This window comes from Enterococcus sp. 6D12_DIV0197 (genome assembly GCF_002174385.1).
Taxonomy (GTDB): Bacteria; Bacillota; Bacilli; order Lactobacillales; family Enterococcaceae; genus Enterococcus_D; species Enterococcus_D casseliflavus.
Genome location: NZ_NIBN01000001.1, coordinates 1,780,332 through 1,895,674 on the forward strand (window position 1 = coordinate 1,780,332; position 115,343 = coordinate 1,895,674).

Annotated in this window: 108 protein-coding genes and 1 pseudogene (1 of these 109 only partly in view); 91 read left to right on the plus strand and 18 right to left on the minus strand. The window is 41.7% G+C overall.

The genetic code is table 11. The features are described from left to right. The 7 genes and pseudogenes from A5867_RS17805 to garR form a co-directional block, all read left to right on the plus strand. Positions 1-342 (plus strand): annotated as a pseudogene (locus tag A5867_RS17805) (hypothetical protein); the annotation flags it as partial. A gap of 685 nt (positions 343-1,027) precedes the next feature. Beyond that, positions 1,028-2,380, plus strand: coding sequence for an enolase C-terminal domain-like protein (locus tag A5867_RS08155; RefSeq protein ID WP_087627337.1), 1,353 nt, complete (start codon positions 1,028-1,030; stop codon positions 2,378-2,380). A gap of 109 nt (positions 2,381-2,489) precedes the next feature. Then, positions 2,490-3,800 (plus strand): SLC13 family permease, encoded by a 1,311-nt coding sequence (locus A5867_RS08160; RefSeq protein WP_087627338.1) that lies wholly within the window; start codon positions 2,490-2,492, stop codon positions 3,798-3,800. A gap of 120 nt (positions 3,801-3,920) precedes the next feature. Then, on the plus strand, positions 3,921-5,249 hold the full coding sequence (locus A5867_RS08165; protein WP_212648494.1) for an enolase C-terminal domain-like protein: 1,329 nt from the start codon (positions 3,921-3,923) through the stop codon (positions 5,247-5,249). Positions 5,250-5,298: 49 nt separating this feature from the next. Beyond that, positions 5,299-6,195 (plus strand): dihydrodipicolinate synthase family protein, encoded by an 897-nt coding sequence (locus A5867_RS08170; protein ID WP_087627340.1) that lies wholly within the window; start codon positions 5,299-5,301, stop codon positions 6,193-6,195. 32 nt (positions 6,196-6,227) lie between these two features. Beyond that, entirely contained in the window at positions 6,228-7,373 is a 1,146-nt protein-coding gene (locus A5867_RS08175) for a glycerate kinase (protein ID WP_087627341.1), read from the plus strand. A gap of 12 nt (positions 7,374-7,385) precedes the next feature. Beyond that, positions 7,386-8,270: a 2-hydroxy-3-oxopropionate reductase gene (gene garR, locus A5867_RS08180; protein WP_087627342.1), complete on the plus strand. Its 885-nt coding sequence runs from the start codon at positions 7,386-7,388 to the stop codon at positions 8,268-8,270. A 319-nt stretch (positions 8,271-8,589) separates the two neighbouring features. Here the strand turns inward: garR and A5867_RS08185 are convergent, their stop codons facing one another. Both A5867_RS08185 and A5867_RS08190 read right to left on the minus strand, forming a co-directional pair. Then, the gene (locus A5867_RS08185) at positions 8,590-9,717 is read right to left on the minus strand and encodes a sugar diacid recognition domain-containing protein (protein WP_087627343.1); all 1,128 of its coding nucleotides are present in this window, start codon (positions 9,715-9,717) and stop codon (positions 8,590-8,592) included. A gap of 447 nt (positions 9,718-10,164) precedes the next feature. Continuing rightward, entirely contained in the window at positions 10,165-11,067 is a 903-nt protein-coding gene (locus A5867_RS08190) for an AraC family transcriptional regulator (protein ID WP_087627344.1), read from the minus strand. A gap of 119 nt (positions 11,068-11,186) precedes the next feature. Here A5867_RS08190 and A5867_RS08195 point away from each other — a divergent pair, with 119 nt between their 5' ends. From A5867_RS08195 to A5867_RS08250, 12 genes are all read left to right on the plus strand, one after another. Further along, positions 11,187-13,199, plus strand: coding sequence for a beta-galactosidase (locus tag A5867_RS08195; RefSeq protein WP_087627345.1), 2,013 nt, complete (start codon positions 11,187-11,189; stop codon positions 13,197-13,199). A gap of 29 nt (positions 13,200-13,228) precedes the next feature. Next, a complete protein-coding gene (locus A5867_RS08200; protein WP_249270030.1) occupies positions 13,229-14,401 on the plus strand; it encodes an MFS transporter in 1,173 nt (390 codons plus the stop codon). Between the two features lie 62 nt (positions 14,402-14,463). Then, positions 14,464-15,372 (plus strand): ROK family protein, encoded by a 909-nt coding sequence (locus A5867_RS08205; protein ID WP_087627347.1) that lies wholly within the window; start codon positions 14,464-14,466, stop codon positions 15,370-15,372. 225 nt (positions 15,373-15,597) lie between these two features. Then, positions 15,598-16,650, plus strand: a complete 1,053-nt coding sequence (locus tag A5867_RS08210) for an LPXTG cell wall anchor domain-containing protein (RefSeq protein ID WP_087627348.1) — start codon at positions 15,598-15,600, stop codon at positions 16,648-16,650. 297 nt (positions 16,651-16,947) lie between these two features. Then, a complete protein-coding gene (locus A5867_RS08215) occupies positions 16,948-18,471 on the plus strand; it encodes a helix-turn-helix domain-containing protein (protein WP_087627349.1) in 1,524 nt (507 codons plus the stop codon). A gap of 240 nt (positions 18,472-18,711) precedes the next feature. Then, complete coding sequence (locus A5867_RS08220) at positions 18,712-19,620, plus strand: ABC transporter ATP-binding protein (protein ID WP_087627350.1); 909 nt, start codon at positions 18,712-18,714, stop codon at positions 19,618-19,620. A gap of 2 nt (positions 19,621-19,622) precedes the next feature. Then, positions 19,623-20,426: an ABC transporter permease subunit gene (locus A5867_RS08225; RefSeq protein WP_010748033.1), complete on the plus strand. Its 804-nt coding sequence runs from the start codon at positions 19,623-19,625 to the stop codon at positions 20,424-20,426. Positions 20,427-20,533: 107 nt separating this feature from the next. Then, positions 20,534-20,752, plus strand: a complete 219-nt coding sequence (locus tag A5867_RS08230; RefSeq protein WP_005235432.1) for a YneF family protein — start codon at positions 20,534-20,536, stop codon at positions 20,750-20,752. Positions 20,753-20,953: 201 nt separating this feature from the next. Beyond that, positions 20,954-22,702 carry an ABC transporter transmembrane domain-containing protein gene (locus A5867_RS08235; RefSeq protein ID WP_060792801.1) on the plus strand — a complete coding sequence of 583 codons (1,749 nt, stop codon included), beginning with the start codon at positions 20,954-20,956 and terminating at the stop codon, positions 22,700-22,702. Next, positions 22,702-24,477 (plus strand): ABC transporter ATP-binding protein, encoded by a 1,776-nt coding sequence (locus A5867_RS08240; RefSeq protein ID WP_087627351.1) that lies wholly within the window; start codon positions 22,702-22,704, stop codon positions 24,475-24,477. Before A5867_RS08235 ends, A5867_RS08240 begins: the two co-directional genes overlap by 1 nt. A gap of 305 nt (positions 24,478-24,782) precedes the next feature. Next, positions 24,783-25,625 carry a BglG family transcription antiterminator LicT gene (locus A5867_RS08245; RefSeq protein WP_015509532.1) on the plus strand — a complete coding sequence of 281 codons (843 nt, stop codon included), beginning with the start codon at positions 24,783-24,785 and terminating at the stop codon, positions 25,623-25,625. 201 nt (positions 25,626-25,826) lie between these two features. Further along, positions 25,827-27,746 carry a beta-glucoside-specific PTS transporter subunit IIABC gene (locus A5867_RS08250; RefSeq protein WP_087627352.1) on the plus strand — a complete coding sequence of 640 codons (1,920 nt, stop codon included), beginning with the start codon at positions 25,827-25,829 and terminating at the stop codon, positions 27,744-27,746. 78 nt (positions 27,747-27,824) lie between these two features. On the opposite strand, the gene A5867_RS08255 is transcribed toward A5867_RS08250, so the two are convergent. Next, a complete protein-coding gene (locus A5867_RS08255) occupies positions 27,825-28,745 on the minus strand; it encodes a MurR/RpiR family transcriptional regulator (RefSeq protein WP_010748037.1) in 921 nt (306 codons plus the stop codon). Positions 28,746-29,005: 260 nt separating this feature from the next. Between A5867_RS08255 and A5867_RS08265 the strand changes: the two genes are divergently transcribed. Both A5867_RS08265 and A5867_RS08270 read left to right on the plus strand, forming a co-directional pair. Beyond that, positions 29,006-30,397, plus strand: coding sequence for a 6-phospho-beta-glucosidase (locus A5867_RS08265; protein WP_005225822.1), 1,392 nt, complete (start codon positions 29,006-29,008; stop codon positions 30,395-30,397). A 20-nt stretch (positions 30,398-30,417) separates the two neighbouring features. Next, on the plus strand, positions 30,418-31,851 hold the full coding sequence (locus tag A5867_RS08270) for a 6-phospho-beta-glucosidase (protein WP_008378424.1): 1,434 nt from the start codon (positions 30,418-30,420) through the stop codon (positions 31,849-31,851). A 235-nt stretch (positions 31,852-32,086) separates the two neighbouring features. Here A5867_RS08270 and A5867_RS08275 read toward each other — a convergent pair whose 3' ends face one another. Further along, positions 32,087-32,557, minus strand: a complete 471-nt coding sequence (locus A5867_RS08275) for a glutathione peroxidase (protein WP_005225824.1) — start codon at positions 32,555-32,557, stop codon at positions 32,087-32,089. Between the two features lie 152 nt (positions 32,558-32,709). Beyond that, positions 32,710-34,095 (minus strand): MATE family efflux transporter, encoded by a 1,386-nt coding sequence (locus A5867_RS08280; RefSeq protein ID WP_010748039.1) that lies wholly within the window; start codon positions 34,093-34,095, stop codon positions 32,710-32,712. A gap of 185 nt (positions 34,096-34,280) precedes the next feature. On the opposite strand from A5867_RS08280, the gene trxB reads away from it, so the two are divergent. The 6 genes from trxB (at position 34,281) to thrB (ending at position 40,923) form a co-directional block, all read left to right on the plus strand. Beyond that, the gene (gene trxB, locus A5867_RS08285) at positions 34,281-35,213 is read left to right on the plus strand and encodes a thioredoxin-disulfide reductase (protein ID WP_087627354.1); all 933 of its coding nucleotides are present in this window, start codon (positions 34,281-34,283) and stop codon (positions 35,211-35,213) included. 147 nt (positions 35,214-35,360) lie between these two features. Beyond that, complete coding sequence (locus A5867_RS08290) at positions 35,361-37,088, plus strand: phospho-sugar mutase (protein WP_087627355.1); 1,728 nt, start codon at positions 35,361-35,363, stop codon at positions 37,086-37,088. 247 nt (positions 37,089-37,335) lie between these two features. Next, positions 37,336-37,629 carry a metalloregulator ArsR/SmtB family transcription factor gene (locus tag A5867_RS08295; RefSeq protein ID WP_005225828.1) on the plus strand — a complete coding sequence of 98 codons (294 nt, stop codon included), beginning with the start codon at positions 37,336-37,338 and terminating at the stop codon, positions 37,627-37,629. A gap of 116 nt (positions 37,630-37,745) precedes the next feature. After that, positions 37,746-38,996, plus strand: coding sequence for a homoserine dehydrogenase (locus A5867_RS08300; protein ID WP_081116560.1), 1,251 nt, complete (start codon positions 37,746-37,748; stop codon positions 38,994-38,996). 2 nt (positions 38,997-38,998) lie between these two features. After that, a complete protein-coding gene (gene thrC, locus A5867_RS08305) occupies positions 38,999-40,057 on the plus strand; it encodes a threonine synthase (RefSeq protein ID WP_087627356.1) in 1,059 nt (352 codons plus the stop codon). Then, positions 40,054-40,923, plus strand: a complete 870-nt coding sequence (gene thrB / locus A5867_RS08310) for a homoserine kinase (protein ID WP_005225831.1) — start codon at positions 40,054-40,056, stop codon at positions 40,921-40,923. The genes thrC and thrB overlap by 4 nt, the downstream gene beginning before the upstream one ends. 84 nt (positions 40,924-41,007) lie before the next feature. On the opposite strand, the gene A5867_RS08315 is transcribed toward thrB, so the two are convergent. After that, on the minus strand, positions 41,008-41,895 hold the full coding sequence (locus A5867_RS08315) for a pyruvate, water dikinase regulatory protein (RefSeq protein WP_010748043.1): 888 nt from the start codon (positions 41,893-41,895) through the stop codon (positions 41,008-41,010). Between the two features lie 95 nt (positions 41,896-41,990). Between A5867_RS08315 and A5867_RS08320 the strand changes: the two genes are divergently transcribed. The 9 genes from A5867_RS08320 (at position 41,991) to recO (ending at position 49,261) form a co-directional block, all read left to right on the plus strand. Then, on the plus strand, positions 41,991-42,422 hold the full coding sequence (locus A5867_RS08320) for a Fur family transcriptional regulator (RefSeq protein WP_005225833.1): 432 nt from the start codon (positions 41,991-41,993) through the stop codon (positions 42,420-42,422). A gap of 160 nt (positions 42,423-42,582) precedes the next feature. Continuing rightward, positions 42,583-42,759 carry a 30S ribosomal protein S21 gene (gene rpsU, locus A5867_RS08325; RefSeq protein WP_002356740.1) on the plus strand — a complete coding sequence of 59 codons (177 nt, stop codon included), beginning with the start codon at positions 42,583-42,585 and terminating at the stop codon, positions 42,757-42,759. Positions 42,760-42,792: 33 nt separating this feature from the next. Then, a complete protein-coding gene (locus A5867_RS08330; RefSeq protein WP_005225841.1) occupies positions 42,793-43,242 on the plus strand; it encodes a GatB/YqeY domain-containing protein in 450 nt (149 codons plus the stop codon). Positions 43,243-43,413: 171 nt separating this feature from the next. Further along, on the plus strand, positions 43,414-44,388 hold the full coding sequence (locus A5867_RS08335; protein WP_005225842.1) for a PhoH family protein: 975 nt from the start codon (positions 43,414-43,416) through the stop codon (positions 44,386-44,388). Between the two features lie 21 nt (positions 44,389-44,409). Next, complete coding sequence (locus tag A5867_RS08340; protein ID WP_087627357.1) at positions 44,410-46,611, plus strand: HDIG domain-containing metalloprotein; 2,202 nt, start codon at positions 44,410-44,412, stop codon at positions 46,609-46,611. Continuing rightward, positions 46,611-47,087, plus strand: coding sequence for an rRNA maturation RNase YbeY (ybeY, locus tag A5867_RS08345; protein ID WP_087627358.1), 477 nt, complete (start codon positions 46,611-46,613; stop codon positions 47,085-47,087). The genes A5867_RS08340 and ybeY overlap by 1 nt, the downstream gene beginning before the upstream one ends. After that, positions 47,071-47,460, plus strand: a complete 390-nt coding sequence (locus A5867_RS08350) for a diacylglycerol kinase family protein (protein WP_170927563.1) — start codon at positions 47,071-47,073, stop codon at positions 47,458-47,460. The genes ybeY and A5867_RS08350 overlap by 17 nt, the downstream gene beginning before the upstream one ends. Before the next feature lie 34 nt (positions 47,461-47,494). After that, positions 47,495-48,394, plus strand: a complete 900-nt coding sequence (era, locus tag A5867_RS08355; protein ID WP_005225846.1) for a GTPase Era — start codon at positions 47,495-47,497, stop codon at positions 48,392-48,394. 93 nt (positions 48,395-48,487) lie between these two features. Next, positions 48,488-49,261, plus strand: coding sequence for a DNA repair protein RecO (recO, locus tag A5867_RS08360; RefSeq protein ID WP_005225847.1), 774 nt, complete (start codon positions 48,488-48,490; stop codon positions 49,259-49,261). Here the strand turns inward: recO and A5867_RS08365 are convergent. Next, positions 49,255-50,061 carry an AraC family transcriptional regulator gene (locus tag A5867_RS08365; protein WP_087627360.1) on the minus strand — a complete coding sequence of 269 codons (807 nt, stop codon included), beginning with the start codon at positions 50,059-50,061 and terminating at the stop codon, positions 49,255-49,257. The two genes, recO and A5867_RS08365, sit on opposite strands and share 7 nt — an antisense overlap. Positions 50,062-50,182: 121 nt before the next feature. Between A5867_RS08365 and A5867_RS08370 the strand changes: the two genes are divergently transcribed. The 7 genes from A5867_RS08370 to A5867_RS18090 all read left to right on the plus strand — a co-directional run bounded on the left by A5867_RS08370 (position 50,183) and on the right by A5867_RS18090 (position 59,188). Beyond that, positions 50,183-52,195: a beta-galactosidase gene (locus tag A5867_RS08370; protein WP_087627361.1), complete on the plus strand. Its 2,013-nt coding sequence runs from the start codon at positions 50,183-50,185 to the stop codon at positions 52,193-52,195. After that, positions 52,195-53,952 (plus strand): beta-galactosidase family protein, encoded by a 1,758-nt coding sequence (locus A5867_RS08375; RefSeq protein WP_087627362.1) that lies wholly within the window; start codon positions 52,195-52,197, stop codon positions 53,950-53,952. Before A5867_RS08370 ends, A5867_RS08375 begins: the two co-directional genes overlap by 1 nt. Positions 53,953-54,250: 298 nt before the next feature. Continuing rightward, the gene (locus A5867_RS08380) at positions 54,251-54,490 is read left to right on the plus strand and encodes a hypothetical protein (protein WP_087627363.1); all 240 of its coding nucleotides are present in this window, start codon (positions 54,251-54,253) and stop codon (positions 54,488-54,490) included. 15 nt (positions 54,491-54,505) lie between these two features. Continuing rightward, positions 54,506-55,417: a glycine--tRNA ligase subunit alpha gene (glyQ, locus tag A5867_RS08385; protein ID WP_005225852.1), complete on the plus strand. Its 912-nt coding sequence runs from the start codon at positions 54,506-54,508 to the stop codon at positions 55,415-55,417. 1 nt (position 55,418) lies between these two features. Then, a complete protein-coding gene (gene glyS / locus A5867_RS08390; protein WP_087627364.1) occupies positions 55,419-57,491 on the plus strand; it encodes a glycine--tRNA ligase subunit beta in 2,073 nt (690 codons plus the stop codon). Positions 57,492-57,602: 111 nt separating this feature from the next. After that, on the plus strand, positions 57,603-58,295 hold the full coding sequence (locus A5867_RS18085; protein WP_087627365.1) for a helix-turn-helix domain-containing protein: 693 nt from the start codon (positions 57,603-57,605) through the stop codon (positions 58,293-58,295). A 35-nt stretch (positions 58,296-58,330) separates the two neighbouring features. Further along, positions 58,331-59,188: an IS3 family transposase gene (locus A5867_RS18090; RefSeq protein WP_249270079.1), complete on the plus strand. Its 858-nt coding sequence runs from the start codon at positions 58,331-58,333 to the stop codon at positions 59,186-59,188. Between the two features lie 276 nt (positions 59,189-59,464). On the opposite strand, the gene A5867_RS08405 is transcribed toward A5867_RS18090, so the two are convergent. Continuing rightward, positions 59,465-60,142 (minus strand): response regulator transcription factor, encoded by a 678-nt coding sequence (locus tag A5867_RS08405; RefSeq protein WP_016610236.1) that lies wholly within the window; start codon positions 60,140-60,142, stop codon positions 59,465-59,467. 18 nt (positions 60,143-60,160) lie between these two features. Then, a complete protein-coding gene (locus tag A5867_RS08410; RefSeq protein WP_087627367.1) occupies positions 60,161-61,306 on the minus strand; it encodes a HAMP domain-containing sensor histidine kinase in 1,146 nt (381 codons plus the stop codon). 244 nt (positions 61,307-61,550) lie between these two features. Between A5867_RS08410 and A5867_RS08415 the strand changes: the two genes are divergently transcribed. Genes A5867_RS08415 through A5867_RS08430 form a run of 4 tightly spaced genes read left to right on the plus strand, consistent with a single transcriptional unit; the run spans position 61,551 to position 65,226 of the window. Continuing rightward, positions 61,551-62,780: an HlyD family efflux transporter periplasmic adaptor subunit gene (locus A5867_RS08415; RefSeq protein WP_087627368.1), complete on the plus strand. Its 1,230-nt coding sequence runs from the start codon at positions 61,551-61,553 to the stop codon at positions 62,778-62,780. Next, positions 62,764-63,438 (plus strand): ABC transporter ATP-binding protein, encoded by a 675-nt coding sequence (locus A5867_RS08420; protein ID WP_087627369.1) that lies wholly within the window; start codon positions 62,764-62,766, stop codon positions 63,436-63,438. Before A5867_RS08415 ends, A5867_RS08420 begins: the two co-directional genes overlap by 17 nt. Beyond that, the gene (locus tag A5867_RS08425; RefSeq protein WP_087627370.1) at positions 63,435-64,640 is read left to right on the plus strand and encodes an ABC transporter permease; all 1,206 of its coding nucleotides are present in this window, start codon (positions 63,435-63,437) and stop codon (positions 64,638-64,640) included. Before A5867_RS08420 ends, A5867_RS08425 begins: the two co-directional genes overlap by 4 nt. A 16-nt stretch (positions 64,641-64,656) precedes the next feature. Continuing rightward, positions 64,657-65,226, plus strand: coding sequence for a hypothetical protein (locus A5867_RS08430; RefSeq protein ID WP_249270031.1), 570 nt, complete (start codon positions 64,657-64,659; stop codon positions 65,224-65,226). A gap of 71 nt (positions 65,227-65,297) precedes the next feature. Here the strand turns inward: A5867_RS08430 and rlmD are convergent, their stop codons facing one another. Beyond that, a complete protein-coding gene (gene rlmD, locus A5867_RS08435; protein WP_081117300.1) occupies positions 65,298-66,674 on the minus strand; it encodes a 23S rRNA (uracil(1939)-C(5))-methyltransferase RlmD in 1,377 nt (458 codons plus the stop codon). Positions 66,675-66,788: 114 nt separating this feature from the next. Between rlmD and recX the strand changes: the two genes are divergently transcribed. The 4 genes from recX (at position 66,789) to A5867_RS08455 (ending at position 70,477) form a co-directional block, all read left to right on the plus strand. Further along, complete coding sequence (recX, locus tag A5867_RS08440) at positions 66,789-67,583, plus strand: recombination regulator RecX (protein WP_170927521.1); 795 nt, start codon at positions 66,789-66,791, stop codon at positions 67,581-67,583. Then, a complete protein-coding gene (gene mutY / locus A5867_RS08445; RefSeq protein WP_087627373.1) occupies positions 67,576-68,727 on the plus strand; it encodes an A/G-specific adenine glycosylase in 1,152 nt (383 codons plus the stop codon). Before recX ends, mutY begins: the two co-directional genes overlap by 8 nt. 93 nt (positions 68,728-68,820) lie before the next feature. Then, positions 68,821-69,354, plus strand: a complete 534-nt coding sequence (locus A5867_RS08450; RefSeq protein WP_087627374.1) for a DUF402 domain-containing protein — start codon at positions 68,821-68,823, stop codon at positions 69,352-69,354. Positions 69,355-69,514: 160 nt separating this feature from the next. Next, a complete protein-coding gene (locus A5867_RS08455) occupies positions 69,515-70,477 on the plus strand; it encodes an N-acetylmuramoyl-L-alanine amidase (protein ID WP_034858007.1) in 963 nt (320 codons plus the stop codon). A gap of 67 nt (positions 70,478-70,544) precedes the next feature. On the opposite strand, the gene A5867_RS08460 is transcribed toward A5867_RS08455, so the two are convergent. Beyond that, positions 70,545-70,979: a GNAT family N-acetyltransferase gene (locus A5867_RS08460; protein ID WP_016610225.1), complete on the minus strand. Its 435-nt coding sequence runs from the start codon at positions 70,977-70,979 to the stop codon at positions 70,545-70,547. Between the two features lie 143 nt (positions 70,980-71,122). On the opposite strand from A5867_RS08460, the gene A5867_RS08465 reads away from it, so the two are divergent. The 6 genes from A5867_RS08465 to A5867_RS08490 all read left to right on the plus strand — a co-directional run bounded on the left by A5867_RS08465 (position 71,123) and on the right by A5867_RS08490 (position 77,196). Then, positions 71,123-72,238 carry an AI-2E family transporter gene (locus tag A5867_RS08465; protein WP_010748066.1) on the plus strand — a complete coding sequence of 372 codons (1,116 nt, stop codon included), beginning with the start codon at positions 71,123-71,125 and terminating at the stop codon, positions 72,236-72,238. Positions 72,239-72,350: 112 nt separating this feature from the next. Continuing rightward, positions 72,351-73,727 (plus strand): hemolysin family protein, encoded by a 1,377-nt coding sequence (locus A5867_RS08470; RefSeq protein ID WP_005225867.1) that lies wholly within the window; start codon positions 72,351-72,353, stop codon positions 73,725-73,727. Positions 73,728-73,966: 239 nt separating this feature from the next. Continuing rightward, on the plus strand, positions 73,967-74,983 hold the full coding sequence (locus tag A5867_RS08475) for a lipoate--protein ligase (protein WP_087627375.1): 1,017 nt from the start codon (positions 73,967-73,969) through the stop codon (positions 74,981-74,983). 11 nt (positions 74,984-74,994) lie between these two features. Further along, positions 74,995-75,720 carry an ATP-binding cassette domain-containing protein gene (locus A5867_RS08480; RefSeq protein WP_087627376.1) on the plus strand — a complete coding sequence of 242 codons (726 nt, stop codon included), beginning with the start codon at positions 74,995-74,997 and terminating at the stop codon, positions 75,718-75,720. Next, positions 75,707-76,375, plus strand: a complete 669-nt coding sequence (locus A5867_RS08485) for a methionine ABC transporter permease (protein WP_010748069.1) — start codon at positions 75,707-75,709, stop codon at positions 76,373-76,375. Before A5867_RS08480 ends, A5867_RS08485 begins: the two co-directional genes overlap by 14 nt. A 5-nt stretch (positions 76,376-76,380) precedes the next feature. Further along, on the plus strand, positions 76,381-77,196 hold the full coding sequence (locus A5867_RS08490; protein ID WP_016610206.1) for a MetQ/NlpA family ABC transporter substrate-binding protein: 816 nt from the start codon (positions 76,381-76,383) through the stop codon (positions 77,194-77,196). A 239-nt stretch (positions 77,197-77,435) separates the two neighbouring features. Here the strand turns inward: A5867_RS08490 and A5867_RS18095 are convergent, their stop codons facing one another. Continuing rightward, positions 77,436-78,302, minus strand: coding sequence for an IS3 family transposase (locus A5867_RS18095; protein ID WP_309543749.1), 867 nt, complete (start codon positions 78,300-78,302; stop codon positions 77,436-77,438). Positions 78,303-78,328: 26 nt separating this feature from the next. Next, complete coding sequence (locus A5867_RS18100) at positions 78,329-79,021, minus strand: helix-turn-helix domain-containing protein (protein ID WP_087627365.1); 693 nt, start codon at positions 79,019-79,021, stop codon at positions 78,329-78,331. Between the two features lie 194 nt (positions 79,022-79,215). Here A5867_RS18100 and A5867_RS08505 point away from each other — a divergent pair, with 194 nt between their 5' ends. Both A5867_RS08505 and A5867_RS08510 read left to right on the plus strand, forming a co-directional pair. Continuing rightward, complete coding sequence (locus A5867_RS08505; RefSeq protein ID WP_005225872.1) at positions 79,216-80,796, plus strand: peptide chain release factor 3; 1,581 nt, start codon at positions 79,216-79,218, stop codon at positions 80,794-80,796. Between the two features lie 665 nt (positions 80,797-81,461). Continuing rightward, the gene (locus A5867_RS08510; RefSeq protein ID WP_087627377.1) at positions 81,462-82,160 is read left to right on the plus strand and encodes a hypothetical protein; all 699 of its coding nucleotides are present in this window, start codon (positions 81,462-81,464) and stop codon (positions 82,158-82,160) included. 183 nt (positions 82,161-82,343) lie between these two features. Here the strand turns inward: A5867_RS08510 and A5867_RS08515 are convergent, their stop codons facing one another. Further along, positions 82,344-83,402, minus strand: a complete 1,059-nt coding sequence (locus A5867_RS08515) for a hypothetical protein (protein ID WP_087627378.1) — start codon at positions 83,400-83,402, stop codon at positions 82,344-82,346. A gap of 20 nt (positions 83,403-83,422) precedes the next feature. Continuing rightward, a complete protein-coding gene (locus A5867_RS08520; RefSeq protein WP_087627379.1) occupies positions 83,423-83,917 on the minus strand; it encodes a hypothetical protein in 495 nt (164 codons plus the stop codon). A gap of 1,028 nt (positions 83,918-84,945) precedes the next feature. Between A5867_RS08520 and A5867_RS08525 the strand changes: the two genes are divergently transcribed. After that, entirely contained in the window at positions 84,946-85,413 is a 468-nt protein-coding gene (locus A5867_RS08525; RefSeq protein ID WP_087627380.1) for a hypothetical protein, read from the plus strand. A 472-nt stretch (positions 85,414-85,885) separates the two neighbouring features. Further along, on the plus strand, positions 85,886-87,205 hold the full coding sequence (locus A5867_RS08530; RefSeq protein ID WP_225582179.1) for a helix-turn-helix domain-containing protein: 1,320 nt from the start codon (positions 85,886-85,888) through the stop codon (positions 87,203-87,205). A 162-nt stretch (positions 87,206-87,367) separates the two neighbouring features. Here the strand turns inward: A5867_RS08530 and A5867_RS08535 are convergent, their stop codons facing one another. Together A5867_RS08535 and A5867_RS08540 are read right to left on the minus strand one after the other, a co-directional pair. Next, a complete protein-coding gene (locus A5867_RS08535; protein ID WP_005225878.1) occupies positions 87,368-87,679 on the minus strand; it encodes a DUF1827 family protein in 312 nt (103 codons plus the stop codon). Between the two features lie 148 nt (positions 87,680-87,827). After that, positions 87,828-90,092, minus strand: a complete 2,265-nt coding sequence (locus A5867_RS08540; protein WP_170927564.1) for an ATP-dependent Clp protease ATP-binding subunit — start codon at positions 90,090-90,092, stop codon at positions 87,828-87,830. A 270-nt stretch (positions 90,093-90,362) separates the two neighbouring features. Between A5867_RS08540 and A5867_RS08545 the strand changes: the two genes are divergently transcribed. From A5867_RS08545 to A5867_RS08580, 7 genes are all read left to right on the plus strand, one after another. Next, complete coding sequence (locus A5867_RS08545; protein ID WP_005225880.1) at positions 90,363-90,554, plus strand: hypothetical protein; 192 nt, start codon at positions 90,363-90,365, stop codon at positions 90,552-90,554. A gap of 160 nt (positions 90,555-90,714) precedes the next feature. Continuing rightward, positions 90,715-90,981: a phosphocarrier protein HPr gene (locus A5867_RS08555; RefSeq protein ID WP_003126335.1), complete on the plus strand. Its 267-nt coding sequence runs from the start codon at positions 90,715-90,717 to the stop codon at positions 90,979-90,981. Then, positions 90,981-92,708, plus strand: a complete 1,728-nt coding sequence (gene ptsP / locus A5867_RS08560; RefSeq protein ID WP_005225882.1) for a phosphoenolpyruvate--protein phosphotransferase — start codon at positions 90,981-90,983, stop codon at positions 92,706-92,708. The genes A5867_RS08555 and ptsP overlap by 1 nt, the downstream gene beginning before the upstream one ends. A 266-nt stretch (positions 92,709-92,974) precedes the next feature. Continuing rightward, positions 92,975-93,985 (plus strand): glycosyltransferase, encoded by a 1,011-nt coding sequence (locus tag A5867_RS08565; RefSeq protein ID WP_087627382.1) that lies wholly within the window; start codon positions 92,975-92,977, stop codon positions 93,983-93,985. Positions 93,986-94,016: 31 nt separating this feature from the next. Then, positions 94,017-95,249, plus strand: a complete 1,233-nt coding sequence (locus A5867_RS08570) for a glycosyltransferase family 4 protein (RefSeq protein ID WP_005225884.1) — start codon at positions 94,017-94,019, stop codon at positions 95,247-95,249. Positions 95,250-95,323: 74 nt separating this feature from the next. Continuing rightward, positions 95,324-96,199, plus strand: coding sequence for an NAD(P)-dependent oxidoreductase (locus tag A5867_RS08575; RefSeq protein WP_016610191.1), 876 nt, complete (start codon positions 95,324-95,326; stop codon positions 96,197-96,199). A gap of 83 nt (positions 96,200-96,282) precedes the next feature. After that, the gene (locus tag A5867_RS08580) at positions 96,283-96,513 is read left to right on the plus strand and encodes a YkuJ family protein (RefSeq protein ID WP_005225886.1); all 231 of its coding nucleotides are present in this window, start codon (positions 96,283-96,285) and stop codon (positions 96,511-96,513) included. Between the two features lie 68 nt (positions 96,514-96,581). Here the strand turns inward: A5867_RS08580 and A5867_RS08585 are convergent, their stop codons facing one another. Next, on the minus strand, positions 96,582-97,523 hold the full coding sequence (locus A5867_RS08585; RefSeq protein WP_087627383.1) for a GIY-YIG nuclease family protein: 942 nt from the start codon (positions 97,521-97,523) through the stop codon (positions 96,582-96,584). A 319-nt stretch (positions 97,524-97,842) separates the two neighbouring features. On the opposite strand from A5867_RS08585, the gene A5867_RS08590 reads away from it, so the two are divergent. From A5867_RS08590 to A5867_RS08705, 23 genes are all read left to right on the plus strand, one after another. Further along, complete coding sequence (locus tag A5867_RS08590) at positions 97,843-98,283, plus strand: MarR family transcriptional regulator (protein ID WP_008378199.1); 441 nt, start codon at positions 97,843-97,845, stop codon at positions 98,281-98,283. A 9-nt stretch (positions 98,284-98,292) separates the two neighbouring features. Beyond that, the gene (locus A5867_RS08595; RefSeq protein WP_005225889.1) at positions 98,293-99,255 is read left to right on the plus strand and encodes a beta-ketoacyl-ACP synthase III; all 963 of its coding nucleotides are present in this window, start codon (positions 98,293-98,295) and stop codon (positions 99,253-99,255) included. Positions 99,256-99,307: 52 nt separating this feature from the next. Beyond that, positions 99,308-99,532 (plus strand): acyl carrier protein, encoded by a 225-nt coding sequence (locus A5867_RS08600; RefSeq protein WP_005225890.1) that lies wholly within the window; start codon positions 99,308-99,310, stop codon positions 99,530-99,532. Between the two features lie 123 nt (positions 99,533-99,655). Then, positions 99,656-100,579 (plus strand): ACP S-malonyltransferase, encoded by a 924-nt coding sequence (gene fabD / locus A5867_RS08605; RefSeq protein WP_087627384.1) that lies wholly within the window; start codon positions 99,656-99,658, stop codon positions 100,577-100,579. Between the two features lie 9 nt (positions 100,580-100,588). Then, the gene (gene fabG, locus A5867_RS08610; protein WP_008378189.1) at positions 100,589-101,326 is read left to right on the plus strand and encodes a 3-oxoacyl-[acyl-carrier-protein] reductase; all 738 of its coding nucleotides are present in this window, start codon (positions 100,589-100,591) and stop codon (positions 101,324-101,326) included. Positions 101,327-101,338: 12 nt separating this feature from the next. Then, entirely contained in the window at positions 101,339-102,577 is a 1,239-nt protein-coding gene (gene fabF / locus A5867_RS08615; protein ID WP_005235583.1) for a beta-ketoacyl-ACP synthase II, read from the plus strand. Further along, positions 102,578-103,060 carry an acetyl-CoA carboxylase biotin carboxyl carrier protein gene (gene accB, locus A5867_RS08620; RefSeq protein WP_005235584.1) on the plus strand — a complete coding sequence of 161 codons (483 nt, stop codon included), beginning with the start codon at positions 102,578-102,580 and terminating at the stop codon, positions 103,058-103,060. 4 nt (positions 103,061-103,064) lie between these two features. Further along, on the plus strand, positions 103,065-103,493 hold the full coding sequence (fabZ, locus tag A5867_RS08625; RefSeq protein ID WP_005225895.1) for a 3-hydroxyacyl-ACP dehydratase FabZ: 429 nt from the start codon (positions 103,065-103,067) through the stop codon (positions 103,491-103,493). Between the two features lie 7 nt (positions 103,494-103,500). Further along, positions 103,501-104,865 (plus strand): acetyl-CoA carboxylase biotin carboxylase subunit, encoded by a 1,365-nt coding sequence (locus A5867_RS08630; protein ID WP_005225896.1) that lies wholly within the window; start codon positions 103,501-103,503, stop codon positions 104,863-104,865. 12 nt (positions 104,866-104,877) lie between these two features. After that, positions 104,878-105,747 (plus strand): acetyl-CoA carboxylase, carboxyltransferase subunit beta, encoded by an 870-nt coding sequence (gene accD / locus A5867_RS08635; RefSeq protein ID WP_087627385.1) that lies wholly within the window; start codon positions 104,878-104,880, stop codon positions 105,745-105,747. Continuing rightward, positions 105,740-106,525, plus strand: coding sequence for an acetyl-CoA carboxylase carboxyl transferase subunit alpha (locus A5867_RS08640; RefSeq protein WP_015509573.1), 786 nt, complete (start codon positions 105,740-105,742; stop codon positions 106,523-106,525). The genes accD and A5867_RS08640 overlap by 8 nt, the downstream gene beginning before the upstream one ends. A gap of 190 nt (positions 106,526-106,715) precedes the next feature. Then, complete coding sequence (locus tag A5867_RS08645) at positions 106,716-107,561, plus strand: transporter substrate-binding domain-containing protein (protein WP_015509574.1); 846 nt, start codon at positions 106,716-106,718, stop codon at positions 107,559-107,561. A gap of 22 nt (positions 107,562-107,583) precedes the next feature. Next, positions 107,584-108,273: an amino acid ABC transporter permease gene (locus A5867_RS08650; protein WP_087627386.1), complete on the plus strand. Its 690-nt coding sequence runs from the start codon at positions 107,584-107,586 to the stop codon at positions 108,271-108,273. 16 nt (positions 108,274-108,289) lie between these two features. Next, complete coding sequence (locus A5867_RS08655; RefSeq protein WP_005225901.1) at positions 108,290-109,015, plus strand: amino acid ABC transporter ATP-binding protein; 726 nt, start codon at positions 108,290-108,292, stop codon at positions 109,013-109,015. 359 nt (positions 109,016-109,374) lie between these two features. Further along, positions 109,375-109,899: a YqeG family HAD IIIA-type phosphatase gene (locus A5867_RS08665; RefSeq protein ID WP_005225903.1), complete on the plus strand. Its 525-nt coding sequence runs from the start codon at positions 109,375-109,377 to the stop codon at positions 109,897-109,899. A gap of 1 nt (position 109,900) precedes the next feature. Continuing rightward, complete coding sequence (gene yqeH / locus A5867_RS08670; RefSeq protein ID WP_010748089.1) at positions 109,901-111,019, plus strand: ribosome biogenesis GTPase YqeH; 1,119 nt, start codon at positions 109,901-109,903, stop codon at positions 111,017-111,019. Between the two features lie 15 nt (positions 111,020-111,034). Continuing rightward, entirely contained in the window at positions 111,035-111,346 is a 312-nt protein-coding gene (yhbY, locus tag A5867_RS08675; RefSeq protein WP_005225905.1) for a ribosome assembly RNA-binding protein YhbY, read from the plus strand. Between the two features lie 12 nt (positions 111,347-111,358). Further along, positions 111,359-112,000 carry a nicotinate-nucleotide adenylyltransferase gene (locus A5867_RS08680; RefSeq protein WP_005225906.1) on the plus strand — a complete coding sequence of 214 codons (642 nt, stop codon included), beginning with the start codon at positions 111,359-111,361 and terminating at the stop codon, positions 111,998-112,000. After that, positions 111,990-112,589, plus strand: a complete 600-nt coding sequence (gene yqeK / locus A5867_RS08685; protein WP_005225907.1) for a bis(5'-nucleosyl)-tetraphosphatase (symmetrical) YqeK — start codon at positions 111,990-111,992, stop codon at positions 112,587-112,589. The genes A5867_RS08680 and yqeK overlap by 11 nt, the downstream gene beginning before the upstream one ends. 11 nt (positions 112,590-112,600) lie before the next feature. Continuing rightward, positions 112,601-112,942 carry a ribosome silencing factor gene (rsfS, locus tag A5867_RS08690; protein WP_034695537.1) on the plus strand — a complete coding sequence of 114 codons (342 nt, stop codon included), beginning with the start codon at positions 112,601-112,603 and terminating at the stop codon, positions 112,940-112,942. After that, a complete protein-coding gene (locus A5867_RS08695; RefSeq protein WP_087627387.1) occupies positions 112,942-113,670 on the plus strand; it encodes a class I SAM-dependent methyltransferase in 729 nt (242 codons plus the stop codon). The genes rsfS and A5867_RS08695 overlap by 1 nt, the downstream gene beginning before the upstream one ends. A gap of 27 nt (positions 113,671-113,697) precedes the next feature. Beyond that, a complete protein-coding gene (locus A5867_RS08700; RefSeq protein WP_087627388.1) occupies positions 113,698-114,864 on the plus strand; it encodes a nucleotidyltransferase in 1,167 nt (388 codons plus the stop codon). 79 nt (positions 114,865-114,943) lie between these two features. Then, positions 114,944-115,343, plus strand: partial view of a YebC/PmpR family DNA-binding transcriptional regulator gene (locus A5867_RS08705; RefSeq protein WP_005225911.1) — the 5' portion only. The gene runs 323 nt beyond the window's last position; only the first 400 of its 723 coding nucleotides appear in the window; the start codon lies at positions 114,944-114,946; its stop codon lies off the right edge, out of view.

The following is a 115,343-nucleotide window of genomic DNA, read 5'->3' on the forward strand; positions in this document are numbered from 1 at the left end:
ACGGAACCAAGTAGTGAAAGCAGCACAAGTAGCAGCACGGAACCAAGTACTGAAAGTAGCACCAGCAGTAGTACGGAACCAAGTAGTGAAAGTAGCACCAGCAGTAGCACAGAACCAAGTAGTACAAGCAATACACTGGAAGGTTTGCTAAATAATAGTGGGTCAAGTCACTCTTCCAGCTCGGCAAGAAGTGATGATGCCAACCATAATAAGCAGAAACTTCTCCCGCAGACGGATGAAGTCTTGAATGATCGGTTGATTTTCTTAGGAATAGTCATACTGTCTATCGTTAACTATGTGACGCTAAAAAAATCAATGGGGAAAAGTCCCTTCAACAGATAACAAAAGTCTATAACGGGCAAAACCAAACATAATTATCCAATGGGGACTTGGATTAGCAGAAAACAGAATAAAAAGTAGCGACAAAACCGTTCATGTGTTTTGATCGACTGATTCAGTAAAATTTAGTTCTTTATACTGAAAGAGGTCATCAAGGGCATTATCGGTTTTTTTGCTATTTTCTCGATGGCTTGACCTACAGTTTTTTCGCTTGTAGCCCGTCGATTATAGAAAAAATTTGGCTGTTTTGGAATTCTTAAAATGGTTTCTGTAACATTTATCAAGCAAAAACGATGCGGATAACTATCTCACATACCCTTTTTATTCGCGAAGAATATTTGTATTCTTAGAGCAAGTTAATGATCATAAACCGCTTCCATACGCTGACGCTTTTTCGACATATGACTGGAAATGTGCGAGAACTATCAGAAGTTCCCTTAGTCTAGTTAGTGTTTCGGACCCTTCTTTCTAGAAACTGATTTTTGTTTCGATTGCTCGAAAAATGAGCAGAATTCTTCAAAAACATTTACTGACCAAAGTATTGTGATTTTGTTAACAAGAATGAGCGAAGAAGGGTTTAGTGGTATGCACAGGAAGCAATTTATAAAAACCTAAAGCGTTTGGATTACGAATCATGTTTTTTCTTCAAACTGAACAAACCAAAAATAATAGAGAAGGTGGAATGAATATGAGTAAAAATGGTTCTCCAAAAGTGACAAAGATGCAGGTGTTTCCGATTGCTGGGTATGACAGTCCGACCCTTACCTTAAGCGGGTGTCATGCACCTTATTTTACGAGGAATATTGTTGTATTAGAAGACGAAACTGGGAATAGAGGCATTGGTGAGATCCATGGCGGTGAAGACATCACCAAAATGCTGGAGAGTTACATTCCTTTTGTCGTGGGTCAAGAAATTGCCAATTATCGTAATGTGATTACAACGATTCGCAAAAATGCAGCGGCGATGAAAGGAAACGATGGGGAAGGACTTCAAGGGTTGGATTTAAAAAATCTGAAATTTGTCGTCCAAGCGGAGGCAGCGGTTGAATGTGCGATGCTGGATCTGCTTGGCAAGTTTCTAAATAAACCGATGTGTGCGTTATTAGGTGATGGTCAGCAGCGTAATGAAGTTGAAGTGTTGGGGTATTTGTTTTATATCGCCGATGCAGGGAAAACCGATCTACCTTATCGCATAGAGGAAGAGCCAAAAGATGAGTGGGAGCGCATTAGAAGACAGGAAACATTAACACCAGAGGGAATGGTGCAGCAAGCAAAAGCACTTGAGGCACGCTATGGGTTCAAAAATTTCAAAGTCAAAGGTGGCGTGCTGAAGGGAACAGAGGAAATGGAAGCAGTAGTTGCTTTACATGAGGCGTTTCCAGAAGCGCGGATCAATATTGATCCTAATGGTGCTTGGTCGTTAGCAGAGGCAATCGAGCTTTGCAAAGACAAACTAGACACGATTTCTTATGTGGAGGATCCATGTGGTCCTGAAGCAGGTTTTTCAAGTCGTGAGATCATGAATGAATTCAAAACAGCCACGAGACATCAAGTGGCAACAAATATGATTGCGACCAACTGGCGACAATTTTATCATGCATTAAATTCAAAAGCAGTAGATATCGTTTTGGCTGATCCGCATTTCTGGACATTAAACGGAAGTGTTCGCATGGCCCAAATTTTGAATGACTGGGGATTGACTTGGGGTTCTCACTCCAATAATCATTTTGATATTACGTTGGCAACGTTCGCACAGTGTGCCGCAGCTGCACCAGGAAATATTACACCAATCGATACACACTGGATTTGGCAGGATGGACAAGAACTTTGCGATGACACTGTCTTGATTCAAGATGGCGTGATCAAAATCACCGATAAACCTGGCCTAGGTATTGAAATCAATATGGAGAAATTGCTGGAAGCACATCAATTGTACCAGTCAATGGACCCAAAATACCGTGACCGTGATGATTCAATTGCGATGCAATACTTTATTGAAGATTGGCAGTTTGACTCAAAAAAACCTTGCTTTGTGCGCTAAAGGTATTTATTGAAGGACTACTTGATGTCAGAGATATAGCTGAAATTTTTGATTGAAGTTTCGGCTATATTCCTCTTTGACTGATCTATTATTCGGAGGGATATAAAAAATGAGCTATTTAGCTATTCTTGGCTTTGTCATGATGACATTGATCACGGGTTTATTACTAAGAAATAAAATAAATATACTTGTCTGTTTTGCATTGATACCTGTCGCATTTTCTTTCTTAAGCGGGGCAAGCTGGACAGCGACGGAAGGATATATCGCTGACGGTCTTGATATGACACGAGACATCTTTTTGATGATCATGTTTTCATTACCTTATTTTTCTCTGATATCTGATGCAGCAGTCTTCGATATTATGGTATTCAAGTTTTTGAAAAAAGTAAAAATCAAAGCGCCGATTCTCTGTAGCTTGACTGTGTTTATTTCTGTGATCACCACATTAGATGGAAGTGTCATGTCGACCTATCTAATTGCGATCCCGTTGTTTTTGCCGCTATTTAAGAAGTTGAAAATCGATCCGGTGATACTCGTCTTTCTTTGCTCAGTCGGTATCATGTTAGGATCGATCACACCATGGAACGCACGGATCTTACGGGCTGCAAGTCTGCTTCCGGATGTACCCAATGCACCGATGACCTTATTTACCACCTTGCTACCTGTTTGGATCACTGTCTTTATCGGAACGATGATCCTTGGTTATTTCTTAGGTTTAGGTGTCCATAAAAAGCATCTGGCAAATGGAGAAAAGTTTGATGGGATCGCTGATTCATTAGCGAAAGAGCAAAACTATGGACCGCTTGCTCGTCCCAAGCTATTTTGGTTCAATCTGATCTTGACCATCCTCTTAGTGATCGCTTTGTCGTTTTCAAACCTGCCTTCTTACTATATTTTCGCAGCTGGTTTGATCATCGCTTTGTGCGTGAACTATCCGGACTTCAAAGATCAAAATCAATTGATCAGTAAATATGCTTCAAAAACATATCCGATTGCGCCCATCGTTTTGCTTTCTGGGGTTGTCGTGGGGATCTTGCAAGGAACGGGCATGATGGATGCGATGGTTCAAGTTCTCGTGAATATTATTCCCGCAGCTGTTGGTCCCTATGTTCATATTGCGATCGCTATCTTTAGCACGCCATTGATGCTGTTGTTTACCAACGATACTTGGTTTTTTGCGCTCATTCCGATCATTGCAGCTTTAGCAGGTGAATATGGCGTTGCTCCAGATATTGTTGCCTTGACATTATTCTTTAATATTGGTGCGTTTGCTTCACTGATTGCCCAACCACAAATCATTATGGCTTGTGATTTAGGGGAAACCAATGTACGAAAATTCTTGCGTTATTCCTTCTTTAAATTCTGGGGAATCAGCTTGGCATGGACGCTAGTAGGGATCTTATTGGGGATCTTTATTTAAAAATGTTCTTTAGCACAGAAATTCACTGTTTTTCGACGAAAAGTCTGCACTCGATACTATGTATTCTTTTTTGGGGAAACAGTATATTAAAAACTATCAATTTGACTAGGAGAGATTTTGATGATTCCAAAAATCGTAAAAATGGAAGTTGTCCCTGTAGCAGGACATGACAGTATGCTATTAAATCTAAGTGGAGCCCATGGCCCTTTCTTTACTAGAAATATCGTTATTTTAACTGATGACACGGGTAATACAGGTTTAGGAGAAGTGCCAGGTGGTGAGAAAATTCGTCAGACATTGGAAGACTGTCGTGAATTAGTTGTGGGTCGGACTTTGGGCGAATACAAAAACATCGTGAAAGAGATTCACGAACGTTATGCGCAGTTGGATGCTGGTGGGCGCGGGAACCAAACATTTGATTTGCGAACGACGGTTCATGTTATGACTGCTGTTGAAGCGCCATTGTTGGATTTACTAGGACAGCACATGCAGGTGCCCGTTGCCGCTTTGTTAGGTGAAGGACAAGTGCGCGAATCAGTGAAGTTTTTAGGTTATCTGTTTTATGTAGCAGATCGCGACAAAACAGACTTGCCTTATGCTTCTGACAATACGCTCGATGATTCATGGGGAGCCCTACGTCGTGAAGAAGCGATGACCCCAGAAGCAATCGTCAAGTTAGCGAAAGCTGCCTATGAGCGCTATGGTTTTGAGGACTTTAAATTAAAAGGCGGCGTGTTATCAGGGCAAGAAGAAGTACAAACCGTCAAAGCGTTGAAAAAAGAATTTCCCAATGCTCGGATTACCCTTGATCCGAATGGCGGATGGTTACTAGATGATGCAATTGCGCTTTGCAAAGACCTTCATGGCGTATTAGCGTATGTAGAAGATCCTTGTGGTGCAGAAGGTCGCTTCTCTGGTAGAGAAACGATGGCAGAATTCCGCCGAAAAACAGGATTGCCGACGGCGACGAATATGGTAGCAACGGATTGGCGAGAAATGAAAGCAGCGATTCGCTTAGATAGTGTGACGATTCCGCTGGCAGATCCGCATTTTTGGACGATGCAAGGCAGTGTGCGTGTGGCACAGTTATGTCATGACCTAGATTTGACTTGGGGTGTGCATTCCAATAATCATTTTGATATTTCTTTGGCGATGGTCGCTCATACTGCAGCGGCAGCACCTGGGGAAGTAAATGCCGCAGATACCCACTGGATTTGGCAAGATGGCGAAGGCTTGACCAAAAATCCGCATCAAATCAAAAACGGTGAAATTACCATTCCAAGAAATTCCCATGGCCTTGGGCTGGAACTTGACCGAGAAAAGCTAGATGCAGCGCATCAACTGTATTTAAAAGAAGGCTTAGGGGCGCGCAATGATGCGATTGCCATGCAGTATTTGATTCCTGGCTGGACATTTGACAATAAAAAACCAGCTTTAGTCAGAGAGTAATCGAGCGAATACAAATTAATCGAAGCTTTGAGTGAGAGGATTGACCATAATGGAAAAAGAAAAGATTAAAGGGATCATTGTTCCTTTACTCACGCCAGTGAATGAAGAAGAAATGATTTGCGAAACTAAGTTGCGAAAGATCGTACGGCATGTGATCGATCATGGTGTTCATGGCATTTTGGCTTTTGGCAGTAATAGTGAGTTTTATATGTTCGAACATGATGAAATGCTTGCAGCAACAGAAATCATTTTAGATGAAGCCGCTGGAAAAGTACCTGTTTTCTTTGGGATGGGCCCAATACGTACGAAACATGCGGTGGCACTTGCCAAACGGGCAGCAAAATTGCCGATCGCTGGTATTTCCGTTTTACACCCAATGTTCATCAAACCCACAGAAGAAGCACTGTACAATCATTTTAAAGCAATCGCAGACGCGGTTTCCGATACGATGGTGCTTTTGTATAACAATCCAGCAAGAGCTGGGTATTCGTTGAGTCAACCATTGATCGAAAAGCTGGCGCATACCGTTGAGAATATCGTAGGGATCAAAGATTCGAGCGGAGATTTGACCTTCCTAAGCGAATTGGTTCGACGGAATGCTGATGTTGGCTTTCGAGTGATTGCAGGAAAAGATAGCATTGTTTATCCTTCACTCTGTGTGGGAGCAGTCGGCGGTGTGTGTTCAACGGCAAATATTTATCCTGAATTGGTTTGCGGTATTTATGACCAGTACGTATCTGGTGATTTCCAAGGCGCGCTAAAGAACCAATTTACCCTGAACCCGATCCGTTTATCGCAAGATGCAGCAAGTTTCCCTTCAGCTACCAAAGATATGGCAAACTTGATGGGCTTGAATGTGGGACCTTCGATCTTGCCGACGGAAGCAAGTAAGGGCGTTGTGTTAGACAAGATGATTGATGAAATGAAGAAGGCGGGTTTCTTATAATCAAGCCTAACTATAGAAAAGGGGGTGGATTCATGGAAGAACAGCGAATTGTGATTGCAGCAGATTCTTTCAAAGGAAGTGCCTCCAGTAAAGATATCTCAATGTGGTTAGAAAAAGGGATTCGTCGGGTTTTGCCTCATAGTCCTATCGATAAATTTTCAGTCGCCGATGGTGGAGAAGGCACAGTCGAAGCTTTAGTTGATGCCTTGGCAGGAAAACGAAAAAGGATAACTGTTCAAAATCCATTGGGAAATCCTGTGAAGGCGCAATATGGTGTTTTACCTAATCAAATCGTCGTATTAGAAATGGCAGAAGCAAGTGGGATTACTTTGATCGAGCAAAATGCTGAGAATGCCTTAAATGCTTCGACTTACGGGGTAGGGGAGTTGCTTTTGGCTGCCCTCGATGAAGGCGCAAAAGAGATCTACCTTGGCATAGGCGGCAGTGCAACAAGTGATGGCGGGACTGGAATGGCAAAAGCATTAGGGGTCTCCTTTTACGACGATCAAGGAAAGGACATCCCGAGAGGATTAGCTGGATTAGCAAAGCTTGCTTCGATAGATATTTCTAAGATCGATCCACGATTAAAAGATGTAAAAATCAATATTTTATCGGATGTAACGAATCCGTTAGTCGGTGAAAAAGGTGCCATTGCTATCTATGGTCCTCAAAAAGGCATTCCGATTGACCAAACGAAAACCTATGATCAGTGGATGAAACATTATGCCTCTGTGATCAAAAAAGAGATGCAGATTGATATTGCTGACGCACCAGGTGCAGGCGCAGCAGGCGGTCTAGGGGCTGCATTGCAAGTGTTTTGCCAAGCCAAAACGTGCAACGGTATTGAAACGATCTTAGATTTAGTAGAAATTGAAAAGAAAATTGCCCAAGCTGCTCTCGTCATAACTGGCGAAGGCAAGCTTGACCAGCAATCGCTGAACGGCAAAGTTCCTGTGGGAATTGCCGAGCTAGCCAAAAAGCACGATAAACCGGTGATTGCTGTGGTCGGTAGTCGGGAGAAAGAGGTTTCGGCAGCTTATGCCGCTGGAATTGACCTTATTTTGCCAATTATCCATCGACCAATGAGTTTGCAAGAAGCAATGACACAAGTAGAGGAAAATGTGGTGATCGCTGGAGAAACCGCGATCCGAGCATATTTATTAAATCAACGAAAGTAGGAGAGGGTATTGATGAAAGTAGGATTTGTCGGTTTAGGAATCATGGGAAAACCAATGGTGAAAAATATAGTAAAGAATGGCTATGAGGTTATTGTGTATGATTTTAACCAATCCGCAATCGATGAAGTTGTTTCAGCTGGTGCACATGCAGCAGAGTCAGGCGCCAAGGTGGCAGAAGCAGCAGAAGTGATCATTACGATGCTGCCGAATTCTCCAAACGTAGAAGCGGCGCTATTCAATCCTGGAGGGATCGCTGAAGGCTTGTCAGCTGGTAAAACAGTCATTGATATGAGTTCAATCGCACCAAAAGCCAGCCAAGACTTTGCGGCTCGTTTGAAAGAACAAGGAGTCCATTTTATTGATGCGCCTGTCTCTGGTGGAGAACCAAAAGCCATTGATGGAACGATCGCGGTAATGGTTGGCGGAGAAAAAGCAGTTTTTGAGAAATATGAAGCTTTATTGAAGACGATGGCTTCTTCTGTGACACGAGTCGGTGAAGTAGGGGCTGGAAATATTACGAAACTAGCCAATCAAATGATTGTAGCGATCAACATCGCAGCTATTTCTGAAGCTTATTGTCTAGCTAAAAAAGCAGGTGTTTCTCCTGAAGCAGTTTATCAAGCCATTCGCACAGGTTTGGCAGGAAGCACAGTCATGGATCAAAAATCAGAAAAGATTTTTTCTGGCAACTTCGATCCTGGTTTCCGTATCGAATTGCATATCAAGGACTTGCAAAATGCATTAGACACCTCACATGATAGTAATGTTTCTACACCATTTACAGCATCTGCAATGGAGATTATGCAATCACTGAAAGCCTACGGATTAGAAAAAAGGGATCATTCTGCAATCGCAAACTATTATGAAACGATCAATGATTTAAAACTGCAAGGTTAACAGTAACGAATCGAGGTCATTTGTTTTCCTTTTCATTGAAAAGAGAGCACGAGCTGTTCACAACTAAAGGACATAATAAAAGAGCGTTTCTTCTCACAGGAACGCTCTTTTTGTTGCGTGTATTGAAACTCAAAAATACAGTGTAAAAACAATTTTTCGTCCACTGGAAGAAAGAAAACAGGGAAACGTTGCTGGTGCTATGAGTTAGGCTGTTGATGGATAATCAGGCTGATTGGAAACAGATGACTTGAACAACAAATGATACCATCAATTTTAAATGCGAAGTTTGTTACGCTGAAGCATTTGCTTGTTCAACAAATCATCTCTCTAGATTAGACAAGCGATAACTCATAAAAGCAGCCGACAACACAGTAAAATCACTCAAATTACGTGGATTGTAGCCCGTCTTTTCCGTGATGCGATTCAGTTTGTTTTGAAAAGTATTCTTGTGTAAAAAAAGTGCCTCGGCACACTTCATAATACTACCATTGTAGCGTTTATACGTTTCAAAGATCAATTGGAACTGCTCAATCTCCTCAACAGTCAGACTGCCAAGCACTTTCTTTTGCAATTGTTTATTATCTTCTGCAGAAATCCCGACAAAGAGCAACCCATAATCCATTTCTTGATAAGAAGAGATGGTCGCACTTTTTTGATTGATCAACCAATTGACGGTTTTTTGCGCCTTTTCATAACTAGACCAATACTCATCGATGGTTTCTGCTAAACCGCCGATCCCAAAGGACATTTGACGATCAAAACGCTTAGAAATATCCTTTTGCATTTGCATCAGTAGGGGGATCAGCGAAGCTTCTTCCTGCTTTTCGAAAAACAGGCAAATTTCTTGATTGATCAGCGAGAAGAAACTACCTGGAAAAATGTGCAAATGCGATTGGATGGTATGGAGCAGTTTTTCATAATTCAGATTATTTTTTTCTCTAGTAAAAAGGAATTTCCCTATCACGAGGATGCGAGGTCGTTCCAAATCAATGTCCAAGAGCGAGGCTAAATAAGCCGCCAAGCTATCATCTCTTTGAGGAGCGATCAGCATCGTAGCTAGACTGTGGTAGTTTTGCCGTTGATGGAAATTTGTCAATTGAATCCAGTTTTCTCGGATCAAAATCTCCGTCATTTTTTTGATAATATTCCCCAAAGGCTCTACCTTTGTACGCTCGCCAGTAATTCCAATAATTGCTACAACGGATTGATTAAAAAGGACCGGGATATTGATTCCTTTTTTTGCTCCTTTAAACTGATTGTCATGTTCAATCGTTAATGTCTGTTGATTTTTGGCTGCTAAACGGGCGCCTTCATGACTGGTACCAATCCGCACGGTATCTGTACTAGCTATGATCGTACCCGAGGTATCAAAAAGATTGATTTCATGGTTGATGATATCTTTTAAGCTTTTAACAATCAATTTTGCTACTTTTGGCTCTAATTCCATCGATCACGTACTCCTAAAAGTTGATTTGCTTATACTTGAATTTTATCACAAAAATGGTCATATATTATATATAATATATATTTAAATGATAAATATTAAACTGTTTTATTGGCGGTTTATTTTGCTTAGGGTTCATTTTATTCACAATTTCTATCGTGTTTTTATGTATGGAAACATTTCCTGATGTTTGCTGAATCGCTGAATCCCAATTAGCAAAACTACCGTTGTATTTTCTCTATCGTGCATAAAGAGATTATTCATTGGCACGTGTATACTAACGTTTTATTCACAAAGGAGCGAGAACTTTTCAAATACCTTTTTGGGAACTGGATACACAAAGCTAACTTTATATATAAATGGTTCGTTTTTATTTGTTATCGTTAGATGCAATGAAAATTGAACAATCAAAAAGTCGCTGAAAACAATATAGTTTCAACGACTTTTTGATTATTCGTTTTCTTTCAGCGATTTGTAGTATTTGTTTCGGTATTGTTGCGGAGACATGTTGACCCACCGCTTAAATTGTTTGCTGAAACTTGCTAGGGAGTTAAAACGCAGTTGTTCACTGATTTCCTCAATCGAAAGGGAGTGGATCTTAAGCAAATTTTTTGCTTCTTTTAAAATCAAGGATGATTCATATTTTTTTGGAGAAAGACCATACACTCTTTTAAAGAGAGTACTGCCATAAGATGCTTGGATACCAATCTCTTCAATCAGCTCCTTGATTGATATATCAGACAAACAGCGCTGCTTTTGAGGATCTTTCCAAATTTTCTGTAATTCCAACTGAATTTTTTTTGAAATAGTTTTTGCATAGTGAATCGTTAAGTTGCTGTTTTCTTGGAAGAGCTGCTGTTGCTTTTTTTTCTCAATCTCATGATTCAATATAAGCAGAAATTGGGATAATAAAATTTGAATGTGCATTTTCTTTTCGAATTCTTTGATAGCGGGGTTATTGATCAATTGAATCCAACGTTGGATCACTTCTTTGATTGCTATAAAAAAACTACTTTGTGGTGTAATCTTAATGTCGCTGTAATTGATCATGTCAGAGACGAAATCTGGGTCGTCAATATCAAAATGCGTGCAAAAATAATGAAGCCTAGGACCGGCCTGGATTTTGTGAAGGCTGTTTGGGGGAATAATGACCATGTCACTTGCTTCTAAGTGGTAACAAGTCTTATCTATAATAACATCTTCACTTCCTTGAATGACATAGATCAATTCAAAAGCCAAGTGCTTGTCCTCAGCTACAGACCATCCCTCATCGACTTCTTGTGTATGCCCCCCGAAGAACGATAATTTCCAATCAATTGCTGGTAATCGCTTAGCATCTTTTAATATACTCATAGATCCACCACCTGAAAAATGTACAAATTCTCTAAATATTTGTCCATATACAGATTAGCAAATGTTTTATAGAATGTAAACACAAATATAAAAGCGGTTTCAAAGAGAGGGGAAGTTTTATGAGTAAGATTCACTACGGCGTTGCTTATTATGATGAGTATATGCCCTACGATCGGTTGCAAAAAGATATTGAAATGATGAAAGACGCGAATATCAATGTTGTGCGCATCGCGGAAAGTACTTGGAGTACCCATGAACCACAAGAAGGAGTTTTCGATTTTCAGTCGGTCCATCGTGTTTTAGATGCAATGCATGCAGCCGGAATTGATGTAATCGTAGGAACACCGACGTATGCTGTACCGACTTGGCTAGTAAAAAAATATCCGGAGGTATTGGTTACTACGAAAGAAGGAAAGAAAACGTACGGCGCGCGACAAATTATGGATATAACAAATCCTCAATACCTTTATTACAGTGAACGAATTATACGAAAGCTGATTGAGGAAGTCATTGATCATCCAGCGGTGATTGGTTTTCAGGTAGATAATGAAACGAAACATTATGGAACTGCAGGAGAAAATGTCCAGATTCAATTTCAAAAATATGTAAAAGAAATGTTCAGTCATGATTTGGAGGCAATGAATCAAGCCTTTGGTTTGTCTTATTGGAGCAATCGCATCAATGCTTGGGAAGATTTTCCATCTGTTAATGGTACGATCAATGGGAGCTTAGGCAGTGAGTTTTCAAAATTCCAAAGAAAACTTGTCACTGATTTTTTAGCATGGCAAGTTTCGATCGTCAATGAATATAAGAAAGATCATCAGTTTGTCATGCACAACTTTGATTTTGAATGGCGTGGCTATTCTTTCGGCATTCAACCAGACGTCAATCATTTTGAAGCTGCAAAACCTCTCGATATTACTGGAATTGATGTTTACCATCCTTCACAGGATGAACTCACGGGAAGAGAGATTTCATTTGCGGGAGATGTTGCTAGGACAACAAAAGATCAAAATTATTTTGTTGTTGAAACAGAAGCACAGGCCTTTAAGGAATGGGTTCCTTATGAAAATCAATTGCGATTGCAAGCGTTCAGCCATATTGCTTCAGGTGCATCAATGATCTGTTATTGGCACTGGCATTCGATTCATAATTCTGCTGAAACCTATTGGAAAGGTTTGTTAAGCCATGATCTGCAACCAAATCCAGTTTATAACGAAGCGAAAATTATTGGCTCAGAGTTGAAAAAATACCAAAAAGAACTTTCTGGGTTACAACAGAAAAATCAAGTTGCCTTTGTTGTCAGTAATGAAAGCTTGACAGCCATAAATGACTGGTTCCCGTTTTCTGGTCATGAATTATATAATAACGGTGCGCATGGCTACAATGATATTTTTCGTCAACTATATGACGAACTTTATAATTTGAATGTTGGCGCTGATGTAATAAGTGTTGGTGATGAACGAATCAACCGTTACAAGTTGCTGATCGTTCCAGCTTTATACACTGCTTCTGACACAGAACTGGCACAGCTAAATCAATTTGTGGAAAATGGAGGACATATTCTTTACACCTTTAAGTCTGGCTTTACGGATGAGCATGTGAAAGTTCGGACCACCGCTCAGCCAGGTTATATCTCGGAAGTTTGTGGGGTCCACTATCAGCAATTTGTTAAGCCAAAGAATGTGACTCTGTCATTCGCGGATGACGAAGCAACAACGTATGATATTTCTGAATGGATGGAACTGCTGGTCCCAACTACTGCAGAGACGATCGCTTCATACAATCATCAGCACTGGGGAAAATATGCAGCCATCACAAAAAATCATTATGGAAAAGGCACAGCAACATATATCGGGTGCTTTGCTTCAAATGAAGTAATCCGTAAATTATTCATTGAAACGTTGACCCATGCTCAAATTGAAAGACCCTCAGAAGCTTTCCCTGTAATTATCAAAAATTGTTTAAATGAACAAGGACAAAAAGTATCTTTCTACTTTAATTATTGTAATGATCCTCAAAAAATTTGTCTCACCAAAGAATATTTTGACCTTTTTGAAAATAAGACAACGATTGCCGGAACGAGTGTTGAGCTAAAACCTTGGGACGTCAAAATATTCATTCAAAAGTAATGAAAGCAATCAAAAAAAGGAGTGTTTTTATGGAGAAAACAAGACCGAGAAGTGCCAGCTTTAAGCTAGCACTTCTCTCAATTTCATTGATGCTGCAATCGGGCGGAACAATTGCCATAGCCGTCTCTAAAATGAAAGAAACCTTTGTTGATCATTCGGCGACTGCCGTTGAATCCTTAGTAACTGCACCAAATATTACCATCATGATCTTTGTTTTACTAAGCACATTTCTAGTTAGAAGTTTAGGGACAAAGACGGTTGTATTATTAGGATTGACGATTGCTGGGATCAGTGGAATGGTTCCCATGATTACAGAAAATTATACAATTGTTTATCTGTCGCGTTTAGCGCTTGGTGCGGGGTTAGGAATGTATAATTCATTGGCTGTGAGTCTGATTGATTATTTTTATGAAGGGGAGCTTCGTAATAAAATGCTAGGCTACCAAACTGCTTTTCAGAGTTTAGGTCAGATGATTATGACCTTTTTAGCAAGTCAGTTGGCTGTGATTAGTTGGCAGTATGCATACATCGTTTATGGTTTAGCCTTGGTACCAGTTGTTTTGTTTCTTTTCTTTATTCCAACAATTCACACGAAGACTGAAGGCGATGAGAAAGATAAGGGAACGATCAGAATAAATTCTTTTACCATTCTATCGGCGCTAGGCTTCTTTTTCACCTTTGCATTTATTATGAATTTATACACGAAAGCAACAACGTTTGTTTTAGAAGCGAATTTTTCGAATGCCGAGTTTTTAGGCACTGCTCTATCATTGGCGACGATCGTCGCATTTATTTGTAATTTTTTGTATGGAAACATTGTAAAGTACACGAAACATTACACAATGCCTATTAGTTATCTTATTTTGGGGATCTCATTCTTTTTAATCTCGAACAGTTCGAGCATGTTCTCATTGACCGTAGCAATCTTTTTAGCCAGTGCGGGAGCAGCATTATATACACCCTATTCTTTTGGGATACTAATGCAAAAAGCACCGAGAAATGCGGCAAATTTAGCAGTATCAATTGGCATGGTAGGCGTTAATTTGGGTGTTTTCTTTTCCCCGTATATTATGTCTGCTATCAGCAACTTTTTTACTAACCAGTCAGCAGCATTCAGTATGCTTTCGTCAGGCTATGTCTTTACGGGCTTTGCTTTGATCACATTCTTCTTTAGTAAACAATTGAGAGTGTCAGAAAACTAACAAACTGAACGATTAGTTATGAAATTTAAAAACCAGTTCGATTAAAGAGCAGGAGTGGATAGATGAATTATTTAGGAATTGATGTTGGTGGTTCAGCAATCAAATATGCATTGATCGACTACACAGGAAGCATCGTGGAGAAAAAACAACGTGTAACCCCGAATGATCTGACCGATTTCCTCGAAACGATTTCTTCTATTATTCAAAGCTATCATGACCAAATCAAGGGGGTAGGCATAAGTCTACCAGGTAAAATTGATACCAAAAAAGGAGTTGTGTATTTCGGGGGAGCACTAACGTATCTTCATGAATACCCACTAAAAAAATATATCGAAGAAACACACGGACTTCCTTGTGCATTGTCAAATGATGGAAAAGCCGCCGCGTTAGCAGAATGGTGGATTGGAAATCTAAAAGACTGTTCACACGGGGCAGCGATTGTCTTGGGTACAGGCATTGGTTGTGGTTTGATTCTCGACAACAAGCTTTATCAAGGAAGCAACTTTCAGGCTGGTGAGATAAGCTTTTTAGCAAATATGACTGGAGAACTATCTTTGGAACAACTAATTGGGTTGAAAGGTTCCGCTGTAGGCTTCGTGCAAAGTGGGGCAGCACTTTTAAATATGGACGATCAGTATGACGGGAAAACTGTTTTTGATGAACTAGTCAAAGGTGAGAATGTGGCGTTAAAGAAATTGTTTGTGGACTATTGTCAGCTGATTGCACGGATGATTATTAATTTGCAGGTGACACTTGATCTTGACAAACTAGTGATTGGTGGTGGCATTAGTGCCCAACCGATTTTAATACAAGAAATAAAACACCAGTACCGTTCAGTTCGAAAACAGTTACCACTTTTGGAAATGAATTTTAAAGAAATTAGCATCGAAGCTTGTCTTTACGGGAACGAAGCGAACCTTCTTGGTGCGGTTTATAATTTATTACTATCTATCGAACAAAGGTTTTCTTGAATAGTGGTTTCGATTAAATGGAAGTAGAACAATCGTAAAATGTGTGAATAAGCACGCCCAATTTGATTCCGTGGAAGATTATAAACAAATTCAGATGCTTTATAGCAAAGGGAAGATGCCATTTTATTGGGTCTTTCCTTTTTTTTTCGGCGCATGTTTTCTCTGAGAATTTATTATAATTTCCTTATCAAGTTATCTTGAAATATTCATTTAGGAAGTGAGGAAATGAGAAAACTGGTTGGAATTGTGTTGATTTTGCTGTTAGCGGGATTATTGCTGCTGGTGTTTGGTTTCGATCATACTTCAGCAAAAGAACGAGCCGGAGGGAATTTATCGTTTTCTGTTCAAACGAATCGAGTGATCTATGATGAAGCCTTGAAAGTCATTACGATCCCGGTACGGCCGAACAAAACGCTGACTTCACAAAACGTTTGTATCCGATTAACTTATGGTTGGGATGGCAATGGACACAGTGAAAAGGTGATTGGTGAAACGTATCTAACAAATGTCGATTGGTTTTCAGGTGTTGAAAACTACTTAAGGATCTATGCTGAGATGGCCATCGATGAGATCAAAAGTGTGGATAAAGTAGATTTAGTTGTGATTTATGACGGTGAAACAACGATTACTGAAAACTTGAAGCCTAGTCAATGGCAGGTAATAACACCCCCGAGCTCTAGTGAGCGCACGAACTCTGAGATAAGCGCAAGCTCTAAAGTGTCTGAAGAAACAGGCTCTTCCTTTAGTAGTATCGAACCGAAATTTAGCGACTCTCAATCGACGGATCCAAGGACTTCTACTACGGAAAACACAAGTCAGGATTCTCAAAGTATCGAAAGTAGTCACAATGCAAGTGAGTCAGAAAACTTCAACACCCAACCAGTTAGTGAGAGTGAATCGAGTCAGACAATTAGGAGTCAAGAAACCACCGCAACAACAGGAACAATGACCGTTAGTGAAGCGGCATCTGAGAATCTTTCAGATTCAGAAACGAAACCAAACAAATTAGCGCCGAACCAAAGTCAGTCAAGCAAGCGAAGTGTTTCCTCCAATGATCCCGCAGGCAAACAACTCGCTAAAGCATCGTCTTCAGTGAAAATGGAACAGGAACAACCTACGGAGACAAGCAGTGCTAAGGAGGTCAATGGAGCCGTACTACCGAAAACCGGCAGCAAAAATACGAGTATTCGCTATTTACTCTTTGGTCTAGGCGTGGTTATCCTTACTGTCTTCCTTTACTGGCTGAATCGAAAGTTATTTTCTGATGAGAGACAGTAAAGAAAAAAGCCGAGGATAATGAGAGAATTGATAACCCACGATTGGAATTTTCTTCCCCAGAAAGCACAATCACGTTTTGTTTTACCGTTTTTAACAAAAAGTCTGACGATCGTTTTGAGACGTCAGACTTTTTTTATGAAAATATACAGATAACGAAAGGAAAATTTGTTAAAAGTGATTTGACAGAAAAGAGCGCACGGTGGTACGATCACCAAACACTGCCAGCTTACAATTTTGTAAGATGACAAATTTAGGACAAAAACAGCGTTTGCTGATTATACAAGCGAGGGAAATTTCATGTTACAGGCACTTTTGGATACGACAGAAAAACAAATTTATGCGTTTCTAAGTTATTGTTACGAAACGAACAAGAAAGACTATACAATTAAAGAGCTCTCAGGTGTTTTCGATAGGAAAACCAACAAAATGCAGTCGATCGTTCAGCAAGTAGAGGTGTTTCGTGCACGCTATCCTCAGTTTACTTTGACCTATGATCGGCTGGAAAAAGAAGTGTCGATTGCTTTTTCTCCACGATTTCTATTGAGCCAAGCCTATAGTGTATTGTTGCAGGGAACCGTTGGGTTTATCTTGCTGGATGCACTCTTTCAGGGGGATTATCATTCCCTTGAACAACTCAGCCACAAAACCTTTAGCAGTCCCCGCACGATTCAACGAAAATTGCAGGAGTTAAATCATGTTTTGGCGAACTATCATTTGTCCTATAGTTTAAAAAAAGGTGATCCTTTAGCAGGTGCTGAATATGCGATCCGCTATTTTTATCATCTTACCTATTGGCAAATTTTTGATGAGAAGGACTCACAAGTCTTGGCATCGATCAAGGAGAAAGCGCAGGCTGAAGCGTTGCTTGAAACCCATGCTTCTTATATGAGAAAAATCGATATCGATAAATTTCTTCATCTATTCGCTATCTCCGTGCAAAGAATCCATCAAAAGCATCCGCTTTCGTTTTTACCCAACGAAGTACTAACCTTTGAGCACCCATTAATTGAAAAAAATCAGTTTGATCAGGTCTTTTTGAACCCACTGTTTAACAGGAATCATCTGCCGTTTTCTGAAATTTCGGAGGTTGAACGCAGCTTCTTGTATTATATGTTTGGGGTAATGAACACCTATCTTGAGGAGGATCTCGATGCTGCTAACATCTCGTGGCTGACTCAGCCAAGGTACCAGCAAGAAGCGCAGCTCGTTGAAAAACTAGCCGTGTATTTTCGGTTGACGTTTACAGAAGCCGAAAAAAACTATTTACTGGTTAATCTGGTCATGATCCATTCCGCCTCTGGCTGTTTTGGTACGCGACAAAAAAGCGATAGTTTTGGCAAAACAACCGACGAGCAAGAGCTGCAAGCCGCTTTTCCAGTGCTTTATCCAACCATGAAACGGTTTTTTTTGGAAGCGACTGTTTCTTTACCAGCGTTGCGTAGATTACTGCAAATGAATGATCGTTTGATTTTCCAATACTGTATGTTACTGAGAGTTATTTTTATCAAATATGAACAGCCGGTCACGTTCTCGATCCATTCGAAATACGGAAAAACGCAAGAGCTTTGGATCAAGAACCGCTTGATGAATGCCACGCATCGAGCGATGGCCCATTATTCGCTGTCTCAAAAACCAGGTTTGGTGATCAGCGATTATCCGATCCATCAGGAATTTTCCGAGGAAGAACAGCCTTACCTCTTTTATTGGAATGGTCACCCAAGCGCAAAGGAGTGGAAACAGCTCAAGCAAGTGATCAAACAGATCAGAAGTGCCAAGAACAAGGCAGCGTTCGCCCAACTGGCGTTCACCCAAACGGAGTGACCCCGCTATAAGATCGAGCAAATAGAACTTATAATTTTGCCAAGCTTTTGACCAGCAGCAATAGGGCAAACGTGAAAAGCATCAGTGATAAACGAAGTTGTCAAGAAGCAAAAACAGGAGCATCGATGTTCCTTTTTCGCTTCTTGACTTTTTTTTACAGAGATGGCATGGTATACATATTATCATAACGTTTTTTATTTAAAATCGTTGCAGAAATGGTGTTAGGAAGAAGGGGTAACTTTGACAGAAGTATTAGCACTGCAAAATGTTTCCAAATTGATTGGGACCAAACGAATCATTGATGATGTTTCCTTTGTGGTGGACCAAGGACAAGTCGTTGGTTTATTAGGGCCCAATGGGGCTGGGAAGACGACGATCATCCGAATGATCGTTGGCTTGATGAAGCACAACACAGGATCGATTGCCATTATGGGAAATTTATTGGATTCTTCTTTTAAAACAGCGATTGCCTCAGTCGGAGCGATCGTTGAGAATCCTGAGTTTTATAATTATATGACCGGTTATGAGAATTTGATGCAGTATCAGCGTATGGCGAAGAAAAAAGGCACAGCCTCTGAGCTAGAAGCCCTGATCCGTCAGGTGCATTTAGAAGGACATATCCATCAAAAAGTCAAAACCTATTCATTAGGGATGCGTCAGCGTTTAGGTGTTGCCCAGGCATTGGTCCATCAACCAGATCTATTAGTTTTAGATGAGCCGATGAATGGTCTGGATCCTAAAGGCATGCGGGAGTTTCGGGAAATGATTCTTTCTTTGCGAGCAAAAGGGGTCTCTGTTTTAGTTTCCAGTCATCAGTTAAGCGACATCGAGCAAATTGCGGATCATTTGATCGTGGTGCAAAAAGGAAAAGTCACCCATCAAGTAGCAATGGCAGAGTTGAAAGCAGAGAAAAATGTGTTGATCATCAAAACCGATGATAACTTGCAAACAGAAGCACTGTTAAAAGCTTCCTTTGAGGTCGAGGTCTTGCATGTAGAAGACGAATTGCAAGTCACGTTGCAAACAGATCAGCGTTCAGAAATCGCTGCAGCGATCGTGACGGCGGGTATCGGCTTAAAAGAACTACGGACAAAGCAATCTTCTTTAGAAGATACATTCTTGGCTTGGACCGAAGAAGGAGGTTTGTAAGCATGCTGACATTGATTAAAAATGAATGGATCAAATTAACCAAAAAGCGTTCTACTTGGATCATGCTGCTTTTATTGGTTTTAATGACGTTTGGCTTGACCTATGTTGTACGCTTAGGTAGTCCAGAAATTGGGGCCAATGATTTATTCGCTTCTTTAAGCGATATGACGTCGTTCTTAAACTTATTTGTAGTGATTGTGGCGGCTTCTTCAGTGGCGGAAGAGTTCAGTCGTGGAACGATCAAGTTCTTATTGATTCGGCCTTTTTCCAGAAGCCAAATCTTAGCAGCAAAAGCGATCAACACGTTTTTATTTGCGCTGTTAGGGACCGCTGTTTTACTGATCAGTAGTTTAGCAGCTGCCAATTTATTTTTAGCAGCTGAATCACCTTTTGCTGCTACTGGCTACAACGGGCTAGCGGCGATTCTCGTTGCCCTTGTTTTTGCGGGAACCAACTTGCTATTGATTGTCTTTTATATTGCACTGACCATCTTTATCTCCGCCGTCATTCGCTCTCAAAGCCTGGCGGTAGGATTAGGCTTGGGTATGTTGTTTGGAAGCAGCATCATCAACTCGATCATGCTTTTTGCGCAAGAAAAATACCCATGGCTGAAGTGGAATCCATTTAATTTTATGAATATCAAAGAGCAAATACCGAGTTTATTAAATAGTCCTGACATGCAGATGACTGCCTTTGATCCAGGATTGGGCTATTGGGAAATGGCGATCGGGATCCTTGTTTACAGTGTTTTAATCTACCTTTTAACAAATTGGTTATTCAACAAAAGAGATGTCGCATTAAGTTGAGGAAACGAGTGAAAGTTTTTGGATAAATCCAGCTTTCACTCTTTCTTTTTGTGTTTTTTTCTAGTAAAATGATTCATTGAGAGTACAAGAGAAAGGAGAGTTTTCGAATGGTTAGTGTAGGAATCGTAATCGTGATCGCTGTTGTTGCAGCATTACTAGGCGCTGTCGGCGGCTTCTTTTTGGCGCGTAAATATATGCAAGATTATCTAAAGAAAAATCCTCCCGTTAATGAGGATATGCTTCGCTCGATGATGATGTCAATGGGTCAAAAACCTTCTGAGAAAAAAATTCGTCAGATGATGCAGCAAATGAAAAACCAAAAGTAGGTTTTTTTCTAAAAAGCGGGCTGATTTTATCAGCTCGCTTTTTATTGCGGCAAAACGCAGCAACGAATAAAAAATGTCCTCCAGGCTACTTTTTCTATTTATGTTCTGTGAATAGCGGGGTAGCAATTGTAACTGAATCTAATGAATATTCGGAAAAATCGCAAAATTTAAGCAACAGGTCATAAAGAAATGGAGAGTGTTATGTCAATATTTAGGAAGTTAGGTTGGTTTTTTAAACAAGAAAAGAAACATTATTTGTTAGGCGTAGGCTCTTTAGTCTTGGTCGCCTTGGTACAGTTGGCCCCTCCCAAAGTTATCGGGATCATCATCGATGAGATTGCGGAAAAAGAGATCTCGATGCAGACGATCTTTTTTTGGGTCATGATCTTGATTGCTTCAGCCATCGCTCAATACGTGTTTCGTTTTGTCTGGCGAACGCATATCTGGGGCAGTGCCGCTCGGCTAGAAAAAACGTTACGCAGACAGCTATTTGCACATTTTACAAGGATGGATCAGTTGTTTTATCAAAAGCATCGGACAGGTGATTTGATGGCCCATGCCACCAATGACTTGAATGCCATCCAAAATGTGGCAGGGGCGGGGATCTTGACCTTTGCCGATTCTTTCATCTCGGGAGGGGCAACCATCATTGCGATGGTTCTCTTTATCGACTGGCGGTTAACGATCATTGCTCTATTGCCGCTGCCTTTTTTAGCAGTCATGGCAAGGGTTCTTGGCAGCAAATTGCATGATGCGTTTCGTGACTCGCAAGAAGCATTTTCTTCCATCAACGACAAAGCCCAAGAAAGTATTACTGGGATGAAAGTCATCAAAACCTTTGGACAGGAAAAAGAGGACATCGCTGATTTTCAAACCAAAATCGACCATGCCATCATCAAAAACCGCAAAGTCAATTTTCTGGATGCCTTGTTTGATCCGTTTATTACGATCATCATCGGAATCTCCTATGTGCTGACGATCATCGTCGGTGGCAATTATGTCATGGACGGTACCATCTCGATCGGTCAATTGGTATCTTTTATTAGTTATATCGGCATGTTAGTTTGGCCGATGTTTGCCATCGGACGTCTGTTTAATGTGCTGGAACGAGGCAATGCTAGTTATGATCGGGTTGCCGAATTGTTGGCGGCCAAGACCCATATCATTGAAGCCAAAGATGCGGTCGATGCCCCAGCCCAAGGAACGGTTGACGTTCAAATCAATGATTTTCACTATCAAGGAGATGATTTTGCTCTGCAAGACATCCACTTTACTTTACCAGCAGGTCAGACACTAGGTGTCGTCGGGAAAACCGGTGCTGGAAAAACCTCTTTGATGAAGCTCTTGTTGCGAGAGTATGATTCATTTGACGGGGCGATCACCTTCGGGGGCATCGACAGCAAGCAATACTCCTTGAATGCTCTTTTGGGGTCGATCGGTTATGTTCCGCAAGATCATTTCTTATTTTCCATGACGATTCGAGACAATATCCGCTTTGCGCAACCACGGGCTTCTCAAGCAGAAGTGGAAGCAGCTGCTGGATTGGCAGTGATCCACGAGGATATCAGTCAGTTTCCTGAAGGGTACGAAACGATGGTGGGGGAACGTGGTGTTTCTCTTTCTGGTGGACAAAAACAGCGTTTATCCATTGCCCGTGCTTTGATCACTGATCCAGAATTATTGATTTTAGATGACGCCCTTTCAGCAGTAGATGCCAAAACAGAAGAAGCTATTTTACAACAGTTGCGGACGTTCCGTCAGAATAAAACAACGATCATTGCTGCCCACCGCCTAAGCAGTGTCAAGCACGCAGAAGAAATTCTCGTGATCGACAATGGGAAAATCAGTGAACGTGGGACCCATGAACAATTATTGGCTGCAAATGGCTGGTATAAAAAAATGTGGGACAAACAGCAACTAGAAGCCAAAATCGAAGGGAGTGAAGCCTAATGCAAGAATCAGAATGGAGTAAATCGATTCCCTTTAAAGAACAAAAAAACATCATCAAGCGAATGTTTCTTTTTGCCAAGCCATTTCGAAAAACCTTCTATGCAGCGATCTTTTTTGCTTTTGTGCTATCGATCGTCAATATCCTGTTGCCTTTGATCATTCAAACCTTTATAGATAATTATTTGACCAATCAAACGGCGACCCAGCAAGTCATTTATTTCTTTGCTGCATTGTATTTCTTTGGGGTGTTGGTAAAAGCTGTGATTTGGTTTTTCCAATGGTTCCTTTATTCGATGGGTTCTTTAAAAACCTATCAATATATTCGAGCAAAATTATTTGAAAAATTGCATAGTCTTGGGATGCGCTATTTCGATCAGACGCCAGCGGGTTCAATCGTTTCACGGGTCAGCAACGACACAGAAACGTTGTATGAATTTTGGTATGTCTTCTTGATGGTATTGACAGGGATTTTTGCGGTGGTTTCTTCTTTTGCCGCCATGTTTCGCATCAACGTCAAAATTGCTTTACTGAACTTGATTTTTCTGCCAATCCTAATGGTAGTCATCTGGTATTATCAAAAATTCAGCTCTCGTATCTATCGTCAAATGCGGGAAAAACTGAGTCAGCTGAATACGAAATTGAATGAATCGATTTCTGGCATGCAGATCATTCAGCAATTCCGCCAAGAGGCGCGGCTGAATGAAGAATTCGAAGCGACCAACGATGATTATTTGAAAACTAGATACGCCATGATCCGCACGAATGCGCTGCTACTATCACCAATCATTAGTTTGTTGTATGCCTTAGCGATCGCCTTGTCATTGACGCTCTTTGGGTTTGATGCTTTAGAATCGCCGATTGAAGTTGGGTTAATTTTCGCCTTTACGACCTATATTCAAGGATTCTTTAATCCAATGACACAGATGATGGATTTTCTCAGCGTCTTTACTGATGGGATGGTAGCCGGCAGCCGGATTTTGAAGATTATGGATAACGAAGAATATACGCCGCAGCAAAACTCCGATGCCAGTCAAACCATCACCAAAGGAAAAATTGAATTTCGCGATGTCAGTTTTTCCTATGATGGAAAAAACAACGTATTGAATCATATTTCTTTCATCGCCTATCCAGGTGAGACCGTGGCTCTAGTCGGTCACACAGGAAGTGGCAAGAGCTCGATCATCAATGTGTTGATGCGTTTTTACGAATTTGGGGAAGGGCAAATTTTGATCGATGATCAAGATATCCGCGACTTCACGATGGAAGAGCTTCGGAAAAAAGTCGGACTCGTATTGCAAGACGCCTTCATGTTTTATGGGGACATCGCTGACAATATCCGCTTATTGAATCAGGACATTCGTGAGGAACAGATCGAAGCAGCAGCAAAATTTGTTCAAGCAGATGCCTTTATTCAAAAACTACCTGGTAAATACCATGCCAAAGTGATTGAACGGGGCGCCAGCTATTCAAGTGGGCAGCGACAATTGATTTCCTTTGCCCGCACCATGGTGACCGATCCGAAAGTGCTGGTCTTGGATGAGGCGACTGCCAATATCGATACTGAAACAGAAGGACTGATCCAAGAAGGGTTGTCAAATATGCGTCAAGGGCGAACCACGATCGCGATCGCCCATCGCTTGTCTACCATCCGCGATGCCGAGTTGATTTTGGTGCTTGATAAAGGCTCGATCGTCGAACGAGGCACCCATGATGAACTTTTGGCTCAAAAAGGGTTGTATGCCGATATGTACCGTTTGCAGGCAAGTGAAGTTTAATAGTTTTGATAGTAACGCTAACCTTAAAGACTTTCGTTTTTAAGGTTTTTTTGTACGAAAAAAGAAAGAAGGGATGAATATAAAAATAACGAACAACGATTGACAGCGCTTTCTACCTTTGCTATGATAAAGATAATAGAACTGGTTCTAATGGATAGTGATTGTTGATTTTTAACAAGCTAAACCTGATGAAGCTGCGGTATTTGCGCTGCTTTCATGAGGTTTTTTCTGTGTTGACTGTTGGCTCAGCAATAAAGACAAGCAATGAACCATATCCGCAATGATAAAGTAAGTGGGGTTAGGACATGAAAATCAGTAAAGTGTTAAACAATAATGTTGTGATCACTACCGATCAAAGTCAAAACGAGATTATTGTTATGGGGCGGGGGATTGCATTTAAGAAAAAAGTGGGAGATGAAATTTCTTCAGAAACGGTCGATAAAGTATATCGCTTAGAAAATCAGACGATCTTATCTCAATTTCAAGAGCTGCTTGCTGACTTACCACTGGAATATCTTGAATTATCCAATGAGATCATTGAGTATGCTCGGCGAGAATTGTCATCCCCCATCAATGATTCCATCTACATCTCGCTGACAGATCATATGCACTGTGCCATTGAACGATCAAAAAAAGGAATGACGGTCAAAAATGTCTTATTGTGGGATATCAAGCGTTTTTTCCCCGATGAGTACCAAATAGGCTGCAAAACAGTAGAAAAAATCAAAGAACATTACGGGATTCAGCTGCCAGATGATGAAGCTGGCTTTATTGCTCTGCATCTGGTCAATGCGCAAACCGAAAATGGTGACCAAGGCAATATTGCTGAGCTAACCCAAACGATGCAAGACATCATTAACATTGTTAAATATTTTTTCAAAACCACCTTTGATGAAGAGTCCGTTTATTTTTATCGCTTCACTACGCATTTGAAATTTTTTGTCTCAAGAATGCAAAACCATACCCCTCATGCGGATGAAACTGATGAAGATCTTTTGGCTATGGTCAAAGTGAAATACCGAAATGCGTATCAATGCGTACAAAAAATCGCTGAACTATTAGAAAATCAGTATCAGTATCAAATGTCCAGTGACGAAAGTTTGTATTTAACGATTCATATTGCCAGACTTGTGCAAAAAAATCGTTGATTGAAAAAAAACAAGAAAGGAGAAGGATTTCTTGATTCATGAGAAGATGTCGAAAAAGAAGAATTTCTTCGCAATGTTTCTTACTAAACGTCAGCTTCAAGACATCTGACCATGCAGCAAGAAATCAAAAAAAGAAAACATTTTGGATAGTGACATTCAGTTGGCTAAACCTTCAATACAAAAAAATTGGAGGAATCAAAAATGGGAAAATATCGTGAATTAGCAGAAAAAATCGTAGCAAATGTTGGTGGGAAAGAGAACATCAATAGCTTGACGCATTGTATCACACGCCTGCGTTTTAAATTAAAGGATGAAGGTGTCGCAAATGATGAAGTCTTAAAGAACATGGATGGGGTCGTGACGGTCATGAAGAGTGGCGGTCAATACCAGGTGGTTATCGGAAACCATGTACCTGATGTCTATGCAGAAGTGATCGATGTAGCAGGAATCAGTGGTGATGCTGAAGAAACAGCTTCAGGTGGCAACTTGTTTGATCGTTTGATCGATATTTTGAGCGGCTGCTTCCAACCCTTCTTAGGGGCTTTGTGTGCGGCGGGGATGATCAAAGGACTAAACGCACTGTTGCTTTTTATTGGTACAACAGGCTTGATCGATTATACAACGACGACTGGTACCTATGTGATGTTCAATGCGATCGGCGATTCGATCTTCATGTTTATGCCAGTGATTTTAGGGTATACGTCAGCGAAAAAGTTTCGCTTAAATCCAATGGTGGGAATCGTGATCGGGTCAGCGCTTTGTTACCCAACGATTCAAGGATCTGCTTTGCAAGCCGCATTTCTTGCAGGCGCTGGCGAGGGAGCTGCTGCACCGTATAGCTTGTTAGGCTTGCCTGCGTACGAAACGTTTTTAGGAATTCCGTGGGTTGGCGCAACGTATACTAGCAGTGTGGTGCCGGTCATCTTTATCATTGCCTTTGCTGCGCAAGTTCAAAAATTTGCGAAAAAAATTATTCCTTCTGTTGTCCAAACGTTCTTAGTGCCGTTCTTGGTTCTCTTGATTGCATTGCCAATTGGGTTTTTGGTGATTGGACCTGTAATCAGTATGTTGACGGACCTTTTGAGCTCAGGATTTGAAGCGTTGATGGACTTCTCACCAGTTGCCTATGGCTTGTTGCTAGGTTTCTTCTGGCAAGTATTGGTTATTTTCGGTCTTCACTGGTCAGTTGTTCCGCTACACATTATGCAAGTGACACAACTAGGCTACAGTCAGATTTTGGTAGCTACGTTTGGTGCCAGCTTTGCTCAAACAGCCGTAGTGATGGCGATGTACTTTAAACTGAAAGATAAAAAACTGAAAGCACTATGTCCACCAGCTATTATCTCAGGGCTTTTCGGTGTAACGGAGCCAGCGATTTATGGAATCACGTTACCGAAAAAAATGCCGTTCTTCTACTCAATGATTGGTGGTGCGGTCGCAGGTGCCTTCTTGATGATCAATGGAACAACGAGCTACACCTCTGGTGGGTTAGGGGTCTTTGGCATTTTCAACTACATCACTCCAGAAGGCGACGCTAGTGGCATGTGGTTCTCTGTCTTCGGAATCTTGATCGCTGCAGCGATTGGCTTTGGTTTGACCATGGCTTTCTGGAAAGATGATGCAGTGGAAGAAGAAATCGCAGAAGGACAACCAGCGATGACTGTTCGAAAAGAAGTGATCACTTCTCCTGTGGAAGGAACGATCGCGCCACTAAGCAGTGCCAAAGATGAAGCCTTTGCTCAAGGAGTGCTAGGAAAAGGTATCCTGATCCATCCTTCAAAAGGCGAAGTCGTGGCTCCTTTTGATGGTACTGTGATGACATTGTTCCCAACCAAACATGCCATTGGGTTGATTTCTGAGAATGGTTTAGAACTTTTGATCCATATTGGTTTGGATACTGTTCAATTGAATGGTGAGTTCTTTGAAGCGCATGTGAAGCAAGGCGATAAAGTCACTCGTGGACAAAAATTGATCAGCTTTGATAAAGATGCATTGATCAAAGCAGGATTCAATATTGAGACCCCAGTGTTAGTGACCAACTCAGCGGATTATTTGGATATCATCGAGTCTGACAAACGAGAAGTTGGTTGTTCCGATGACTTGATCACGGCTTTAGTTTAGGAAATGTTTACTTGCAAAACAGCTATATAAGGATAAAAGCGATCGGTCGTGAAGGCTCGATCGCTTTTTGACAGTCATTTAATTGGGAAATAGTGAGTCTTTATAATGAAGGTTTTTATCATAGGTTGGTTCAGCGATTATCGTTGATGAAGTGGGGCGCTTATCATACGCCATCCCGATATCGATCAAATGCTGCAGATTTTTCTCATAATGTTCCGAAAAGACGACTGCATACAACAAATCTAGCAAGTAGCAAACCGAGGTATTGATCGTAAAATTCGCAATCTTTGAATAAAGCCTTTCTCTTGTTGTGATATTTAAGACACAATCGCTTAATTTCGCTAACGCATTCTCGCCAATACTAGTCATCCCAATGATGGAGACTTGCCGTTCGGCAAGGATCTTACCGATTTCTTTAACCATTTTGTTTTCACCTGTGTAAGAAATCAAGATTGCGGTCGTATCGGAGGTACAGTTGGATGCCTCATAGGCACTTTCGCCGAAGGTATCGCAGACGTGGATACTTTTTCCTAAACGCCGCATCTTCAAAACAAAGTCTTGAGAAATCAAGGTGTTGGCATTGCTGGCGAAAATCCTGATATGGTTGGCATTGAGCAACGATTGTTTCGCTTTTTGTAATTCATCATGATGGATCAAGGAAAGCGTATCTTCGATCGTTGTTTGTTCAAGCTTTGCCAACTTTTTGGCGATGGTCATAATACCGTCATGGGAAGAGAAGGGAAAGTTCGCATCCACATCGGTAAAATGGCTGCTCATATATGTTTGCTCTTCCACAAAGGCCGTTTTTAAGTCGAGCCAACCATTGAAGCCTAATTTTTTTGCGATCCGAATAAAAGTAGAAGGATGAACATAGGTTTTTTCAGATAATTCCTTGATGGTTTGATCCGCCATCGCGGTCGGATTGGCTAATAAATAATCAATCAACGATCGTTCGGCGGGTGCTAGTTTGATTTGGCGCATTTTTTCTTGTAACAACATGGTATATATTCTCCTTTTTACATTTTTTTATGATTATTTGTAAATGGTTTTTACAGAAGTTCGTTTTTATTCAGTACCTAGCGAATCGTTTACATCCTAATTATTCCTTATTTGATGCTCTTTGTAAATCTTTTTTACAAAACACCTGCAAGAAGAAGCGAGATTTGCAAACGCTTTTTCTAAATATGCTATTTACATTGAATCAAATGTTTTTATGAATGATAATAAGAATGTAAATAAAATAGCAAAGGAGCAATACAATGACAAAAGGAATTAAAATTGCAACCATTGGTGGCGGCAGCAGCTATACCCCGGAGTTAATGGAAGGCTTTATCAAACGCTATGAAGAATTGCCGATTCGTGAGATTTGGCTAGTAGATATCGAAGCAGGAAAAGAAAAATTAGCAATCGTTGGTGCGATGGCACAACGGATGTGGGATGCGTCACCCTACGATGTAAAAATCCACATGACATTGGATCGAGAAGAAGCGTTAAAAGATGCTGATTTCGTTACGACTCAATTCCGAGTAGGATTGCTGAATGCCCGTATCAAAGATGAACGAATTCCTGCCTATTACGGCATGATTGGTCAAGAAACCAACGGCCCTGGTGGTATGTTCAAAGCGTTTCGTACGGTTCCAATCATTCTTGAAATCGTTGAAGACATGAAACGCTTGTGTCCCGATGCCTGGTTGATCAACTTTGCGAATCCAAGCGGTATGGTGACTGAAGCAATCGTGCGTTACGGAAAATGGGACAAAGTCATCGGGTTGTGTAACGTGCCTGTCATGGCAACGATGGTTGAACCTGCGTTGCTTGGCAAAGAACCTGACGAATTGATTTACAAATTTGCAGGATTGAACCACTTTCACTGGCACAAAGTTACCGACTCACACGGCAATGACGTTACGATGGACATTATTGATAAAATGTATGAAGAAGACAATGGCTTACCGAAGAATATCTTTGATGTACCATTTTACAAAGAACAGCTGGAACAAATGAAGATGATTCCTTGCGGGTATCACCGTTATTACTATCGTCAAGAAGAAATGTTGAATCATGCGATCGAAGAGTACAAGACTGTCGGTACACGCGCACAGCAAGTGAAACAAACCGAAGCCGAATTGTTTGAGTTGTACAAAGATCCTGAATTAGATCATAAACCAGAACAGCTGCAAAAACGTGGTGGTGCTTACTACTCAGATGCAGCGTGTGAAACGATTGCTTCCATTTATGCTAATAAAAATACCCAAATCGTCGTTTCAACCAAAAATGAAGGCGCCGTTCCAGATCTTCCTGCCGATTGCGTAGTCGAAGTAACAGCTTACGTTGGCGGACAAGGGGCTAGAAATGTTGCCTTTGGTGAGTTACCGACAGCTGAAAAAGGTTGGTTACAGGTAATGAAAGCAATGGAATTATTAACGATCGAAGCAGCTGTGACGGGGGATTACAATATCGCATTACAAGCCTTCACCATCAACCCATTGGTTCCATCAGGTGATACGGCAAAACGTGTCATGGACGAACTGTTTATTGCCCACAAAGATCACTTGCCTAAATTTAAGGAAACGATCGCACGTCTTGAAAAAGAAGGCGTAGAAGTACAAGATGAAGTAGCCCGCGAACTTGATCGCGAACTAGTTAAATAAAGAGAAAGTAGGAAAGAAACATGGCATTTAGAAAAGACTTTTTATGGGGCGGCGCAACAGCTGCCAATCAATGTGAAGGAGGCTACCAAGAAGGCGGACGCGGCTTGGCAAACGTTGACGTGGTACCGATCGGCAAAGATCGTTTTCCAGTCATTACTGGTCAAATGAAAATGTTCGATTTTGATGACGAACATTTCTACCCAGCAAAAGAAGCGATCGATATGTATCATCGCTACAAAGAAGACATCGCGCTATTTGGCGAAATGGGCTTTAAAACCTACCGTTTGTCGATCGCTTGGAGTCGGATTTTCCCTAAAGGGGATGAAACAGAACCAAATGAAGACGGCTTGAAGTTCTATGAAGATCTTTTCAAAGAATGCCACAAATATGGGATCGAACCATTAGTAACGATCACTCACTTTGATTGCCCAATGCATTTAGTTGAAAAATACGGGGCATGGCGTTCTCGTGAATTAGTCGGATTCTATGAAAACTTGTGTAACGTGATTTTCAACCGTTACAAAGGATTAGTAAAATACTGGTTGACCTTCAACGAAATCAACATGATTCTCCATGCGCCATTTATGGGAGCAGGTCTTTACTTTGAAGAAGGCGATAACGTTGAGCAAGTGAAATACCAAGCGGCTCACCATGAGCTATTGGCCTCTGCGATCGCAACGAAAATCGCTCATGAAGTCGATCCTGAGAACAAAGTAGGCTGTATGTTAGCTGCTGGCGCATACTATCCATATACAAGCAAACCAGAAGATGTCTGGGAATCACGCAAAGCAGATCGCGAAAACTATTTCTTTATTGATGTTCAATCACGTGGGGAATATCCACAATATGCGCTGAAAGAAATGGAACGTAATGGGATCGAAATCAAAATGGAAGAAGGCGACCTTGAGCTGTTGAAAGCTCACACCGTAGACTTTATTTCCTTCTCTTACTATTCTTCCCGCGTATCAACCACGGACGCTGAATTATTAGAACAAACGGCTGGCAATATTTTTGCCTCTGTGAAAAACCCATACTTGGAAGCAAGTGAGTGGGGGTGGCAGATTGATCCACTTGGTTTGCGCATCACAATGAATGACATTTATGATCGCTACCAAAAACCATTGTTTATCGTTGAAAACGGCTTAGGAGCTGTGGATACACCAGATGCAGATGGCTATGTGGAAGATGACTACCGGATCCAATACTTGGCAGAGCATATTCAAGCAATGAAAGATGCGGTTGAACAAGATGGTGTCGACTTATTGGGCTACACCACATGGGGTTGTATCGATTTAGTTTCAGCTGGAACAGGTGAAATGAAAAAACGCTATGGTTTCATTTATGTGGACCGTGACAATGAAGGAAACGGCACCTTGAAACGAACAAAGAAAAAATCATTTGATTGGTACAAACAAGTGATTGCTTCAAACGGTGAAGATTTATCGAATAACTAATTATAAGAAGCTGCAGTTGATCCCTTAGAGAAATCTAAGTAGATCGACTGCAGTTTTTTTAAAGTCTTTTTAAAAACTATTGAAACGAATGATTTGTATAAGTAGAAATGGCTGTTCAGAGATTATTGATAACCGACAATGAGAGTGCTGTAAAAGGCTTGCGTTGCAGCAATTACAAAAAAAGGCGACCTTAAGCATGACATGTTTTGTCCTTAAGGTCGCCTTTATTCATTTTTTAAAGAACTTTTTCAATCTCTGGAATCATTTTTTGAGGATTGGTTTGTGGAGCAAAACGCTCCACGACTTTACCTTGGCGGTCCACCAAGAATTTCGTGAAATTCCATTTAATGGCTTTGCCTAATGTACCCGGTGCTTCTGCTTCCAAATAGCGAAACAAGGGATCTGCGTCTTTGCCATTGATCACCGTTAACTTGTGCATCGGAAAATCAACACCATAGGTGGTTCGGCAAGCGGCTGCGGCTTCTTCGGCTGAGCCGACTTCTTGTTTGAACTGGTCAGAAGGAAACCCTAGAACGACCAACCCTTGGTCTTTATAGGTTTCATAAAGACTTTGTAATTCTTTGAACTGCGGGCTCAACCCGCACTTTGTAGCTGTATTGACGATCACCAGCGGTTGACCTTCGTAGTTTGCTAGCGAATAAGTTTCGCCGTTTTCTAATGTTGCTTGGTAGTCATAGATTGACATAGCAAACGCTCCTTTTAATGTAAATCATAGTCGATAGTTTCTGAGATAAGTATAGAGCAAAGTCTTCAAAAAAACCAAGCAAACTTCTTGGCGCATTTTATTTCTTATAAAAAACAAAAAATCCAGCGGCCGTTGGGACCACTGGACTCTTATTATGCTTCTGGTAAGACTTCTGGTTCTGCTTCTTGTGGATGAACGACAGATTTAGTTTTCCATACCCCAGAATGCCAGCGATAGATCATTAAGACGCTGCGCAATGCTTCGTCAATGGCATAAGCGATCCAAACGCCGATCAAGCCAAACTTAAAGACGATGGCCAGTGAGTAGGAAAACGGTAAGCTGATGACCCATAGAACAATTAGGCTGCAGATCAATGGGAACTTCACGTCACCACTTGCATTTAATGAACCAACTAGGATCATATTGACTGCACGCGCTGTTTCTAAGACGATCTCTACTAAAAAGACACCTTTAGCAATCTCGATTACTTCGGTATTGGAAGTAAAGATCCCCATGATCGGTTCAATAAATAGATAGGTCAATAAGCAGATCGTTACCGAGGCGATGATCCCGATCACCATCGTGCGCATGCCTCGCTGATGCGCACGATCGAATTCACCCGCACCGACATTGCGGCCAATCATGATTTGGTTTCCTTGACTTAATGCGGAGGCGATCAAATAAACAAATTGGGTGATAGCTGTTACGTAAGATTTTGCAATCAAGACACTTGCGCCAAGTTGAGCCACGATCATCGTCACCACGACTTGCGCTCCTTGATAGGAAAGAGACTCGCCAGAAGAAGGCAATCCGTAAGTCAAAATGTTTTTCATCACGCCCCAAGAGACATTCGAGAAACGGGCAGATAAAACAGAAAAATTCACATGTTTCTTCAGCAACATGGCGGCAATTAGTAAACCGATCGAATTACCAAAGACGCTAGAAAATGCCAATCCAGTCACACCGAAATTCGGTAAACCAAAGGGGCTGTATAAGACAAAGTAATTGCCAATGACGGCTAGGATGCTAGCAAACATCGGTACCAATAACGCTGGTTTTGTGAAACTGTGGCTACGCATGACAGCAATTATGACCGCCGTGATCGATGAAAGGAACAGACTTCCGCCATACACTTGTAAGTATCCATGACCTAAAGCAACTAATTCAGCATCTAAGCCCATGAATCGCAAAAGGTAGGTTGAGCCGAAAAGAAACATCAAGCTGATCAAAATCCCGATGAACAATGACCCAAAAAGAGCGGTATTGATGACTTTCGGTATCTGGTCGCGTTTTTTCGCACCAATCAATTGTGCGATAATGATCTGAGTACCCACGGTGATGAAACCGTAAATAAAGACCGTTAAATTCAATAGTTGATTGGCAGCACTGACGGCCGCTACTGCTGGCTCGGAATAATGAGAAATCATCCAAACGTTGACATTCCCAATAACGACCCGCAAAAATAGCTCAACAAAAATCGGCCAGCTGAGAAAAATCAGTTCACGGTCTGATTTTCCTAAAAGTTTTTTCTTATTCAATTGTAAGGACTCCTTATTTTCTATATAATAGACGTATCGTGAAAATTTTACAAAAATTGAAAAGAAAGTCAATGTAATTTTCAAAAGTAAAAGCAGGAATATCTTATTATTTTTTGTAAGCAGATGAGTTGAAAGAATTTGCTTTTGAAAGTAAAGTATGGGTAGTCCAAATTGGAGGGAAATATATGTATGATGTAATTATCATCGGCGCAGGCCCTGCGGGGATGACAGCAGCGCTTTATGCGTCAAGATCGAATTTATCAGTACTAATGATTGAACGAGGAGCACCTGGCGGACAAATGAACAATACGGCTGAGGTTGAAAACTATCCTGGCTTCGAATCAATCTTAGGCCCTGAATTAGCATTTAAAATGTATGAAGGTGCCATTAAATTTGGTGTTGAAAATGCCTATGGGATCGTTCAAAGCATCACGGATCAAGGTGAGTTCAAAGAAGTTGCCACCGAAGACAAAACCTATCAAGGGAAAACAGTCATCATTGCCACAGGATGTGTACATAGAAAGTTAGGCGTCAAAGGCGAAGAAGAATTCGCAGGACGCGGAGTTTCATACTGTGCGGTTTGTGACGGTGCCTTTTTCCGTAACAAACGCTTGATCGTTGTTGGTGGAGGCGACTCAGCAGTCGAAGAAGCGATCTACTTAACGCAATTTGCTTCTGAAGTAACGATCGTTCACCGTCGTGATGAATTACGAGCACAAAAAATCATCCAAGACCGCGCATTTGCCAACGAGAAAATCTCTTTTATTTGGGATTCTGTTGTGGAAGAAATCAAAGGCAATGAGATGGTCGTAACTAGCGTGCAAGTCAGAAACGTAAAAACGGATGAAGTGACAGAAGAAGCTGCTGGCGGTGTCTTTATCTATGTTGGTTTAGATCCGTTGACAGAACCATTCAAAGCTAGCGGTATCACGAATGATGCTGGCTGGATCTTAACAAATGATCAGATGGAAACTTCAATTCCTGGTGTTTACGCGATTGGCGATGTTCGTGAAAAAGGCTTGCGTCAAATCACAACGGCAGTCGGCGATGGCAGTATTGCTGGTCAACAAGTGTTTGATTTTATTGAAACACAAAAGGATGCGCAATTAACAAAATAATCTAATGGAATTAGCTGTTATTTTTAAAGTGTCAATCACTTTCGATAGCAGCTTTTTTTATTTTTCGTTTGGTTATTCTTTGAGAAATCTGTAAGTAGTGTTATACTAATTTTAGAGCATTTTAACGGAAAAAGGAGAGGTTATTTTATGGCATGGGAACAAACATTTAATCAATGGAAAAACAGTGAACACTTAGATCCACAATTAAAAGAACAATTGACCGCATTAGAAGCAGATCCTGCGATGTTAGAAGACGCTTTTTATATGCCTTTGGAATTTGGGACTGCTGGCATGCGAGGGATTTTAGGACCTGGTATCAATCGGATGAACATTTATACGATTCGTCAAGCAACGGAAGGCTTGGCTCGCTTTATGGATACACAAGATCCCGAAACAAGACGTCGTGGCGTAGCGATTGCCTATGATTCCCGTCATTTTTCACCTGAGTTCGCGATGGAAGCAGCAAAAACATTGGCAAAACATGATATTCCAGCCTTTGTCTTTGAAAGCTTACGTCCGACGCCAGAATTATCTTTTGCTGTGCGTTACTTAAAAACCTTTACTGGAATCATGATCACTGCTTCTCACAATCCAGCCGAATACAATGGCTACAAAGTATATGGGGAAGATGGTGGGCAAATGCCACCAGCAGATGCGGATGCATTGACAAAATTTGTTCGGGAAATTGAAAATCCGTTGGAGATCCCTGTATTAAGTGAAGAAGAAGCCAAAAACAGCGGCTTGATCTCTATTATTGGCGAAGAAATCGATACTGCTTATCTGAAAGAAATCAAAGAAGTCACGATCGATCAAGAATTGATCGATACGGTGGGCAAAGATTTGAAACTTGTCTATACACCACTTCACGGAACAGGGCGGATGCTTGGCGAGAAAGCGTTGAAACAAGCTGGTTTCCAACAATTCATTATTGAACCCTCACAAGCGGTTGCTGATCCAAACTTCAGTACAGTAAAATCACCGAATCCAGAAGAGCACTCTGCCTTTGAATATGCGATTGCTTTAGGAGAAAAAGAAGGTGCTGATCTATTGATCGCAACAGATCCAGATGCCGATCGCTTAGGGGCTGCAGTAAGAATGCCAGATGGCAACTACCAAGTCTTGACAGGTAACCAGTTAGGTGCATTGATGATCCGTTACATTCTAGAAGCCCATAAAACAGCTGGAACATTGCCAGAAAATGCAGCAGTCTTAAAATCGATCGTTTCTAGTGAATTGCCAACAGCGATCGCTAAATCCTACGATGTTGATATGATCAATGTTTTAACTGGCTTTAAATTTATTGCCGAAAAAATCCAACAATTTGAAACAGACCATTCTCAAACTTTCATGTTTGGCTTTGAAGAAAGCTATGGCTACTTAGTTAAACCATTCGTACGGGATAAGGACGCGATCCAAGCGCTCGTTTTATTAGCAGAAGTGGCTGCTTTTTACAAACAATCAGACAAAACATTGTATGATGGTCTGCAAGATATTTTTGAAGAGTACGGCTACTATGCAGAAAAAACGATTTCTGTAACGATGAGCGGCATGGAAGGGGCAACTAAGATTGCTGCCTTGATGAAGACTTTCCGTGAAAAAGCACCTTCCGTCTTCGCAGGAACCCCTGTCGTGCAAACAGAAGACTTTAAATTGTTGACTCGTGTGGGCTTAGATGGTCACCAACAAAAAATGACCACACCGCCTTCTGATGTTTTGAAATACACCTTGGAAGATGAAAGCTGGATTGCTGTTCGTCCTTCTGGGACCGAACCTAAAATCAAGTTTTATATTGGTGTAAAAGGCGATACGGCAGAAGCAGCAGAACAAAAAATTGCTGATCTGCAAGCAGCGATCGAAGAAATCACAGGTGAATAAAGTCATCTGATGTCTTCATAATCAAAAAAATTGCAATTGACTGAATGATCCGAGTGGTAGAAAAAGAAGCGTTCGCTTCCCCCAGTAAACAGGTGTTGAGGGACCGAAGCTTCTAAAGGGAATTTTCTGACGCTTGGATCTATTCTTGTCTTTTAGCTCGTTTCTTCTCCTTGATCGTCGAGCATTGATTGACAAGCTGTCTATCAAGGGCTAAAATGCAAAAGGAAATAAGAGAGGATGTGGCGCGATGACTACGCCGAAACTAGAAGAAATTCAGCAAGTAACACAGATTTTTAAAATGCTTAGTGATCCCACTAGACTAAAAATTTTGTTGTCTCTTCAAGAAGGAGAGCGCAATGTCACTTCGATTGCAGAACAAGTACATATGGAACAATCAGCAGTTTCTCATCAGCTGAAACTTTTGAAAGATAATCGGATCGTAAAGTCGGAAAGACAAGGAAAAACCATCCTTTATAGTCTTGATGACAAACATGTTGTGGATATTTTGCAAAAAACATTCGAACATATCCATCACCGTTAAAACTAGGGCGAGAATTTCTCAAAAGTCCTAGTTTTTTCTTATTGTTTTTGGTATGCTAGTGGAAATATTAAAATTAGATGAACGGTTTTTAATAACGTTTTCAGTTAGGGGGCATTATGGGTAAGCAATTGAACATTGGATTATTAGGAATGGGTGTTGTCGGCAGCGGGGTATGCCAAGTGTTGGCAGAGCAAAAAGAAGCCATTCTGGCACGCACAGGAGTCAGTGTGCAAATCACGAAAGCATTAGCTTCGCCTTACGAGGATAAGTCTGCGTTAGCGGCTAAGTACGGGTTTGCGTTGACGAATGAGGCAAATGAGTTGTTTGAAGATGAGACCATCGACGTAATTGTGGAATTGATCGGGAAGATCGATCCGGCAAAAGCGTTTATTTCAGCTGCTTTAGAAAATAAGAAGCACGTTGTGACGGCAAATAAAGACTTGATTGCCACCCATGGACCTGAACTGCTGGCAATCGCTGAAAAAGCCGGGGTGTCTCTTTATTATGAAGCCAGCGTGGGTGGTGGCATTCCGATCTTGCGTACATTGAGCACCCACTATCTGCCTGATACCATCACAGGGATTTTTGGTATCGTCAATGGGACGACCAATTATATGCTGACAAAAATGACGGAAGATGGCATGACCTATGAAGATGCTTTGTCACAAGCCCAAGCAAAAGGTTTTGCCGAATCAGATCCTACTAATGATGTTGACGGTATCGATGCGGCCTATAAAATGGTGATCCTGACCAAATTTGCTTTTGGGAAAACGATCCATGTTGCTGATGTGGCAACAAAAGGCATCCGCGGCTTAGCTGTGGCAGATATTAAGCAGGCACAAGCCTTTGGTTATGAAGTGAAGTTGATCGGTGCAGCACAAAAGACAGTTGACGGTTCCCTTACTGTGTCAGTTGGACCTGTATTAGTGCCGAAAAACCATGCGTTAGCGACGATCCAAAACGAGTTTAATGGCATTTTTATCGAGAGTGAAGGCATCGATCAATCAATGGTTTATGGACCAGGAGCAGGATCGCGACCGACGGCCACCAGCGTGGTAGCGGATTTGACCGTTTTAGCAAAAAATAAAAGCTTTGGGATCGTTGAACCTTTTCTAACTTTTGAAAAAGAAACAGCATTAGCATCTGTAGAAGAAGTCCCTAGCCAGCATTATGTGTCTTTTTCAAGTCAAGAGATCAAAGGGAACGCTCTTCCAGAATGGTTTGCGTTTGAGCAAACGGTGTTCAACGAAGCAGACCAACGAATAGCTGGAATCACCAATCCAATGAGCGAAAAAGAGTTAACAGAAAAACTCGCAACTTATACCGATGCACAAGACATACAAATAATGAAAGTGATGGAGGAATAAACATGTATCAAGGATTATTGCATCAATACAAGGAATATCTGCCAGTCAACGAAAATACACCAGCATTGTCGCTGGCTGAAGGCAACACGCCGTTGATTCCCTTACCAAGCCTTTCCAAGGAATTAGGGATTCAATTGTATGGAAAATACGAAGGGCTGAATCCGACAGGCTCTTTTAAAGACCGAGGGATGGTCATGGCGGTGGCAAAAGCGGTGGAAGAAGGTGCCAAAGCAATCGTCTGTGCATCGACAGGAAATACCAGTGCGGCAGCAGCAGCTTATGCGACCAGAGCGGGGATCAAAGCCTATGTTGTTATTCCAGATGGCAAGATCGCTATGGGAAAATTGGCGCAAGCAATCGTTTATGGAGCCGACATCATTTCGATCCCAGGAAACTTTGATGAAGCGTTAAAAGCAGTACGAGATATTGCAGAAACCGAAGCCGTGGCGCTAGTAAACTCAGTCAATCCTTATCGTTTAGAAGGACAAAAAACAGCGGCCTTTGAAGTATGCGAACAATTAGGACAAGCACCGGATGTTCTTGCGATTCCTGTCGGTAATGCAGGGAATATCTCGGCATATTGGAAAGGGTTCAAAGAATGGCATGAGAAAAAAGGCACCGCGTTGCCAAGAATGCATGGGTTTGAAGCTGAAGGTGCTGCTGCGATCGTCCGTGGTGAAGTCATCGAACAACCAGAAACGATTGCTACAGCGATTCGGATCGGCAATCCAGCCAGCTGGCAGTTGGCAGAAGCCGCTCGTGATGAATCAAATGGACACATCGATGCAGTAACCGATGAGGAAATTTTGAATGCTTACCGTAAAATTGCTGCGCAAGATGGTGTGTTTATTGAACCAGGCTCAGCTGCCTCGCTGGCTGGTGTCATCCAGCACGTGAAAGCAGGTAAAATCAAACCAGGTGAGACTGTCGTTTCCGTCTTTACTGGAAATGGTCTGAAGGATCCTGATACAGCTATCAAAGCGACAGAAGTAACCATCAATAAGATGAGTGATTTAGAAGAAATGCGTCAGCATCTTCGTGAAGGAGTTGCCAATCTATGAAGATCCGCGTTCCTGCAACCAGTGCGAACTTAGGGCCTGGTTTTGATTCCTGCGGGATTGCCCTGTCAAAGTATTTGTTCATTGAAGTTTTAAAAGAAAACGATACGTGGGAAATCATCCATGAGCTAGGTTCAGAGATCCCAACGGATGAAACCAACTTGCTTTTGCGTGTGGCATTGAAATTAGCACCAAACATGAAGCCTTTGAAAATCCGAATGAGTTCGGACATTCCTTTGGCAAGAGGCTTAGGCAGCAGTTCCTCGGTGATCGTCGCCGGGATTGAACTAGCCAACCGCATGGCCCACATGAATCTGAGTGCAGCACAAAAGCTTGAGATCGCAACTGCCATCGAAGGGCATCCTGACAACGTTGGACCAGCGATTTATGGAGATTTTGCGGTTGCTGCTTACGACCATCAGCACAAGCATACGTATTTAGTCAAGCATCATTTTCCAGAGTGCGAGATCATTGCCTATATTCCTCATGAAGAACTGTTGACTGAAGCAAGTCGTCAAGTCTTGCCGCAGACCCTTTCGCACGAGCAAGCTGTCGAAGCCAGTGCGATCGCCAACGTGATGATCGCAGCGGTCATCAATGGCAATCTGCCTCTTGCAGGAAAATTGATGCAGCAGGATCGTTTTCATGAAGCCTATAGGGAAAAGCTTGTGCCGCACTTGTCGACCATTCGCCAAATCTGCGAAGAAGAAGGCGGCTATGGCTGTTTCTTAAGCGGCGCAGGTCCTACGGTCTTAGCGATCGTCCCAGAGGAACGGGCAGAACGAATCTCAAAACTTTTGCATGCCTTGGAGAGCAATGCGTATATCGAACAATTACAAATCGATCGTGAAGGGCTGCAAGTGTTCTAAAAGAGAATAATAATAAATGAGCCACAGACCAAAAACGGTGAGCAGAAGATTTTCTGCTCACCATTTTTCATTGCTTCATCGATGTTAGTCTTTCGTTTCTGACGTGTAATAACTATGATCTTCTAAGTTTAATGCATTTAAAATCATAGAGGCGGTTTCTTCGATGGAAAGAGAAGCGACATTGATCACGACACAGCCTAGTTTCTCGTAAAGATCATTGGCAAACGTCAGCTCCGCTTTGATTTTTTCTATATCGGAATACGCAGAATCTGGGTTCAATCCGTAGGAGCGCATCCGTTCTTTGCGAATACTGTTTAACACATTCGGATCGTTTGTTAGCCCGACGATTTTTTTCGGATCGATTTCCCAGAGCTGTTTTGGGATGTGGGCTTGCGGGACTAAAGGCAGGTTAGCAACTTTTAAATTTTTGTTTGCTAGAAATAGACTCAAAGGCGTTTTTGACGTCCGAGAAACCCCTAGTAACACGACATCTGCTTCCAAGAAGCCACGAGGGTCTTTCCCATCATCGTACATAACCGCAAATTCCATGGCTTTGATGCGTTTGAAATAATTTTCGTTTAAGTGGTGCAAAGCCCCTGGCTCTCGTGAAGGTGCTACGCCAGTTCGTCGTTCTACTTCACTTACTGGAGGGGTCAATACGTCGAAATGGTAAAGGTCAGCTTCTTCACAAAAATGATTCGTCAAATCCACAAGTTCTTCTTTGATCAAGGTATGAAGAATAATGGCGTTGTGTTTTTTTGCATCAGACAAAGCTTTGATCAAATGCTCTTTTGTGTGGATAAACGTGCGTCTAAAAAGGTTAAATTCGACGCTGGGGTATTGGGCCATTGTCGCTTGTGCAAGCTTCGATGCCGTTTCGCCGGCAGAGTCCGACAACACGAACATCGTCACTGCGGCACTGGTTTGCAATTTTTCTTGCAAGTCTGGTTGTTCAGGTTCAGTTGGCTTCATAAGAAAAATCCTCTCTTGCTTTTTTATTGATTTCATTATACCATACTTAAGATCGATAGAATCGGAATGATTTTGATTTATCAGGAGGGCCTACGATGAAAAATCAAACACTTATTGAGCATGCCATGACTACATTGAAAGAAAATGGCTTTAAATACACCAAAAAAAGAGAAGCGATCATTACTTATTTAGTGAAACGCAATCGCTATTTGCCAGCCAAGGAAATTCATGAATACATGTCAGAAAAGTATCCGGGCTTGAGCTATGATACGATCTACCGTAATCTGCATGATTTTTCTGAGATCGGTATTTTAGAAGAAACAGAGCTGAACGGGGAGATGAAGTTTCGCTATAACTGCTGTGCAGAATTAGAGGACCATCATCACCATCACTTTATTTGCACGGTTTGTGGCAAAACAAAAGAACTGCATATTTGCCCGATGGACTTCTTCCAAGAACAGCTTCCTGGCTGCTTGATCGAGGGACATCGCTTCGAGATTTTGGGCCGTTGTGAAGAATGTCAATGAAAACCCAAACAAACTTGATGGGATCGAAGACTTTTTTAACAGAATGCCTTGACACTTTTTCAGGGGTTAGCTATAATTTTTAAAGGACAGTCGTGTTTTTTGGGATTTTATTTCAATAACAACTACGGTTACTTTTTAAGCTCGGAGGGAGGGAATTTACATGTCAAAAACAGTCGTTCGCAAAAACGAATCACTTGACGATGCTCTTCGTCGCTTCAAACGTTCCGTGTCAAAAGCGGGTACTTTACAGGAATCTCGTAAACGTGAATTTTACGAAAAACCTAGCGTAAAGCGTAAGAAAAAATCTGAAGCAGCTAGAAAACGCAAAAAATTCTAATTTTCTACTGTTTTGAGAATTGGAGCTGGTAGTGTGACACTACTAAGTACACTGAATGATGACATGAAGACAGCGATGAAAGCCAAAGACAAGGAAACCTTGCAGGTGATCCGCATGTTGAAAGCATCAATTCAAAATGAGCAGATCAAAAAAGGTTCTGACTTGAATGAAGAAGAAGAGTTGACCGTTTTGTCTCGTGAGATGAAACAGCGTCGTGATTCTTTAAATGAGTTTGAGAAAGCTGACCGAAATGATCTAGCAGAGAAAGTCAAAGTTGAAATTGCAGTTGTTGAAAAATATTTGCCAGCACAACTCGATGAAGCGGAAATCCGCCAAATCGTCGCTGGAGCGATTGAAAAGACTGGTGCTTCTTCTTCCAAAGAATTTGGAAAAGTGATGGGTGCTGTAATGCCACAAGTTAAAGGCAAAGCAGACGGTAATCAAGTCAATGCGATCGTTAAAGAATTATTGGATCAAATGTAAGCTCACGCCGCAAGTATGGATGACATGCTTGCGGCTTTTTTTTCTGATTTCGAAAACTTAAAAAAAGCATAAGGACAAGGGGAAACGACTGTTGTGCTTGATAAGTAATTTTTCTTTTTTCCATCTTATGTTATTATTAATAAGAACGCCAAAAAAGGAGCTGTAACATATTTGACAGACAAAACAATAACGATCGAGATAACACTTAGTGAAAACGATGACGTTCGTTTATTATTAGGTGCCCACGATAAGAACATCAAAATTATTGAAGACTCCACAGGAACGGTCATTCACACTCGTGGTGAGCTGATCCAAATCGTAGGAGAAACTGAAGCCGCTGAAAAGGCACAATCCGTGATTCGGGCTTTGCAAGAGTTGATCAAACGAGGCATCAATATCAGTACCCCTGATGTGATCACTGCGTTGAATATGGTGAATAAGGGCAGTCTTGATTATTTCAAAGATATGTATGAAGAAGAGATCATCAAAGACCGTAACGGCAAACCGATCCGAGCGAAAAATGCTGGGCAAAAAAAATATATCGAAGCCGTCCGTAAACATGATGTAGTGTTTGGTGTCGGCCCCGCTGGAACCGGAAAGACCTTCTTAGCAGTCGTAATGGCAATTGCAGCTCTAAAGAAAGGCCAAGTGCAAAAAATCATTTTGACACGTCCCGCCGTTGAAGCAGGAGAAAATCTTGGTTTCCTACCAGGAGACTTGAAAGAAAAAGTTGATCCTTACTTACGCCCCGTTTATGATGCGTTGTATCAAATTTTTGGGATGGATCATACGAACCGTCTCATGGAACGAGGCGTCATTGAGATCGCACCCTTGGCATATATGCGTGGACGTACGCTAGAAGATGCCTTTGTCATTTTAGATGAAGCGCAAAATACGACGATCGCTCAAATGAAAATGTTTTTGACCCGTTTAGGATTCAACTCTAAAATGATCGTCAATGGCGATACCAGCCAGATCGATTTGCCAAAAGGGACTTTAAGCGGCCTGATCCACGCCGAACGAACGTTACAAGAGATCCCTAAAATTGCTTTTGCTAATTTTGAAGCAGGAGATGTCGTGCGGCATCCAGTTGTTGCCGAGATCATTCGCGCATATGAAGAAGCAGATCTTAAAGACAAGCGCTGATCGTCTTTTAGGAGGAGAACTATGATCATTCAACCACTACGGAAATTTAGAGAAAGACTTGGGAAATTCTATCTACCAGTTTTGATGTTCCTTTTCTTTCTTTTTTCGATTGGTATCATGTACACCAGCGTCAAACAAAACAATGTCGATTATAGCGAAGGTCAAGTGGCGGAAGAAAATATCCGTGCCAATAAAACGATCGAAAATACCGCTGCGACGGAACAAAAACGTAAACTGGCTGCCGAAGCTGTACCACCAGAGTACACGTATCAGGATACACTGGCGCAAACGCAGCATGATCGTATCGATCATTTATTTGACTTAGTTGCTTCAGTCAAAAAATCAGTGGATGAAGCTCATGAAAAAAAAGTGGCTGAAGCCGATGAGGATGAAAATATCCCTAAACCTAGTACAGATGAATATATCGCAGCCTTAAAACAAGAATTTGAAAAAATGAGTGATGATGAACTAGATTTTTATCAGTCATTTACCAATAATTTTTTGACGACGATGTTCTCATTAAGTGATGATGAATTAAATACAGTGCGTACCTATGCGCTACAATTAATAGATGAACAAATGGCGAAACAGATCCGCCAAACGGAATTAAGTACGTTCCGTTCTGAGGCGGAAGATAAGATCCAGTTCTTAGATGTTAGCTCAGATATGGCTTCTGTCTTACGTTTCTTAGTCAATCAAGGAATCGTCGTGAACGATATCCCAAATGAAAAACGGACAGAAGAAGCACGGCAAACCGCCATGGATGCTGTTCCTCCAGTGATGATTTATCAAGGAGAGATCATTGTCCGTGAGGGCTCGCAGATCGATGCCAATGCCCTAGAGAAGCTGCAGCTTTTAGGAATGACTAATCAGACCTTTTCTGTTTTTCCATTGATCGCTTTAGTGTTAGCAACAGTCTTACAGATGCTGATGGTGTTTTATTACACGAAACAGACGAAAGACGTGGAAAAACGGATGAATGCAGTCACGTTTTATATTTTGGCAATGGCATTCAGTATTTTGATCATGAAGTTTTTCCAACTTTTCCAATCTGAATTAGTGACCTTTATCCCGCTGTTTTTCCCAGCTGCGTTTACACCGTTGATCCTGAGTATTTTCTCCAGCCGTCGTTTGGGGATTTTGTCTGCGATTTTCCAAGTAATCAGTGCACTCTTTATTTACTTTGATTCTAGCGGAACCAACTTGTTGACGACCGTCTTAGTCACCTATTTGTTCTCTGGCTTGATGGGAACGATGATCAAGCGCGCCCGCATCGCTAGTCAAGGGAAAACGGCAGTAGCGTGGGTGATCGTCTTTCCGCTCTTACTGAGTTTTGTGCTGGTGATTTTCCAAGGAATGGATTTTGCTCGCGGGAACACTTGGACCACGATCATTTGTGGTTTAGCAGGCTCTCTCTTAAGCTATTTGCTAACGATGGGACTACATCCTTACATCGAATTGTTGGTGACGGATGAGAGTATGATCGTGTTAAATGAATTGAGTAACCCGAATCATCCATTGTTAAAACAGTTGCTGGAAGAAGCGCCAGGAACGTATCATCACAGTATGATGGTTGCCAATCTTAGTGCCAATGCCGTTGCCGAAATCGGCGGGCAAAGCTTACTGACTCGTGTGGCTTGTTATTACCATGATATCGGCAAGGTCAAACATGCCAATTTCTTCGTAGAAAATTTACCTGCTGGTGCCGAAAACCCGCATAATTTCTTGTTGCCTGAAGACAGCAAACAAATTATCTTCGGTCACGTGATCGATGGGGCGGAAATTCTCGAAGAAGCCAAAATGCCCCGCATGGTGATCGACATTTGTCGTCAACACCATGGCACGACCTTGATGCGTTATTTCTATGTGAAAGCCAAAGAGCGTAATCCCGAGGTGACGGAAGAAGGTTTCCGTTATCCTGGTCCAAAACCGCAAACACGAGAAGCTGGCGTTGTGAGTATCGCGGATAGTTGTGAAGCAGCTGTTCGAGCGATGGAAAATCCAACAAATCAAAAGATTCAAGAATTTGTTGCAAATCTTATCAATGATCGGATCTTAGACGGTCAACTGGATGAAACAGGCCTGACTTTGAAAGAAATCCGAATGATTGAAAAATCACTGGTCAACGGACTTTGCAGTACCTTCCATTCACGGATCAAATATCCAAAAATGAAGTCGGAAGCAGAGAAAATGAAAGAAGAACAAGAAAGAAGAGAGCGCTAATGGAGATTACCATTTTAGATGAGACAAATTCAGTGGGGGAAACCAAGATCAAAGAGATCGAAGGACTGTTGCAATTTGCTGCAGGACATTTAGAACTTCCAGAGGATACAGAAATGTCCGTCACATTTATGGACAATGCGGCGATCCAAGAAATCAATCGGGAGTACCGCGGCAAAGATATGCCAACAGATGTCATTAGTTTTGCCTTTGAAGAAGAAACAGATGAAGAGCTGTCGATCATTTTTGACGAAGCCCTTGAAGAGCTGCCGCGTGATCTTGGAGATATTATGATCTCCATTGAACGAGCGAAAGAACAAGCTGCTGAATACGGGCACACCTATGATCGGGAGCTGGGTTTCTTGGCGTTACATGGTTTCTTGCATATCAATGGCTATGATCATATGACACCTGAAGATGAAAAGGAAATGTTTGGATTGCAAAAGGAAATACTGGATGCCTATGGACTCAAAAGATAAGAATATTGGGAAAAACAAACAATTTATTTCGTCGATCGAATTTGCTTTCACTGGTATAAAAACCGTCTTTAAAGAGGAACGCAATATGCGTAAACATGTTGCACTAGGAATCGTTGCGATCATTGTAGGCTTTATTTTCCGTTTGAGTCAAATGGAATGGCTCTGGTTGCTGCTAGCTGTTTTCTTAGTCTGGATCGTTGAGATCATCAACACCGTCTTTGAAAACGTCGTAGATATGTTTACAGATTTCCATTTCCATCCTATCGGAAAAAAAATCAAAGATATGGCAGCTGGTGCCGTGCTGATGACCGCATTTTTTGCGTTAGTCGTCGCAGCGATCATCTTCTTGCCAAAATTGCTGCAGCTCTTCTGATGCGCACCAAAACACAAGATAAAGGGGAACAACAATGACAACACACAAATCAGGCTTCGTTGCGATCGTCGGGCGGCCAAATGTTGGGAAATCAACACTACTAAATCGAGTCGTAGGACAAAAAATCGCGATCATGAGTGACAAAGCGCAAACGACCCGTAACAAAATCCAAGGGGTCTACACGACGGATGACGCACAGCTGATCTTTATCGATACACCAGGGATCCATAAACCCAAACACCGTTTAGGCGATTTTATGGTTGAAACCGCCTATAGTGCACTGCGAGAAGTTGACGTGACGCTATTTATGATCAGTGCGGACCAAAAGCGTGGCAAGGGCGATGATTTTATTATCGAACGATTGCGCCAAAGTCAGACACCGGTTTTCCTCGTGATCAATAAAATTGATAAAGTCCATCCAGATGCCTTATTGGCAATTATTGAAGACTACTCCTCACAAATGGACTTTGCTGAGATCGTACCGATTTCCGCAACAGAAGGCAATAATTTCGAAACGTTAATGAAGCTACTGATCGATGAAATGCCAGAAGGGCCTCAGTACTTCCCAGAGGATCAAATCACGGATCATCCAGAATACTTTATCGTTTCCGAATTGGTGCGGGAAAAAGTCTTGCTACTGACCAGAGATGAAGTACCTCACTCAGTAGCGGTCGTGGTTGACTCCATGAAACGAGACCACAATGACAAGGTGCATATTCAAGCGACGATCATTGTCGAACGTGACAGTCAAAAAGGCATTATCATCGGTAAAGGCGGAAAAATGCTGAAACAGATCGGTACGAAAGCTCGTTTAGACATTGAACACTTGTTAGATGACAAAGTCTTCTTGGAATTATGGGTAAAAGTTCAAAAAGATTGGCGCGACAAGCAAACATTCTTAACAGATTATGGCTATCGCAAAGATGAGTATTGATGACATGCAGATCAAACATGATCTGTTTTAATGAAGAAAAACTGATGCAGTTAGCGAACTGGATCAGTTTTTTTAAAGAAATGGGGTGCGACGATGAATCTTGTTGAAACAAAAGGAATCTTGCTTTTTTCAAAAGACCATAAAGAAAAAGACAAGCTAGTCAAAATCTTTACGGAATCTGCTGGGAAGCAAATGTTTTATGTCAAGGGTGCCCATCGGAAAAATAACCCCTTGGCACCAGCGCTGCTCTCCTATACTGAAGCCACCTACATGGGAACCATCAAAACGGAAGGCTTGTCCTTTTTAAACAATGCCAAAGACATCCATCCTTTTCGTACGATCCAAAGTGATATTTTTATTGCTGGTTATGCAACCTACTTATTGAATTTGGCTGATTCTGCTATTGATGATCGAGTCTATGACCCACATCTATACCAATTTTTACATGAGGCCTTGCAATTAATGGATCAAGAAAACGACGCAGAGATCATCACCAATATTTTTGAGATCCAGATTTTGCACCGTTTCGGGATCACCCCGAATTGGACCCATTGTGCGATCTGCGGAAAAACCGACGGTCGGTTTGATTATTCCTCAAAATATAGCGGTATTTTATGTGAACAGCACTGGGGGATGGACGAACGTCGTTATCATGCTGATTCTCGGGCGATCCATTTTATTCGCTTATTTTCGCAAATATCCTACGAGCAGATTGCTTCAATCAAATTAAAGCCAGAAACGAAAGCCGCGATCCGACGAGTGATTGATTTATTATATGATGAATATGTGGGCATTCATTTAAAAAGTAAGAAGTTTATCGATCAGATGGGGCAATGGCAAGACGTCTTAAAACCGAAAAATCAATGATAGAGTTGGCGAAACTTCAATGGAGTTAAGCCGACTCTTTTTTTGAATAATGCTGTAAAGTGACTTGCATCTTGAAACCCCACTGCGAAGGCAGCTTGTTGAATGGGCAGATCTGGCTGTGCCACCAAAAGCTCTTTGGCTCGGGTCATGCGGTAGTTCAATAAATATTGTGCAGTAGATTGCCCCAAAAAACGTTGGAACAGACGTGAGAGATACTGTGGTGACACATAGACGAGCCTTGCTAGTTCTTTGATCGTGATCGCCTGATCGTAATTCGTTTCGATTTCTTGTATAACGGGAACCAGATATTGTTGGAACAGCGGGTGTTTTTCTGTTGGATTGCCTGAGCGTTCTTGCATGATCGCCAATAAAAAGCGGTAACATTCGCTAGAAGCCCGTAGCGGGTCCCAACTGATTTGTTGGTCTTCTTTGATCCGTTGATTGATCCAGGTGACATAAGAAAAGGTTTCTGACTCTTCAGCTAATATATAGGGCTGATTCGTGTACTGCTTTAACACCTCAGCTGCCAAAGGGCCTTGGAATGTGGCGAAGGATGTTTTCCAGTTAGTCAATGGATAATAGCGATGGGGCGTAAAAGGAAAAATCAAAATGCCTTCATTCGGACGTAAGATAAACGATTCCTGACCAAATGTGATTCGGCCTTCCCCTTGCTCGGTTTGCAGCCAATGGAAGTAGGGATAGCCATCAGGACGAGCGACGTCATCTTGCGCCCAATCGTTGCCGATGCTTTCCAGAGATAAAGGCAGCTGCTGATTGGTTTGATAAAAGTAGATAGGCATAGTGTACCTCCGTGTTTCGAAAAGTTATAAAATAGTGTTTCATGTATTATACTACAACAGAATGAAAAGCCTTACAATAAGAGAGTAGAAATCATTTTATTTTAAAGGAGCGTTCACTTACATGACAAAATTTTTTGATAGAATTCTATTTGGCGGCGATTATAATCCAAATCAGTGGCCGAAAGAGATTTGGGAAGAAGACATTCGGATCTTTAAAAAAGCAAGTATCAATAGCGCGACCGTCAATGTTTTTTCATGGGCAAAGATCCAACCCTCTGAAAATTGTTATGATTTTGAGGAATTGGATCAAATCATCGAAAAATTAAGTACGGAAGGTTTCGACATCGTCTTAGCCACTTCCACAGCTGCTTTGCCAGCTTGGATGTTTAAGAAGTATCCAGAAGTCGCTCGCACCGATTATGATGGACGCCATCATAAGTTTGGGCAACGGCACAATGCCTGTCCCAACAGTTTGGTTTATCAAAAATACGCAGAACGCTTGGCAACGAAATTAGCCGAACGTTACGGCGAAAATCCACAAGTGACTTGTTGGCACATCAATAATGAATACGGCGGCGAATGTTATTGCGACAACTGTGAAAAAGCGTTTCGTGTCTGGTTAAAGGATAAATATCATACGATCGAAGCACTGAATAAAGCCTGGAATATGGAATTTTGGGGTCATACCGTGTATGAATGGGATGAAATCGTGTTGCCAAATGCGCTGTCAGAAGGAATCGGCTATAACAAGACGGCATTTGCAGGAATTTCTATTGACTACCGGCGGTTCAACTCGGATAGTCTTTTAAAAAACTACATGATGGAGCGGGACGCTATTCGGAAAATCGATCCCACAACACCGATTACAACGAATTTGATGGGAACCTTTAAAGGACTGGATTATTTCAAGTGGGCAAAGGAAATGGACCTTGTTTCGTGGGATAATTATCCATCGTACAATACGCCATGGAGCTTAGTAGCCATGACCCATGATTTGATGCGCGGGTTAAAACAGCAACCCTTTATGCTGATGGAACAAACACCTTCCCAACAAAACTGGCAGCCTTATAATTCATTAAAAAAACCAGGACAGATGCGGGCGCAAAGCTATCAAACGATTGCTCATGGGGCAGATACGATCCAATACTTCCAATTGCGACGTTCCATTGGTGCTTGTGAGAAATTCCATGGTGCGGTCATCGAACATGTCGGTCATGAAGACACGCGGGTTTTCCGAGAAACAGCAGCTCTTGGGGCTGAATTAGCGCAGCTTTCAGACATCATTGGCACGCAAACCCAAGCACAGGTTGCTGTGATTTTCGATTGGGACAATTATTGGGCTTTAGAATATACGAGTGGTCCAACCGTTGATCTGAAATATGTGGAACAGATCCATCGCTACTATCGCTATTTTTACGAACAAAATATTGCGGTCGATTTGGTTCCCGTGGATGCTGACTTATCAAAATACAAGCTAGTCGCAGCTCCGGTTCTGTACATGATCAAAGAAGGGATGCAAGAGCGGCTAACTGATTTCGTTAAGCAAGGTGGTGCTTTACTTACAACGTATATGAGTGGCATCGTTGATCAATCAGACAATGTTCACTTAGGCGGTTACCCTGGCCCCTTGCGGGAGTTAGCTGGCATCTGGGTGGAAGAAATCGATGCATTAGCCCCAGAACAATCAAACGGGGTTTCGTTAGTCAATGAAGATCTTTCAGGAACAAGTAACTTAGTCAGCGATTTGATCCATTTAGAAAACGCCGAAGCGCTAGCGCATTACACGAGCAATTTCTATGCAGGAATGCCGGCAGTGACCAAAAATACATTTGGCGATGGAACCGTCTATTACTTTGGTGGACAGTTGGAAGATCAGCTGCAAGATCAGCTTTTCAAAACAATCGTCGAAGAGTCCGATATTACCCCAGTGATCGAGGAGGCAACAAAACTAGAAATTGCCTGTCGTGAAAATGCAGAGGCGAAATTTTTCGTCATCATCAATTTCCACGAAGAAGCACAACCGCTGCCAGAAATGTTTGTTGGAAAAACGGATCTTCTGACGGGCGAGGTTCTTTCTTCAGAAATGATGCTGACGCAATACACCACCTATATCGTCAAAGAGGAGCGTAACTGATGCGAACTTTTGCTATTGAAGATGACTTTTATTTAGACAACAAGCCTTTGAAAGTGATCTCTGGAGCGATCCATTATTTTCGTGTCGTTCCTGAATATTGGCAAGATCGTTTAGAGAAACTACGCTTGATGGGCTGTAATACCGTTGAAACCTATGTTCCTTGGAATCTTCATGAAGCACAGGAAGGTGTCTATCAATTTGATGGGATCCTTGATTTGCGGCGATTTATCCAAACGGCACAAGAAGTAGGGCTTTATGTCATTTTGCGACCAGCACCTTATATTTGTGCGGAGTGGGAATTTGGGGGACTGCCTTATTGGCTATTGCAAGATCCTATGATGAAGCTTCGGTTTGATTATCCCCCATTTATGGAAAAAATCACTCGTTATTTCGCCCATTTGTTTCCACAAGTGCGGGATCTGCAGATCACCCAAGGCGGTCCGATTATAATGATGCAAGTAGAAAATGAATACGGCAGCTACGCCAATGATAAAGAGTACTTGCGGAAAATGGTGGCTGCGATGCGGCAGCATGGTGTAGAAACGCCGTTAGTGACCTCCGACGGACCTTGGCACGATATGCTAGAAAACGGCAGTATCAAAGACTTGGCATTGCCTACGATCAACTGCGGCTCCAACATCAAGGAAAACTTTGAAAAACTTCGAAGATTTCACGGAGAAAAACGGCCACTGATGGTCATGGAATTTTGGATCGGCTGGTTTGATGCCTGGGGTGACGACCAGCACCATACGACCTCAACACAAGATGCAGTAAAGGAATTGCAGGATTGTTTAGCATTAGGTTCTGTCAATATCTATATGTTTCATGGCGGGACCAACTTTGGCTTTATGAACGGATCAAACTATTATGAACGCTTAGCGCCGGATGTCACTAGCTATGATTACGATGCCTTGTTGACAGAATGGGGAGAACCTACTGCCAAATACCAAGCCTTCAAAAAGGTGATCGCTGACTATGCGGAAATTCCTGAGTTTCCCTTGAGTATGGAAATTGAGCGAAAAGCTTATGGAACATTCTCAGTGAAAGAACGAGTCTCCTTGTTTTCGACGATCGACACGATCAGTCAACCGATTATAAGTAATTACCCGTTATCGATGGAAGCCTGCAATCAAGCGACAGGTTATATCTATTATCGCTCACTGATTGGGCCTGCTCGGAAGATTGCCGACTACCGTCTGATCAATACGATGGATCGTGCCCATACGTTTATCAACCAGGAACTTTTGCGCATCGATTACGATCAAGAAATCGGTCAAACCTACAGTTTCGATTTATCAGAATCAGAAAACGAGTTGGGGATCTTGGTGGAGAATATGGGGCGGGTCAATTATTCCGTAAAAATGAACCATCAGCACAAAGGCATCAAAGAGGGTGTGATCATCAATGGCGCCTTCCAAAGCAACTGGGAAATCTATCCCTTACCGATGGATAATTTGCATGCCATTGATTTCCAAGGAAAATGGCAAAAAGGACAACCAAGTTTCTCACGCTTTGAATGTGTTTTTGATGAATGTGCAGATACCTTTATCGAATTGCCAGGCTGGGGTAAAGGGTTTGTCCAAGTCAATGGTCATACGATCGGCCGTTTCTGGGAAAAAGGACCGCAGCAGCGCTTGTACGTCCCAGCACCGTTTTTAAAAATCGGAATGAATGAGATCATTGTTTTTGAAAGTGATGGGAAAATCGCTGATGAGATCGTCTTTCATGATCAGGCGGATTTAGGCCCAGAAGCATAAAAGTTCAAATTAATCATTGACAAACCCTAGCTTCAACTACTATCATAAGGGTAATCGAATCCGTGCTATGATCGGAAGAAAGAAAGAAGACCATTCCATGAAGCGAACTTGGGAGAGTGAAAGCCAAGTTGGAACCTTATTTCGCAGGCGTCCGTGAGCATGATCAATGAAGCTGCCGACTTGTCGGAAGTAGGGTGGAACCGCGAATTTATCGTCCCTATATCTATACAAAGTGTATAGATATAGGGACTTTTTTATGTTTCACACCAAGAATAGCCAAAAACAAAGGAGGGTTTTTATGTTATTTGATATGATGATTCCAGCAAGTGCGTTTACCGAAAAAAAGCTCAAAGTATTAGCAAGTATTCCATTGCAAGTTCGCCTTTTAAAGGATGAACAGCTTTTACATGAATTTACAACGAGTCCAGACCAAATGCTTTACGACTTATCGGATGTTTTAGAAGCAGATGTCGTGGTCGAAGTGAAATTGATCCCTGGATCAGTTGTCGAATTTTATCCTGTTGTCAATGCGTTATAAGAAAGGAAGAAAAAGATGAGTAAACTAACTGTGCAAGAGATGATTTTGACCCTGCAAAAATTCTGGTCTGAAAACGGCTGTATGCTGATGCAGGCCTATGATACAGAAAAAGGGGCTGGGACCATGAGCCCATACACATTTTTACGTGCAATCGGTCCAGAACCATGGAACGCCGCTTACGTAGAACCTTCTCGCCGTCCAGCTGATGGCCGCTACGGGGAAAACCCAAATCGTTTGTATCAGCACCACCAGTTCCAAGTCGTGATGAAGCCTTCTCCTGAAAATATCCAAGAGCTTTATTTAGAAAGCCTGCGTCTTTTAGGGATCGATCCATTAGAACATGATATTCGTTTTGTCGAAGATAACTGGGAAAATCCTTCGATGGGTTGTGCAGGTCTTGGTTGGGAAGTTTGGTTAGACGGGATGGAGATCACTCAGTTTACGTACTTCCAACAAGTCGGCGGCTTAGCATGTAAGCCAGTGACATCAGAGATCACTTACGGCTTAGAACGTCTAGCATCTTATATTCAAGAAGTTGAGAGTGTCTACGATCTTGAATGGTCTGCAGGTGTCAAATATGGTGAGATTTTCCGCCAACCTGAGTATGAACATTCAAAATATTCCTTTGAAGTCAGTGACCAAGACTTGCTTTTAGGGAACTTCGATCGTTTTGAAAAAGAAGCAAAACGCTGTATCGATGAACGCTTAGTTCATCCAGCTTACGACTATATCTTAAAATGCAGCCATACCTTCAATTTGTTGGATGCACGTGGTGCAGTCTCCGTCACTGAACGTGCTGGGTACCTCGCACGTATCCGTAACATGGCACGTCAAGTAGCAAAACTATTTGTAGCAGAACGGGAAAACCTCGGTTATCCATTGCTTGATCCAGAAGTGGCGCAAAAACTGATTGAGGAGGGAAAATAAGATGGCACAAAACCTATTATTAGAAATCGGCTTAGAGGAATTACCTGCGCATGTCGTAACCCCAAGTATGAAACAATTACAAGAAAAAACGGCAGCTTTCTTAGATGCTCATGCGTTGCCTTATACAACGATCGAAGCCTATTCCACACCTCGCCGCTTGGCTGTCTATGTCACCGGTATTCCTGAAAAACAAGCGGATACGCAAGAAGAGGTCAAAGGACCAGCGAAAAAAATCGCGTTAGATGATGCAGGCAATTGGTCGAAAGCAGCTCAAGGGTTTGTTCGTGGACAAGGATTGACAACCGATGACATCACCTTCCGTGAATTAAAAGGTGTTGAGTATGTCTATGTAACAAAACATACCCAAGGTCAACCAACCGTTGAGGTATTGAAAGGATTGCAGGAAGTAATCACGAGTTTGACGTTCCCAGTAACGATGCACTGGGCAGACTACGATTTTGAATATATCCGACCAATTCATTGGATCGTAGCACTCTTTGGTGAGCAAGTCATTCCTTTCCAAATCCTTGATATTGTTACCGGTCGCGAGTCAAAAGGTCATCGTTTCTTAGGTGAGGCGGTCACGTTTGATCATGCGGACGACTATTTGGAAAAAATGAAGCATCAATTTGTCATCGCTGATCCAAGCGAACGTCAACAAATGATCACCGCACAAATCAATGCGATCGCTCAAGAAAACAACTGGCGGATCGATTTAGATGAAGACTTACTAGAAGAAGTGACAAATCTAGTTGAATACCCAACAGCCTTTGTAGGGGACTTTGAAGAAAAATATCTTTCTGTCCCTGAAGAAGTATTAGTTACTTCTATGAAAGAACATCAACGTTACTTCGATGTCCGCACCCTTGACGGAGAATTGCTGCCGCACTTCATCTCTGCCCGCAACGGGGATGCTGTGAAAATCGATAATGTTATCAAAGGAAACCAAAAAGTCCTGACCGCTCGTCTAGAAGATGCTGAGTTTTTCTACAATGAAGACAAAAAGCTGACCATTGACCATTGCGTAGAAAAACTTAAGCAAGTCACCTTCCACGAAAGAATCGGCAGCTTATATGAAAAAATGCAACGTGTCGGACTAGCAGCGCAAATCATCGGGAAGACCGTTGGTTTAACACAAGAAGAACTGACCGACCTTCAACGGGCAGCTCAAATCTATAAATTTGATTTAGTGACCAATATGGTAGGGGAATTCCCTGAGTTGCAAGGGATCATGGGGGAAAAATATGCCCTGATCCAAGGAGAGAAACCAGCAGTTGCCCAAGCGATTCGTGAACACTACATGCCGATCTCAGCAGAAGGCGAGCTGCCACAATCAAAAATCGGGGCTGTTTTAGCGATTGCGGATAAATTAGACAGCTTACTTGCTTTCTTCGCTGTTGATATGGTTCCAAGCGGTTCAAACGATCCTTATGCTTTACGCCGTCAAACCTACGGGATTATCCGCATCTTAGCTGAAAAGCGCTGGTACTTCCCATTTGCTCAGTTGCAAGAAGAAATTCGTGAAGCCATTAATGCTCAACCAGAAGTTTTTGGGATTCAACTTGCCGCTGGTCAAGAACAAGTGACCGATTTTGTGAAAGGTCGTCTGCGTCAATTCTTACTCAGCAAAAATACGCGTCATGATGTCATCGAAGCTGTCTTAGGCGCACGTCAAGCAGACATCAGTACGTTGTTTGAAACGGCTCAAATGTTAAGAGAACATCTGCAAGACACCGACTTCAAACCATCGATGGAAGCTTTGACACGGGTGATCAATTTAGCGAAAAAAGCCGAATTGGATCAAGCAGCAATTGATCCTGCCTTGTTTGAAAACGACTCTGAAACTGCCTTGTATGAAGCGGTCTTAACAGTAGAGGACAAGTTCCCACATCAAACGATGGAAGAAAACTACCAAAGCTTAGTGGCACTGCGCCCATTGATCGAAGCTTATTTTGATCAAACAATGGTCATGGTGGAAGATGAACAGATTCGCCGCAACCGTTTTGCCTTGTTGGATAAAATCGCGAAGATGAGTCTGGCAGTGGCTAGTTTAGATGCTTTGATTACGAAATAAAAGAAGCTTGCAGTTGCACGTTTCTAAATAAAAAAAGCTGGAACTGAAAGTGATATGCTCCCCCTATATAGGACACTGAAATATAAAGTGGCTTATATAGGGGGAGTTTGTATGTCTAGAGGAAAAATGAAATTAAGTTCAGAAGAACGGCTAGCTTTTGTAGAAAGAGCTTTAAAAAATGAAGCTAGCATAAACAGCCTGGCCAAAGAAGCACAAGTAAGTTTCAGTACGATAGAAAGGTGGATCACTCTTTATGAGAATGAAGGACCCACAGGTTTACTCCCTACAAAAAGGAATCAATCATACTCAACAGAGTTGAAACTGAATGCGGTCCATGATTATTTAGCTGGAACACATGGTAGCTTAAGAGCTGTCGCCAAGAAATACGGGCTTCGTAACAAAAAACAATTAGAAGACTGGTTAAAGATATATAATACTCATAGAAACTTCAAATCAGAAAGTGGTGGAAGTAGAATGAGTAAATCCAGAAAAACAACATTGAATGAACGAATTAAAATTGTGCATGACTGTATTATCAACGGTCGAGACTATGGGAAAACCGCAATTCAGTACCAAGTCTCTTACCAACAAATTCGGAACTGGGTGTTGAAATACGACGAGATGGGAGAAAAAGGCTTAGAAGACCGTCGAGGGCAACGAGCGGGAAGTAAACCTGCCAGAACACCCGAAGAAGAAATGCGCGATAAACTGGCTCAACAAGAACGACGGATCAAGTTGCTTGAAATGGAAAATGACCTGTTAAAAAAAGTCAGCGAGTTAGAAAGGAGGCGGGATTTGAATTAGTTCGTCATACGTTTGAATACCAATCGATCAAAGAGCTGCACGAGACAAAAAGCTATCCAATTAACACCATGTGTACACTGCTCCATGTCACAAGATCGGCCTATTATTGTTGGTTAAAAAATCCCAAACTGCCTGAAGTGGTGTTGAATGAACAGTTGGCAGACCTTGTTCGTTATATTTATGAAGCAGACAACGATAAAGGATATCGCAGAATCTGTGAAGATCTCGTGAATGATTATGGCTTTCAAGTGAATGACAAGCGTATTCTTCGAATCTGTCGCAAACTTCAAATCCAATCAACCATCAAGCATTCAGGGAATAGTATCACTAAGGCATCCAAGACTCCGTATCATATTGCGAAAAATTATTTGAATCGAAAGTTCTATGCGGATCAACCGAATCAAAAATGGCTAACAGATGTGAGTGAATTCAAGTATTATGAAGGGGCCGAAGTGAAGAAAATCTATTTGAGCGCTATTCTCGATCTCGCCGATCGTCGCATTGTTTCATTTGTCATCAGCGACAAAAATGGCAATAAATTAGTCTTTGATACCTTCGATCAAGCAGTCGCCGCCGAACCAACCGCTCATCCGCTATTTCATAGCGATCGCGGATTTCAATATACAAGTAAAGTTTTTTGCACAAAGCTAAAGAAAGCGAAAATGAAGCAGAGTATGTCTCGTGTCGCCCGTTGTACCGATAATGGTCCAATGGAAGGTTTCTGGGGAATGCTTAAGCGAGAAAAATATTATCGGCGAAAGTTTATCAGTAGAGAAAGTCTCGTTGAAATGATCGAGAAATACATGAACTATTACAACAATGGTCGCTATCAACGATGTTTGAAGAGCAAAACACCGATCCAAGTTCATCAAGAATTATTAATGGCAGCTTAATCACTCCCCCTCTTAGACAAGCGAATAGAATAAATCCGCTTAACCAAGAAGGAGACCAGTCGAGCAAAGTTGAGGTTAAACAAAGTAAAAAACATAAAAACTGCCTACCGAATTTCGGTAGACAGTCGTCAAAATAATTTTATTCTATTTCATTGTCCACTTGACGGGGAGCCCAGCAAAGAATCAGTTCTGGCTTTTTTTTATGTTTCTCGATTTACTTGTGTTCAGTCCCAAGAAAACCGTCCTTTTCGTACAATGAAAGGACGGTTTTTGGTGTTAAATTTTATAGCCGATCCCCCAAACGGTTTTGATATAAGAGGACTTCTTGTGGGTATCGTGCATTTTTTCCCGAAGGTTTCGAACGTGGACCATGATGGTATTATTGGAAGACGTGTAATATTTTTCGCCCCAAACCTCTTGAAACATTTCCTCAGAGCTTACCACTTGGCCTTTTCGCTCCATCAATAATTTTAAAATGGAAAATTCGATCGGCGTCAGGGAAAGTTCTTCTTCTTGCAAGAAACATTTTCGCTTATTGACATCTAATTCCAACTCCCTCACGATCAATTTGTTTTGATCTGAGCCGTTGTATTGAGTCGAGCGGCGTATCTGAGCTTTCACCCGAGCGATCACTTCCAACGGACGAAAGGGCTTGGTGATGTAATCATCGGCACCAATTGTCAAACCAGTGATCTTATCGATCTCCTCAGATTTAGCTGTCAACATAATAATTGGGTAATGATGCTTTTTGCGGATGATTTTACACAGGTCAAAGCCTGTGATATCTGGCAGCATGACATCAAGAATCGCCAAAGAAAAGCTGTTTTGCTCGATCTGTACCTGAGCCTCATTCCCATCTGCACAAGTGATGACAGAAAAATTTTCGTTTCGTAAATAAAAGGCAATCAAATCTGAGATTTCTTTTTCATCTTCAACTAAAAGTATCTTTTCCACTCGTATTGACCTTCCTTTTCAGTTAACTGACTTTCTAGTTTTTTCATGTTGATTTGTCGCTAAAGGCAATGTGACGATCATTTGAATCTCATTGTTCTTGCTAGCAGCTCGGATCGTTCCCTGATGCGCCAAAATAATTTCTTTGGCGATCGCCAATCCGAGACCTGCTCCACCTGTCTTGGTTGAACGAGCTTGATCCAGACGATAAAATTTTTCAAATAATGCCTCCAATTGTTCTTGTTCGATCGGCTCACTTTGATTCGCTAGGATAAAAGTTGCTGCTTGTTCGTCCACGGTTAGCTGCATTGTGATCGTGGTTTGATCAGGCGCATAGGCAATGGCATTTTTTAACAGATTGTTTAACACTCGCGCCAACTGTTCACTATCGGCTTTTAATTTCAAGCTCTCTGGTCCAGAGTAGCAGATGGTTTGTTCTTTTTCTTTCAGCAGCGGATAGAATTCTTCTTGGATTTGCTTCAGTAAGAAGACGAAATCAAGTTCCCGTTGATACAATTGGATGTCTTGCAGATTAAAACGGGTGATGTCGAAAAATTCATTCATCAGCGTTTCCAAACGCTCAGACTTTTCTAAAGCAATCGTCAAGGATTGCGTCATTTGTTCATTGGTCAAGTTTTTCGTATCCAACAATAGGTTGAGATAGCCGATCACTGAAGCTAAGGGAGTCTTTAAGTCATGCGCCAAATAGGTGATCAAGTCCTTGGTGCGCTGTGTTTCTTCCTTTAAAAGAGCCTCATTGCGGTTCATCGAATCTTTTATTTTTAATAATTCATGATCGATCGCTAGGCTGCCCGTCGAACTTGCTTCCGATTGAGAGAAAAAGAGCTGAATTCCTTCGGCGATCCTTGCAATTTTTTTCCTTGAAACATAACGATAACTAAAATAGCAAATCAAGGTAACGGCAAAAACGAGAAAGAGGGAGAATGCCAAGAACAATTGTTTAACAGGGCGCCAGTCGACAAATGTACCAACGATCATCCCGCCTTGGCCATCACTTGATTCCACAACTTCCTGTAAAACGAGGTTTGAAAAAAAATTATCCAGCACCATTTGAATGAGTCTCGTTTCCTTTAATAGCCATAAGGCTCCTACCAATAAGAAGAAGCCAACCAGAAAAAAGACAAATGAAGAATATTTACTACGCATGAAACAGTCCTTTCTAACTCGTTCTTGATTCTTTCTTGATTATAGCAAAGAGGAGTAGGAGCGAATAGCTAATTCTTCTTAAGAATTCTTCATATTAATAAAAAAAGAATGGAAAAATTTTATTTTCTTAAGAAATCTTCAGCAGATATTAAGAGAAACGTTCAAAACGGAAATTGATTCAATGGTTAAATAAAGGTGGTCATTCGATTAACCAATCAGGAAGGTGAGATGTTTGAGAAAGCATATGAACAAATCAAAAAAGAGTTTCATGATCATCAGTAGTTTACTGATCATCGGCAGTTTAGGCTGGACGAGTGCCTGGGGGGTTGCTCGTCGTGAAGAACCTTCCATCACTCAAATAACTTTGCAAGATCTGCAACCGAGAGCAGATTTTTACTTAGTAGGAGTCGTTGAACCAGCAAGAACGGTTGAAGTCAAGGTGGATAGCTCAAGAGGATCAGTTGTTGAGAAAAAAGTAGAGGCAGGGGATCAAGTCAAAGCAGGGCAATCTCTTTTTGTTTACTCTAACCCTGAGGGGGCTTTGGCCATTAAAGAAGCAGAACAGGCGACGGCAAATCGCTCGAGAGCTGTGGAACAAGCAAGACGGCAAACGAATCAAAAATGGGAACAATACAATAAGGTAACGAATCAGCTGGAGGAGACGAAACAAAAAATTGCCAGTGCGGAAGAAGAGGACAAAGAAGGGCTGGAAGATCGTAAAACCGATTTGGAAATGCAGCAAAGTCAATTACTGTTAGAAGCGCAAAACTTGGAAAGCAGCATTGGCGATGCCGAATTAGAGCTGGAACGGGCAGAATTAGAACTACGTTCAGTCAAAGAGCAACATGGCTCAGACGTCGTGGAAGCCGAAATTGATGGAATCGTTAAAGACGTGGACGAGCGACAAATGAATCGAAGCGCAAGTGAAGCGGCCCCAGAGAATCCTTTTATGACGATCGTTGATACCAGTCGGCTTTTTTTAAAAGGGACTGTGGATGAATTTCGCCGCAATCAACTTGAGCCTGGTCAAAAGGTTGAACTTAGAGACCGTAATGGCGGCAGTCAGCGATGGACTGGAAAGATCACCCGAGTTGGGGATATGAAAGAGCCTTCGGTAGTGGTTGAAGAACAAGGCGCAAACCCCAATTTGTCGCAATTTAGTTTTGAGGTCGTTTTAGATGAAAGTGAAGAGCCACCTAGTATTGGCATCCATTGTTTTGTAGAACGCATTGAGGAAGAGCAAACCGCGATCAAGCTGCCCAAATCTTTCGTGTTTTATGAAGAAGATAGGCCCTTCATCTACGTCGTTGAGGACCATAAAATCAGTAAACTATCCGTGGAAATCATGGAAGATGAAACGGATGAAGCCATGTATCTGTTAGAAAGTGAACTGGGTATGCAAGTGGTGCTCGTCTTCCCAACAGTTCGGATCCAAGAAGGAATGGATGTGAAACCAAATGATCCAACTGATTGATGTCTGCAAAACGTTCCCACAGGGCACTAGCGAAATTCACGTTTTGAAAAAAATCAACTTAACAATCAATGCTGGCGAGTTTGTTTCCATCATGGGCCGATCAGGATCAGGCAAGTCGACCTTGATGAATATTATTGGCTGTTTAGACACGCCAACAACGGGTAGCTATCTACTTGATGGTGAAAATACCAGTCAATTGAGTGAAGACGAACTGTCCGAGATCCGCAATCAAAAAATCGGCTTCGTGTTTCAAAATTTTGAACTGTTGCCCAAACTATCCGTTTTACAAAATGCTGCCTTACCGCTCTTGTATGCTGGTGTCAATCAGGAAGAACGAACGACTCGAGTTATTCACGCTTTAGAAAGTGTCGGATTGAGGGATCGGATCGATTTTAGGATCAATCAGTTGTCAGGGGGGCAAAAACAACGAGTAGCGATCGCTCGGGCATTAGCAGGAGAAGCAAATGTGATCTTAGCGGATGAGCCGACGGGTTCTTTAGATATCGCTAATAGTCATGAGATCATGGCGCTATTTACTAAGCTGAATCATCTAGGAAAAACAGTGGTTTTGATTACCCACGAACAAGAAGTCGCGGACTACGCAAAGCGGCAAATCGTCATTAAAGATGGTGAAGTTGTTGAGGAGGGCACAAGATGACGGAAAATATTCGCTTAGCCATTCAAGCAATCTACCAGCATCGTTTGCGTTCCTTGTTGACGATGCTAGGAATCATTGTCGGGATTGCCTCCATCATTTCCATTGTGAGTATCATCAACGGAAATACTGAGAACATGAAAAAGCAGCTGATTGGTGGTGATACTAACTCGATGCGGATTGAATATGACGCCAGAAGTGCTTTTTTAGCGGGCGAAAGCGGCAGAAATGATCGTTTGCCTGATTATGCCCCGCAACTATCAGAAGGAGAGCTGCAAAAGCTGTTGACTATTGATCACGCCAAGAACGTTAGCTTGTTCTATGAAGCCAATCTGACAGTTTTCCAAAGAGATCAGCAAACCGATACGACAGTGTTAGGCATGGATGGCGGGTTCTTTGAAATTTTGCCCCATACGATCCTTGCTGGCAGAGCAATGACTGAAACCGAATTGCAGACACAAAAGCAAGTTGCGGTGATTACGAAAGATTTGGCGGAAATTTTTTTCTCGTATCGTGATCCTATCAATCAACTGATCGAAATCAATGGGACGCCCTTTCGCATCGTTGGCGTAGCTGTTTCTGACACGGAGCAACTGTCAGGGAAATATGTCTTCATCCCTCGAGGCAGCCAAAGTTTCGTCGAAGGAAAGCTCAACCAAAGGCCAACAGTGCTGTTTCAGGCAACGAATGCGGACGTCTTAGAATCAGCAGTCGTTCAAGCCAGCCATGAATTGACCAAGAGTATTCCGCCTTCAGATTTTGTTTTTTCCATCCGCAACTATGATGAAGTGCAGAAAATGACCGATGATATCAATCGATCGAATATGATTTTACTGGGGGGAATTGCTAGCATTTCCTTACTCGTTGGTGGGATCGGAGTAATGAATACGATGCTGGTCAGTGTGACAGAGCGTACCAGAGAGATCGGTTTGAAGAAAGCATTGGGTGCCAAACGTAAAGTGATTTTGCAGCAATTTTTGACAGAAGCAATCGTTTTATCGGTGATCGGGGGGCTGATTGGCATCTTCGTCGGTCTGTTGATCAGTCTGATCGCTTTGCGTCTGTTAGAGTATCCGATGACGATCTCATTGTTATCCATTTTGATCAGTGTGTCATTTTCAATTCTGATCGGTACTATTTTTGGTTACTTGCCCGCTTATAATGCGTCGAAATTAAAACCGATCGAAGCATTACGCTATGAATAAAAGGAAGGTGTTTTTTATGATAAAAAAACAAACAGCAATTATTTTGTTTGTGGCATTACTTAGTGGTTGCGGTGTTGCTGCGAATGACCCACAGACAAACAACGACAACGTACCCATCAACAACCAAATCAATACGCCGCAAGCGCAAACACAATCAAGTCAAAGTGGAGACGAGACGCAAAATAATCACGATCAAACCGATCAAACCGATCAGACAAAAGCGCAACAAGTGACTCAGACAGATGCAGAGCGAGCGAATGAGGAATTGGCACAAGCAGATGAAACGGGCACACTCATTCTTATTGATGATGATCGTTTTGAGATGGAATTGACGAACATTTCTCAAGGAACAGGGGAAGACGGCGAAGTCTTTGATATGGCGATCGCATCTGAGGAAAGATTATCCTTTACGATTACTAGCGAGACTGAGATAAAAGTAATTCTATATGATGCACAATCGCATAATTCTCGAATCGTGGAGGGGTCACGTGCGGATCTGCAGCTTGAACGATCGGTAAGTCTTTATGGGCAGCGAGTAGGGGACACCTTTATTGCCACGAAAGTCCTCGTCTTACAAATCAATTAATCGTTATGCTTAAAAGACAACGAAAACAATATTCGCCTGACAAATCACAAGATGATTTGTCAGGCGAGTGTTTATTTTCTGGTCAATTTTACCACTACTTCGCAGCGGGCGGTTTGTGGAAACATATCTACTGATTGCAGATATTCTACGTGAAACACTTTGGCTAATTGGACCAAGTCTCTTGCTAAAGTAGAAACATTACAAGATATATAGACCATCTTCTTCGGTGGTTGTTTCAGCAAAGCTTGCAATAATCGTTCATCCAAGCCTGTCCTTGGCGGATCAACAATGATGCTATCAGGTTTGAAGCCTTCATTGAACCATTTTGGTAAGAGCTCCTCAGCAGTTCCCGTTTCATAATGGGTATTTTGGGCACCAATGCGGCGTGCATTTTCTTGGGCATTTTCAATTGCTTGAGGAATAATGTCCATGCCGCGGACTTCTTTGGCATAAGGAGCCACGCTCAACCCAATCGTTCCCACACCGCAATAGGCATCAACGACTGTTTCATTTTTGCTCAAGTCAAGGGCTTTTAACCCTTCTTGATACAAGATGCTGGTTTGCTGTGGATTCAGCTGGAAGAATGCGCGGGCGGACAAGTCGAAGGTCAGTTCATTCAACCGTTCTTCGATCGCTTCTTTGCCCCAAAGATGAATCGTTTCCTCTCCCATGACGACGGACGTTTTTTTGTTTTGCACATTTTGCATGATGGAAACGACTTGCGGCAAGCGCTGATTGATCTCGCGAATCAGCGCATTTTTTTGCGGCAGTTTGACAGAGTTGGTAATAAACACGACTTGAACTTCGCCAGTCGCGATCCCGATACGAACCATCAATGTCCTTAGAATCCCGCTGTTCTTGCGTTCATCGTAAATCGGGATCTGGTATTTATTCAACAATTGGACAATGCCGTTGATCACTTTTTGCGTATCTTGTTCTTGTACGAGGCAATCATCAATGGCGACTAAGCGATGAGATTCCATTTCGTATAAACCCGCTTCGATTCGTTTGGTTTGACTGTTGTAACGCAATTGAAATTGTGCTTTGTTGCGGTAATGCCAAGGAACATCCATGCCTAAAGTATCTCTTAGTTCAAACTGTTGGTAGCCTTTTGGCTTGAATTTTTCAAGTGCTTGTTTCAAAAGGTCTTTTTTGAAGTCTAATTGTTTGTCGTAGACTAAGTGCTGCAATTGGCAGCCGCCGCACCGGTCGTAAAACTTGCAGGGTGGTTGGATGCGATCGCTGCTTGGCTTGATGATTTTGGTCATCTTGGCTTCAGCAAAGCGGGGAGATGCTTTGGTGACTTCGGCAATGACCTGTTCCCCCGGTAGAACACGGGGAACAAAGATGATCAACTTTTTGTAATACCCAATGCCTTCTCCGTTGATCCCCAAGCGTTTGATCGTTAGTTGTAGTTTTTGTCCAAGCTGGACTTGTGTATTTGCCATGTGAACTCCTTAAATAAAATAGTCAGTTCATTTTACCACATTTTTTCAGCTTGATTAGAAGGAATTTCATCGTAGTTGTGGTAAAATAGAATGTACGTTCGCGAGGTGAAGAAGATGAATACAATTATTCGTATCAATAAAGGAAAAGGACCATTTTATGAAGTGGCGACATCAGAAGGTGAAACGCTGCGGGTCTCAGAAGATCTTTTGGTCCGTTTTCGGCTATTAAAAGGCAAGGAACTGAGTGAAGAAGAATTAAAAGAAATCAAAAAAAGTGCGGGGTTTGATTTAGGATTGCAGCAAGCCATGAACTATATCAGCTATCAGCTGCGTTCTGAAATGGAAGTCCGTACCTATTTGAAAGACAAAGAAATCGAAAAACAAGACCGAGACTTAGTCGTTGAACGTCTGAAAGAGTTGAATTTGATCGATGACAAAAACTACGGAGAAAGCTACATTCGCACCCAAGTCCGTATGAGTGATAAAGGACCCGTGGTCATCAGTCAGCAATTGAGAAAAAAAGGATTAAAAGATTCCGTGATTCAGGAAGTATTGCCTTTGTATACCGAGGAAATGCAGTTTGAAGTCGGTTATCATACGGCTGAAAAAGCGATGCGTCGTTTTCACAATAAAAGCCATAAAGAAATGATCCAAAAGATAAAAATGCATTTGATGCAAAAAGGTTTTCATCAAGGAGTCATTCAGATGATTTTGGATGAATTACCGATGGAAAAAGATGAGGACCAAGAAAATGAAGCGCTCCAAAGAGAAGGTGCCCGACTTATACGGCGGCATCAGCGGTTAGCGTTGATGAAACGAAAAATGAAAATCAAGCAAGGCCTTTATCAAAAAGGGTTTGCCATCGATGATATACAACGATTCTTAGATGAGGAAGTAATGGATGAGTAAGCAGTGGGAAACTTGGGATGAAGAAAAAATCAAGACGTTCCAAGAAACATTTTTAACTTGGTATCATAAAGAAAAACGCAATCTCCCTTGGCGGGCGACCAACGATCCGTATGCAATCTGGATCTCAGAGATCATGCTTCAACAAACACGAGTGGAGACAGTGATTGGCTATTTCTATCGTTTTATGGAACAATTCCCGACGATCCAAGACTTGGCGGCAGCCGAAGAACAAAAGCTTTTAAAGGTTTGGGAAGGTTTAGGTTATTACTCTCGTGCTCGTAATCTTAAGGCTGCCGCCCAGCAAATCGTTGCCGAATTCGACGGAGAAATGCCCCAATCAATTGAAGAGATTCGCTCATTAAAAGGAATTGGTCCCTACACAGCTGGAGCCATTGGCAGTATAGCTTTTGGCTTGCCAGAACCGGCAATCGATGGAAATGTGATGCGGGTCGTCAGTCGGTTATTTTGTATCGAAGCAGATATTGCGAAAGCCAGCAGCCGAAGACCATTCGACGAGGCGATGAGAACGATCATTTCTCCCGATGAACCCGGCGAGTTTAATCAAGCCTTGATGGATCTTGGCTCACGAATCTGTACACCCACCACACCGAAATGTGAAGAGTGTCCCATCAGTCAGTATTGTCTTGCTTATGCGGAGAATCGACAAACAGACTTTCCAGTGAAATCGAAAAAAGCAAAGCCAAAAGATGTCTATTACATCGCAGGCGCCATCGAAGATCAAGGCTCGTTTTTACTCGTGCAGCGACCTGAAACAGGCTTATTGGCTTCTATGTGGCATTTTCCGTTGGTAGAAGTGTCGAAAGAACAGTACGAGGCTCTGCAGCGAACATGGGCAAAAGAGGAGCAGCTGCAGTTGGATTTGATTGCCGAAGATGATGCGCTCGAAATTTTTCCTGATCTGCCTGTCGTTTGGCAAAAACGACATTTTGGCGAGATCACTCATATCTTTAGTCATTTGAAATGGCACGTCCTTTTATTTTACGGCAGAAAACGTGGAGAGCTCACGTTACAAGACAGCGAATGGGCAGCAAAAGAATCCTTTCAAAACTATGTTTTCCCAAAACCCCAGCAGAAATTGGTGGATCAATTAAAGAAATATCAGAAACTCGATAAAGATTTCTAGGCAAAGCTTTCTTTTATTGCTATAATATTAACGATGTCGGTGTAATGAACACCCAAACAAAACGCAAGTTTTCTTGCTGAGGGAAGGGTTGCTATGCGAGTTCCAAAAGAAGGAGAGTTTGTCAGCATTCAAAGCTACAAACATGACGGCAATTTGCATCGAACGTGGCGGGATACGATGGTCTTAAAGACCAGTGAATTCTCAGTGATAGGGGTCAACGATCATACATTAGTGACCGAATCAGATGGAAGACGCTGGGTTACCCGTGAACCAGCAATTGTATATTTTCATAAAAAATACTGGTTTAATGTTATTGCAATGATTCGAGAAAAGGGGGTTTCCTATTATTGTAATCTTGCTTCACCGTATTTACTTGATGAAGAGGCATTGAAATATATCGATTATGACCTTGATATCAAAGTATTTCCTGATGGCGAGAAACGTTTACTAGATGTGGATGAGTATGAATTGCACAGTAAGATTATGCAATATCCACAAGACATTGATTTTATCTTGAAAGAAAATGTCAAAATTTTAGTAGATTGGATCAATAATGGCAAAGGACCCTTTTCGCAAGGGTATTTGGACATTTGGTATGATCGCTACAAGCAGTTGTCTCAAAAATAAGTGAAATGGGTCGGATCGCTCATTTTTCCCGAGAAACTTCAACCATTTCGGTTGAAGTTTTTTTGTGCTGTGAGAGGGTTGCTTCTAGCAGTTGCCTTTAAGTTCTGTTTAAGCTGCTAGTCCCATGATAGAAAGACCAAGAAAAAAGTGGGGGAAGCAAATGAAGAAAAAAGGGAAGCTTGTTATCGGTACTACCATGATTCTACTTTTTGCGGCAGGTTTTGCTGTGTTGAGAAATGATCATTTTGTTCAAGAAGAGACCCAAGAAAGCACGGCTCAAACCGAGTCGGACGCTCAAGCAGAAGAGGTCGCACAAACGGCAAGCATGGTCCAAATTTACGTGGATCCCTCAGAATACGATGCAGCGATTGAAAGTGAGAACGATTATGTATCGATTTATCAGACAACAAGTCAAGAAACCGTCATCGGGAAGATCCACCGTGGAAGTTGGGCAACCGTACTTAGTCAAACAGAAGAGATGGTTGAAATCCAAACTGACGATGGAATAACGGGTTACATTGAAAAGCATTCTGCATCCATCCAAGAAGTTCCACTTTCGGAGACTCCAAAAAAATTGTCAGACTTTAAAGTCGTTCTTGATGCGGGGCACGGCGGCGAAGATTCTGGGGCACTGTCAACGGATCAAACGATCATGGAAAAAGATTTGACGTTAGCCACCGTCCAAACGATCGGCGAAGTACTGACCCAAGCGGGAATTCAAGTCAGATATACACGCACCGAAGATCGCTATTTAGCGCTGTCTGAAATTACTGCAGCTTCACTCTCGGAGGAACCAGATCTATTTATCAGCATTCATTTCGACAATTCAGAGCTACCAAACAGCAATCAAGGACTGACAACTTACTATTACTATACTGGGGCAAAAGAGATGGCAGAAACGATCACTTCCAGTTTGAGTAGTTCAGTGGCATTGAGTTCCAACGGCACTCGTTTTGGTAACTATTATGTTTTACGAGAGCAATATATTCCAGCAGTTTTGTTGGAGTTAGGTTATTTGAACAGTGACAGTGATTTAGCGGTGATTACAAGTGAAGGCTATGATCAAAGGGTGGCGCAAGCGTTGCTTACAGCGATTGAAGAGATCGTTGAAGCAGAGGAATAAAAAGCAGCGACCCCAAAACAGAGAAAGGATCTGTTTTGGGGTCGCTGTTTTAAGTAATCACAGCTCGTTAAAAGGTTTTGCTCATTTTGATATGGGGCATATCCGCGTCTAAAAAGACATCGCCTTCAGGCTGATAACCTAACTTCAAGTAAAATTCTTTGGCAGTTAACTGTGCCCCTAATGTGACTTTTTTGATTCCTTGTTTTTGAATGAAAGCTTCCGCTCCCTCGATCAACTGCCTGCCGTAGCCTGAACCTCGATGAGCAGCTGGCACCGCCATTCGCTGTAATTTCACCTCATGATCAGAGATCGGTAAAAAACGTAAGGTTGCGACTGCTTCATTGTCATCGTCATATAAGACGAAATGAACAGCCAATGCCTCATTTTCATCTACTTCTAATGCTAATGGAACCCCTTGCTCTTTCACGAACACTTGATTTCGTATTTTCAATGACGCCAAATAGATCTCACTTAGCGTATCTTTTGTTTGTGCGATATGCATAAAAAAAACTCACCTCAGCTATGATTTCTCCGTTATTTTTATTAGTATACCACTTTTTTTACAAATTTCTTTTTTTGCGGCTAAAGTCGCAAGCTTTTTTTTACAAAATCAACTATAATGTTATAAAAAAGGGAGGGAATCTTTTGTTCGACAAATTCAAACAATCAAAACTGTTCTTTTGGTCATTGGAAGCATTGGTTTTAGTGACACTCGTGTTTGTGTTAAGTAAAGTCAATTTTCTATTTGCACCGATCGGCACGTTTTTTTCTACTTTATTTGCACCAGTATTGATTGCTGGCTTTCTGTATTATCTGCTAAATCCAATCGTCCTATTTTTGATGAAAACGACAAAAATAAAACGACTGTTTGCTGTCATATTGGTTCTATTGTTATTAGTAGCAGCAATCATCTTGATTTTTGTCAGCGTTATTCCTAATCTGGTGAGTCAGATTACTTCATTGGCGGAAAATATTCCAACATTTGCCAAAAATATGGAAAGCTGGATCTCAAGAATCGCAGATGATCCATTTTTCAAACAAATCGATATCGCGCAGCAGTTAGAAAACCTAAATCTTTCTTATGGTTCTTTGCTGCAGCAGTTTCTTAGTGGGTTATCCACTAGCTTAGGATCGATCGTCAGTACGATTGCTTCCGCGACGATGATCATCGTTACAGTCCCATTCATCCTTTTCTACATGTTGAAGGATGGAGAAAAGCTAGTTCCTAATCTGAAAACTGTCTTTCCAGAAAGAAGACGAGACCAGATTGTTGGGTTGCTAGGTGACTTAAACAAGACTCTATCCAATTACATCAGTGGGCAAGCGATCGAATGTATTTTCGTCGCTACCTTCACGTTTATTGGGTACTGGATGATCGGCGTCAACTATGCCTTTCTTTTTGGGGTGATCGCAGGGGTCACAAACTTGATTCCTTATTTAGGTCCGTATCTTGGCTTGATTCCAGCAGTCTTAGTGACGGTGTTTGATGAACCGTTCCGCGCATTGCTGTGCTGTGTCGTGGTACTAGTCGTCCAACAATTAGATGGAAATGTTATCTACCCGAATGTGATCGGAAAATCATTAGCGATCCATCCATTAACGATCATCTTGGTTTTATTGGTCGCTGGAAATCTGGCAGGTTTGCTGGGAATTTTCTTAGGAGTACCGTTTTACGCAATTTGTCGGACGATCGTGGTCTTTATTGTTCGTCTGATCAAAGATGACAAAATCAAGAAAAATCAAGAACGGTTGATCGAGTAATCAATGACTGGTGTTTTTTATTGCAAAGAAAAAAACTTTGTGATAGGATTTTATCGTGGGCTAAGCCCACGATTTTTTTTAGAATATGAAAAAATAAGGAGAGAATGCTATTATGAATGCTGACCCCGAGAGTCAGTCGCTTCTAGCGCAAATTTTATTATTGATCGTTTTGACATTGATCAACGCTTTTCTAGCGGCCTCTGAGATCGCAGTCGTCTCAGTCAACAAAAACCGTGTGGAGCAAAAAGCGGAAGAAGGAAATGTCAAATCACAAAAATTATTGAAAATCATTGATAATCCAACAAATTTCTTGTCAACGATCCAAGTTGGGATTACCTTGGTGAATATCTTATCTGGGGCATCTCTGGCAGATACCTTGTCGACCCGTCTGGCACCTTTATTAGGTGGAGGAACGGCGGCTAAAAGCTTAGCGAACATTATCGTTTTAGCGATCTTGACCTATGTGTCGATCGTTTTCGGTGAGTTGTATCCAAAACGTATCGCCATGAACAAATCAGAAGAAGTTGCCCAGTTCACTTCTGGTGTGATTCGAACGATCGGGATTATTGCAAAACCCTTCGTCTGGTTCTTATCTGCTTCAACAAGCTTATTGGCGCGGATCACTCCAATGGAATTTGACGATGAAGACACAAAGATGACCCGTGATGAAATGCGGTATATGTTGGAAACAGAAGGAGTCTTTGAAGAAGATGAATTAGAGATGCTGCAAGGGATCTTTTCATTAGATACGAAAGTCGCCCGTGAAGTCATGGTTCCCCGAACCTCTGCCTTTATGGTGGATATCAATGACTCAGTAGAAGAAATTTTGACTGAAATTTTAGCAGAAAATTATTCTCGTATTCCTGTATATAATGAAGATAAAGACAAAGTCGTTGGGATTTTGCATACCAAAAACCTTTTGAAATGTGCCTACAAATACGGCTTTGAAACAATGGACATCAAGCAGATCTTGCAAGAACCACTGTTTGTTCCAGAAACAGTCTTTATTGATGATTTGCTTTATGAATTAAAGAAAACCCAAAACCAAATGGCGATCTTGCTTGATGAATACGGCGGAGTCGTTGGGTTAGTTACGTTAGAAGACTTGCTTGAAGAAATCGTCGGTGAGATCGATGATGAATCCGATGAGGTCGAAGAGCTTTATGAAAAAATCTCTGATAAAGAATACGTGATCCAAGGTCGGATGCTGATCGATGATTTCAATGAAGCTTTCAATATGAGCTTGCATATGAGCGACGTCGATACGATGGCAGGCTACCTGATCACTGCTTTAGGAATGATTCCAGATGAAGGAGAAAAACTTTCCTTTGAAGTCGATAACGTGAAATTGATTTCTGAAGAAATGGAAGGATCACGTGTCTTGAAGATCCGTGTAATCTTCCATGATCCAGAAGAAGGCGAAGTGGAACCAGAAGAAGAACGCCGCTATTTCCGCAAAGATTTTGAGGAAGATGAGCCTCGCCGTTAAAGTTACGCATGAATGAAATGAGAAAGACCAAGGCATCTGCTTTGGTCTTTTTTGTTCCTTTTTTTTACTTATTCCCCTTGATTTGTTTGTAAGAAACGGTTACGATAAATCTAATCAATAATACAGTTTGAAAACAGATAAAAAAACACGTGTATCTTATCGTTAAGCAGTTTGATTGCAATTTTCCGTAAGAAAAGCGAGAATATCCATAGAAATCTAATGAGAACGAGGGGCTTGAAATGAAATTTTACCGTATGCTTAGTGAGGATATCCGTTACAATTTGGCAACTGAAGAGTATTTAATGAATAACGTAGATGTTTCAGAACCTTGTCTTCTGTTATACATACAAAAACCATGTGTTATAATCGGCAGAAATCAAAATGCGTATCAAGAGATTGATTTTGACTATTTAAGGAGTCGCAATATCGTGTTGACTCGCAGGACATCTGGCGGTGGAGCAGTTTATGACGATCTAGGCAACATGAGCTTTAGTTTTGTCACCAAAAAAGATGCCACGAGTTTTGGTGACTACCAAAGTGCAACACAACCGATCATGAAAGGCTTAGCGGCAATGGGAGCCAAGGAGGTAGAAGTACATGGCCGCAATGATCTGTTCATTGATGGGAAAAAGTTTTCTGGCAATGCGATGTATACAAAAAAAGGTCGAACGTATTCTCATGGCACATTGATGTATGATGTGGATCTAGAAGAATTAACAAAAGTCCTACACGTTGCCCAAGAAAAAATTGCCTCTAAAGCAACGAAATCCGTACGGAAAAGTGTGACGAATATTAAACCGTATTTGGCAGAACAATACCAATCAATGGATACCAAGGCATTTCGAGATACACTCCTTTGCCGAATCTATGAAGTAGAATCGATTGATGAAATCAGTGAGCAAGAGATCGTCTTGACGGATGCGGATCGCCAAGCAATCCAAACGTTGTTTGAAGAACGTTACGCGAACAATGAGTGGATTTTTAATGAAGCGCCTGCTTTTGAATGGCAAAAAAGAAAGCGGTTTGCGCAGGTTGGGATCGTTGAAGTCGATTTTACTGTCAACAAAGGCAAGATTGCAGCGATTCAAATTACCGGTGATTTTTTTGGACAAAAAGAGATCAGTGAACTTGAAGCGATGCTGCAAGGTATTGATTTTGAACAAAACACCATCAGCCGCTTGCTAAAGGATATTGCCATCGAGCAATTTATCCATCAGATGACTAACGCTGAATTTCTTGCGTTGCTGTTTGATTAGGAGGAAAAAAGATGCTAGAAGCCATCAACATCACAAAGCGTTACGATCGAAGCGTCCTAGATGGTCTCTCTTTTGCTGTTCAGCCGGGGGAAATCGTTGGGGTCGTCGGCAAAAGCGGCTCGGGGAAATCAACGTTGCTTCGGCTTTTGAACTTAATTGAGACACCTGACAGTGGGGAGCTGCTCTTTGACGGGAAACGAATCGATCCCTTAAACAAAAAGCAACTGCTACATGCGCAGCAGGAAATCGGCATGATTTTTCAAAATTACAATCTGCTACACAATCGAACCGTTTTTGAAAATGTCTATTTGCCCTTGAAGTTAATGGGGAAATCATCGGAGAAGGTGTTGGAGATGCTTTCATTTGTTGGGATGGAAGACAAAGCTGACAGTTATCCAGCCAAGTTGAGCGGTGGGGAGAAACAACGAGTAGCTATCGCACGGGCGTTGATCCGTGAGCCGAAAATCTTGCTGTGTGACGAACCCACTAGTGCGCTGGATGAAGATACGAAAGCCGATGTACTTGCTTTACTGCAAAAAGTTCAACAGACGTTTCAGCCAGCAGTCATTTTCGTTAGTCATGAGCTAACCGCAGTCAGACATATTTGTCAACGTGTGTTTGTATTGGAAGATGCCGTCTTTGCGGCGGAATTTGTCAATCATCCGCAGCCAATTGTCCGCAAAGAAAGCTCTTATGTGGACAAAGTGGAGAGGAGTTTGCTGCATGACGATCAGTGAGAGTATTTTGTATTATCTGCCTGAATTACTTCAGTCTTTGAAAGAAACAGCGATCATGATGGGGATTTCGATGCTCGCAGCCATTGTCTTAGGACTACCGCTAGGTGTCTGGCTCTTCCTTAGCCGCAGTCGTGGAAAAAAAATCTCATTTCTTTATGAGGGTTTGAATCTCGTTGTGACGATCATCCGCTCGTTTCCGTTTCTATTATTTGTCGTAGCCTTGATCCCACTGACGCGAATGCTTTTAGGCAGCTCATTTGGACCGATTCCCGCCAGTTTCCCTTTGAGTATCGTTGCTATGAGTATTTTTGCTCGCTTGACGGAGCAAGTACTGCTGGATGTCCCAGAAGAAGTTTCTTATTTGGCGAAATCCCTTGGCGTCAGTCAATGGCAATACGTTTGGTCGTTTTTACTAGTGGAAGCTAGAAGCGGCTTGATTTTATCTTTAACGACGACAGCAGTCAGTATGGTTTCTTATTCGACGGTGATGGGGATCGTCGGCGGTGGTGGTATCGGCGATTTTGCGATCCGCTATGGCTATCAACGATATGAATATGGCGTCATGTATTTTGCAATTATCATCATGATTCTTTTGGTCTTTATCCTGCAAGGGATTGGCAATCAAGCAGCAAGAAAACTTGATAAACGAAAATAGGAGGAATGAAAGTGAAAAAAGGATTTGTTTTAGGATTGAGTGTATTGGCATTAGGTGTATTGGGGGCTTGCGGTACGGGTTCGGATGAGGCGAGCGAAGAGAAAATCATCAAGGTCGCTTCGCAAACGACGCCAATGACCGATGTCGTAAAAGTTGCAGCGGAAGCAGTGGAAGATGGCTGGGAAATCCAGTTGGTCCAAGTCAATGACAATATCCAGTACAATGAGCTGCTGAATAATGACGAGGTCGATGCCAACTTTGCGCAACATGAACCATATATGCAAATGTATAATGAAGAAAAAGATGCAAACCTAGTGGCATTAGATAAAATCTACAACGCAAAAGTCGGTTTTTATTCCAAAGAGTATACGGATATCAATGATATTCCAGAAGGAACAAAAGTTGCATTGCCGAATGATGTGTCTAACGAAGGTCGAGCGTTAGCGATTTTAGCAGAAGAAGGATTGATCACTCTTAAAGAAGGCGTTGGTGTCAATGGAACACTTAAAGACGTTACCGAAAATCCCAAAAACTTTGAATGGTTATCTGTTGATTTACTGAATCTTGCGGAAGCCTATGATGAACCGAATGTATCCTTGGTATACAACTACCCAACCTATATCGCGAAAATCGGTTTGAAACCAGCCGATGCCCTTTTCTTAGAAAAAACGATCGATGATCGCTTTGCTATCTCATTGGTTGCTCGAGAAGACAATCAAGATTCTGAAAAAATCGCCGTTTTGCGCCGTGCCATGACTAGCGATAAAGTTCGCGAATTTTTAGAAAACGACCATAGCGATACCTTATTGCCAGCATTTTAATTTATTTCCATCAAATGGAAAGAACGCCCTTTGCCTAACTCTGTAAAAGAGAGTAGTCAAATGCTGGGCTCCCCGTCAAGTGGACAATGAAATAGAATAAAATTATTTTGACGACTGTCTACCGAAATTCGGTAGGCAGTTTTTATGTTTTTTACTTTGTTTAACCTCAACTTTGCTCGACTGGTCTCCTTCTTGGTTAAGCGGATTTATTCTATTCGCTTGTCTAAGAGGGGGAGTGATTAAGCTGCCATTAATAATTCTTGATGAACTTGGATCGGTGTTTTGCTCTTCAAACATCGTTGATAGCGACCATTGTTGTAATAGTTCATGTATTTCTCGATCATTTCAACGAGACTTTCTCTACTGATAAACTTTCGCCGATAATATTTTTCTCGCTTAAGCATTCCCCAGAAACCTTCCATTGGACCATTATCGGTACAACGGGCGACACGAGACATACTCTGCTTCATTTTCGCTTTCTTTAGCTTTGTGCAAAAAACTTTACTTGTATATTGAAATCCGCGATCGCTATGAAATAGCGGATGAGCGGTTGGTTCGGCGGCGACTGCTTGATCGAAGGTATCAAAGACTAATTTATTGCCATTTTTGTCGCTGATGACAAATGAAACAATGCGACGATCGGCGAGATCGAGAATAGCGCTCAAATAGATTTTCTTCACTTCGGCCCCTTCATAATACTTGAATTCACTCACATCTGTTAGCCATTTTTGATTCGGTTGATCCGCATAGAACTTTCGATTCAAATAATTTTTCGCAATATGATACGGAGTCTTGGATGCCTTAGTGATACTATTCCCTGAATGCTTGATGGTTGATTGGATTTGAAGTTTGCGACAGATTCGAAGAATACGCTTGTCATTCACTTGAAAGCCATAATCATTCACGAGATCTTCACAGATTCTGCGATATCCTTTATCGTTGTCTGCTTCATAAATATAACGAACAAGGTCTGCCAACTGTTCATTCAACACCACTTCAGGCAGTTTGGGATTTTTTAACCAACAATAATAGGCCGATCTTGTGACATGGAGCAGTGTACACATGGTGTTAATTGGATAGCTTTTTGTCTCGTGCAGCTCTTTGATCGATTGGTATTCAAACGTATGACGAACTAATTCAAATCCCGCCTCCTTTCTAACTCGCTGACTTTTTTTAACAGGTCATTTTCCATTTCAAGCAACTTGATCCGTCGTTCTTGTTGAGCCAGTTTATCGCGCATTTCTTCTTCGGGTGTTCTGGCAGGTTTACTTCCCGCTCGTTGCCCTCGACGGTCTTCTAAGCCTTTTTCTCCCATCTCGTCGTATTTCAACACCCAGTTCCGAATTTGTTGGTAAGAGACTTGGTACTGAATTGCGGTTTTCCCATAGTCTCGACCGTTGATAATACAGTCATGCACAATTTTAATTCGTTCATTCAATGTTGTTTTTCTGGATTTACTCATTCTACTTCCACCACTTTCTGATTTGAAGTTTCTATGAGTATTATATATCTTTAACCAGTCTTCTAATTGTTTTTTGTTACGAAGCCCGTATTTCTTGGCGACAGCTCTTAAGCTACCATGTGTTCCAGCTAAATAATCATGGACCGCATTCAGTTTCAACTCTGTTGAGTATGATTGATTCCTTTTTGTAGGGAGTAAACCTGTGGGTCCTTCATTCTCATAAAGAGTGATCCACCTTTCTATCGTACTGAAACTTACTTGTGCTTCTTTGGCCAGGCTGTTTATGCTAGCTTCATTTTTTAAAGCTCTTTCTACAAAAGCTAGCCGTTCTTCTGAACTTAATTTCATTTTTCCTCTAGACATACAAACTCCCCCTATATAAGCCACTTTATATTTCAGTGTCCTATATAGGGGGAGCATATCAAAAGGGGGTTCTTGTCTTTTTTTGCTTTTTTATCACCCTTATCCATGATATACTGATTTGGTCAGAAAACTAGCGACAGTCTAAAATGGTCACTGTTCGCATTGTAAATACAAGAAATGGAGCAATAAAATCAATGGATAATCCAAAATTAAAACAACAAGTAGATAGTCGCCGTACCTTTGCGATTATTTCCCACCCGGATGCGGGGAAAACAACCATCACAGAACAATTATTATTATTCGGTGGCGCGATTCGCCAAGCTGGTACGGTCAAAGGGAAAAAGACTGGGAATTTCGCAAAGTCCGACTGGATGGAAATTGAAAAACAACGGGGGATCTCCGTTACCAGTTCTGTTATGCAGTTTGATTACCAAGGCAAACGGGTCAATATTTTAGATACCCCTGGGCATGAGGACTTTTCTGAAGATACCTACCGTACCTTGATGGCGGTGGATAGTGCGGTCATGGTGATCGATAGCGCAAAAGGGATCGAAGCGCAAACGAAAAAACTCTTCCAGGTCGTTAAAAAACGCGGTATTCCGATCTTTACCTTTATCAATAAACTCGACCGTGATGGCCGTGAACCATTAGAACTATTAGAAGAACTAGAAGATCTTTTAGAGATCGAATCATTTCCAATGAATTGGCCGATCGGCATGGGGAAAGGCTTGGAAGGACTGTATGATATCCATAACCAACGGGTCGAATTTTATCGTCCAGACAATCACGGTGGGGAACGTTTAGTTGCCCTAGATGAAAATGGACAATTTCCTGCAGATCATCCATTTGCCGAAGATGGGCTGTTCCAACAAGTTTTAGAAGAAGTGGAATTGTTGCAAGAAGCTGGTGATGCCTTTGATACAGAAAAAATCGCACGAGGCGATCAAACACCCGTGTTCTTTGGTTCCGCCCTTACGAATTTCGGAGTGCAGACCTTTTTGGAAACCTTCTTGTCCTTTGCACCAGCGCCTTACGGTCACAAAACTTTGGCTGGTGATGAAGTCAGTCCTTATGAACCAGAAATGTCTGGGTTTGTGTTCAAGATCCAAGCAAATATGAACCCTGCCCATCGTGACCGGATCGCCTTTGTCCGTATTTGTTCAGGAACCTTTGAACGAGGCATGGACGTGACACTTGAGCGTACTGGCAAAAAAATGAAACTCAGCAATGTGACACAATTTATGGCAGATACCCGAGAAAATATTGAAGAAGCAGTCGCTGGAGATATCATCGGGGTTTATGATACGGGAAATTACCAAATTGGCGATACGATCTATGAAGGAAAACTAAAAGTTGCTTACGAAGAGCTACCATCATTTACTCCGGAACTCTTCATGAAAGTCACTGCAAAAAATGTGATGAAGCAAAAATCTTTCCACAAAGGAATCTATCAGTTGGTCCAAGAAGGGGCTATCCAGTTGTACAAGACGTATCTTAGTGATGAGTATATCATCGGTGCTGTCGGGCAACTGCAATTTGAAGTTTTCCAATATCGCATGATGAATGAGTACAATGCGGAAGTCATTATGACCCCAATGGGCCACAAGATCGCTCGCTGGATCGATCCGAAAGACTTAGATGAGCGTATGAGCTCCAGTCGTAACATTTTAGCGAAAGACCGTTTCGACCAGCCATTGTTCTTGTTTGAAAACCAATTTGCGATGCGTTGGTTCGCTGACAAGTACCCAGATGTCGAATTGAAGAGCTTGATGTAAGAGTCGTTTTCCGCCAGACTATCTACGTAGGTGCAAGTTTGTACGTTAGGCTAATCATTTTTAATTGAACGATCGTAGAAAGTCCTTTCTTATCCAAATGGATAAGAAGGGGCTTTTTTTGCTGAAAACGTGCTTTTGATACAGAAGGAAGGTTGCATGATTGGGGGCAATCGTCCAATGATCAGACAATTATCCTAATTCATAAACATTCTTTTAAAACAAGATAAAATGAGTCGGAAAAAGAGCGTAGTATTAAAGGTGACCACAAGGAAATGCATTTGAAATGAATAGAAAAATGTTATAGGCACATTTGATGATTCAGGAAATTTTCACTTGTTTGAAAGTAGGGGGAAAGCACAGAATAGATTGCCAGTGATAGAGGTCGTTTAATCATTTGATCGAGGGACATGTTCTTTTTGTCAGATGCTACTAGTGAAGCCTAAGCTTTCTTTATCTGAGCATGAATCGGTGATTGCCCTTGAAACTTCATTTGAAGCACTTCTAACAGATGGTTTAAGTTTTCAGTTGGTGTACCATGGCTTCGCGACTCAAAAAATGAATTAGTCTTATTGCTAGTTTACAGTTATCTATCTATCGATTTTGCTAAAGCAAATGATTATTTATTAAATAAAAGTGATTTCTGAAACCAGAAAGGGGACCATGTAGTGCTAAAAAGTTTGTTATTCATATTTTCGGCGATATTTTTCTTTCCAACAATAGAGGCTGCAGCTGATGAGGTTTCCGAAACGTTGATTTTTGATTTGAACACGATTGACTTTAAGGACGAACACTATTATTTGTTGAAAACCACACAAGATCTTCAGCTGTCTGTCGATAGCAACGGCAGTGAAGGTGCTTTTGGCGTAACGATCACAGCTGTCGGAGAAGCATTTTCAGCAGAATTAAACAGCGTGAACGGTTCGGAAGAGAAGATCATTCAGATTGAGGATACTGATGAAACATCAATGATTCTTAACGTAGCTGCAACATTGAACATAAAGGAATATCTTGATGCCAACTCTGAGTACTACCTATCAGTCACGTTTACAGCAATTGATGATTCAGAGACCTTTACGAAAGATATAAAAATGAATCAGACGGATGAGGAAAAAGAAGAGATTCCAGACGAAAACTTGACAGATGAAGACCAAGACGATGAAAAGCAAAAAGACAATGGCCTCGAAGATGAATCTGAACGCCCAGAGGAAGAAGACTCATTAGAGAATGATTCATTCAGCCAAGAAGAATCACTTGAGGATATCAATGATGATACTGTCCATGAGGATCGTTTAGAGGAAGAGTGCCAGTACGAGATAGCGACAATTTTTATAAAAGAAGTGATTTTTGATAAAAGATATGTTTAAAACTAGTGTAGGAAAAACCGCTTAGCTGAATAGGAGCGGTTTTTTGCTGCACATCTTTTTCTAATACTAGGTGATAAGTGCTTTTGCTGGAACAAGTTTGTGACTAATTGGTGGTACTAAAAAAGGAGCTTTGAAGCGACCTCCAAAAGTTAGTCCTAAAAGCTAACTTTTGGGGTCACAACACTAGCCCTCTCTTTTTCTTTTCGATTTTAAGATGTAAATGATTGCAGCTGCCAACGCTGCAACGAGAACAAAGATGATCCAGATAAGAATTTGATTATTTGTCTGAACATCGGCAGTGTTCGTTGGAGGGTTCTCTTTTTTGAAGTTATCCATGTCTTCTTTCTCATAAGAAAAAGTAGTCGTGATCGCTTTTCTAGTTGTTTCTATTGTCAAACGGTATTCGCCTTCAATAAGTTCACTATTGTCTAGTAAAGGGATCTGCATTCTTGATTTGGTTAACGGCGTTAAAAGAACGGAATCTGCTAACTCCCCAGAGGCAATTGTTTCTCCATTTGGATTTATTAGTTCGTAAAGAGCATTGTTCAAGTTGCCTAAAATAGGATTATAGTTGAGTGCGTAAAATTGTAGGTTTACCGTGTCCTGAAGAGCAACAAAGGAGAAGTCTTCATAAACGACGTCTTTGAGCTCTTCTACATCACTAAAAAGTAAGTTGATAAAAATAAGTGACTCATACACAGATTTGATACCAACTGAATCTTCTGCTGTTTCAAGACCCATGATCTGACTAAAATTGATTGCTCCCATCACGGTTCCTTCACGTGCAGGCTCCTCTGGAAGAGCAATCGTTACAGTCACAAGAACGGATTCATTTGGGAGAATCTCAATTTGATCATCATCATCTAATGCTTCTGATTCGATCAATGCATAATTGGAAAAGTTATACTTGTCATCTAGCAGTAAGTTTAGGTCATCGCTATAGATGATAGCTGATTCTCGTGAGAGAGCAGTAGAGGTGTAAGGCGTGACAACAATGGATGAATCACCGGATCCAACATTTTCTAGTGTAATTTCAACAATATACGTCGTCTCCATCTCAGGAGAAATACTCAAGGTATTATCAGAAGTTTTGTATTCTGTTTCTCTAAGAGTAAGTTTCAGTGAGTTCGTCGTCTCATCGGCATTTGCATTACGGATGTTTGTATTGCTGATCAGTGTCAGTAAGAGAAGCAACACAGAAATCCTTAGAAAAGAATTTCTGTGTTTGAATGTATGATTCATGATTTTTTTCCTTCTGAAAATTATAAAGGTGGAGTTTCACCAGTATCGGTACCATCTTGAGCAGTTACAGTGATCACAGGAGCGTCTGCACCTTCTGCTAATGCAGCAAAATCTTGTGCAAATTTTTGATTGATTGTAAATGTTATGTCTGTACTTAAGGAATCAATAGCAACGGGCTCAGCAGTCAAAGTGTTAGGATTAGTGGCGTCGACAATGATGTCATCAGGCGCGTTAACATAAATATTAACGATTGCTGTAGAAGCAGTTAAATTGGTCAAAGTACCACCTACATTTAAGATAGTTCCTTCCACAGTTCCGTCGGTTAATAAATCTTTAGTAATCTGTACAGATTCTTCCAATTCGATGTCGTCATTAAACTCGAATGTTGCAACTCCATATTCGAGTTCAATCGGAATCGTCATCGGGTCAGGGATATCTGTCACAGCAAACGCGTTGACTCCTCCGGCTAACAACAAAGATGCAATGAATGTAGTACCCAAAATAACTTTTTTCATAATAAAACCTCACTTTAATTTTTGCAGATGATTTACTGCTTAAATAAAGTATACAATGATGGTGTATTATGTTATTATCCGTTTTTTCGCTATTTTTAATAAAAAAGTAGAAAGTATTTTATTAATCTGATTTTTTATAAAATAATTTAATTAAATATTCTAGTGGTCAAATGATGTTGATTATCAAGTCGACCGATCTTTCTGTCTACCAATTATCAATTCGGTAATAATGACTATGAAACTAATTTTGTTGCAGGGGTATATTTTGGTATTACTTTTAAGTCAACGTCTTCTCAGAGTTGAAAGAATTGTCGTTCCAACTAGGATTGGACCTAAAAAACGAAATATAATATTATTCGTAGTCTCTGAGAATTTGCTCTGAATCAGTCGCTGTCAGAGAAACGAGTTCTGAAAATTCATGTCTGATATTTTTTTAGTGAACCCCTGCAATTCAATAGAAACCAACTTTCTATCATTTTTAAGAAACTATTTTGGAAGTAGCTTTACGCGTATGAACAGTTGCGTAGGGTGGGGATTGAAAAGTATGATTCTATTTATGCGTTCCTATTAGATAGGTATATCAAAGTTACTTATGAAAAAATATCAATTAACGTTTTCATTCAATTAGTAATCTGCACCTACAATTCTTCTAGCTTCACGCGACAGAGACATCAAGGTTACTCCTGTTTTGATAAACGTTCATGTTTGTTTCATTATAAAGATATCTCAAAAAACTAACTGTGTGGGATGGCTATCTCATGAACCCTAGATTTTAATAGGAAGCATATTTTTTTAGGAATATACAATCAGACTCTTTGAAGAAACCTTTGAAAGAGTTTTTTTCTTTCTTAATTTTATGAAGTTGCCCCTCGTTTCTAATCGTCAGGTCTTTTAGTCAGTAGAAAGAAAAAGAGTGACAATGATTATTTTATTTGTAGTTTTTTTGAAAAAAAGACGATAAAAATCAGCTGGTTCTTACTATATCCTTAATAGCAGAGGATCAAAGTTCTTTTAAGGAGTGAATCAAAATGCTGCAAACCAGAATAAATTTCAGTGGACAAAAGAATGCTACCATGTTGACTGTGCGCTTTTTCAGCAACAAGACGAACACGATTTTAGAGAGAAATTTAATTGTGGATCAAGAGGATGATCGGCAATCGGTTCTTGACTACTTAGCAGAATCACTAGGGGAAATCAACATCTTGCAATACTCTTCGAAAAACGTTTTGTGTATCGCTGAACGTTCAAGGCTAGAAAAAGCAGGAGGCACGCATCGATTGGAACATTTTTGGGGAGATGTCATCAGTTATATCGTTGAGTGCGTGGATAAATCGGGTATTCATTATGATTTGCATGTCATTGGCAATGTTGATTCGGATGATGAAGAAATTATGCGGGCAATTAATGAGATGAGCGATGAATTGTCGATTATCAACATTTATGAATACAAAGATTGCTGGCTAAAAAAAGAAGATATTTTATTACAAGCTCTTTGAAATGAACTTGATTCCTCAAAGAAGTTTGTCCAGCTAGAAAATGATTTTATTCTCCAAGTTACTTACCAATCAATGAAAGAATACGAATTTTTTCTAAGTCTATGGAAACCGCTAATTCCCAGGATCTTTTAATGGTTTCCAACACTTTTTTGTTACAAAAGGTAAGAATCGTTTCACAAGTTTTTCTCACCCGTTCTGTTTTAAAGAAGCGGGGATTTTTCTGAAGTTTTTATTAAAATTGTCCGTTTAATGAAAAAAGAGGCTCAAATTTAAGTTTATTTTACTATAATTGGAAACTAGGATACTTTTTAAATAAGGCGGGTAAAAAATTTTGGAGTATATAGAAAAGTTGTATAGGTTTTATTTAACCAAAAAACAGGTAGATAAATTAACTATTATTAGAAATATCATTTTGGAGAAGCAGCTGTCTCTTGATAAAATATGTGAAACGATAAACAAATCCTTGTATCAGGTGAAAATATTGATCAATGAAATCGCCGAAGATATGAGAGAGTTTACGACCTTTGACGAGTCTATTTTTTTGTTGAAAAAGAGAACCGTTTATTTGTCACGAGAATTAAACGAAGAACAAAGCCTGCATATTTTTGTGAATCTAAAGAAGAAGTATTTCTTAGAATCTCCTTATTATCGTCTATTATCCTATTTGTTAAGAAAAAGAAAGACCCGTATGGTGGACATCTCAGAAGAATTGATTTTTAGTATTTCTTATTGTTATAAATTGATCAGCTATCTGAAAAAAATGCTGGTTATCCAAAATGTCCCGATTACTATCAATAACAACACAGATTCCATTGATCTGACAGGGGCAGAGCCTTGTGTGCGGATGTACCATTATTTAGTTGAGATCATGGCTTGCAATGTTTACATCAATCAGCGCACCCGTGCAAGCGTTGAATTAGCTGCGAAAGAATATGAGCCGTTGAAAACTACAAAAGTGAAGCACGACATTATGTTTTCAATCATTGAGAATGCGGTGTTGAGGGGCTATATCGTCAATGAATTAGACGAAGCTTCCATCGCTATTTATGAGCAAATCAAGCAACTCAATGGGGAAAAGCAAGTGATCAAGCTGCTGCCGATCAGAAGTCAGCAAGATATCGAGAAAGAACAGATTTTTTATCATTTCTGGGTTTTTCTCTTCATACCTGAAACGATCTCGGATCAAGAGAAACTTCTTTTGGGGAAACAGCTGCGAAACCTCTCGGGGAATCCATTGGTCGAATTTTCTGCCGATGTTGTGGCTGTCTTGTCGCAAAAGTATGATCTTTCCAAAGCGATCGAAGCGTTTCTTACCTATGAATTAGTGATGAATACATGGGGCTGTCTTCATCTCTTTTTGGATAGTTTTGTATCTACTGAAGATTTGTCCTCTACGAACGAACGCGTATTAGAGGTGGAGGAGCTGATTGCGACCGTCTTGCAGCGCCATTCGTTTGTAATAGAAAAAGAAGCCCTTTTCTTAAGGAAAATCGCTCAGATTACAGCATCTTATTTACCTATCCAAAAAGAGGAACCGATTCGCATTGGTATTTCTCTTTTGAACCACCCTGAATATATTCCGGTCATTAAGAACAAACTATTGAAAATTTACAATGAAAATGTGATTCACTTTAGTTCGAACTTAGGAGACTCAGACATACTGGTTTCTGATGGCGTGCTGATCCATAATGAGTCACAGAAATTTACATTTTTTGGCAATGTTCATAGTACCAAGGATTGGCATAATCTACATGTGATGATCCAGTCGATGATTTCTAATAAATATACTTGAAAAAGAGAGCGTAACGCTCTCTTTTTTTGCTTGACTATCAGGTAGCGTTGGTCGAAGTACTAGGCGAAAGAAAGAGGAGAGAAGACAAAAAAAGATATCTATAAAAGAGGGCTGCGACAGTCACCTTTTATAGATATTTTTTAAACACGTGATTAGGCAAAGCTAACGTGAGGAAGACAACGTTTTTTTGATGGAGATTTCTACCACTTCGGGCATTTGGATCACAGAGATCGTAGCAGGATCATAGGAGCCATCAGGTAATTTTTTCAAGAAGTAATTTTTGATTTCTTCTACTTCCGTCGGGCGAATATTCCGTTTTTTATTGATCAGCAAAATTTCATTGTGGTTCGGCGCTGAGGTAAAGATCACGGTCGTGTCTCCGGCAGTGTAAACCTTTACAAGTTCTGCATCGGTATTTTCAAGTTGATTCAATACTAGTCGAGAATGGCTATTTGTAACGTTGATTAATTTCACCAGACTCACCTCACATTCTATGTATTTATTAATAACATTATAGGTCGTTTTTTTTCAAAAGAAAAGCCAGACAACTCGGAATTACCCAATTTTTTGGCAAAACATGGTTGTCTGGCAAAACGAACGGTTTGGTCACCGTTTTGACACGTTATTGCTCATCTGTTTCCGATGGTTTTTCCTCTTCAGCAGAAGGTGTTTCTTCAGGAAGTGCAGAGGATTCGGCTGAAGTTACAACGATTTTATCGGAATCCTCCAATTGTGCTTTTAATTGACGAACTTGAGGATGCTCAAGATAATATTCAGCAATCCCGTCTTCGATTTGATCTTGGATGGTCCTGCGCAATGGGCGAGCACCCATCGTTGCACTGTAACCTAGATCGACCAGTTTTTCTTGCACGTCTTGTGGAACATCGATATGCAATTTTTGATGACTAAGTGTTTGATTGACATCATGCAGCATAAGGGACACGATCGATAACAAGTTTTCCTTGCTAAGTGCCTTGAATTCGATGATCCCGTCAAAGCGATTGAGAAATTCTGGCGTAAAGTAATTGTTCAATTGATTTAACACGGAACGAGTGATGCCTTCACGCGCTGCGCCAAAGCCAACGTTGGCTTCAACTTTGCCGGTTCCCGCATTACTAGTCATGATGATCAGCGTATCTTTAAAGCTGACCGTACGTCCTTGGGCATCCGTCAAACGACCATCATCGAGAATTTGCAAGAACATATGCAATACATCAGGATGGGCTTTTTCCACTTCGTCTAATAAAATCAGGCTATATGGATTCCGACGAACTTTTTCAGTCAATTGACCCGCTTCTTCATAGCCAACGTAACCAGGAGGAGAGCCAATCAGTTTGGATACACTGTGTTTTTCCATGTATTCTGACATATCGAAACGAATCATCGATTCTTCAGAACCAAACATCTCATAGGCTAATTGTTTTGCTAATTCGGTTTTCCCGACGCCGGTTGGCCCGACGAATAGGAAAGAGCCAATTGGACGATTTTGTTTGCCTAAACCGACCCGATTTCTGCGGATCGCTTTGGCTACTTTATCGATCGCTTCATCTTGTCCGATAACTTTAGCTTTCAAGTCATCCGCAAGATTTTTCAATTGCGTTTGTTCTTTTTCTTTCAATTCACCAACTGGAATATTTGTCCGTTCTTCAACGATTTGTTCCATGTCTTTTTCGGTAATGACTGGCGTTTCTTCTTCGCTGATTTGGCGTTCCTTCATTTTTTGCAATTTATTGATTTGATCGCGATAGTAAGCAGCTTTTTCGAAATCTTCTTCTCGAGAGGCAGCTTGTTTTTGTTCTTCTGCTTCTTGTAATTTCTTTTCGATCGTTTTTGGATCAACGATTTGGATCGTCAAGTTTTTCTTAGAACCTGTTTCATCTAGTAGATCGATTGCTTTATCAGGCAAGAATCGGTCTTGGATGTATCGGTTAGAAAGGGTAGCGGCAGCTGCGATCGCTTCATCAGTATATTTCACATGATGATAATCTTCATAACGTGGTTGCAAACCTTTTAAGATACGGATCGTTTCTTCCACAGAAGGTTCATCCACACGTACTGGTTGCAAACGGCGTTCTAAAGCAGCATCTTTTTCGATGATGCGGTATTCATTTAACGTCGTTGCTCCGACCATTTGTAGTTCTCCACGGGCAAGAGCTGGTTTTAAGATGTTTCCAGCATCCATATTTCCGTCGCCAGCTGCACCAGCGCCAACGATTTCATGAACTTCATCAATAAACAAAATCACGTTTTCTGCTTGCTTGATTTCTTCAATCAATTTTTGGATGCGTTCTTCAAATTGTCCACGAATACCTGTGCCTTGAACAAGAGACGCAACGTCCAAACGAATGACTTCTTTGTCCATCAGTTTTTGTGGTACATCACCATCAACGATTTTTTGGGCTAACCCTTCAACGACGGCAGTTTTCCCAACCCCAGGTTCACCAATAAGCACAGGGTTGTTTTTTGTTCGACGATTAAGGATCTCAATCACTCGTTTGATCTCTGAATCACGACCAACGACTGGATCGACTTCGCCATCACGAGCCATTTGGGTAATATTGATACCGTATTCTCCTAACAGACCTGCAGGTGCTTGGTTATTGCGTGGAGGCTGACCGCCGACAAAACCGTTACCACCGGTTTGCGTCGGAGGGGTTTGTTCATAAGGGGTATTTCCTTGCTGCATCTGGCGAGACATTTGACGAAATAGATCATCAATATTGCCGAATCCAAAAGGATCTTGCGCCATTGAAGCTGCAGCATTCCCAGATTGAGCTTTTAATTTTTGGTAACAACTTTGACAATAATCGAGTTGTTTTCTTTGACCATTGACACTGGCATATAAATGAATAGACGCTTCATTTTTACCGCAATTTTGACAAAGCATAGATTCACGACCTTTCATATTTGTTCCAACACCCTTATTTTACGGCGCTTTTTTACACTTGTAAAAGAAAAGGGGCTGTGTGTATAGAAACGGTCATCTTCGAGGTAATGTGTTATTGACCTTTACTGACCATAATTCTATTATACTAACTTTTTGTCAGACTGCAAGAATTTTACTCGCAAAAATTTTTGCCGCTCTTTCATTAGCAGAAGCGTCTTTTAAATAAAAAGTAATTCCATTATAATAGAAAGAAAGAGGTGAGAATTGAGGATGGAGAACAGAGATTTTGCTTCAGAAATAACGCGTTTGCGCAATGGAGAGATCCAAGAATTGATTGTCCAACAGCCAGAATTCCTGGCGTTTAGAGATGTCTGGCTCCAGTTGGAAGATCGGTCTTCTTTTGTCGGAGAAGCGGGCTTAAATGGGAAGATCATCTACCGTTATGTGCAAGAAAATAAATAGGACATTTATTTCAATCGTTTATTTAAGAGAAAACGGTTGTCTATCGAGGAAAAAAATGGTAATCTTAACAGTTGAAAGGGCGATTTTTTTCGGGTGTCATTGCATGCATGGAAATTTTGCCTTCACACAAAAAAACGTATCATAAAGGAGATTGATCAATATGGAAAAGAAAGATTTTCACGTAGTTGCTGAGACAGGGATTCACGCACGTCCAGCTACATTATTGGTTCAAACAGCAAGCAAATTCAACTCTGATATCAACTTAGAGTACAAAGGTAAATCAGTAAACCTTAAATCAATCATGGGCGTAATGTCATTAGGCGTTGGCCAAGGTTCTGATGTAACTATCACTGCTGAAGGTGCTGACGAAGCAGATGCAATCGCTGCAATCGTAGAAACAATGAAAAAAGAAGGTTTGTCTGAATAATGGTTGAGATGCTAAAAGGAATTGCTGCTAGTGATGGTGTAGCCGTTGCGAAAGCCTACCTGTTAGTACAACCTGATTTATCTTTTTCAAAAGTATCAGTTGAAGATACTGCAGCAGAGGAAGCACGCTTAGATGATGCGTTAGCGAAGTCAACAGCGGAATTACAACAAATCCGTGACAAAGCAGCGCAAACTTTAGGTGAAGCAGAAGCACAAGTATTTGATGCTCATTTAATGGTTCTTTCAGATCCTGAGATGATTGGTCAAATCAAACAAAACGTGACAGATAACAAAGTCAATGCAGAAGCTGCGTTGAAAGAAGTTACTGACATGTATATTGGTATGTTTGAAGCAATGGATGACAATGCTTACATGCAAGAACGGGCAGCTGACATTAAAGATGTCGCAAAACGTATCTTGGCGCATTTGCTGAATGTGACTTTGCCTAATCCTTCAATGATCAACGAAGAAGTAGTCGTTGTTGCGCATGACTTGACACCAAGTGATACTGCACAATTAGACCGCAACTTTGTAAAAGCTTTTGTAACAGATATCGGTGGACGTACTTCTCATTCCGCTATCATGGCACGTTCTCTTGAAATCCCAGCAATCGTTGGAACAATGGAGATCACTGCAAAAGTGAAAGCGGGCGACATCTTAGCTGTTAACGGTATTATCGGTGACGTTATCGTCAACCCGACAGATGACCAAGCAGCTGAATTTGTTGAAGCTGGGAAAGCCTACGCAGAACAAAAAGCAGAATGGGAAAAATTAAAAGATGCTGAAACAGTTACCGCTGATGGCAAGCACTTTGAATTAGCTGCGAACATTGGAACGCCAAAAGATTTAGAAGGTGTCCACAACAATGGTGCAGAAGCAGTCGGTTTATACCGTACTGAATTCTTGTACATGGATTCTCCTGATTTCCCAACAGAAGAAGACCAATACAAAGCATACAAAGCAGTTTTAGAAGGAATGGCTGGCAAACCAGTGGTTGTCCGTACAATGGATATCGGTGGCGATAAAGAACTTCCTTACCTAAAATTGCCTCATGAAATGAATCCTTTCTTAGGCTATCGTGCATTGCGTATCAGCTTATCTGAACTTGGGGATGACATGTTCCGTACCCAACTTCGTGCGTTGTTACGTGCTTCTGCTCACGGCAACTTACGTATCATGTTCCCAATGGTGGCAACATTGAAAGAGTTCCGTACTGCGAAGAAAATGTATGAAGAAGAGCGTCAAAAATTGATTGACGAAGGCGTTGAGGTTTCTAACGAGATCCAAGTCGGAATCATGATCGAAATTCCAGCAGCTGCTGTCTTAGCAGACAAGTTTGCGAAGGAAGTTGACTTCTTCAGTATTGGTACCAATGACTTGATCCAATACACCATGGCTGCAGACCGCATGAACGAGCGCGTGTCTTACTTGTACCAACCATACAACCCATCAATTTTACGTTTGATCAAAAACGTGATCGACTCAGCGCATGCTGAAGGCAAATGGGCTGGTATGTGTGGAGAAATGGCGGGCGATCAAACTGCTGTGCCGCTTCTTGTAGGTATGGGCTTAGATGAGTTCTCAATGAGTGCAACATCTGTTCTGAAAACACGTAGCTTAATGAAACGCTTGTCAACGACTGACATGCAAGAATTAGCAAAACGTGCTTTAGAAGATTGCGATACAATGGAAGAAGTTGTTGAGCTAATCGAACAGTATGTAAACTAATCATTTCTAGGCAACAAGCAATTTTGCTTGTTGCTTTTTTTTTTGTTATAAGAAGCCTTCTTGTTCGATTTGACTTGCAATAGCCTGCTCGTTTTTTCAGAAAACGAACAATTTTGTCATATCTTTGTATAAAGCTATGATTCCGTAAGTTTTTCACGTATCATGATTAAATGGGGAACAAAATCTAGGACCATGGTAGGAGTATGTCTCCGATTGCCTATGGTATACTAATATCAGATATAAGCATTTCCAAGGAGGAATCATCTTTGAAAGTACTTCTTTATTTTGAAGGAGAAAAATTATTAGCTAAATCAGGTATCGGTCGAGCGTTGGCCCATCAGCAACGAGCACTGGCATCTGTCGGGATTCCTTTTACTCTTGATAAAAATGATGAGGACTATGATATCCTTCATATCAACACGTATGGGATCAATAGTATGCACATGGTCAACAAAGCCAAAAGACAAGGGAAAAAAGTGATTTACCATGCCCATTCTACAGAAGAGGATTTTCGGAATTCATTTATCGGCTCAAATCAGCTTTCGCCATTATATAAAAAATATTTGATCAATCTTTATTCTAGAGCCGATCAGTTGATCACCCCGACTCCTTATTCGAAAGAACTTTTGGAAGGGTATGGTATCCAAGTACCGATCGAAGCGATCTCAAACGGCATCGATCTTGACAAATATCAGCCGGATCAAGAGAAAGAAAAAGCCTTTCGCGAGTATTTCAATCTCTTACCAGATCAAAAAGTCATTATATCCGTCGGTTTATTTTTTGAACGAAAAGGCATTCTTGATTTTGTAGAGATAGCTAGACAGTTGCCTGAGTATACGTTTATCTGGTTTGGTCATACACCAATGATGACGATTCCTAAACAGATCCGCGACCTCGTCAATGAAGACCATCCAGAAAATGTGTTGTTTCCAGGTTATATCAAAGGAGACATTATCGAAGGCGCATATTCCGCTGCCGATTTATTCTTCTTTCCTTCTTATGAAGAAACAGAAGGGATCGTAGTCCTTGAGGCGTTAGCCAGCCGCCAAAATGTGCTTGTTCGGGATATTCCTGTTTATAAAGGGTGGCTAAGTAATGGGCGCAATGCATACATGGAAAAAACCAATGAAGGATTTATTGAGAAAATCAAAGGAATCGTGGAAGGCACGTTACCACCATTGAGTGAAGCGGGTTATGAAACAGCAAAGCAAAAGAGTATTGATGAAATTGGGTTTAAATTACAAGAGGTTTATACAAAAGTGATGAATACGGAATGAAGAAACTAATGTAAAGTTTGGAGGTACCGTTTTGAAAATCGGATTTTTTACAGACACCTACTTCCCCCAGGTAAGTGGTGTGGCGACATCGATCAAGACATTGAAAGAAGAGCTTGAGAAAAAAGGCCATAAAGTGTATATCTTTACAACGACCGATCCAAATGCTGATCTGGATGAAGAAGATATCATTCGCATGCCAAGTGTCCCGTTTGTGTCCTTCAAAGATCGGCGAATCGTGGTTCGCGGCATGTTGTATGCCTATTTGATCGCCAAAGAATTAGAATTGGAATTGATCCATACCCATACAGAGTTTGGTTCTGGGATGTTGGGGAAAATGGTGGGGCGTAAATTGCAGATTCCTGTGATCCATACCTACCATACAATGTATGAAGATTACTTGCACTACATCGCAAACGGAAAGGTCTTACGACCATCTCACGTGAAATATCTTTCACGGCTATTTGCCAACCACTCGACAGGTGTTGTTTGTCCAAGTGAACGAGTCATTGATACGCTGAGAGGGTATGGTGTGGTTTCACCAATGCGGATCATCCCCACAGGGATCGAAGTTGAGAAGTTTCGCCGACCGGATATTACAACTGACATGAAAAAAGAATTGCGGGAGAAATTGGGCATCACTGAGAATCAACCCATGCTGCTTTCCCTCAGTCGTATTTCTTATGAAAAGAATATCCAAGCAATCATCGACGGCATGCCAGAAATTTTAACGAAGATTCCTGATGCGCAATTAGTGATCGTTGGGAAAGGTCCGCATAAAGAAAAATTAGAAGAAAAAGTGGTGGATATGGCTCTATCTGACCATGTTCAATTTGTCGGCGAAGTGGCAAACGATAAAGTGGCGATCTATTACCACGCTGCGGATTACTTCGTAAGTGCATCCACATCAGAAACACAAGGACTGACTTACACGGAAGCAATGGCTGCTGGAACGCCATTAGTCGTTGAAGGCAATGACTACTTAAATACCTTGATTGACGATCCGTCTTTAGGCGTCACCTATGAGAGTGATCGGGATTTCGCAAAAGCATTTATTGATTATTATGAACGAAAGATTCCTGCTGATCCCGAAGTTCTTGCTAGAAAAATGTACGAGATCTCGGCATTGCGCTTCGGTGAGTCGATGCTATCTTTCTACCATGACATGGTCGCTTATTATGAAACAGAACGCATCGAAAAAGAAACCGAGCAGACGCTAGAAAAATTCAAAGTAAAATTAAAGGCCTTTCGCCGAACGATCGATTAAACAGAAAGTTTTCGCAAGTTCATGTTTTTAGCGTATACTAAAGACATGAACTTTTTTATTTTGGAGGGATCTGCATGAAATTAGGATTTATCGGTACTGGTGTCATGGGTCAAGCGATGGTTGGTCATCTCTTAGCTGCAGGACATACAGTGAATGTTTACAATCGGACGAAAGAAAAAACTGATGAACTCGTTGCGAATGGAGCAATTTGGTGTGACACCCCAACAGAAGTTGCATCAGAAAGTGAAATCATCTTTACAATGGTTGGTTATCCATCCGACGTTGAAGAGGTTTACTATGGGCCTCAAGGGATTTTTCAAACGGCTGTGACGGGCAAAACATTGGTGGATTTTACCACCAGTACACCTGATTTGGCAGAACGAATCTACCAGACAGCGAAGGAAAAAGGAGCAGCGAGTATCGATGCGCCAGTTTCTGGTGGGGATCTTGGTGCGAGAAACGCTACGCTAACAATCATGGTTGGTGGCGATGAAGAAGCTTACCAACAAGTAAAACCACTTTTTGAAGTATTAGGTAAGACGTTTCAACTTCAAGGAGGGGCAGGGAAAGGTCAGCATACGAAAATGGCCAATCAGATCATGATTGCCGGAACCATGACGGGGATGACAGAAATGCTGGTATATGCGAATCAAGCCGGTCTTGATTTACCACGAGTGATTGACACGCTTTCTGGCGGTGGGGCAGCCAATTGGTCCATGACGAATTACAGTCCTCGTATCCTAAAAGAGGATTATTCACCAGGCTTTTTTGTCAAACATTTCATCAAAGATTTGGGGATCGCTTTGGATGAGGCCAAGAAGATGGGATTGGATTTGCCAAGCACCGCTTTAGCTAAAAAATTGTATGATCAGTTAGCTGAAAAAGGCTTCGAAAATGACGGAACGCAGGCGCTGATTAAACTTTGGTGGCAAGATGGAAAAAAATCTTAAAATGACAAAAAAAATACGAAAAATCAATGCAAGATAGAGGATGTTTTGATACAATATAACGGACAGAAAAAGGAGGCTTACGAATGAAAAGTTCGCAATTAGTCGCTATCATCAAACGTTTAGAAGCGATGGTCGAAGCGCAAGACAATGAAGTTCAAGTACGTCGTTTTGAAAAAGAAGGCGTCGAAAAATGTACCGTTACTTATGACAATTCGACAGAAACGTTTGAATTAACGGAAGCAGAATCAAGTCAATCTTATCAATTTGATAATGTTGATATTGTAGCCATGGAAATCTATGATTTGATCCAATAAGAATGAGTGGGACGTTCGTCGTCGCTTTCTCATTTCTAAACAGCAAGCCTACTTGGGCTTGCTGTTTTTTATTTATCTGCTGCTTTTTCTTGGCGATACAAGTGATTAAGGATGATCCCTAATGGATCGAGATCTTCCGGGGCTAAAGGAAGCGCAGCGCTTGCTGGCGGGAGTGGCTGGAATGTTTCCTCGGGAGAAAGAATGTTTGTTTGGATCAACTTGCCAAAGCTAACTTGATAGTATTTGATTTGAGTCGTCTGTGATCCTGGCTCCTCTAAGTCAAGGGGAATAGAAAAAATCACTTCTGGTTCTTGAATAAACTGATTGACCCTCACGATTTCTTGGTAAAAGCTTTGTGCTAAATGGATCTCGCGCTGCAGTACACTAGCTTGCTCAAACAATAAGTGATCAATCAGGTATGCCAAGCGTTTTTTAAGGAGTGGAAAACAGTCGGTCTTCTTTCCAGCAAAAAAACAGCCGATTTCTCGCCACTTCTGTTCCAAGGGATACGCATCCATTTGAGGGAGTTGCTTACGTAAGGCTAATAGCGTCAGTTCGTTGACAGTCGGCAATTGAAAGGTTTCTGACAATAACTGAAACAACGCTGGCAATTTTTTCGTTTGCCGAAAGGGGCCATAACTGCCAACTTGTGGTGTTTGAGTGATCGTGAAGGTATGATTCGTCAAGTCAACAAAGCAATAGTTGGCTGAATGGTTCATTTGTCGGTTGTAGATAGGATGAAAAGCTTGGATCAAACGACATTCAAGTAATAGTGCATCCAATTCGGTATCTGTTTCGATGGTTTCAAAATCAACGACATTATAAACAAGTCGAAGCACCTTATTGGCATGCTGCTGATTTTTTCGGAAGTAAGAAACGACACGCTGTTTCAATGATTTGGCTTTTCCTACATACAAGACTTCGTTGTGCTGATCTTTCATTAGATAAACACCAGGCTTTTCAGGCAGTACATTTGCTTTGTTTTTTAGAAACTCTTTGTTTGGATTCATCGATCGTTCCTCTCCTTCCTCCAAAGAGTAGCAGATGAAGCGTAAGAGAGCAACGCTTGCAGGCCATCGACAAAAAAAATTAGAAATAGAGTGGAGGCAACGCAATGATAAACTTTGACATTCAAAGGAAATTTTTCTATAACGGAAACGGATTATTTTGTCAACTCGCAGCTTTTAAAATCTTAGAAAATCAATTCTTAAATAAAAATGCGCTTAAAAATCAAAAAAGTTCGAAAAAATTCTTGCATTTCTCAATAACTTCCGATATAGTTTGACTATCAAATGATTTGATTATCAAAGTATTCGGATGGTGAAGGTTATGGAACCCAATTTAGAAACAGTTAATGACTACTTAGTCAGCGTCTTTAATGACATCTTAGTGATTGAAGAATCTGAATTGAAAAAATCTCAATTCAAAGACCTTTCAATTACCGAAATGCATACCATCGAAGCCATCGGGATGTACAAAAAAAAGACCACGACTGAAGTTGCCAAAGAGCTTTCGATCACTGTTGGGACTTTGACCATCGCGATCAATCGTTTGGTGAAAAAAGAATATGTAGAACGGATTCGCAGTGAAGATGATCGGCGAGTCGTCAAACTAGGTTTGACGAAAAAAGGAAAACTCCTTTATCGTGTTCATCAGCATTTTCATCGTGAGATGGTGAAAGGTGTCTTGAGTCAGATGTCTCCTGAAGAGGAACAGGCACTGTTGAAAGCACTGAAAAATCTGCATGACTTTTTACAAGATTATAAGTGAGAATAATGGATGAATATGTTTGGAAAAATTACCGCGACTGCAAGTTATGTTCCAGAAAAAATCGTAACAAATGATGATCTATCAAATTTGATGGATACTTCAGATGAATGGATCCATTCTCGCACGGGAATCAAACGAAGAAGAGTCGCTGTTGGCGAAAACACTTCAGACCTTTGTATTCGCGTCGCTCAAACGCTCTTGCAAGATGCTCAGCTTTCAGCAGAAAGTCTAGATTTTATCTTGGTAGCGACGATCACACCGGATTTCAATACACCGGCGGTTGCTTGCCAAGTCCAAGGAGCGATTGGAGCAGTCAATGCCTTTGCTTTTGATATCAGTGCAGCATGTGCTGGTTTCGTGTATGCATTGTCTATGGCTGAAAAACTGATTCGAACGGGCGCTAAAAAAGGATTGGTCATCGGTGGAGAAGTACTTTCAAAAGTCTTGGATTGGAACGACCGTTCGACGGCTGTTTTATTCGGAGATGGTGCCGGCGGTCTATTGCTGGAAGCATCTTCAGAGCAGCATTTGCTCAAAGAGTCTTTAAAAGCAGATGGGACGCGAGGCATGTCTTTAACATCTGGTTTTCGCACGAATGAGAATCCTTTTTCACAAAACGCTCCGGCGTATAGTGCTTGTATGCAAATGATTGGACGAGAAATCTTTGATTTTGCGACGCGTGATGTGGTCGCCTCGATCAATGATCTGACACAAGATGAAGCAATCGATTATTTTTTGCTTCACCAAGCAAATTCACGTATTTTAGACAAAGTTGCTCGCAAGCTGAAGCAGCCCCGTGAGAAATTTTTGCAAAATATGCAAGATTATGGCAATACTTCGGCAGCCTCGATTCCGTTATTGCTAGATGAAGAAATCAAACGAGGTACACTGTCACTTGGCAGTGGTCAAAAAGTGGTGTTCTCAGGTTTTGGCGGCGGATTGACATGGGGAACTATGTTAGCCACCTTATAACTTGTTCACGAAACAAAATTACTATTGAAAAACACATTGGAGGAATATACACATGGTATTCGAAAAAATTCAAGAAATCGTAGCAGAAGAATTAGGAAAAGAAAAAGAAGAAATCAAATTGAACACAAACATCCAAGAAGATTTAGAAGCAGACAGCTTGGATCTTTTCCAAATCATTAACGAGATCGAAGATGAATTCGATGTGAAGATCGAAACAGAAGATGGTATCACAACCGTTGAAGATCTAGTTAAATATGTAGAAAAACAACAAGCATAAAACAAAGGCTAGGCAGACAGCCTAGCCTTTCCTTTTTAAGAACGTGTTTTTGCTGATTCATAGACGAACTGCAAGAAGCCATGTTCTCCAACGACAACGATCAAAGTAATGAAGGAGTACAAGATGAAGACAGCCTTTTTATTTAGCGGTCAAGGCGCACAGTACCCCAAAATGGGAGAAGAGCTCTATCACCAAGAAGCCATCGTTCGTGAGACGTTTGAACAAGCCAGCACCATTCTAGGATATGATATGGCCGAGCTATGCTTTACTGAAAACGAACGTTTAAACCAGACGGAATATACGCAGCCTGCCATCTTAACGGTAAGTACGGCTTTTTGGCGACTTTTGGATGCGCAAGGAATCAAAGCAGATGCTGTTGCTGGCTTGAGTTTAGGCGAATATACAGCCCTAGTCGCTAGTGGTGCACTTGATTTCCAGACAGCAGTCGCATTGGTGCAAAAGCGCGGTCGGTATATGGCAAGTGCGGCGCCAGCAGGTGTTGGGAAAATGGTCGCTGTGATGAACACACCCGCTGAAACGATTGAAGAAATCTGTAAAGAAGCAAGTCAAGTGGGGATCGTGACACCAGCGAATTACAATACGCCGCAGCAGATCGTCATTGGCGGTGAAGCGCCGGCAGTGGATAAAGCGGTGGAATTGTTACAAGCTGCTGGAACCAAACGGGTGATTTCTTTAAATGTCAGCGGTCCTTTCCATACTGCTTTGTTGGAACCCGCATCGCAGCAATTAGCACAGGAATTAGCTCAAATCACCTTTGATGAGTTGCAAGTACCTGTCATCAGCAATACAACCGCGCAGCCAATGCAGCAAGACCAAATCAAGGAACTGTTGACGCTGCAAGTGAAATCGCCAGTGCGTTTTTACGACAGCATTGCAACACTGAAGCAGCTTGGCATCCAACAAGTCATCGAGATCGGACCAGGAAAAGTATTGAGCGGTTTTATGAAGAAAATAGACAAAGAAATCCATACTGCGCGTGTAGAAGATAGCCAAACGTTGGCAGATACACTAGCCCGATTCAACTAGGAGGAATTTATGGATCTGCAAAATAGAAACGTCTTTGTAACTGGTAGCTCGCGAGGGATCGGTTTTACCATCGCGGAAGCCTTTGCCAAAGAAGGAGCGAATATCGTTTTAAATGGACGAAAAGAAATTCCCCAGTCACTGATCGATCGCATCACCAGCTACGGCGTGAAATGTGTAGCGATCAATGGGGACATTTCTGATTTTGATCAAGCGGCAGCCATGCTTTTAGAAGCAGAAGCGGCAGTCGGACCGATCCACATTTTAGTCAATAATGCCGGGATCACGAATGACAAATTATTGTTGAGAATGAAACCCGAAGATTTTGATTCAGTGATCAAAATCAATTTGACTGGTACCTTCAATATGACGCAGCACGCGTTGAAAAAAATGATGAAGCTGCGAGAAGGTCGCATCATCAATTTGACGAGTGTGGTCGGCTTGACGGGAAATATCGGGCAAGCCAACTATGCGGCAAGTAAAGCTGGCGTGATCGGTTTTACGAAATCTGCCGCTCGTGAAGGTGCCGCTCGGGGGATCACCTGCAATGCGATCGCCCCAGGTTTTATCGAAACAGAGATGACTGAAGTGCTGTCGGATAAAGTCAAAGAACAATCATTGGCAAATATTCCATTACAGCGTTTTGGTTCCACACAGGATGTTGCGCAAACAGCAGTCTTTTTAGCAAAAAGCCCCTACATCACTGGTCAGGTGATCAGTGTAGACGGCGGGATGGCAATGCAAGGGTAGGAGGAAGAATAGATGAATCGAGTAGTAGTTACAGGATACGGCGTCACTTCTCCAATCGGAAATGACCCAGAAACATTTTTAGCAAGTTTACAAAACGGGACCAACGGCATCGGCCCGATTACAAAATTTGACGCAGAAGCAACAGGGATCTCAGTTGCTGCTGAAGTCAAAGATTTTCCGTTAGAAAAGTACTTCGTTAAAAAAGATACGAAGCGGATGGATCTTTTTTCCATTTATGGAATTTATGCGGCGTTAGAAGCGATGGAAATGGCGAAGTTAGATACAGAAACCATTGATGTGGATCGTTTTGGCGTGATGGTTGGTTCAGGGATCGGCGGCTTGCCAACGATTCAAGACCAAGTGATTCGGATGCATGACAAAGGAGCAAATCGGGTATCACCAATGTTCGTACCGATGTCGATCGTAAATATGGTTGCCGGCAACATTGCATTACGGGTAGGTGCGAAAGGTATTTGTACGACGACTGTTTCCGCCTGTGCTTCTGGTACCCATTCAATCGGTGAAGCTTTTCGGAACATCAAGCATGGCTACGCAGATGTCATGATCGCTGGTGGTTCAGAAGCGACGATCTGTGAAATCGGTATCGCTGGTTTTGCGTCTCTGACGGCGTTAACCACTGAATCAGACCCTGACAAAGCTTCCGTTCCGTTTGATAAAAATCGTAGTGGGTTTGTCATGGGTGAAGGCGCTGGCGTCTTCATTTTAGAATCATTGGCGCATGCGCAAAAACGTGGGGCAACGATTTTAGGTGAAGTCGTAGGATACGGTGCGAACTGTGATGCCTACCATATGACTGCGCCAAATCCTGATGGATCAGGTGCCGGAAAAGCAATGAAATTGGCGATGCAAGAAGCATCGATCACCCCGGCTGAAGTTGGCTACATCAATGCCCACGGTACAAGCACGCCCGCCAATGACAGTGCAGAAGCGACATCGATCCAATACGGATTGGGCGAAGACTATAAAAAACCATATGTTAGCAGTACAAAGTCAATGACTGGTCATTTGCTTGGGGCGGCTGGCGGAATCGAAGCCATTGCTTCACTATTAGCATTACAACATCAATTTATTCCACCAACCATCAACGTGACAGAACAAGATCCTGAGATCGACTTGAACGTTGTTATCAATCAAAGCCAACCAGCAGAATTGACCTATGCCATGAGTAATTCACTTGGGTTTGGCGGTCATAATGCAGTGATCTTGTTGAAACGTTGGGAGGAAGCGTAATTGGAAACACATGAGGTAAAAGAGCTGCTCAGCCAATTCGATCAATCGACGTTAACTGAGCTTCAATTAAAAAAAGAGACATTTGAACTTTATTTTAATAAAAATACGACAAGTGGGCTACAAAGTGCATCCTCTGCACCTGCGCCTGCTCCTGCAGCGAATGCTGCGTCAACTCCTGTTGCACCAACGCCTGCTGTCTCAGCAACACCGGACACAGTAGAAACGGCAAAACCTGTTTTAGAGGGCAAAGAAGTTGTCTCTCCATTAGTGGGTGTCGTTTATTTGAAACCAAGTCCTGATAAAGACAACTTCAAACAAATCGGCGATCACGTGAAAAAAGGTGATATTCTCTGTATCGTTGAAGCGATGAAAGTCATGAATGAAATCGTCAGCGACGTCGATGGCGAATTAGTTGAAGTCTTGGTTGAAAGCGAACAAATCGTTGAATACAATCAACCATTATTCCGTGTGAAAGAAGGGTAAAGCAATGAGCGCATTAACGATTCAAGAAATCAAAGAAATCATCCCTCATCGTTATCCGATGCTTTTAGTGGATCGGGTAGAGGAGCTAGAAGAAGGCAAACGGGTCGTTGCGAAGAAAAACGTTACTATCAATGAGCCGTTTTTCCAAGGTCATTTTCCCCATGAACCAGTGATGCCCGGAGTATTGATCGTGGAAGCAATGGCACAAGCAGGTGCTGTGGCATTGCTATCATTGGAAGATTTTCGTGGGAAAACTGCCTACTTTGGCGGTTTAGACAAAGCGAAATTCAGAAAAAAAGTAACACCAGGCGATACCTTGATCTTAGAAGTAGAAATAATCAAAGTGAAATCTGCAGCTGGCATCGGCAAAGGAATTGCCTATGTTGATGGGAAAAAAGTGGCGGAAGCAGAATTGACTTTCATGATTGGATAGGTGAGACATGTTTTCTAAAGTATTGATCGCAAACCGTGGCGAAATCGCCGTACGTATCATTCGCGCTTGTCGCGAATTAGGTATTCAAACGGTCGCCGTTTATTCAGAAGCAGATAAAGAAGCGTTGCATACAGAGCTTGCCGATGAAGCGATTTGTATCGGACCTGCCAAAGCAGCCGACTCTTATTTGAATGTACAGCAGATCCTAAGCGCTGCGATCGTCACAAAGGCTGAGGCGATCCATCCTGGATTTGGCTTTCTTTCAGAGAATAGCCGCTTTGCTGCGATGTGCGAGGAATGCAATATCGTCTTTATTGGGCCAAAGAGTGAGACTATCGATGCAATGGGAAACAAAATCAATGCAAGACGCTTGATGATCGAAGCAGAAGTACCGGTCATTCCCGGAAGCAAAGGCGCGATTTCTGATGTGGAAGAAGCTTTAACGATCGCTGAAGAGATTGGTTACCCAGTCATGCTCAAAGCTGCGGCCGGCGGTGGCGGTAAAGGGATACGGAAAGTCGCAGATAAAGAAGCATTGCCTCATCATTTTGCTTCGGCGCAGCAAGAAGCGAAAGCGGCATTTGGCAACGATGAAATGTACATTGAAAAAATCATTTATCCTGCTCGACACATAGAAGTGCAAGTGTTAGGTGATTCTTTTGGTAATATTATCCACCTTGGTGAACGCGATTGCTCGCTACAACGCAACAACCAAAAAGTGTTGGAAGAATCCCCTTCTGTGGTGATTTCTGAAAGCAAGCGAGCAGAACTAGGAGAAGCAGCGGTGCGTGCCGCACAAGCGGTAGGGTATCGTAATGCTGGCACGATCGAGTTTTTAATGGCGGACACTGGGGAGTTTTATTTCATGGAAATGAACACTCGAATTCAAGTGGAACACCCGATCACCGAAATGGTGACAAACATTGATCTAGTCAAAAAACAACTTGAAGTCGCTAGTGGTGAACCGCTAGGCTTGACGCAAGCAGACATCAAGATGACGGGAGCGGCGATCGAATGTCGGATCAATGCAGAAAATCCAGCCTTCAATTTTGCACCGTCACCAGGCAAGATCAACAATTTGTTTTTACCAAGCGGCGGTCTAGGCGTTCGTGTAGACAGTGCCATGTATTCTGGCTACACGATCCCACCTTATTATGATTCTATGATCGCTAAAGTGATCGTTCACGGCGAGAACCGTTTCGAAGCGTTGATGAAGATGCAGCGGGCGTTGGCCGAATTAGTGACCGATGGTGTCATTACGAATGCAGAATTCCAAATGGACTTGATCAGTCACCCGAAAGTGATTGCGGGAGACTATACAACCGCCTTTTTACAAGAGGAATTTTTGCCAAATTGGACACCTGAACAATAGGAGGGAAGATGAGTGGCTTTATTTAAGAAGAAAAACTACATTCGCATCAATCCTAATCGAGGTCAGCTGCCAACGAACGAACCAGTCGTACCAGATAATCTTTGGGCGAAATGTCCTAGTTGCAAACGAACGCTTTATACGAAGGAGATGGGGGTAGAGAAAGTCTGTCCTCACTGCGGGTATAATTTCCGAATCAGTGCCTGGGAACGGATCGCTATCACGATTGATGAGAAAAGTTTTGAAGAATGGGACACAGATGTAACCACAAAAGATCCTCTTGATTTTCCTGGATATTTGGATAAAGTCGCACAAATGCAAGAAAAAACTGGGTTGCATGAGGCTGTCCTCACAGGAGAAGCAAAAGTTCAAGGATTGCCGTTAGCGATCGGAATCATGGATGCGAATTTCATCATGGGCAGTATGGGAACGGTCGTGGGGGAGAAGATCACCCGTTTGTTTGAACGTGCGATCGAAAAACAGCTACCCGTTGTTCTTTTTACCGCTTCAGGTGGTGCACGGATGCAAGAAGGAATTTTGTCACTGATGCAAATGGCAAAAATCTCTGCGGCGGTAAAACGCCACAGTAAAGCTGGCTTGTTTTATCTAACGGTTTTAACGGACCCGACAACCGGTGGCGTCACCGCTAGTTTTGCGATGGAGGGGGATATCATCCTGGCAGAACCGCAAGCCTTGATCGGTTTTGCTGGACGACGTGTGATTGAACAAACCATTCGTCAGGAACTACCTGAAGACTTTCAAAAGGCAGAGTTTCTGTTAGATCATGGCTTTGTCGATCAAATCGTTCCACGGACGAACTTGCGGGAGAAAATCCACCATTTGATTTCTTTGCATACGCGGAAAGGATGGGATCGCAATGACTAGAGCAGCCCACGAAATCGTTGAACTCGCTCGCAGCAAAGACCGTTTGACGGCACTGGATTACTTTGACGGCATTTTTTCTGAGTTTGAAGAGTTTCATGGAGACCGTCTGTTTGGCGAAGATGAAGCCGTTGTTGGCGGCATTGCTTGTTTAGATGGCAAGCCAGTGACCGTGATCGGTATTCAAAAAGGCCGTAATCTGCCTGAAAATTTACGCAGAAACTTTGGCTCGCCACATCCTGAAGGCTATCGCAAAGCGTTACGCTTAATGAAGCAAGCAGAAAAATTTCAGCGACCTGTGGTCACATTGATCAATACAGCAGGGGCGTTTTGCGGTATTGGCGCGGAAGAGCGCGGAGAAGGCGAAGCGATTGCCCGTAACTTGATGGAAATGTCCGATTTAACGGTGCCGATCTTGGCAATCATCATTGGTGAAGGCGGCAGCGGCGGTGCCTTAGCACTGGCATTAGGCGATGAGGTTTGGATGATGGAACATTCGATCTATGCCATTTTATCTCCCGAAGGCTTTGCTTCGATCCTATGGAAAGATGGCAGCCGTGCCAAAGAAGCTGCTGGCTTGATGAAGATCACAGCTCAAGAATTATATGAACTCGGTGTTATTGAAAAAGTGATTGCAGAAACCCATGAAGAGGCCTTTTTACCGAAAGAGCAATTGATGGAACAGATGAAAGCGGCAATTTCAAAGAAACTTGCCGAACTTTCTACCTTGCAAACAGATGAATTGCTTGAGGCAAGGTATCAACGTTTTCGCCGATTTTAAAAACTAGGATATCCACTCTGATTAGAGGATGGGTATCCTAGTATTTTTTTATTAAAAGTGTTATTGAATAAATCGTACAAATGGCGAAGTTTTTAGTTTAAAATTTAATTATTCTGTGCTATTATGTATATATTCTGAATATAAGAAGATTATATTGCATAAATATTTGTTTTGAAGAGGAGCGTTTTTAATGAAAAAATTATTTGGAGCACTTGTTGTATTGACGGGGATTTTGGTTTTAGGAGCTTGTGGGAATGGCGGCTCATCGAGTACTGGAAGTTCTAGTGCCAGCGGTTCGGCGGATAATCAATTGGAAGCCATCAAAGCAGCTGGTGTGTTAAATGTGGCAACTTCTGCTGACTTTGCCCCGTTTGAATTTCATGCCTTGATCGATGGCAAAGATACGATCGTGGGCGCAGATATCGATATGGTCAATGAGATCGCTGATCGTCTTGGTGTCGAAGTGAATATTTTGGACCTTGATTTCAATGCTGTTTTGACTGCTTTGCAACAAGGGAAAGCCGATATCGCTGTTTCAGGCATCTCAGCAACTGACGAACGTAAACAGACTTTTGATTTCACCGATAACTATTTTACACCAGAACAAAAATTAGTTGTTAATAAAAACAATGAATCGACATTTGATTCAATCGAAAGCTTGTCTGGCAAAAAAGTAGGCGCTCAAAAAGGCTCGATCCAAGAAATGATCGTTCAAGATCAATTAGCTGATTCGCAATTGGTTTCCATCGCCAAAGTTCCGAATCTAGTCAATGAATTGAAACAAGGCTCGATCGACGGTTTGGTCCTTGAAAGTGCGGTTGCTGAATCGTATGTTGCACAAAATGATGACCTCGTGATCACTGATGTAGCATTAGAAGCATCTGAAGGCGATTCTTATGCAATTGCTTTACCTAAAGGGAGTACCGAATTACAAGAAGAACTAAACAGTATTTTGAAAGAATTGATTGAAGATGGTACAATCGATGAGTATGTACAAAAGAACACAGATCTAGCCAACGAAAATGCGGCGCAATAGATAGAACGGAGTAGACACAATTATGGATTTATCCTTTTTAGCGATATATTACCCTTATTTTCTTTCTGGTGTGGTGATCACCATCGTGATCTCTATCATCACCGTGATCTTTGGAACGATTCTAGGGGTGATTTTTGCCCTAATGAAATTATCAAAAGTGACGCCTTTGCGCTGGTTTGCTAATGCGTATATTGAAGTCATCCGCGGCACACCGATGCTGGTGCAGATATTGATCGCTTTTGGTCTTTTGCAAGGAATGTTTGCCTTGCCGACGGTCTCGATCGGCGTGTTGAGTCTTGATTTTGGGCGGCTATTTCCTGGGATCATTGCGCTCTCGCTTAATTCTGGGGCATATGTTGCTGAGAACGTCCGAGGGGGAATCAATGCCGTTGATTACGGTCAAACAGAAGCGGCTGGTTCTTTAGGGTTGCGGCCTTTTCAAACGATGCGTTATGTCGTATTGCCACAAGCACTACGCAACATTTTGCCGCCACTAGGCAATGAATTTATCGTTTTGATTAAGGATTCCTCTTTGCTTTCAACGATCGGCATCTACGAGCTGATGAACAGTGCGCAGATCGTTGTCACCAGTTCTTTCCAACCATTAACGCCTTTCTATGTGGCGGCGGTCATTTACTTCATCTTGACGTTTACGACTTCGCGACTATTGAGTTTATGGGAAAAGAAACTAGGCAAAGGCTATCGTCGTTAAAAGGAGAAGACAAGCTATGATGTTAGATATTCAAGATTTACACAAAACCTTTGGCAGCAATCAAGTGCTAAAAGGGATCACAACGACGATCGATCAAGGAGAAGTCGTAGTGGTGATTGGGCCATCTGGGTCAGGAAAAAGCACGTTTTTACGCTGTTTGAACCTATTAGAAGTACCGACAAGCGGAAAAATCTTTTTTGAAGGAACCGATATTACCGATCCAAAGAATGATTTGTATAAGATGCGTGAAAAAATGGGTATGGTATTTCAAAATTTTAATCTTTTTCCGAATATGACGGTTTTAGAAAACATTACTTTGTCCCCGACGAAAGTCAAGAAGGTAGCAAAATCGGCGGCTGATCAGTTGGCAAAACAACTACTAAATGATGTTGGCTTACCAGACAAAGCAAAAGCCTATCCTCAAAGTCTTTCTGGTGGACAAATGCAACGAATCGCTATCGCACGTGCCTTGGCGATGGAACCAGACGTGATGCTCTTTGATGAACCGACTTCAGCGTTAGACCCAGAAATGGTTGGCGAAGTATTGTCCGTCATGCAGCGTTTGGCTCAGCAAGGAATGACGATGGTCATCGTCACTCATGAAATGGGCTTTGCGAAAGAAGTCGCGGATCGGATTTTATTTATGGATCAGGGAATCATTATGGAGGAAGGAACGCCAGAACAGATCTTTGATCATCCGAAAAATCCACGAACCATTGATTTTTTGAGTAAAGTATTGTAAACTGCGAGAAGTTCGCAGTTGTTAGTGATAAATTTGGACCTTTCCTAAGCATCCTTTCAGTAAAAGGATGCTTTTTTGACGGAAAAAAGACTACTTTAAAGAAGTGATAGGACAAACGGTTGTCTTGGCAGGTTCCTTTTTCAGTTCTTTTACAAGAAACCTGCAGAAACTGGCGCACTTGCTAGTATTCAAAAAGATTCTATTGTATAATTACAGGTTGAAGAGGTCTGATCTTGATAGAAACCATCTGCGTGATTGTAGGCAGATCGGACTGTTTCTTTTTAAGGATCGACAATTTGGATCGATGACTAGTCGCCGATTTTTAATACGTGAAGAAATCATGCAGCAAAGGAGATTTTATGTTTTCAAATTATAAACCGACTTGGATGGTCGATGCGATTTATAAAATCACCCCTAGCCAACTAAAGGCACAGGGGATCAAAGGGATTTTGACCGATCTTGATAATACCTTGATTGCTTGGAACAATCCTGACGGAACCGAAGAACTAAAAAACTGGCTACTGGAAATGAAAAATGCTGGGATACCGGTAGTTGTCGTTTCCAACAACAATAGTGAACGAGTGGCACGGGCAGTTGCGCCCTTTGGTTTAAAGTACGTACACCGCGCATTAAAACCCTTTTCAAGAGGGATCAAACAAGGCTATCAACAATTAGGCTTGAAAAAAGAAGAGGTCGTGATGATCGGCGATCAAATCATGACGGATGTACGAGGTGCCAATCGTGCCGGTGTTCGCAGTATTTTAGTGAAACCAGTGATCCCAACGGATTCTTGGAAAACCCAATTTAATCGAGCCGCAGAAAGAAAAATCATGAACTATTTATTGAAGCACAACCCAGAGTTAAAATGGCGTGGAGGAATTTAATATGACAGAAGGAATCGAAGAAATTCACTGTATCGGCTGCGGGGCAGTGATTCAGACAACGAACCCCAATGAATTGGGCTACACCCCGCAATCCGCATTAGAAAAAGGACTTGAATCAGGAGAAGTCTATTGTCAACGCTGCTTCCGTTTGCGCCATTACAATGAGATCCAAGATGTTTCCCTTACCGACGATGATTTTCTGCGTCTACTGAATGAAATCGGGGAAAAAGAAGCCTTGATCGTTAATGTCGTTGATATTTTCGATTTTAATGGTTCATTGATCCCAGGACTGCACCGCTTCGTCGGCAATAATCCTGTTTTATTAGTGGGCAACAAGGTGGATATTTTGCCAAAATCTTTGAAAAAATCGAAGATGACCCAATGGATGAAGGAACGTGCTCATGAAGCTGGTTTAAGACCAGTGGATGTATTATTGACGAGTGCCAAGAAGCCAGGTGAAACGGAAGCTTTACTGCAAGCGATCGAAACGTATCGTGAAGGACGCGATGTCTATGTGGTGGGTGTGACGAATGTTGGAAAATCAACATTGATCAATCAAATCATCAAACAAACAGCGGGGATCAACGAATTGATCACGACTTCGCGTTTCCCAGGCACCACATTGGATAAAATCGAGATTCCATTGGATGACGGACACTTCTTGATCGACACACCAGGAATCATTCATCGTCATCAAATGGCGCATTATTTAGGTAAAAAAGATCTAAAAATCGTGGCACCAGCCAAAGAGATCAAACCAAAGGTGTATCAGTTGAATCCAGAACAAACTTTGTTTTTAGGAGGACTTGCCCGATTTGATTTCATTCAAGGAGAACGCAGTTCATTTATTGCTTATGTAGCAAATGATGTGGCGATCCATCGGACCAAATTAACGAAAGCCGATGAGTTTTATGAGAAACATGTTGGTGGGCTGCTGCAGCCGCCGCGAGCAGATGAAGTGGCGGATTTTCCTGAACTCGTCCGTTTCGAATTTTCAATCAAAGAAAAAACCGATATCGTTTTTGCTGGACTTGGCTGGATCACGATCACCAAACCGTGTGTCATCGCTGGGTGGGCGCCAAAGGGTGTCGATGTGCTTAGACGTAAAGCATTAGTATAAGGAAGAAGGAAGAATATGGACTTACGAGGAAAACAAAAAAGATTTTTACGAAGTGAAGCGCACCATTTAAACCCGATTTTTCAAATCGGCAAAGGCGGCTTGAATGACGCGATGATGGCGCAAATTGAAGAAGCGCTAGAAAAACGAGAATTGATCAAAGTCTCATTGCTCCAAAATACCGATGAGGTTGCTGACGAAGCAGCTGAAACGATCCGTGAGAAAGTCGGCTGTGAAGTGGTACAGATCATCGGACGAGTGATCGTTTTATTCAAACCGTCAAGCAAAGAAAAATACCAAACGATTTCAAGCAAAGTTCGTTCAATTTAGGAGGGAGAAGGCATGCAAGGACAAACATTTGGAAAGGTACAAACGGTTTTAGAGACACAAACACAAGAACTTGTACCGAAAAAGCAAGTGGGCATTCTTGGTGGGAATTTTAATCCAGTACACTACGCACATCTGGTCATGGGTGAGCAAGTAGGGCAAGCATTAGGGCTGGATAAAGTTTATTTCATGCCTGAGTATTTACCGCCTCATGTTGATGAGAAAAAGACGATCCCAGCTGAGCACCGCTTGGCGATGTTGGAGTTGGCGATCGCCGATAATCCGCGATTTGCTGTAGAGACCATTGAGTTGGAACGAAAAGGGAAGAGTTATACGGTTGATACGATGCGGGAATTGACAGCTAAGAATCCAGATACCAATTATTATTTTATCATTGGCGGGGATATGGTGAACTATTTACCAAAATGGCATCAAATCGATGAGCTGATGGAATTGGTGACTTTTGTGGGGGTTCGTCGTCCAGAAGTGCCGATCGATAGCCCATACCCGATTATTTGGATCGATATCCCGCTAATGGATGTCAGCTCAACAACAATTCGTAAAAAAGTGCAACAAGGTTGTTCGGTTCGCTACTTATTGCCAGATAATGTGTTACACTATATTCAAGAAAAGGGGTTGTACTTGGATGAAGAGTGAACACTACACACAAGCAGAACGTGAACTTTTGATGCAAAAGGTCCAAATGCAGATGAGTCAAAAGCGCTTTGAGCATGTGTTAGGTGTCGAAAAAACGGCCGTTGCCCTTGCGGAAAAATATGGTGCTTCACCGGTCAAAGCCAGCATCGCCGCCTTGACGCATGATTATGCGAAGGAACGCAGCGATGAAGAATTTCAATTAGTCATTCGTAGAGACGGATTCGACTTGGATCTCTTGAACTGGAACAATGCGATCTGGCATGGACTCGTCGGTGCTGATTTCGTTCAACGAGAATTAGAAATCGATGACGAAGAAATCTTACAAGCGATCCGTTTGCACACCACCGGAGCTGCTAAGATGAGTCTGTTAGATAAAATCATCTATGTGGCAGATTATATCGAACCCGGACGTACGTTTCCTGGAGTCGTTGAAGCTAGAGAGATCGCAATGATTGACTTAGATGCCGCTGTTGCTTACGAAACGAAACATACCTTGCTTCATTTGATCGAAACAGAAGCAGTTATCTACCCAAAAACGATCGAAACCTACAATTTTTGGGTAGCCAAATATAGGAGGGAATTACCATAGATAGTCAGAAAATATTAGAAATTGCTGTAAAAGCCGCCGATTCAAAACATGCCGAAGATATTATGGCATTAGATGTGCGGGAAATCTCTTTGCTAGCAGATTACTTTGTGATCTGTTCAGGAAATAGCGAACGTCAAATCAATGCGATCATTGATGAAGTCATCGATAAAGAAGAAGAAAATCAAGTATCTGTTCGCCGTGTCGAAGGAAAAGATGGTGGAAAATGGGTCTTGATCGACTTAGGTGACGTGATCGTTCACGTATTCAGTGCCTCAGAACGTGCTTTTTACAACCTAGAAAAATTATGGTCTGATGCGCCGCTTGTGGATCTTAATGAATGGGTCGTGGCGTAATGGCTTACGAAACCTTCGCATTTGTCTATGACGAAGTAATGGATTCCAGTCTCTATAAAAAGTGGCTGGATTTTTCTTGTCGTCATTTAGGAAAAAGAAAACAGCTGTTAGAATTGGCTTGTGGAACTGGTGCGTTAGCCGTTGAGTTTGCCAAGGCTGGTTTTGACGTGACTGGGTTAGATCTTTCAGAAGAGATGCTGATAATCGCTAGTCAACGGGCTGAAAAAGAAGAGGCGGCTGTGCAATTTGTTGCGGGTGACATGCTGGATCTCGTAGATGTTGGCACCTATCAAGCAATTACCTGCTATTCTGACTCCCTTTGCTACATGGAAGACGAGCAGAGTGTGCAGCAAGTGTTTGATGGTGTTTACAGTTGTTTAGAAGAAGATGGCGTCTTTTTATTTGATGTGCATTCCTTATATCAAATTGATGAAGTCTTTCCTGATTATAGCTACCATTACCAAACGGATGAATTTGCCTTTCTTTGGGAAAGCTATCAAGGAGAAAAAGACCATAGCATTGAACACTTCTTGACCTTTTTTGTTGCACAAGAGAATGGGTTGTTTGAACGCTTAGATGAGCTTCATCAAGAAAGAACCTATCCTCTTGAAAGCTATTTAAGAATGTTAGAAAATGCTGGTTTTGCTAATGTTGAATGCTATGCTGATTTTATCGATACGAAACCAAATGAAAAAAGCCGTCGCTGGTTTTTTGTCTGCCATAAGTAACCGTTATGTAAAACAGGAGGGATGTCGATGAAGGCTTGCGGACTAGTCGTAGAATACAATCCTTTTCACCATGGACACCAATACCATGTGGAAAAAGCACGGCAAGTAACGAATGCTGATGTCGTCGTTGCGGTGATGAGTGGAAATTTTTTACAGCGTGGCGAACCAGCAATCATCGATAAATGGCAGCGAGCTCAAGCAGCACTACAACATGGGGTAGACTTGATCGTCGAATTGCCCCCCGCTTGGGCCGTCCACTCTGCTGATTTTTTTGCATCGGGAGCGATTAGGATTCTGCAGGATCTGCAATGTGAGTTGTTATGCTTTGGCACAGATACGAAACACCCCTTCGACTATGCCAAGTTTGCTCACTTTGAAAAAGAAAATCAACTAATGATCGATGACGCATTTCAACGCTTAGCGAGGCAAAATGCTACCTATAGTCAAAAAATGAGTGCGGTCCTCAGTGAGCTATATCCTGAGTACCATGAAGAAAAAGACCAGCCCAATCATCTGTTGGGTATGGCCTATGCACGGGAAGTGCTGCATTATGAAAAACCAATGCGTTTGGTCCCCATCCAACGCGTTGCGGCGTCTTATCATTCAGAACAATTCGATCATCCAACAATCGCCAGTGCAACAGCCATTCGCCAAGCAATCAAACAAGGTGCAGCTGTTGTGGATTTTGTTCCTGAAGCCACACAAACCTTTCTTTCACAAGCAACAGTCGACTGGGAAGCCTTTTGGCCGTATCTTCAATACCAGATCATCTCTGCCCCAATCGAAAAATTAGCTGCTATTTACCAGATGGAAGAAGGATTAGAATATCGACTAAAACAATATGTGACGGCGGCGGATTCTTTTACAGATTTTATCAAGTTGTTAAAGACGAAACGTTATACCCAAACGCGGCTGCAGCGTCTTGCTTGTTATGTATTGTTCCAAGTGACAAAAGCTGAAATGAAGGAAGCTCAAGAACATTCCTTTATTCGAGTCTTAGGGTATACGAAGCAAGGGCAGCACTATTTAAAAGAGGTCAAAAAAGAGCTGACCCTGCCGCTGATCGCTAAATTTGGTAAGCAAGAAGCACAGCGCTATGGCTTGTCATTGCGGATCGACCAGATCTATCAGCAAGGGAATCCTCAAATCACAGAACAAAATTTTCGAAGAATTCCGCTTTTTATTGATAAATAAGTGAAAATTACTTCACAGAACGCCATTTGACAAGTATAATGAATAAGGATTTTTAAAAACAAGAAAGCGAAGTGAAATCATGGGTCGTAAATGGGCAAATATCGTAGCGAAAAAAACTGCTAAAGATGCAAACAATAGCCGAGTTTATGCAAAATTTGGAATCGAAATCTACGCAGCAGCAAAATCGGGTGATCCTGATCCTCACGCGAACCAAAAATTACGCTTTGTTATCGAACGTGCGAAAACCTACAATGTGCCAAAACACATTATTGACCGTGCGATTGAAAAAGCCAAAGGTTCTGGCGATGAACAATACTCAGAACTTCGATACGAAGGATTTGGACCAAATGGATCAATGGTGATCGTCGATACGTTGACAAATAACGTCAACCGTACCGCAGCCGATGTTCGGGCCGCTTTTGGTAAAAACGGCGGGAATATGGGTGTTTCAGGGGCCGTTGCTTATATGTTTGATAACA

Coding starts and splice junctions, on each gene's coding strand:
- recX (WP_170927521.1), top strand. CDS start 66,789: ATGAATACAATTATTCGTATCAATAAAGGAAAAGGACCATTTTATGAA.
- A5867_RS08340 (WP_087627357.1), top strand. CDS start 44,410: ATGATCATTCAACCACTACGGAAATTTAGAGAAAGACTTGGGAAATTC.
- A5867_RS08450 (WP_087627374.1), top strand. CDS start 68,821: ATGCGAGTTCCAAAAGAAGGAGAGTTTGTCAGCATTCAAAGCTACAAA.
- A5867_RS08155 (WP_087627337.1), top strand. CDS start 1,028: ATGAGTAAAAATGGTTCTCCAAAAGTGACAAAGATGCAGGTGTTTCCG.
- A5867_RS08425 (WP_087627370.1), top strand. CDS start 63,435: ATGACGGAAAATATTCGCTTAGCCATTCAAGCAATCTACCAGCATCGT.
- A5867_RS08515 (WP_087627378.1), bottom strand. CDS start 83,402: ATGAATCATACATTCAAACACAGAAATTCTTTTCTAAGGATTTCTGTG.
- mutY (WP_087627373.1), top strand. CDS start 67,576: ATGAGTAAGCAGTGGGAAACTTGGGATGAAGAAAAAATCAAGACGTTC.
- A5867_RS08265 (WP_005225822.1), top strand. CDS start 29,006: ATGACAAAAGGAATTAAAATTGCAACCATTGGTGGCGGCAGCAGCTAT.
- yqeK (WP_005225907.1), top strand. CDS start 111,990: ATGAAGAGTGAACACTACACACAAGCAGAACGTGAACTTTTGATGCAA.
- A5867_RS08170 (WP_087627340.1), top strand. CDS start 5,299: ATGGAAAAAGAAAAGATTAAAGGGATCATTGTTCCTTTACTCACGCCA.
- A5867_RS08470 (WP_005225867.1), top strand. CDS start 72,351: ATGAATGCTGACCCCGAGAGTCAGTCGCTTCTAGCGCAAATTTTATTA.
- A5867_RS08700 (WP_087627388.1), top strand. CDS start 113,698: ATGAAGGCTTGCGGACTAGTCGTAGAATACAATCCTTTTCACCATGGA.
- A5867_RS08200 (WP_249270030.1), top strand. CDS start 13,229: ATGGAGAAAACAAGACCGAGAAGTGCCAGCTTTAAGCTAGCACTTCTC.
- A5867_RS08455 (WP_034858007.1), top strand. CDS start 69,515: ATGAAGAAAAAAGGGAAGCTTGTTATCGGTACTACCATGATTCTACTT.
- A5867_RS08205 (WP_087627347.1), top strand. CDS start 14,464: ATGAATTATTTAGGAATTGATGTTGGTGGTTCAGCAATCAAATATGCA.
- A5867_RS08295 (WP_005225828.1), top strand. CDS start 37,336: ATGACTACGCCGAAACTAGAAGAAATTCAGCAAGTAACACAGATTTTT.
- A5867_RS08555 (WP_003126335.1), top strand. CDS start 90,715: ATGGAAAAGAAAGATTTTCACGTAGTTGCTGAGACAGGGATTCACGCA.
- A5867_RS08250 (WP_087627352.1), top strand. CDS start 25,827: ATGGGAAAATATCGTGAATTAGCAGAAAAAATCGTAGCAAATGTTGGT.
- A5867_RS08420 (WP_087627369.1), top strand. CDS start 62,764: ATGATCCAACTGATTGATGTCTGCAAAACGTTCCCACAGGGCACTAGC.
- A5867_RS08545 (WP_005225880.1), top strand. CDS start 90,363: ATGGAGAACAGAGATTTTGCTTCAGAAATAACGCGTTTGCGCAATGGA.
- A5867_RS08165 (WP_212648494.1), top strand. CDS start 3,921: ATGATTCCAAAAATCGTAAAAATGGAAGTTGTCCCTGTAGCAGGACAT.
- A5867_RS08485 (WP_010748069.1), top strand. CDS start 75,707: ATGACGATCAGTGAGAGTATTTTGTATTATCTGCCTGAATTACTTCAG.
- A5867_RS08235 (WP_060792801.1), top strand. CDS start 20,954: ATGTCAATATTTAGGAAGTTAGGTTGGTTTTTTAAACAAGAAAAGAAA.
- thrB (WP_005225831.1), top strand. CDS start 40,054: ATGAAGATCCGCGTTCCTGCAACCAGTGCGAACTTAGGGCCTGGTTTT.
- A5867_RS08695 (WP_087627387.1), top strand. CDS start 112,942: ATGGCTTACGAAACCTTCGCATTTGTCTATGACGAAGTAATGGATTCC.
- A5867_RS08650 (WP_087627386.1), top strand. CDS start 107,584: ATGGATTTATCCTTTTTAGCGATATATTACCCTTATTTTCTTTCTGGT.
- garR (WP_087627342.1), top strand. CDS start 7,386: ATGAAAGTAGGATTTGTCGGTTTAGGAATCATGGGAAAACCAATGGTG.
- A5867_RS08475 (WP_087627375.1), top strand. CDS start 73,967: ATGAAATTTTACCGTATGCTTAGTGAGGATATCCGTTACAATTTGGCA.
- yhbY (WP_005225905.1), top strand. CDS start 111,035: ATGGACTTACGAGGAAAACAAAAAAGATTTTTACGAAGTGAAGCGCAC.
- A5867_RS08160 (WP_087627338.1), top strand. CDS start 2,490: ATGAGCTATTTAGCTATTCTTGGCTTTGTCATGATGACATTGATCACG.
- ptsP (WP_005225882.1), top strand. CDS start 90,981: ATGGTTGAGATGCTAAAAGGAATTGCTGCTAGTGATGGTGTAGCCGTT.
- A5867_RS18085 (WP_087627365.1), top strand. CDS start 57,603: ATGTCTAGAGGAAAAATGAAATTAAGTTCAGAAGAACGGCTAGCTTTT.
- A5867_RS08365 (WP_087627360.1), bottom strand. CDS start 50,061: ATGCCTATCTACTTTTATCAAACCAATCAGCAGCTGCCTTTATCTCTG.
- A5867_RS08215 (WP_087627349.1), top strand. CDS start 16,948: ATGTTACAGGCACTTTTGGATACGACAGAAAAACAAATTTATGCGTTT.
- A5867_RS08245 (WP_015509532.1), top strand. CDS start 24,783: ATGAAAATCAGTAAAGTGTTAAACAATAATGTTGTGATCACTACCGAT.
- A5867_RS08255 (WP_010748037.1), bottom strand. CDS start 28,745: ATGTTGTTACAAGAAAAAATGCGCCAAATCAAACTAGCACCCGCCGAA.
- thrC (WP_087627356.1), top strand. CDS start 38,999: ATGTATCAAGGATTATTGCATCAATACAAGGAATATCTGCCAGTCAAC.
- A5867_RS08350 (WP_170927563.1), top strand. CDS start 47,071: ATGGACTCAAAAGATAAGAATATTGGGAAAAACAAACAATTTATTTCG.
- A5867_RS08640 (WP_015509573.1), top strand. CDS start 105,740: ATGACTAGAGCAGCCCACGAAATCGTTGAACTCGCTCGCAGCAAAGAC.
- fabZ (WP_005225895.1), top strand. CDS start 103,065: ATGAGCGCATTAACGATTCAAGAAATCAAAGAAATCATCCCTCATCGT.
- fabG (WP_008378189.1), top strand. CDS start 100,589: ATGGATCTGCAAAATAGAAACGTCTTTGTAACTGGTAGCTCGCGAGGG.
- A5867_RS08655 (WP_005225901.1), top strand. CDS start 108,290: ATGATGTTAGATATTCAAGATTTACACAAAACCTTTGGCAGCAATCAA.
- yqeH (WP_010748089.1), top strand. CDS start 109,901: ATGACAGAAGGAATCGAAGAAATTCACTGTATCGGCTGCGGGGCAGTG.
- A5867_RS08590 (WP_008378199.1), top strand. CDS start 97,843: ATGGAACCCAATTTAGAAACAGTTAATGACTACTTAGTCAGCGTCTTT.
- rlmD (WP_081117300.1), bottom strand. CDS start 66,674: ATGGCAAATACACAAGTCCAGCTTGGACAAAAACTACAACTAACGATC.
- A5867_RS08665 (WP_005225903.1), top strand. CDS start 109,375: ATGTTTTCAAATTATAAACCGACTTGGATGGTCGATGCGATTTATAAA.
- A5867_RS08600 (WP_005225890.1), top strand. CDS start 99,308: ATGGTATTCGAAAAAATTCAAGAAATCGTAGCAGAAGAATTAGGAAAA.
- A5867_RS08680 (WP_005225906.1), top strand. CDS start 111,359: ATGCAAGGACAAACATTTGGAAAGGTACAAACGGTTTTAGAGACACAA.
- A5867_RS08415 (WP_087627368.1), top strand. CDS start 61,551: ATGAACAAATCAAAAAAGAGTTTCATGATCATCAGTAGTTTACTGATC.
- trxB (WP_087627354.1), top strand. CDS start 34,281: ATGTATGATGTAATTATCATCGGCGCAGGCCCTGCGGGGATGACAGCA.
- glyQ (WP_005225852.1), top strand. CDS start 54,506: ATGAGTAAACTAACTGTGCAAGAGATGATTTTGACCCTGCAAAAATTC.
- A5867_RS08490 (WP_016610206.1), top strand. CDS start 76,381: ATGAAAGTGAAAAAAGGATTTGTTTTAGGATTGAGTGTATTGGCATTA.
- A5867_RS08240 (WP_087627351.1), top strand. CDS start 22,702: ATGCAAGAATCAGAATGGAGTAAATCGATTCCCTTTAAAGAACAAAAA.
- glyS (WP_087627364.1), top strand. CDS start 55,419: ATGGCACAAAACCTATTATTAGAAATCGGCTTAGAGGAATTACCTGCG.
- recO (WP_005225847.1), top strand. CDS start 48,488: ATGAATCTTGTTGAAACAAAAGGAATCTTGCTTTTTTCAAAAGACCAT.
- rpsU (WP_002356740.1), top strand. CDS start 42,583: ATGTCAAAAACAGTCGTTCGCAAAAACGAATCACTTGACGATGCTCTT.
- A5867_RS08630 (WP_005225896.1), top strand. CDS start 103,501: ATGTTTTCTAAAGTATTGATCGCAAACCGTGGCGAAATCGCCGTACGT.
- A5867_RS08320 (WP_005225833.1), top strand. CDS start 41,991: ATGAAAAATCAAACACTTATTGAGCATGCCATGACTACATTGAAAGAA.
- A5867_RS08480 (WP_087627376.1), top strand. CDS start 74,995: ATGCTAGAAGCCATCAACATCACAAAGCGTTACGATCGAAGCGTCCTA.
- fabF (WP_005235583.1), top strand. CDS start 101,339: ATGAATCGAGTAGTAGTTACAGGATACGGCGTCACTTCTCCAATCGGA.
- A5867_RS08525 (WP_087627380.1), top strand. CDS start 84,946: ATGCTGCAAACCAGAATAAATTTCAGTGGACAAAAGAATGCTACCATG.
- A5867_RS08300 (WP_081116560.1), top strand. CDS start 37,746: ATGGGTAAGCAATTGAACATTGGATTATTAGGAATGGGTGTTGTCGGC.
- A5867_RS18100 (WP_087627365.1), bottom strand. CDS start 79,021: ATGTCTAGAGGAAAAATGAAATTAAGTTCAGAAGAACGGCTAGCTTTT.
- A5867_RS08230 (WP_005235432.1), top strand. CDS start 20,534: ATGGTTAGTGTAGGAATCGTAATCGTGATCGCTGTTGTTGCAGCATTA.
- A5867_RS08430 (WP_249270031.1), top strand. CDS start 64,657: ATGATAAAAAAACAAACAGCAATTATTTTGTTTGTGGCATTACTTAGT.
- A5867_RS08375 (WP_087627362.1), top strand. CDS start 52,195: ATGCGAACTTTTGCTATTGAAGATGACTTTTATTTAGACAACAAGCCT.
- A5867_RS08580 (WP_005225886.1), top strand. CDS start 96,283: ATGAAAAGTTCGCAATTAGTCGCTATCATCAAACGTTTAGAAGCGATG.
- A5867_RS08595 (WP_005225889.1), top strand. CDS start 98,293: ATGAATATGTTTGGAAAAATTACCGCGACTGCAAGTTATGTTCCAGAA.
- A5867_RS08645 (WP_015509574.1), top strand. CDS start 106,716: ATGAAAAAATTATTTGGAGCACTTGTTGTATTGACGGGGATTTTGGTT.
- A5867_RS08225 (WP_010748033.1), top strand. CDS start 19,623: ATGCTGACATTGATTAAAAATGAATGGATCAAATTAACCAAAAAGCGT.
- A5867_RS08210 (WP_087627348.1), top strand. CDS start 15,598: ATGAGAAAACTGGTTGGAATTGTGTTGATTTTGCTGTTAGCGGGATTA.
- A5867_RS08505 (WP_005225872.1), top strand. CDS start 79,216: ATGGATAATCCAAAATTAAAACAACAAGTAGATAGTCGCCGTACCTTT.
- ybeY (WP_087627358.1), top strand. CDS start 46,611: ATGGAGATTACCATTTTAGATGAGACAAATTCAGTGGGGGAAACCAAG.
- A5867_RS08540 (WP_170927564.1), bottom strand. CDS start 90,092: ATGCTTTGTCAAAATTGCGGTAAAAATGAAGCGTCTATTCATTTATAT.
- A5867_RS08410 (WP_087627367.1), bottom strand. CDS start 61,306: ATGCGTAGTAAATATTCTTCATTTGTCTTTTTTCTGGTTGGCTTCTTC.
- fabD (WP_087627384.1), top strand. CDS start 99,656: ATGAAGACAGCCTTTTTATTTAGCGGTCAAGGCGCACAGTACCCCAAA.
- A5867_RS08270 (WP_008378424.1), top strand. CDS start 30,418: ATGGCATTTAGAAAAGACTTTTTATGGGGCGGCGCAACAGCTGCCAAT.
- A5867_RS08585 (WP_087627383.1), bottom strand. CDS start 97,523: ATGAATCCAAACAAAGAGTTTCTAAAAAACAAAGCAAATGTACTGCCT.
- A5867_RS08175 (WP_087627341.1), top strand. CDS start 6,228: ATGGAAGAACAGCGAATTGTGATTGCAGCAGATTCTTTCAAAGGAAGT.
- A5867_RS08315 (WP_010748043.1), bottom strand. CDS start 41,895: ATGAAGCCAACTGAACCTGAACAACCAGACTTGCAAGAAAAATTGCAA.
- A5867_RS08370 (WP_087627361.1), top strand. CDS start 50,183: ATGACAAAATTTTTTGATAGAATTCTATTTGGCGGCGATTATAATCCA.
- A5867_RS08190 (WP_087627344.1), bottom strand. CDS start 11,067: ATGAGTATATTAAAAGATGCTAAGCGATTACCAGCAATTGATTGGAAA.
- era (WP_005225846.1), top strand. CDS start 47,495: ATGACAACACACAAATCAGGCTTCGTTGCGATCGTCGGGCGGCCAAAT.
- A5867_RS08380 (WP_087627363.1), top strand. CDS start 54,251: ATGTTATTTGATATGATGATTCCAGCAAGTGCGTTTACCGAAAAAAAG.
- A5867_RS08195 (WP_087627345.1), top strand. CDS start 11,187: ATGAGTAAGATTCACTACGGCGTTGCTTATTATGATGAGTATATGCCC.
- A5867_RS08290 (WP_087627355.1), top strand. CDS start 35,361: ATGGCATGGGAACAAACATTTAATCAATGGAAAAACAGTGAACACTTA.
- A5867_RS08185 (WP_087627343.1), bottom strand. CDS start 9,717: ATGGAATTAGAGCCAAAAGTAGCAAAATTGATTGTTAAAAGCTTAAAA.
- A5867_RS08460 (WP_016610225.1), bottom strand. CDS start 70,979: ATGCATATCGCACAAACAAAAGATACGCTAAGTGAGATCTATTTGGCG.
- A5867_RS08275 (WP_005225824.1), bottom strand. CDS start 32,557: ATGTCAATCTATGACTACCAAGCAACATTAGAAAACGGCGAAACTTAT.
- A5867_RS08520 (WP_087627379.1), bottom strand. CDS start 83,917: ATGAAAAAAGTTATTTTGGGTACTACATTCATTGCATCTTTGTTGTTA.
- A5867_RS08575 (WP_016610191.1), top strand. CDS start 95,324: ATGAAATTAGGATTTATCGGTACTGGTGTCATGGGTCAAGCGATGGTT.